Here is an 86,578-nt window from a genome sequence, read left to right as displayed (position 1 = left end):
CGGCCGTGTAGCTGGTGCCGCTGCCGGTGAAGCCGCTGAGCGTGCCGCCGGTGACGGCGATGTCGGCGGCCGTGAAGTCGGTGGCTGGTTCGGACAGCGTGAAGGTGAGGGTGGCGGTGTCGCCGAGCTTGAGCTGGGTTTTGTCGGTGGAGACGACGACGGTGGGGCGATCCGTGTCGACAGCGAAGGTCACGGTGTTGTCAGCGTCGGCGCCATCTGCGTTGGGCGCGCTGCCGGCCCCGGTGAAGGCGTTGTTGTCAACATGGATCACGGCAGACGAAACGCTGTTGGCCGTCGGGATGAAGACGGCGCTGTAGCTGGCACCGCTGCCCGTGAACCCGCTCAAGGTGCCCCCAGTCACGCTGACATCGGCGGCCGTGAAATCCGTCGACGGCTCGGACAGCGTGAAGGTCAATGTGGCTGTCTCGCCGGCCTTCAGCGTGGTCTTGTCGCTGGTGACGATGATGCTGGGCGCCGAGGCCGCGTCGTCATTGAGCAGCGTGCCGGTGGCGGCGGCCCCGAGCGAGAGCGCAACGCCCTGGGTGGTGGCGCTGCCGAGCGTCGCGATGACGGTTTCGTCGGCCTCCACCAGGCTGTCGGCGGTCGGATCGACGGTGAAGGTGCCGGTGGTTGCTCCTGCTGCGATGGTCAGCGTGCCGGTCGCGGTGGTCGTGTAGTCGCTGCCGGATGCCGCGGTTCCGGACAGCGTATAGACGATGGTGGTCGCAAAGGCCGATGGGCGGCTGAGCGTGACGGTGAAGGTCAGCGTGCCGGCCGCGTCCTCGTTCATGCTGGACGGGTTCACGGCGATGGACACGCTGGGGGTGTCATCGTCGGCGGCACCTACGCTGGGCGTCGCCGTGCTGTTGCCGGCGAGAAAGACGTTGGTACTGCTACCGTCGTCCTTGATCGTGCCAGTGCCGGCGGCACCCGCCGCGTTGGTCACGGCGCCCGTGATGGCGCCGGTATCCAGCGTGAACGACTCGGCGCCTTCGAACGTGGCGTCGGCGGTGATGGACGTCCTCACGAGCACGGAGGTGACCCCGGCTGCCAGTGTGATCCCGCCCGATGACGGCACCCACGCTGCCCCATCGAAGTATTCCAGCGCTGCGCTGGCGCCCGTGTCTGCGCCGACCGAAGCAGTGCCACTCAAGAGCACAGGCGTGAATGCGATGGCGCCGGTGCTGGCACGGTCCAGACTGACCTGGAAGACCGCGTAGGGCGACGCTTCGCTGACGGTGATGTTGTTCACGGCGATCGTCGGCGTGTCGTTGTCGGCGGTGCCAGCGGTCGGCACTGCGGTGTTGTTGCCGCCGAGAAAGACGTTCGCGCTGGAACCGTCGTCCTTGATCGTGCCGGTGCCTGCAGCGCCGACGGCGTTCGTGACGGTACCTGTGATGGTGCCAGTATTGAGCGTGAACGACTCGGTGCCTTCGAAGGTCGTGTCGTTGGTGATCGCGGTACGAACGAGCACGGACGTGGCGCCGGCCGCCAGTGTGATGCCGCCCGATGCGGCAACCCAGTTCGTGCCGTTGAGATACTGCAGCGCGCCGCTTGCGGCGGTGTCGGTGCCGACCGTTGCGCTGCCACTGGCCAGCGTTGGCGTGAAGCTGATGGCGCCGGCGCCCGCGAAGTCCAGGCTGACCTCGAAGACCGCATAGGGAGAGGCTTCGCTGACAGTCACGCTGCTGACGGAGACGGTTGGTGTCGCGACCGCCGTGACATTGAGCGTGACGGTGGCGGCGTCCGATTCGCCACTGCCGTCGGTGATGGCGTAAGTGAAGCTGTCTCCGGTGGTGTCGCCGTTGGCAGGGGTGTATTCGGTGCTGCCGTCCGCCTTGACGAACAGCGTGCCATGGCTCAGGGCGACCTGCATCCATCCGTCGGCGGCCAAGTGGCCCGCGTCCATGCCATTGGCCGCAAACGCCACGCCGTTGACGCGTGCGAGGGTCAGAGAGGAGAGGGCGGTTTCGACGTCGCCGTCCACCCCGGCGCTTGCATCGTTATTGGTGATGATGTTGCGACCGGCAAGCATGGTGTTCAACGGCGTCGTGTAGCTGTTGCCACGCGCGACGGGGTAGTCGTTGACGGCGGCGACGACGACGGTCACCGTTGCGGTAGCCGTGGCACCACCATCGGAGACCGTGTAGGTGAAGCTCGCATTGCCGTTGAAGTTGGGCGTGGGCGTGAAGGTGATCGTGCCGTCAGCGTTCTTCACCGCCGTGCCACCCGTACCGCTGGTGACACTGCTGATGGTCAGAGAACCGCTGTCGACGTCGCCGTCGTTACCCAGCAGATCAGCGGCATCGAAGGTGACGGCGGCATCCTCGGCGGCACCCAGCGTGTCGTCCGTGGCGACCGGCGCGTCGTTCGCGCCATGGATGGTCACTGTCAACGCCGCCGTGTCGGTCCGGGCCAGCGAGTTGGTGATGGTGTAGTAGAAGACTTCGCTCAGCGAATCCCCGGTGTTCAGCGCGTTGACTTGCGTGTTGCTGTTGTCGATGGTGTAGACGTAGGCGCCGGTGGAGTACAGCCGCAGGCTGCCGTAGAGGCCCGAGAAGTCGACATAGCTTCCGGCAGCGATGGCCGTGTTGGCAGCGTCCGACGCGAGGCGCCCACCGGTCACCGGATTGGCACCCAGCGTGGCACTGGTCCCTGCCGCATCCGCCGTCGCGGTGCCGCTGCCGGCCGTGATCGTGCCGGCGACGACGTTGCCTGCTGGGTTGGTGCCCGCCGACGTGCCCTGCTCCGTGCCGGTGAGGGCATCGTCCTTGGCGTTCGGGTCGCTGGCGCTTGAGGCCTGCACATTGATCGTCAGCGTAGCGGCGCTCGTCAGTCCGCCCGCGTCCTGCATCGTGTAGGTGAAGACATCGCTGCCGGAGGCTCCACCGGTGGCGTCGGGCAGCGGCGTGTAGACATAGCTGCCGTCGCTGTTCAGCACGAGCGTGCCGAGTGCGCCGGTCACCGTGCTGCCGCCCGCTGCCAGGAAGCTGATGCTGCCGCTGGGCGCCGACGACAACAGCTTGTCGAGCGTGATGGTGTTGCCCGATACCGCCGTGACCTTGGCGCCGGCCGGGATGTTGGTGCCCGTTGCCGTCATGCCCACGACGACGTTGCCGCTGATGCCTGTCAGCGTGATCGTGGAGTACTGGACGGCGGCGGCCGTATTGACCGTCGCCTCCTTGCCGCTGGGCAAGCTGGCGTTGCCGTCCCGGGTCGAGTCCGGGTAGAAATCGACCTTGGTCGTGCCGCCGACGACGGTGAAGGCGGTGCTCGTGCCGTAGTGATCGATGGTGCCGCTCAGGCCGATGGAATAGGTTCCGTCGGCATTGGCGGACTTGCTCGTGACCTGGATCAGTGCATTGCTGGCCGTCTTCAACAGGTAGTAGGAGCCGCTGATCTTGCTCGTATAGAGATAGTCACCAACGCTGACGGCCTTGAAGAAGCTGCCGTTGCTGCCGGTGAAGGTGAGGCTGGTTGCCGTGCCGCCTGCGGTGTAGCTGGAGAACGCGCCGCTGGCCGTGAGACCGGCGACGGCCTTGGTCTCGCCGTACTTGTCGACGTCGGCATCGTTGTTGAGCACATTGCCCGTGCCCTTGCTGCCGATGCTGTCCGTGCCGCTGTAGGCCGTGCCATCGGTCAGCAGGCTGATCTTGGCCGAGCCCACATCCGCGGCGGCGACCGGGGTGTCGTTCGCGCCCTGGATGGTGATCTTCAGCGTGGCCGTCGACAGCGTGGCCGGCGAATGCGTATCGGTGATGCGGTAGGTGAAGGTGTCGACCAGCGTGTTGCCAGTGCCGCGCAGCGCCTGCACGGCGGCATTGGCGTTGTTGATGACATAGCTGTAGTTGCCGTCCGTGCCGATCGTCAATACGCCGTAGGTCCCGGTGATTGCGGTGCCACCGCCCGCCAGCGTCGTCGTGACGGCAGTGCCGGCGCTGCTGGTGCCGGCGGCATTGACGCTCGGGGAGGCGCTCCCCGCGTCGTTGGCCAGCACGTTACCCGTCGCATGGCTACCCGCCGTGCCGTTGTTCAGCCCCCCCTGCTCGACGGCGATGCCGGTGTCCGCCAGCGCGCTGGCCGGCGTGTAGTGATTCAGGAAGTTGTTGAGGGCCGTGTCGACCGGATCACTGCTGGTGCCGTAGTTGCCACCGGCGGCGAACTTCGTCGGGTCCACGACCAGCAGGTAAGCCGCCTCGCCCGGATCTCCGGTGCCGATGACGCCGTCCGCACCGGTGGCGTAGAAATAGAAGCCGTTGGTGACGCCGTTGGTCTTGAACTGGCGGCTGACGACGCCGTAGATGGACTGATCCACGCCGCCTGCGTCCTTGTACTCCAGGCGGCCGGCGACGTTGTTGCCGGAGTAGTAAGGGTCACCGGGGTTGGCCGACACGAACTGGAAGCCGGTGCCGGAGAAGGGCGTCAGCACGGCAACGTTGTTCAGCGAACTGGCCTCCTCGCTCAGCGACGAGGGCGTGCCGGTGTAGGCCTGCGTGAATGTCACCGTTGCGTCCTCGACTGCATAGGTGACGCCGTCGAGCGTCACATGGGCGCGGTCGTCCTCAGCCGCAATACGCTGCTGCTCCGCCGCGCTCAGGCACTGGCCCGCCACGGCGACCGAAAAGGCTTCACCTTCATCGCCTGGCGTGTCGGCGGAGCCGTTGAGTCGCGCGTCGATGCAGTGCCCGATCTCCTCGACGAGGACGCGCGCGATGCTGGCGCTGTCCGCGCCACGCGACAGCCAGTCCGCGTTCAGCAGGATGACCGGTCGCCCGTCCGGGCCGCTGGCGGCAAACGCGCCAAGCGCACCATGCAGTTCGGCCTGGCTGCGCAGTTGCACTTCAATCGCCGTGCCGTTGCGGCCGATATCGCCTAACAGCGCCTGCGCCGCCTCAAGCCACGCTGCGCAAGGTTGTGACTGAGCACCGTTGAAGATCGTGAATAGCTGGTCCAGCGCATCCGGTTGGCGCAGCAAGGCAGCCACCTGCTGCTGCGCCTGCAAGCGGGCGCTATCCAATGCTGCGGGCGGGCGGGCGTCGGTCGCCGCCACATGCAACCACCCCGTGTCTGCGACGGCAAGCGGCTTGAGCGCGACATCAACGGCATCGGCGACGGCCGCACCGTCGAACATGAAGCGCTGTTCCAGCGCCATGGGCCGCGGGCCGCTGCGCAGCAGAGGGCGCTTGACGGCTGGGAAGGCAGGGCGCTGGGGCATGCGGAACTCCATTTCGGCCAGTGGTGGCCGGTTACGGGGGCGTGATCAGGACCCGGCCGCTCATGCCGGCGATCAGTTCAGGGAAATGGCCGTTGATGGCTGCGGCCACCTTGACGGACTGGCTGACCGGATCGACGCGCGCGCCGATACGGATGAATCTGGCCGGGTAGGGCTTGCCGGTCTCGTCGATCTGTATGGAGAAGCTGTTGCCAACCCGCAGCCACGTCAGCCAGCGTGAAGGCACGAGGAATTCCAGCTCCAACACGCTGTCGTCAAGAATGTCCAGCAGCGCCTGGCCCGGCTGCACGAATTGCTGCTCGCGGACCTTCTGCTCGGCAACCCGTCCGCCGAACGGCGCCGCTACATGGCACTTGCCCAGCAGCGCCCGGGTGGCGGCGAGGTCCGCCTGGGCCTTGCCGACGGCAACGCGCGACTGGTCCAGTTCGAGTTGCCCAATGGAATGCAGTTCCGCCAGGCGTTGGTTGGACTGCAGCGTCTGCTCGGCGCCCTGCAGTTCGACTTCGGCCTTGCGCGATTGCGCCTGCTGCAGGGTGCAGTCGAAGCTCACCAACGTTTGACCCGCCTTGAAGGCGCCGCCTTCCGGGACGGGAAGGCGGTTGATCTTCGCGCCGATCTCGGCAGCGACGGTCGTGTAGCGACGCGGCAGCAGTTGTGCCCTGATTTCCTGCCGCTCGATGGCCGGCCGGGCGCTTGGTGCCGACGCCGTCACGCCCGCCGGCAGCGCTTGCGCCGCCGCTGCGTGGGCCAAGCCCATCAGGCCCGGCAGCAACAACCAACGCTTCAGGTGTCCGGTCACGGCTTGACGACCGCCGGTTGCGGCGCTGCCACTTGCAGCCAATTGGCGCCGGCGCCGCCGATCTGCTCCGTCAACGCGGCCAGCGTGAGTTCATCGGTGTTGCCGATGCGAGGCTCCATGCCCAGGTTGGCCGCTAGCCGGCTTTCGCACGCCTGGACCTGGGCCAACGCCTGATAGCGTCGCAAGAGGCTCAGGATCGCAGCGGTTTCGTTGCCGACGCGGTCCAGCTTGCTCTGGGCGAGGGCAGTTTCCCGATTGCGCATGTGATCCGCGATGCGGACATCGGCAACATAGATCGCATCGGCCCGCGCGAACTGGCTGCGTGCGTTCAGCACCTGCAACCGGGCGAGGTGAACCTGCGTGACGACCGTCATTTGCAGCGCGATGCGCCGCTGGTCGGCCAGTGCAACACCGGCCTGCGCGAGCTTGACCTGCGACGGCCCTGTCAGCAGGTTGAACAGGTTGAACGACAGCTGCAAACCGGCCTCGTTCCATTGCCGATTGACGAGGTAGCTGTCGGAGTCGTACTTGACCCCGTAGTTGAAGCTGACATTGGGGAAAAGTCTGACCAATGTGCGACGCACCTCCTCGCGGGCAATGCGGCCGTTGTAATGCTGCTCGCGCAGGTCCGCATTGTTTTCCAGCGCGATGTCTTCCAGCCGCTGCACGTCGAGCGCCGCGAGGCCATCGTCCCGGATCTCCGGTTGAGCATCAGCGATGCGCAACGGTCGGTCCAGCGGCGCGTTGACGAGCGCCGCCAGCTCCAGCTGCGCCGCACTGAGCTCCTGGTCTATGGATTCCAGCAGGCGCATGTTCTCCAGCAGCTGGCGCTGATAGCGCAAGGTATCCAGCGGGTTGCGCACACGCTCCTGCTCGGCCTTGCGGGCGTCGGCGAGTGCCTCCTCGGCCATGGCCAGCGTGCGTTCGACATCGCCGCGCAGCTTCTGCGCGCTCGCCGCGCGCCAATACGCGGTGCGCACGTCCTGCATCAGCAAATGCATGGCCTTGCGGCGGCGCTCCGAGGCAATGAGCACGCGATCGGCTTGCTGCCTGGCGCCGTAGTAGCCCAGGCCGACATCCAGCACGCTCCAACTCAGGTCCAGGCCGAGAAGCTCATGCGAGCGTTCCTGCGAAATGAAGCGGCTGGGCGACAGGCTGCCATCGGCTGCGCTGCGACTCTCGCTGATGCGGTCGTTGTTGCGTGTCTGGTAGCCCGCCGAAGCCAGCAGCCTGGGCAGCATGTCGTACTTCCCGGCCTCGAACTGGTTCAGCGCCAGCGCTTCTTCCATCATCTTGGCGCGTCGGTCGAGGTTGTATTTCAGCGCGCGCGCCAGTGCTTCTGGGAGCGTCAGCGGCGAGGCCAGCGGCTCCACGCCAGCGCGCGCGACCTCGCGATCAGCACCGATGGCCGGCCGCAGGTCTCCGGTGGCCAGCGGCTGTGGCTGAAGAGATGCACAGCCCGATAGCCATTGCATGGCCGAAGCGGCCAGCGCCCACAGGAAAGCTTGACCAAGAACGCGAGGCTTTGTCATCTTTGTCGTCCTGCAAAGGTTTGCATAAACGTCCGGCATTGTCTCGACTTGACCGGGCGCAGTGTTGATGCCATCTCGTACTCAACGTGAACGAATGGGCGTTCATCCGAGAGCGTTCGCTGCTTGCTACAAGCCATCATCGGACGACGCGGCCTGAAGGAAATGGCAAATTCCCCAATGGCTCTCGACCTACGTCAACAAGTCAGATGAGCGATCGGCCAGCGCGCGGCCCACCGTTCCGTTGCCTGCCGCACTGCGCTTCGGCGATCTCGCGCGACGGTCAGGCGCGCAGCGCCGGCGCTTGACTCGCAAGCTGCAACCCGTCGTCCTGTTCCGCCATCCCGTCCACGATCACCTGCGGGATGCCGTGCGAGCACGGCTCCACGCGGGCGTTGACCTGGTAGATCTCGCGCAGCATGCCGGCCGAAATGACCGTGCTGCTGGGACCGCTGGCGCACAGGCGGCCATTGGCCAGCACCAGGGTCTTGTCGGAAAACCGCAGTGCCTGGTTGAGGTCGTGGATGGCGATGAAGACGAGCAGCCCGCGTTGGCGCGCCAGTTCGCGGGTGAAGGCCAGCACCTGCAGTTGCCGGTGCAGGTCAAGCGCACTGGTGGGCTCGTCCATCAGCAGCACGTCGGGGTCGCGCACCAGCGCTTGAGCGATGGAGGCCAACTGGCGCTGGCCACCGCTCAGCTCGCCGAGCTGGCGAAACGCGATGTCGCGAATGCCCAGAGACGCCAGCGTGTCGTCGATGAGCGCCAGGTCTTCAGGCAGCACGGCCCAGCCGCCGTGCTGCTTGCGAGCCAGCAGCACCGATTCGTAGACCGTGAGCACCGGGCTGGCTGAAGTGTCTTGCGGCATGTAGACGATGCCAGCTGCGCCTTGGCGCAAGCCTTCGAGCATCAGCTCGCCTGGGCCCTTCAGCAGGCCGGCCATGCGTTTGAAGAGGGTGGACTTGCCGGCCGCATTGGGGCCGATGACGGCCACCACCTCGCCTCCTGTGAGCGCCGGCGTGGTGATGCCGGCCACGGTGAGCGTGCGGCCGTAGCCGGCGCCCACGTCTTGCAGTTGCAACGTCACCATGCGCGCCTCCGACTGCCCAGGATGAGCGAGATGAAGAACGGCACGCCGATCAGCGACGTGATCACGCCGATGGGGAAGATCGCGCCGGGCACCAGCATCTTGCTGACCACCGAGCTCAGCGACAGGATCAATGCGCCGGCCAGCAGCGCGGCGGGCATGAAAAACCGCTGGTCTTCGCCGATGAGCAGCCGCGCGATGTGCGGGCCCACGAGACCGACGAAGCCGATGGTGCCGACGAAGGCCACCGGAAACGCCGCCAGCAGGCTGACCAGCACGAGCGTCTGCAGGCGCAGGCGCCGCACGTCGATGCCGAAGCTGGCGGCCTTGTCGTCGCCCAGGCGCAAGGCCGTGAGCGCCCAGGCCTGCCGTGCGAACAGCGGCAGCGTGCACGCCAGCACGAGTGCGGTGATGGCCAGCTTGGGCCAGGTGGCCTTGGTGAGGCTGCCCATGGTCCAGAACACGACCGCCGCCACGGCCTGTTCACTGGCGAAGTACTGCACCAGCGCCAGCAGCGCGTTGAAGGTGAACACCAGCGCAATGCCCAGCAGCACGATGGTCTCGGCCGTCACGCCGCGACGCAGGCTCAAGGCGTGGATGAGGCCCGAGCACAGCAGCGCCATCAAGAAGGCGTTGAGCGGCACGATGTAGTCGGCCAGCGCGGGGAAGGCCACCGGCAACAGCCGCACACCGAAGGCCAGGCCGAGTGCCGCGCCGAAACTGGCGGCGGCCGACACGCCCAGCGTGAACGGGCTGGCCAAGGGGTTGTTCAGCACGGTCTGCATCTGCGCGCCGGCCAGCGACAACGCGCCGCCGACGACGACCGCCATCAGCGCGACCGGCAGGCGGATCTCCCACATCACCACGCGGGCCTGTTGCGACGCTTGCGCCGGCCGCAGCAGCGCTTGCAGCACTTCACCGATGCCGTAGCGCGTGGGGCCGAGTGCGAGGTCCAGCAGGAAGCTGCCCAACAGCAGCAACGCCAGCAGCGCCAGCAGCGCCTGGCGGCGCTTGACCAGCACGCGGTACTGGCCGGCCGGCGCGGTGGCCAAGGGCAGGGCATCGCTGCTCATGGTGAGCCCCCGCGTACGGCGGGCTGCGGTATTCGCGCTTGGAAGCGGCCCGGTGCGGTCACGGCGTGCTCCCCTTGGCGCTGGCGTGGTGAGCCAGGCTGACGAAGTAGCCCGGGTGATAGGCAATGGGCAGGAAGCGCTCGTGCAGCTCGCGCATCGTCGCGTCGGGGTCGAGGTCGGTGAACAGCTCGGGGTGCAGCCACTTGGCCAACTGCTGTACCGCGACGAATTGGTAGGGGCTGTTGTAGAACTGATGCCAGACGGCATGGAAGTCGCGATGGCGCTGCGCGGCGGTGCCCGCATACGCCGGGCGCGCGAGGTAAGCCTCCAGCTTGCGGGCCGCCTCGGTGAGGTCTGCTGCCGGCCCCACGCCGACCCAGCGACCACCGGGCACGTAGGCCTCCCAGTTGGCGCTCGTCACCACCACGTGGGCCGGGTCGGCGGCGATCACCTGCTCGGCATTGAGTTGGCCGAAGGTGCCCGGGACCAAGCCCCTGGCGATGTTGGTGCCTCCGGCCATCTCGACGTAACGGCCGAAGTTCTCTGCGCCGAAGGTGAGGCAGCAGTCCTGGCTGTAGCCGCCGATGCGCTCGATGAACACCTTGGGCCGTGCCGGCTGCCGCGCCGCGATCACGTCGGTCACGCGGGCGAGCTGCTGGCGGCGGAATTCGATCAGCGCCTGCGCGCGCTCTTCCTTGCCGAGCAGCTGGCCGATGAGGCGCATCGTGGGTTCGGTGTTCTCCACCGGCTGGTGGCGGAAGTCCACGTACACCACCGGGATGCCCACCGCGTCGAGCTTGTCGATGTAGCGCGCGTCGTCGGTGGCGCGCTGCGCCTCCACATTGAGCACGATTACGTCGGGCCTCAGCGCGATGGCTTGCTCGATGTCGAAGGTGCCTTCTTCGAAGCCGCCGAAGGTTGGGATGTCGGCGATCTTCGGGAACCTGGCTTTGTAGAGCGCATAGGTGTCGGGGTCGGCCTGGATCATGTCCTTGCGCCACGCCACGATGCGGCGCAGCGGGTCCTCGGTGTCCAGCGCGGCGAGCAGGTAGAGCTGCCGGCCTTCGCCCAGCATCACGCGCTGCACGGGCAGGCGCACCTGCACCTTGCGGCCCAGCAGATCGGTGATCTCGGTGAACGAGGCGGATGAAAGGGGCCTGGCCTCCTCGGCATCGGCCGCAGGCGGGGCCGCTCGCTGCCATGCGGCGATGGCGCAGGCGACACCCAGCACCACCACAAGGCCGGCGATCAGCCGCCGGCGTGGCGAGGAAGTCTTGTTGTCTGTCATGGGGTTCATGGTTGTTTTTGCCAAAGGCTCAGGACGGCCGCTGCTTTGCCGAGGTGGCGGCGGGTGTGCCGGCAGTCCGTCGTCGCATCGCGACGATGGCGAGCACCGCCATTGCATAGAACAGCGCGACAAAGGCATAGATGTGCTCGAGGCCCGTCAGCTGTGTGAAGCCCATGCCGAGCGCGATACCGGTGATGGACGCGAACTGGTTGGTGCCTTGCACCACGCCCAGCACATGGCCTTGGTGGCGCGACCCGGCGGCGGTGGAGATCAGCGACGTGAGCACCGGTGTCGTGGCGCCCAGCAGCAAGCCCCAGGCGAAGTGGATGGCCACGAACACGGTGATCATGTGCGTGAAGCCGGCCACCGCCGTGAGCACCGCGCAGGCCGCAGACACCACGGCGATCCGCGGCAGCACCTGCGGCCAGGCCTTGCCCTCGAAATGGCGTGCCCAGCGCGAGGCCGAGGCAACAAAGCCAAGGGCCAGCAGCCCGTAGCACAGCCCGGCGACCCAGTTGTCGACCCCGAACACCGAACGCACGTACAGCGAGAACGACGTCTGCGTCAGCATGCGGCTCATCAACAGCAGGCCAGTGATGACGAGCAACCCGAAGATGGGTGCGCGGCGCCACGCGTGAGGGTCCGGCTCGCTGGCTGCGCCGCCCATTGCGGGTGCGGGCCCGGTGGGGCTGGCGGCCGCCGGCAACATCAGCCACGCGCCCGTCGCGCAGAGCGTGCACAGCAGCGCTGCTGCCGCGTTGATCCAGAGGAAGCTCGCCTTGTCGAGGATCAGGCCGCCCACCGTGGCCCCGGTCAAGGAGCCCACGTTGGTCGACACCTGCAGGAAAGCGAACAACCGGGCACGCCGCAGCGGCGACACCACGGCTACGCCATAAGCCTGCGCCGGGGCGATGAAGCCGGCACAAGCCCCCTGCACGAAGCGCAATACGAGGATGGCCCACACGTCGGCGCAGAACGCCAACGCCAGTTGCGTCAGGGCCAGCCCCATCAGCGCACGGATCATCATCAGCTTGTGGCCATGACGGTCGCCCATGCGGCCCCAGAAGGCGCTGGTCAGCATGATGCCCAGCATGGGCCCGACATAGACCGCGACGGCAGCGAATGCGAACAGGCCCTCGCTGGCCGAGAGCGCACGCAGGTGCACCGGCCAGAACGGGCCGCTCATCTCCATGGCGCCCATGGAGATGAGCTGGATCGCGAAGAGCAGGCGGATCGCGCGCTCGCTGCCAGGGTCCGCCGTTGGGGCGCCGGCAGCCGTGCTCACGTCGAGGCCGTGCCCATCGGGTTGGGCAGGAGGTGCTGCAATCGGTAGTCGGCGTAGCGCTGCAGGTGCATGCGCAGCACCGAACGGGTCGGCCACGGTTGCACGAGAAAGGCGTCACGCTCGGCTTGCCAGAAGGCCTGGGACGTGATTCTCGGCGCGACGGCGTCGAACGCCGCCACCGTTTCCTCGCGCAGGATGTCCCACAGCCGCGAGGGCGCCAGCCCGTACTCGTCGGTCAACAGCAATGCCAGCTCGTGCAGGTGGCACACGAAGCAGGCGTCGATCACGAAGGTGCGCACCGGCTCGATGTCCGTGGTGAACACGGTGGGCAGGATGCCCTTGTGCACATAGGGCTGCAGCGTGAGGCCGCGTTCGTTGAGCAGCGGTGCATAGGTGCGGCCATCGCCGAAGTCTCGGATCAGCAGGCTCCTGGGCTCGCCGTCACCGTCGAACAGTACAGAGGTGTTCTGCTGGTGCGCCTCGAGGCCGATGCCGTAGAGCATGTAGATCGCGATGACGGGCCGTGTGACCACGCGCGCATAGCGGCGGAAGAAGGCTTCCACCGTGTCGGCCGAGGCGCGCTGGCCGGGGCGCTCGATCAACTCGGTGATGAGCGGCCGGCGCGTGACGGGGGCCTGCGTGAGCAGTGCTGCCACCGGCATGGGCAGCAGCCCGTCGTTACGCTCGAAGGCGTGCGTGCTCTGGCGGAAGGCCACCGAAAGGTAGCGGCCGGGGGCGTCTTCGTGCGTGGCGGCATCGCGATAGTGGAAGGCCACTTCCTCGGCAAAGATTTCGAGCCGGTTCTCGAAGCCGCCCTCGGCCGAGAGGATGCGCTGGATCACGTGGCTGATGCGCGGCCCCATATGGATGGACTTCGCCTGCAGGCTGCGCTGTTCGCTGGTGAGCCACAGCGCCACCGGCAGCTTGATGAAGGGCGCGGTGCCCGGTTCCTGGGGCAGCAGGGTGCGGAACGACATGGTCGGCGCCGCCTCCACCTCGGGCCCGTCGGTGATCAGCAAGCCGGCTTCGATCTCCTTCGCGTATTGCGGCTGCACGAAGTTCTCGAGGTGCCATGCATGGATGGGCAGCGGCAGCCACTGCGCTTCATCCAGACCGCGCGCGCGCAAGCCCGCCTTCCACCGCTCCCAGAGCGCGGGGAACTCGGTGGCGAAGTAGTCATGAAGGCTGTTGACGTGCGGCATGCGCTCCAGGTGGGCCACGTCGGCACGCAGTGCGGCAATGCGTACCGCAACGCGCGCACCGAACTCGGGCGACAGTGCGGCGACCTGCGTCGCGTCTAGGTTGGGCTTGGCCTTCCACGTCGGGTAGAACGGGTGACCCTCGAGCGAGCCCCACTGGTCGAGCAGCATCGCGGCGCGGCGCGTGCTGCCGTGACGGCGCAGGTAGTCCACCAGCCCGGTGGCAGCGCCGGTGCGGATGGCTTGCCCCAATGCGTCGTTCCAGGCCTGGCGGTGCGTGCGAGCCTGCGCGTCGTTGAGCACGCTGTTGGCCATGTCGGCCTTCAGCGCGGCCACGCCGGCTTCGGTGGGCGTGAAGTCGAAGCCGGGGCGCAGCAGGTCGATCAGCTGCGCGGCCGTATCGATGGGGCGGGGCGCCTGGCCGGGCGTCAGCACGCTGATGCTGCCCTGGTTCACGAAGGTGTTGGCCGGCGCGGCCCACAGCTGCTCGAAGTGCACCAGCGCGCGCTGCTCCCACAGCGGCAGCGAGGCCGCGCGGCCGTTCGGTGCGAACAGCAGCGTGCGGTGGTCGAGCACGCCTTCGGCAAACAGGCAGCGCACGAGGCGGCGCAAGGCGTTGCGTTCGGACAGCGCGATCGCGGCGCGCTGCTCGGTTGCTTCGGAGGGGGGCAGCGCGGCCGGGTCGGGAATCGATTCGAAAGTCATGTCGGGGTCTTTCATGCGGGCCAGTGGGCGGGGAGGTAGTCGCGCGGCGAATCGCGCCGCCCTCCCATGTGGGCCGAGGTCCAGGCGAAGATTTCTTCGATGTGCGGCATCGGAACGGCCAGTCGCCGCGCCATCTCCACGAGCGTGGCGAGGCCGTAAGCCACGTCTTCCTCGAAGGCCCGACTGCGCCTGTCGATCCAGTAGCCACCGGCCGCATCACGCACCAACGGCGCCAGGATGTCGTCATAGGCCTTGTTGGTGCGCAGCACCGAGAGCATCGTGCGCTGGTCGCGAATCTGATCGCCGTAGGCCTCGATGATTTCCTGCCGCAGAGGCTTCACCGAAGACAGGTCGATGCCCAGCCGCTGCTCCACGGCTCGACACAGGCGTTGGTTCTCCGCGTCGCTGCGCTCCAGGAAGTAGGCGCCGAGCTCGGGGCATTCGCTCCACCAGCGGATGGGCTTGGGCAGCGCACGTTCATGCCACTGCGAGTACGGGCCGACCAGGCCGTAAACCACCGAGCTGTGCATGATGGGATTGCCGGGCGTCAACGTGATCTCGAGGTAGTGCCGGAGCAGCTCCACCGGCGCGTCGTACAGGCGCTGCACCACGGCCTGTGCCTGTTGCTGCAGGGCTGCCGATTCACGCCCATGCGTGGCGATGTGCAGCACGGCCTTGGCGCCGCCCATGCGCACCGATCGGCCCGGTTCGAGCGCATGGGCGGTGTGCGGCACGTCCTTCATGCCCCAGATCACCGCGTTGGGTCGGTCGGCGAGCGTCTGCTGGGCCAGCCCGTCGAAGCCGCAGAAGCCGGGAATGGCGCCCACGAACACGGGCTTGTGCGTGGGCAGGCTGCCCGCCATGCGTCGCAGCACCGCGGCCCGCGCATGCGCTGGCACCGTGATGACGACCACGTCGGCATCGCCCACCGCGTGGCGTGCGTCCTCGGACACGACATCGGGCCGCGCCTGCAGCGCGCTGCCATCGGGCAGCCAGGCGGTGATGGCTTGCGCAGCCAGCACCTGCGGATGCTGTGTCATTAGCGACACGTGCACGCCCGGGCGCTGCTTGAACAACACCGCGTTCAGATGGCCGGTGCGTCCGCCCCCGACGACCGCCACCTTCAGGGGAGAGGCGGCGCTCAATTCAGCCACCGTTTCAGGTTGGCGGTGACCTGCGGGTCGAGCAGCTTGCGCTCACGCAGCCACGCGTCGTTGAACACGGTGTGCAGGTATTTTTCGCCGCCGTCGGCCACCGGCGTGAGGACGTTGCCGCGGATCACGCCGCTGTGGATGAACTCCAGCGCCTTGTAGATGGCGCCCCCGGTGGAGCCGCCCACCAGCAGGCCGGTGTGGCGCGCAATGAAGCGCGCGGTCTCGAAGGCCTGCGCGTCGGTCACCTGCACGCCCTTGTCGATCGTGGCGTAGTCCACCACCAGGCCCACCGTGTCGCCCTTGGGTGTGCCGGTGCCGGACTGATAGTACGGATGGCCCGGCTGGCCGAAGATGATGGAGCCTGCGGGCTCGACGCCGATGACCGTGGTGCGTGCATCGTGCTGCTTCAACCCGCGCGCGATGCCGGCCATCGAGCCGCCGGTGCCCACACAGCCCACGTAGGCGTCCACGCGGCCGTTGGTCTGTTCGATCGCTTCGCGCACGAAACCGGCATAGCCGTCGGGGTTGGCCGGGTTGTCCGACTGGTTCATGAACATCGCGCCGGGGAGTTGCTCGGCGAGCTCGGCCGCCAGCCGCTGGCGCTCGACCACGGCCACCTCGTTTTCGCCGTACTGACCTTCGACGTAGCGGATCTCCGCACCCAGCGCGCGCATCACCTCGATCTTGTCGGGTGCGGCGTGGTGGTCCACCACCGCGATGAAACGCAAACCGAACTCGATGGCCGCCAGCGCCAGGCCGATGCCTGTGTTGCCCGACGACGATTCGACGATCACGCCATGGGGGCGTTTCAGCCGGCCCGATGCCAGCGCAGCCATCACCATGCTGCGCGCCATGCGGTCCTTCACACTGCCGCCGGGGTTGTTCTTCTCGATCTTCAGCAACAGCATCGAGTTGCGCATGGGCACCGGGATGCCGAGGATCGGCGTGTTGCCGATGAGATCGCTGACTTTGCTCAATATCCTCATTCAAGACTCCCTTTGTCGTCAGGCCAAACCTCCATACCGCCCGCCGCGCCATTCCTGACGGCGATGCGGCGCGGCATCGGGTGGCGGTGGAACTCGTTCTCCAGCAGATCCATCTGGTAGCCCGCCGTGTTGGCGTAGACCAGCAGGTCGCCAGGCTCGGGCTTGGTCGCGAAGTCGATCAACCGGTTGGTGATCACGTCGTCGTCCAGGCAGCTGTGGCCGGCGATGTAGGCGCGCATCGGCGCTTCGCCACGCGGCGCCCCGAAGCTCAACAAGATCGGATCGACGAGGTATTCGGACGCGAACCAGGTTTCGCAGGCGCTGAAGCTGCTGCCCTCCACGTAGACCACGTGGCGGCCGTCGGCCAAGGCCTTCACGCGGTTGACGCGAAACACGGTGATCGCGGCCTGGTCCACCAGGCTGCGGCCAGGCTCGATGGCCAGGCGCAGTCCTTGGGCAATGAGCGCTTCGGCCACGGAAGAGGTGGCGTCGAGGGGCGTGCCGAGCAACTCGTCGAGCCAGGCTGCGGCGTCGAGCTCGCCGCCGTAGGGGTAGAAGGAAGTGGGTAGCTTGCCGTTGCGGTAGTGCGTGGCATCTTGCGATCGCAGGAAGGCCGCATACCGCTCGGCATCGACATAACGGATCGGCAGGCCGCCACCGATGTCGATGACCTGCACGCCAAGCCCGAGTTCGCGTGCGGCCGCCACTTGCGACATCACCTCGCGCAGGGCTTGTACACGCGATGCGACGTCATAGCCGCTCAGGTGGAAGTGAAAGCCCTCGAAGGCGAAGCGGTCGCGACTGGCGGCCAGCGTGCGCAGGCAGTGCGTGACATCGGCCTCGCCCATGCCGAAGCGGCTGGCCCGGGCCGATGCGGGGCGGCAGCGCAACAGCACCCGCGCGCGGCCGCTGGCTCCGTTCTGCTGCAGCGCCTCGAACTCCTCGAGGGAATCGACCGAGATCAGCGCACCGCGGGCCACGAGCTGGCCATGGAAGCGCGCAGTCTTGGCCGGCCCGGTGGCCACGAGGCGCCGCGGATCGATGCCGGCCAGCAACGCGTCCTGCATCTCGTATTCACTCGACACGTCCACGCCGATGCCGGCTTCGACCGCGGCGCGCACCAGCGCCTGCGACTTGTTGACCTTGGCGCCGTAGTAGACGTCGAGCGCCACGCCATGGCGCCGGGGCACGGCCTGCAACGCTTCAGCGTTGCGCTCGAGCAGCTTGGGCCACACCACATGGAGCGGCGAGCCGTAGCGCTCCACCCACTGCCGCAGCCAGTCCGGCCGGTGATAGGCCACATGCGCGACCTCGCTGTCGAGCAGTGGCGGCAGCGCCGTGGGTGACCACGCGCGCGCCGCCGTAGCATCGCCGTCCACGCGGGTGGGCGTCGTTTCGTGTGACATGGCCGGCAGCCTCCCTGAGCTGTGTTCTTGCATCGACCGTTGAACCGAAGGAGCGCCCATGACATGGCGCTCCGGACACTCAGAAGTCCACTACCGCGGACAGCTGCAGCGTGCGCGGAGACCCTTGCGCCAGCCCGCCGAAGCTCGACACGCCGGACCAGTAGTCCTTGTTGAACAGGTTGCGAACGTTCGCCCGCAACGTGGTGGCCTTGCCCGCCAGGTCGGTGCGCCAGCGGGCGCCGGCGTCCAGGCGCGTCCACGCGGGGATGCTGCGCAGGTTGGCGCCGTCGGCGTATTGCTTGCCGGCGTAGGCCAGCTGCGTGGTCAGCGTGAGGCCCCGCGCCCATGCCGTATCCCACTCGGCGCCAAGGTTGGCTTGCAGTTCGGGCACGCCGATCGGCTGCTTGCCCACGAAGGCGGTGGTGCTGCTTTGCGTGATCTTGGCGTCCAGCAGCGCCAGGCCGCTCAGCAGACGCACGCTCGGGGTCAGCTCACCGAACGCCTCGAGTTCGATGCCGCGGTTGCGTTGCTCGCCATCGGCCGTGTAGACGTTGCTGGCATTGAGCATGCCGCTGGGCTTGGTGATCTGGAACGCGGCGACCGTGGTGGTGACATGGCCGAGTTGGTACTTGGCACCCAGCTCGTACTGCTTGGCCTTGTACGGAGCCAGCACTTCGCCGGCATTGGCTGCCGAGGCGGGAGCGCTGTCGCCCTTGCTCAGGCCTTCGATGTAGTTGCCGTAGAGCGACAGGGTTGCCCCCAAGGGCTTGACCACCACGCCGAGGAACGGCGTCGTTGCGCGCTTGTCGTAGTCCTGCGAGACGGCGCCGGCGGCATTGAAGTTGCGCGACTGCACCTGCTGCACGCGCGCGCCCAGGCTCAGCTGGAGCGTGCGGTCGAGCATCGACAGCGTGTCCGACAGCGCGATGCCGCTCAGCTCGCTGTCGGAGATCTTCGCCAGCGAAGGATCGGCCGGCGCCTGCCCGGCCCTGTCGACCGGTTCGTACAGGTTGGATGTGACGGCCGTTCCGTTGGCCTGGCCGCGGCTGAGGCGGTCGCGGTACTGCGAGGCCTGCAGCGAGATCGCGTGGTCCACACCGCCTGTGCGCAGGTTCAGGCGCGCGCCTGCGTCGGCAGTGGCGCGATGGATGTCGAGCTTGAAGCGCGCCGGTGTCCAGGTCACGTCGCCGGCCGTGTTGGAGAGCACCGGGTTGCCGAACAGGCGATCGACCTCGGTGCGCGCGCCGCCGAGGTTGGCGAACATGGTCACGCTGTCGTTCAGGTCGTACTCGGCACGCAGCAGCGCGGACTGATCGTCCACCTTCGACCATTCCCACGATTGGGTCACGTTGCGTGTGCCGTCGGGTGCCGACGGGATCGCCGGCACGGCCGTCGCACTGCCGAGGAAGACGGGGCGCGACGGCGCGTCGAAGCGCTCGTGCTGCGACAGGAGGTCCAGCGTGGCACGCAGCTGATGGCCGGCATAGTCGAGCGAAAGCGCGCCGACATGGGCCTCACGCGTCTGCTTGTCCACCGGTGTGTCGCCGTCCCGCAAGCTGCCGTTGAAGCGCACGCCGAACTCGCGCTGCTCGCCGAAGCGCCTGCTCAAGTCCACGCGGGCACCCGGCTGCGACGGGCTGCCGTATTCCAGGCCGAGTTGCGTCACGTCGGCGCTACCGGCGCGCTTGGGAACCACGTTCACACTGCCACCGATACCGCCGTTGGGTGCCATGCCGTTGAGCAGCGCCGTCGGGCCCCTGACGAGCTCAACGCGCTCCAGGTAGTCCGCAAAGACGCGGTAGTTCGGCGCCACGCCGTAGACACCGTCGAAACCGAACTCACCGAGGTTGCCTTCGTTGACGGGGAAGCCGCGGATGTAGAAAGCGTCGAGCAGGCCGCCGGGAGACACCGAAACGCGCACCGCCGGGCTGTTGCCGATCACGTCGGCCGCCGTGGGAGCTTGCTGGTCGGCGATGGTCTGCGACGTGTAGCTGATCACGCTGAACGGTGTGTCCATCACATCCTTGTCGCTCAGCAGACCCAGGCGAGCGCCGCGTGCCACCTGGCCGCCAGGCAGCTTGCCGTCGGAATTTCGACCGCGGATGACGATCGCAGGCAACTTTTGGCCTCCCGTGGCGCCGACTGATGAGTCGGTTGCTGTGTCGGCTTGTGCGCTTTGGGCGCGGGCGGGGGAGGAGGCACCCATGGCCACGAAGGTGGCGAATGCGAGGTGTGCCGCCAAAGCCAGCGGGGTGGGGCGCAAAGGTGCGTTTGCGGGGGAGGAATTACTGCGACTCATGGTTGTTGTTGCTGCGCGAGGTTCGGTGTCGTTGGGAAAGCTTGAAAGACGTCGTTGCGGCCGGGCTGCCAAGCCATCAGCAGGTCGAGCGGGATCTCGGTGCGGGGCAGCCCGGGCGCGAAGTGATGGCGGGTGGTCTTGAAGGGCAGCAGGACCTGTTGCTCGACCACCTGGAAGATCTGGCGCAACTCGAAGGGCTGGCCGGTACGCCAACAGGCCACGGACACCCGCGGGTCGTCGTAGCGCAGCGGTACACAGGGCAAGTAGCGCAAGCCCAGCAACTGCGCCACCTGCAGGCGGTGGTTGCCGTCCATCACGAGGCCGGTACTGGCTTCGATGGGCACCGGCTGGGTCCAGTGCCCCTTGCAGCGGACCGTGTCGGCCAGCTCGATGACCTTGGCTTGGTCTACGCATTCGGAGGGCCGCAGCGCATGCACGGGCCGGATCGAGACGACGTAGGGCTCAGGCGGAGGCGCCCCGTGTTCGAGCCGTTGGGAGAGGCGGTGCTGCACAGCGTGCTCAAGCACTGTTTGGCCGGTCACGGTCATCGAAAGCGTCTCCCGTTTTATGTTTGCGTAAATGATAATGATTTGCATTACGGAATTGGCTTACCCTGGCGCGGGGTAGGGTCAATAGTCCGTACGGCGGTGTCCCGTGGGCCATTTGAATTGGCGACAATGTGCATTATGTTAAATCACAAATGCCAGCGTCGCGGTTCCGACAAAGTCGACAGCGGGCTCATCCGCTGGATGAGCCCTTGCGCCTGCTGATGGCGCCAAGTCGTTGATCTACGACAGCTTTTAGGAACCTGAGCCCGCGCACGGGCACTTGGCACGCTCCTTGAGTAAGTCGAGGCATTCCCTCGGTTGCTCACAGGAGCCGTGCATGAACCTCAAGCTCGACGCCAAGCCGATCTATCTGGACTACGCCGCCACGACGCCCGTGGACCCGCGGGTGGTTCATGCGATGGTGCCGTACCTGTACGACAACTTTGGCAACCCCGCGTCGCGCAGCCACGCCTACGGCTGGGCCGCCGAGGAAGCCGTGGAGATCGCGCGTGAGCATGTTGCCAAGCTGATCGGCGCGGACGCCCGCGAGATCGTCTGGACATCCGGCGCCACCGAGTCCAACAACCTCGCCATCAAGGGCGCGGCGCAGTTCCATCGCGCCAAGGGCAAGCATCTGGTCACGGTCAAGACCGAGCACAAGGCGGTGCTGGACACGATGCGCGAACTGGAGCGCGAGGGTTTCGAGGTGACCTACCTCGACGTGCTGCCCAACGGGCTCGTGGACATCGACGCCCTGCGCCAGGCGCTGCGGCCCGACACCATCCTCGTGTCGGTCATGTTCGTCAACAACGAGATCGGCGTCGTGCAGGACATTGCCGCACTGGGCGAGCTGCTGCGCAGCCGCGGCATCCTGTTCCACGTCGACGCGGCGCAGGCCGCTGGCAAGGTCGCCATCGACCTGGGTGCGCTGAAGGTCGACCTGATGAGCCTGTCAGCGCACAAGACCTACGGCCCCAAGGGCATCGGCGCGCTGTACGTGCGCCGCAAGCCACGCGTGCGCATCGAGGCGCAGATCCACGGTGGCGGCCATGAGCGCGGCATGCGCTCCGGCACCTTGCCCACGCACCAGATCGTTGGCATGGGCGAGGCCTACCGCCTCGCACACGACATGATGGCCACCGAGAACGAGCGCATCCGCATGCTGCGGGACCGGCTGCTGCAGGGGCTGTCCGGCATCCCGGAGATCCGCATCAACGGCGACCTCGAACACCGCGTACCGCACAACCTCAACGTCAGCTTCACCTACGTCGAGGGTGAATCGCTGCTGATGGGCATGAAGGGCATCGCGGTGTCGTCGGGCTCGGCCTGCACGTCTGCCAGCCTGGAGCCCAGCTATGTGCTGCGCGCGCTGGGCCTGCCCGATGAAGTGGCTCACAGCTCCATCCGCTTTTCGCTCGGTCGCTACACGACCGAAGCCCATGTGGACACCGCCATCCAGCGCGTCTCGGAGACGGTGCGGCGGCTCAGGGAACTGAGCCCGCTGTGGGACCTGCATTGCGCGGGCGTCGACCTCAACACCATTCAGTGGGCCGAACACTGATTCAACACGGAGCCTGACATGGCCTACAGCGACAAAGTCATCGACCACTACGAAAACCCCCGCAACGTGGGCGCCTTCCAGGCGGAAGACGCCGACGTGGGCACCGGCATGGTTGGCGCGCCGGCCTGCGGCGACGTCATGAAGCTGCAGATCCGGGTCAATCCCGCGACCGGCCTCATCGAGGACGCCAAGTTCAAGACCTACGGCTGCGGCTCGGCCATCGCCTCCAGCTCGCTGGTGACCGAATGGGTCAAGGGCAAGACGCTGGATCAGGCGCTGGCCATCAAGAACACCGCCATCGCCGAGGAGCTGGCGTTGCCGCCGGTCAAGATCCATTGCTCCATCCTGGCCGAGGACGCCATCAAGGCGGCCGTGGCCGACTACCGCCACCGTCGCGGTGACGCCATCGAGCAGCCGGCCTGTGCGCCGCTGGCCGAGGCCGCCGCCTGACGCCCTGCCCCATCACTTCGCTCAAGGAGTACGCCATGTCCAGTTGCCAGTCTCACGGTGCCGGCACGTCCTGCGCCAGCACCGCCACCGCATCACCCGCCCTGCCCTTCACGCTGCCGGAAGGCGCCGCGCCGCTGAAGGTGAGCGATGCCGTCATCTCCAAGGTCGGCACCATGCTGGCCGAGGAAGGCGACCCCAACCTGAAACTGCGCATCTTCGTGACGGGCGGCGGCTGCTCGGGCTTCCAGTACGGCTTTGCCTTCGATGAGGAGAGCAAGGACGACGACACCTGCGTCGAAGCCGGTGCCGTGAAGGTGCTCGTCGACGCCAGCAGCCTGCAGTTCATGCTGGGCGCGGAGATCGACTACGAGGAGAACCTCGAAGGCTCGCGCTTCGTCATCCGCAACCCGAACGCCGCCAGCACCTGCGGGTGCGGCAGCTCGTTCTCGGTCTGACGGAGGCGCCGGCCATGACGCTCACCGTCACTCCCAAGGCCGCGCGGCAGATCGAGAAGGCGCTCGCCCAGCGCGGCGGCGGCTTCGGGCTGCGCATCGCCGTGAAGACCAGCGGCTGTTCGGGCTATGCCTACGCGCTCGAATTCGCCGAGGCGCCCCAGCCCGACGACCACGAGTTCCAGAGCGAGGGCGTGAAGCTGCTGGTGGATGCCCGCAGCCTGCCCATGGTGGACGGCACGCAGCTGGACTGGGTGCGCGAGGGGCTGAACGAAGGCTTCAAGTTCCACAACCCGAACGCCACGGCGAACTGCGGCTGCGGCGAGTCCTTCGCGGTGTGACCATGATGGCCTTCGCAGCAGACATGCATCGCCAGGCCGCCACCGTGGCGCCGGCGCTGCCGGGCGTTGGTCGGCGCCCCATGAAAGCGGCGCCGACCGTGCTTCCCGGGTGGAGTTGACATGGCCTTGCTGCAGATTGCCGAACCCGGCCGGGCCGCCGCGCCTCACCAGCACCGCCTGGCCGTGGGCATCGACCTGGGGACGACGAACTCCCTCGTCGCCACGCTGCGCAGCGGCGTCCCCACCGTACTGGGCGACGACCAGGGCCGCCGCCTGCTGCCCTCGGTCGTCCATTACGGCGTGGACGGCGGCGTGCTGGTCGGGCACGAGGCCGTCACGCGTGCCGCCGTCGACCCGCAGAACACCATTGCGTCCGCCAAGCGGCTGATCGGCCGCGCACTGGCCGACCTCGCCCCCGGCACCGTGCCCTATGCCGTGCAGGCCCAGGGCCCCGGTGCGGTGGCGGTGCCCACGCGCGCCGGGTTGAAGTCGCCGGTTGACGTGGGGGCCGTCGTACTGCGGCAACTGCGCGAGCGGGCCGAAGCGTCGCTGGGCGGCGCGCTCGTGGGCGCCGTCATCACCGTGCCGGCGTATTTCGACGATGCGCAGCGCCAGGCGACGAAAGACGCTGCGCGCCAGGCCGGCCTGCATGTGCTGCGGCTGCTCAACGAGCCCACGGCCGCGGCCGTGGCCTACGGGCTGGACACCGCCAATGAAGGCGTCTATGCCGTCTACGACCTGGGTGGGGGCACGTTCGACGTCTCGCTGCTGCGCCTGACGCGCGGCGTGTTCGAGGTGCTGGCCACCAACGGCGACGCCATGCTGGGCGGGGACGATGTCGACGAAGTCATCGCCACCTGGTTCAAGACCCAGCACGGCGCCATCGCCTGGGCCGACACCGATGCGACGGCCCTGCGAGCCGCGGCCCGGCAGGCCAAGGAGGCGCTGACGGACGCCGACGAGACCGTCATGCGCTGCGAACGCGGCGACGGCGTGGCGCAGCTCGCGCGGCTGACGCGTGCGCATTTCGAGTCACTGGTGCAACCGCTGGTCGACCGCACACTCGCGCCGGTGCGTCGGGCGCTGCGGGATGCCGGCCTGCGTGCCCATGAAGTGGACGGCATCGTGCTGGTGGGCGGCGCGACGCGCATGCCGATCGTGCGCCGCGCGGTCGCCGAGCTGTTCGGGCGCGCGCCCTACACCGGCATCGACCCCGACCTGGCTGTGGCGCTGGGCGCGGCGATCCAGGCCGACCAGCTGGCCGGCAACCGCGCGGCCGGCGACCACGGGCTGCTGCTGCTGGACGTCTGCCCGCTGTCGCTGGGCATCGAGACCATGGGCGGGCTGGTGGAGAAGATCATCCCGCGCAACAGCACCGTGCCCACGGCGCGCGCGCAGGAGTTCACCACCTTCAAGGACGGCCAGACCGCCATGGCCATCCACGTGGTGCAGGGCGAGCGCGAACTCGTCAGCGAATGCCGCTCGCTGGCGCGCTTCACGCTGCATGGCATCCCGCCCATGGTGGCCGGCGCGGCGCGCATCCGTGTCACCTTCCAGATCGACGCCGATGGCCTGCTGTCCGTGCAGGCCGCCGAGCAGACCACCGGCGTGCAGACGCAGGTGGAGGTGAAGCCCAGCTACGGCCTGGGTCACGAGGCCGTGGCCGACATGCTGCGCCATGCGGTGCAGAACGCGGAGTCCGACGCCGCCGCCCGCATGCTGCGCGAAGCCGAGGTCGACGCGCGGCGGCTGCTCGACGCCGTGGAGGCCGCCATCGCGCAGGACCAGCACCTGCTGCTGCCGCGTGAGCAGTTCGGCATCCTGCGCGCGATGCAGGACGTGGCCGACGGGCTGGAGCAATGCGCCGAGGCCGACGGCGGCACGCTGGACGAGCAAAAGGCGCAGCGCGAGGCTTTGCGCGCCGCCACCGAGGGCCTCAACGCCGCGACCACGGCGTTCGCCGGCCGCCGCATGGACGCCCGCGTGCGCCAGGCGCTGGCCGGGCGGCGCATGGACCAGATTTCCGCCTGAACAGGAGCGCGCATGACCACGGCTACGCCGCCTTCGCCGCCATCGGCGTCTTTGCCGCGACCGGCGGCGCTTGCCAATGGCGCCAGCCCCGGCACCGCCACGACCGAGGTGACCATCCTGCCCCACCCGGACCTCTGCCCCACCGGCCTGCGCTTTGCGGCGCGCACCGGCCGCAAGCTGGTGGACGAGTTGCTGCAGGCCGGCGTGGCCATCGAGCATGCTTGCGAGAAGGTCGGGGCTTGCGCCACCTGCCACGTCCACGTGCGCAGCGGCGCCGACGCCTTGCAGCCTGCCGACGATGAGGAGGAAGACCAGCTCGACGACGCCTGGGGCGTCGATGCGCAGTCGCGGCTGTCCTGCTGCGTGAAGGTGCGCGGGCCGGCGCTGGTCATCGAGCTGCCGCGCTACACCAAGAACCACGCGCGCGAGAAGTAGCCGGCAGCCTCCCGCCCTGCCCCGCCAGCCCCTCGTTGCCGCCGCTGCGGCCGAGGGGCTGGCGTGTTTCTGGCCGCTGCGCCACGCGGCCGCACGACATGTCGACAAGCCAACAATCGACACACGCGCCGCGCAGCACCCCGACGTTCGCAAATGTCACTGAAATCAACGGTTTAGCGAATCGCGGCGGATGGCACAGCCTTTGCGATGCAGGAGACAGAACCTCCGCAACGGTCATCATGCACACCGCCTCCTCCCCCTGGCCCTGCACCCTGAACGACACCACGCTGCGCGACGGCGAGCAGACGGCGGGCGTGGCCTTCTCGCGGGAAGAAAAGCTCGCCATCGCGCAGGCGCTGGACGCCGCGGGCGTGCCGGAGCTGGAGGTGGGCATCGCCGCGATGGGCGCGCAGGAGATCGACACGCTGCGCGCCATCACCCATGCCGGGCTGCGCGCCCGCACCATGGTCTGGGCGCGCATGCTGCAGTTCGACCTGCAGAGTGCGGCGGCGTGCGGTGCCGACATCGTGCATCTGTCCGTCCCGGTGTCGGACCAGCAGCTCGCCCACAAGCTGGGCCGTGACCGCGCCTGGGCGCTGGCCACGGTGCAGCGCTGCGTGAGCGACGCGCGTGCCGCCGGCCTGGTGCCCAGCGTCGGCCTGGAAGATGCCTCTCGCGCCGACATGGGCTTCATCGCGCAGGTGGCAGCGGTGGCGCAGCGCGCGGGGGCCATTCGGCTGCGTTTTGCCGACACGCTGGGCCTGCTGGACCCGTTCAGCACGCATGAGCGCATCGGCCATCTGCGCGCAGCCACCGACCTGGACATCGAGATCCACGCCCACAACGACCTGGGCCTGGCCACCGCCAACACGCTGGCCGCCGTGCGGGCGGGCGCCACGCACGCGAGCACCACCGTCAACGGGCTGGGCGAGCGCGCGGGCAACGCGGCGCTGGAAGAGGTGGTCATGGCGCTGCGCCACCTGCACGGCATCGAGTGCGGCGTGGACACCCGCGCGCTCGTGGGCTTGTCGCAGCGCGTCGCGGCGGCCTCGGGCCGGCCGGTGCCGGCGGGCAAGAGCATCGTGGGCGACGCGGTGTTCTCGCACGAGTCGGGCATCCATGTGGACGGCCTCTTGAAGGACCCGCGCAACTACCAGCCCTTCGACCCCGCCGAGCTGGGCCGCACCCACGCGCTGGTGCTGGGCAAACACAGCGGTTCGGCGGGCCTGCGGCGCGAGCTGCAACGGCTGCAGCTGCAGGTGCGCGACGAGGTGCTGGACCCCCTGCTGGCCCGCGTGCGCGAACACGCCACGCAAACCAAACGCCAACTGGACGGCGCCGAGCTGCGCCGTCTGATTTCGGAAGTCGCGGCCCGCGTGCCGCATCCGGTGTGAAGGAGACCCACCATGGACCTCATGCAACAACTCAAGGCGCTGTCCAGCGCCAACGAGTTCCTGGAATTCTTCGGCATCCCCTACGACGAACACGTCGTGCACGTGAACCGGCTGCACATCCTCAAGCGCTTCTACCAATACCTCCACCGCGCCGAGGGGCTCAAGGGGCTGGACGACGTGGAGTTGTTCCGCCGCTACCGCGAGATGCTGACCCAGGCCTACCAGGACTTCACGACCTCCACCGCCTACCGCGAGAAGGTGTTCAAGGTGTTCCAGGACGCCGATGGCCGTCAGCACGTCTCGCTGGAGAGCCTGCGTCAGACGCTGCCCCTGGCACGCCCGGCACCGCGCGCGGACGGTGATGTGCGCCGCAGCGAGCCGCAGGCGCTTCCCCTGGCCGGTCCGGCCTGACAGCGCGTCGCACCCACACGGAGGAGCCTCCCATGCACATCGTCGTCTGCATCAAGCAGGTGCCGGACTCGGCGCAGATCCGCGTCCACCCGGTCACCAACACCATCATGCGTCAGGGCGTGCCGGCCATCGTCAACCCCTACGACCTGTTCGCGCTGGAAGAGGCGCTGCGCCTGAAGGATCAGTTTGGCGGCCGCGTCACCATGCTGTGCATGGGCCCGCCGCAGGCCGAGGACGCGCTGCGCAAGTGCCTGAGCTTCGGCGCCACCGACGCCATCCTCGTGACCGACCGAGCCTTTGCGGGGGCCGACACGCTGGCGACGTCCTACGCGCTGGCCGCCGCCATCCGCAAGATCGGCCAGGAGCAGGCCGTGGACCTGGTGTTCACGGGCAAGCAGACCATCGACGGCGACACCGCGCAGGTCGGCCCCGGCGTGGCCAAGCGGCTGGGGCTGAACCTGCTCACCTACGTCAGCAAGATCGTCAAGGTCGACCTCGATGCCTGCCGCATCCAGGTCGAGCGGCGCGCCGAAGGCGGCGTGCAGCTGCTCGACACCACGCTGCCCAGCCTGATCACGATGCTGGAAGGCACGAACGAGATGCGCTTCGCGACCATGGAGGACATGCTGCGCGCCGCGCGCTGCCCCGTGCGCAAGTGGAACAAGGAAGACGCCGGCATCGAGGACCTCACCAAGATCGGCCTCAAGGGCTCGCCCACCATCGTCAGCAAGGTGTTCGGCCCCAAGCCGCGCAGCGAGAAGGCCGACGTGCAGGTGGTGTCGGACAGCAGCGTCAACGACGTCTGCCTCAACCTCATCCAGAAGATCTTCACCACGCACCCGACGCTGGAGGAAGAGACCGTGGAACGCCTGTCGGCCTGATCGCCCAAGGAGACGCGACATGAATGCAAACGCCAAACCCGAGCCCAGCAGCGGTGGTGCCGGTGCCGCCGGTGGCGCGCTGAAGACCGCCGGCCGCAGCGGCCGCAGCACCGAGCTGCCCGAGCACCTGAAGGCCTACAAGGGCGTGTGGGTGTTCGTCGAGCACGACCGCGGCCATGTGCACCCGGTCAGCTGGGAGCTCATGGGCGAAGCGCGCAAGCTGGCCGACAAGCTGGGCGTGGACGTGAGCGGCGTGCTGCTCGGCGGCCCGGGCGACCCGCTGGAAGCCTTCGCCAAGGAGGCCTATGCCTATGGCGCCGACCACGCCTACGTGATGCGAGACCCGGTGCTGCAGGGCTACCGCAACGAGCCCTTCACCAAGGGCATGACCGACCTGGTCAACCAGTACCAGCCCGAAATCCTGCTGCTGGGCGCCACCACCATGGGCCGCGACCTGGCCGGCTCGGTCGCCACCACGCTGGCCACCGGGCTGACGGCCGACTGCACGGAGCTCAACATCGACGGCCGCGCGCTGGCGGCCACCCGCCCCACGTTCGGCGGCTCGCTGCTGTGCACGATCATGACGCTGGCCTACCGGCCGCAGATGGCCACGATGCGCCCGCGCACCGCGCCCATGCCGCGCCGCGACGACAGCCGCACCGGCGACATCATCACGATGGGCCTGGGCATGATCGAGACCGACATCGTCACCAAGCTGCTGGAGTTCATTCCCGACACCAGCCGCAACACGGTGAACCTGACCTACGCCGATATCATCGTGACGGCCGGCAAGGGCATGAAGAACGCCGACAACTGCCGCCTCGTGTGGGAGCTGGCGCGCGTGCTTGGCGCCGAGGTGGGCGCCACCCGCGCGGTGACGCAGGCCGGCTGGCTGGAGGCCGAACGCCAGGTGGGCCAGACGGGCAAGACCGTGCGGCCGAAGCTCTACATCGCCGCCGGCGTGTCCGGCGCCATCCAGCACCGCGTGGGCATGGAGGCCAGCGACATCATCGTCGCCATCAACACCGACCCGAACGCCCCCATCTTCGACTTCGCGCACCACGGCATCGTTGGCAACGCGATGCAGGTGCTGCCGGTGCTGACGCAGGCCTTCCGCACCCACCTGGACAAGCGCATCCGCCGCGCCGCTTGACATGAGTGCGCGCCACGCCCACGCCGGGCCCGCAACGGCCCCTCACTTTCCTCGATCGGAGCATCAGTCATGAGCCAAGAAAAGTTCGACGCCATCGTCGTCGGCGCCGGCCCCTCCGGCAACGCGGCGGCCTACACGATGGCCAAGGCGGGGTTGAAGGTGCTGCAGATCGAGCGCGGCGAGTACCCCGGCAGCAAGAATGTGCAAGGCGCCATCCTGTACTCCGACGCGCTCGAGAAGATCATTCCCGACTTCCGCGACGACGCGCCGCTGGAGCGCCACATCATCGAGCAGCGCATGTGGATGCTCGACGACAACAGCTTCGTCGGCAGCCACTACCGCAGCGACGACTACAACAAGCCGCCCTACAACCGCTACACCATCATCCGGGCGCAGTTCGACAAGTGGTTCTCCAGCAAGGTGCGCGAGGCCGGCGTGCTGCTGATCTGCGAGACCACGGTGGAGGAGTTGCTGCTCGACGGCGAGCGTGTGGCTGGCGTGCGCTGCGACCGCATGGGCGGCGAGGTCTACGCCGATGTCGTCGTCCTGGCCGACGGCGTGAACTCCACGCTCGCCCGCAAGGCGGGCTTTCACGGCGAGCTGTCGCCCAAGAGCGTGGCACTGGCCGTCAAGGAGATCCTGTTCCTGCCGGAGGAAACCATCCAGGCGCGTTTCAACATCAAGGAGGAGGAAGGCGTCGTCATCGAGATGATGGGCTCGGTCACCGAAGGCATGGTGGGCACGGGCTTCCTCTACACGAACAAGGATTCGCTGACGATCGGCGTCGGCTGCATGCTGGCCGACTTCAAGACCAACCCCAACCGCACCACGCCTTACGCGCTGCTCGAAAAGCTCAAGCAGCACCCCGCCATCGCGCCGCTGATCGAAGGCGGCGAGATGAAGGAGTACTGCGCCCACCTTATCCCCGAAGGCGGCTTCAACGCCGTGCCGCGCATCTACGGCGACGGCTGGATGATCGTCGGCGACTCCGGCGGCTTCGTGAATGCCGCGCACCGCGAGGGCTCCAACCTGGCGATGACCACCGGTCGCCTGGCGGCCGAGACCGTCATCGCCGCGAAGGCCGCCGACAGGCCCCTGACCGCACGCACGCTCAAGGCCTACAAGGACGCGCTGGACGAGAGCTTCGTCATGAAGGATTTGAAGAAATACCGGCGGCTGCCGGAGATCCTCGAATCCAGCCCGCAGTTCTTCACCACCTACCCTGCCCTGCTCAACCGTGCCGCCAAGACGATGTTCACGGTCGATGGCATCGACAAGATGACCAAGCAGCGCGAAGTCATGGGCAGCTTCAAGACGGCCCGCCGGCTCACCGGCCTGGTGGGCGATGCATTCAAGCTCTGGAGAGGTACGCGATGAACGCCGTCACCGTCAACGTGGAAGAAAAGCTCTTCCAGAACCGCTACAAGGTCGACCATGGCCGCCCGCACATCCAGATCAAGGATGCGGACATCTGCACCAACGCCTGTCAGACGCAGCAGTGCACCTTCATCTGCCCGGCCGCCTGCTACAAGGCCGAAGGCAATGGACGCGTCACGCTGATCACCGACGGCTGCCTGGAGTGCGGCAGCTGCCGGGTCATCTGCACGGAGCACACGAACGTCGCGTGGGAATACCCGCGCGGCGGGCACGGCATCCTGTTCAAGTTCGGCTGAAGGGGACCACATGCTGAACTTCACACTGAGCAGCCGCGCCTACATTGCCGTGGCCGCCATGGTCAGCCTGGAGCGCTGCGCCCAGGAAAGCCCGCTGGCCCTGCCGCAGCTGTGCGCGCATCTGGACATCTCGCTGTCCAGCGTCGAGCAGGTCTTCGGCCCGCTGCGTCGCGGCGGGCTGGTGCAGTCGCTGCGCGGGCCCGGCGGCGGCTATCAGCTCGCGCGGGCCGCGCGCGACATCAGCATCGCCGACATCGTGGCCGCCGTCGACAAGGCGCCCAAGGCAGGCACCAGCACGAGCAAGCTGCAAGGCAGCTGGCCGCTGCTGAGCCGCGCAATGACGCGCTGCCTGGCGGCGGTGTCGCTGCAAGATCTCGTCAACGACGAGCCCGAAGCGCACCAGGCCGATCCCTGCGATGAAGCAGGCCACGCACTGCGGCGGGGCATCTCGACCCGACCTGTGCTGGAGCCCGTCCGCATCCCCACGCACGCTAACAGTGTGTTTGCACTGGCTGCGGCGCTGATTGATGCGGATTGACGTTCAGTGAGGGAGAAAACACGCCGATTCCTGATCCTCGTCAAATGATGAGTGCGGCACCGCGCCCGGGCGCGATGGCGGGTGCCAGCAGGCGGGTTTCTTGCATGTATCTGCAGGTCAGCGGGCGTGCCCCGGAATGGCGCGGCCGTGATCCTGCATTGACACCCGCGAGGAGGTGGTTATGGTTCCCGCGCTGGCGCCCGAGCGATCCCACGTCGAGCTGATCACGATCTACGAGATCTGCCGCATCCTGGGCGCATCCCTCGATCTGCAGCGGAGCTTCCGCGAAGCCCTGAACGTCCTGGCCGTCCACCTGCAGCTCGAGCGCGCCATGATCGTGCTGGCGGACGAGCTCCAGGACGGAGAGAGCACCGAGCCACAGCAGCTGCGCGTGCACAGCGCAGCGGGCCTGAGCCACGAGCAGGTCGGGCGTGGCGTGTGGTCGCCGGGGGACGGCATCATCGGCCGCGTGTTTCAGTCGGGCGTGCCGGCGACGGTGCCCAACATCACCGAGTCGACCGAATTCGTCGACCGCACCGGCGCCTTCGGTGGCCAGGACGGGCGGCGCCTGTGCTTCCTGGCCGTGCCGCTGCTCAACGACCACATGGTGGTGGGCGTGCTGGCCGCGCAGCGCGAGGTGGCCGGCCAGACGCGGCTCAGCGACGACCAGCGGGTGCTGCGCATGGTGGCCACGTTGCTGGCGCAGGCCTGCGTGCTGGCGCGCGCGGTCACGGCCGAGCATCAGCGACTGCAGCTGGAGACGACAAGGCTGAAAAAGGCCCTGACACCCGAGCCCCGGGGCCGCTATACGCTGGACAGTGTCGTCGGCAACTCGGCGGAGATGCAGCGCGTGTTTGCCGAGGTACACCAGGCCGCCCCCACCCGCGCCACCGTGCTGCTGCGCGGCGAGAGCGGCACCGGCAAGGAAGCCATCGCCCGCGCCATCCACTTTCACTCCACGCGCCGCGACGGCCCATTCATCAAGGTCAACTGCGCGGCACTCACCGAGAGCCTGCTGGAGAGCGAGCTCTTCGGCCATGAGCGCGGCGCCTTCACCGGCGCCGCCGCCGACCGCAAGGGCCGCTTCGAGCAGGCCCATGGCGGCTCGCTGTTCCTCGACGAAGTGGGCGACATCAGCGCTGCCTTCCAGGCCAAGCTGTTGCGCGTGCTGCAGGAGCGCGAGTTCGAGCGGGTCGGCGGCAACCGCACGATCAAGGTGGACGTGCGGCTGATCTGCGCCACCAACCGCGACCTGGAGCGCATGGTGCAGCGAGGCGAGTACCGGGCCGACCTGTACTACCGCATCAACGTCGTCAGCATCTTCCTGCCGCCACTGCGCGAACGTCGCAGCGACGTGCCGCCGCTGGTGGCGCATTTCCTCGACCGCTACAACAAGGAAAACCGCCGCAAGCTGAAGATCTCGGCCGACGCGATGGATGTGCTGACGCACTGCTACTGGCCCGGCAACGTGCGTGAGCTGGAGAACTGCATCGAGCGCACCGCGACCATGGTCGAGGGCGACCTGATCCGCGCCATCGCCTTTCCGTGCCGGCAAAACCGCTGCCTCACGCAGACGCTGCACCACCTGGACAAGGCCGACGCGGTGGCCCCGGTGAACATCGTCCGCATCCCCATCAAGGAATCGCCCCGGCCGGCCTCGCCCACCAGGCCGGCGCTGCCGGCCCCTGCCAGCGGCGATGACGACGCAAGCGTCGAAACCTATGGTGACGGCAGCGGCGACACCGACGACGAATTCGATACTGAGGCCGACGGCGTCGTGCGCATCGGGCCCACCGAACGCCTCAACGGCGTGCCGCGCCAGTACGGCGCTGAGCCGCCGCGCGGCGAACGCGAGCGGCTGATCTGGGCCATGGAGCAATGCGCCTGGGTCCAGGCCAAGGCGGCGCGGCTGCTGCACGTCACGCCACGGCAGCTCGGCTATGCGCTGAGGAAATACAACATCGAAGTGCACAAGTTCTGATCCCTGCCGGCGTGCGAGATGGCTTCAGAGGCGGCGCGGTGCGCGTCGCTGTGTAGCACCGAAACCGCACGAAACCGCATGAAACTGCGCTTTTAGATCGGGCTCACCACACAGGCTGCGGACAGCCGGCGAACCCGCCGCGCCCCGTAGACTGCCGCCCCGCTCGCATCACGCCAGGCCAGCAGGCGTCGATTTGTTCGCGCCTGTGGCCGCTGCAGCCGGCGCCTGACACCGCAGGCCGCTCCGGCGCATGCTCGAATGCGGCGCTTCCCTGGCTCACTCCACGAGCCGCCCACCACACGCTTTCGCTGGACTTGCCCGGCGGAAACCTCCCGGAGACACCCATGACCCCATCACGGCGATTCGCCCATCGCGCCCTCGCCGCATTGCTGGCCACCGCCGGCATGCTCGGCGCAGCCAAGGCGGAATTGCTCATCGGCCAGACAGCCGGCTTCACCGGCGCGGCCGCTGGCAGCGTCAAGGAAGTCACCGCCGGCGCGTCGATGTATTTCGACACCGTGAACGCCGAAGGTGGCGTGCACGGCGAGAAGATCAAGCTGCTGTCGATGGACGACCAGTTCGACCCCAAGCTGACCGCCACCAACGCCGCAGCCCTGATCAACAAGGGTGCGCTGGCGCTGTTCCTCACCCGCGGCACGCCGCACACGCAAGCCGTGCTGCCGCTGCTGGCCGAGCACAAGATCGTGCTGGTCGCACCGTCGACCGGTGCCATGGTGTTGCACAAGCCGCTGCAGCCCTGGGTGTTCAACGTGCGCGCCAGCTACCAGCGCGAGGCCGAACGCGCGATCGAGCACCTGAGCCTGATCGGCATCAACCGGATCGCCATCGTCCAGACCAACGACAGCTTCGGCGAGGACGCCGTCCAGGGCGCGCTCGCCGGGCTGGCCAAGACGAACAAGCAGCCGGTGGCCCATGTGAAGTTCGACCGCAGCAAGCCCGAGCTGACGCCCATCGTCGCCAAGGTGATGGCAGCCCAGCCCCAGCCCCAGGCCGTGATGTTCATCGGCTCCGTCGCCGCGGCGGTGGAAGGCATGAAGGCCGTGCGGGCCACGGGCTCGACCGCCCAGCTCGTCACGCTGTCCAACAACGCATCGGCCGCTTTCATCAAGGACCTCGGCGACGTCGGCCATGGCGTCATCGTCAGCCAGGTGTTCCCGTACGAGCGCTCCATGGCCAAGCCCATCATCAAGGAAGCCACGGAAGCCGCCCGCAAGGCCGGTACCGAACTCACGCCGAGCATGGTGGAGGGCTACGCCTCGGCCAAGGTGCTGGTGGAAGGCCTCAAGCGCGCCGGCAAGCAGCCCACGCGTGAAGGCTTGCGCAAGGCGCTGGAAAGCCTGGGCCGCTTCGATCTGGGCGGCGTGGAGGTCGGCTACAGCGCCACCGACCACAGCGGCATGGACTACGTGGACCTGGCCATCATCGACCAGTCGGGCAAGTTCCGCCGTTGATGCCGCGGGCCGCTTCGGCCCGGCACGCCCCCAGATCTCGGTGAGACGCCTGGGGGCTTCAACGAATCACTGCGGGGCTCCCCGCCCCGTTTGAGGCCGGCCTCCTCCGCCGGCCCCCTGGCCTCAAGCCCGCGCCACCGGGATGTCGAGCAACGCACGCCGCCCGATGTGTGCGTTGACCTTGCGGCGCACCGTTTCCAGCTTGAAAGGCCGCTCGATGGCCGTGCGCGCGCCCTGCGCGAGCGCAGCCTGAACCCCGGCGTCTGCCGCCGGCCCGAAGGCCAGCACCGGCACACCGGGCCAGGCTTGCTGAAGGCGTTCAACCACCATTGGCGACTCGGCCTCGATGACGCTGGCGCCCAGCAGCAGCACGTCCACGCGGTCGGCGGCCGGGTGCTGCTGCGCCTGGGCACTGCCGGGGAACACATGCACCTCCAGCTCATCGGCCAGCATGAACTGCAGCGCCGTGGCGCTCACGTCGTCCAGGTCCAGGATGAAGGCACGCTTGCTCTCGACCGCGCGGGCCGTGTCGACACCGATCTGCATGGGGCTCTCCTGCCAGTCCGTTCTCGGGTACCCGGCCTTCACGCAAGCCGCGTGCCGCAGCCCACTCACAGCGACGCGGGGCCGGCAGGCGCCGCCGCGCGCGTCGTGGATGTTGGGTTTGTCGGCAACGAAACACCCGCCGCAGCGCGGGGCAAGCGTGCAAGTGACTGATTCGTAAGGGAAGGCGCGGCTGCACGGCCTTGGCACGGCTCTCGCAATGAGAGGGCACACCCAACGCCATGAGGTCAGCCGATGTCGCAAGCCACCGCCTACGTTGACGCCAGCAACCTGAGCAAGTCCCGCCAGGCCGTCAGCCAGATCCTGGAGACAGTCGCCGCCGGCGGTTGCAGCAGCACGGGAGGCGCGGGCAAGTCCAGCTGCGGCTCCTCCGGCGGGCCGGACGACATGCCCGCCGAGATCTGGGAGAAGGTCAAGAACCATCCCTGCTACTCGGAGGAGGCCCACCACCACTACGCACGCATGCACGTGGCCGTGGCGCCGGCCTGCAACATCCAGTGCAACTACTGCAATCGCAAATACGACTGCAGCAACGAGAGCCGCCCCGGCGTCGTCAGCCAGAAGCTCACGCCCGACCAGGCCGTGAAGAAGGTGCTGGCCGTGGCCAGCGAAATCCCGCAGATGACGGTGCTGGGCATCGCCGGCCCGGGCGACTCGCTGGCCAACCCGAAGAAGACCTTCGACACCATGCGCATGCTTCACGAGCAGGCGCCCGACATCAAGCTGTGCCTGTCCACCAACGGCCTGGCGCTGCCGGACCAGGTCGACGAGATCGTCAAGTACAACATCGACCACGTCACCATCACCATCAACATGGTGGACCCGGCGGTGGGCGAGAAGATCTACCCGTGGATCTTCTACAACCACAAGCGCTACACCGGCTATGAGGCCGCCAAGATCCTGCACGAGCGCCAGATGCAGGGGCTGGAGATGCTCACCGCGCGCGGTGTGCTCACCAAGATCAATTCGGTGCTCATCCCGGGCATCAACGACGAGCACCTGATCGAGGTCAACCGCGAGGTCAAGAAGCGCGGCGCCTTCCTGCACAACATCATGCCGCTGATCTCGGAAGCCGAGCATGGCACCGTGTTCGGGCTGACCGGCCAGCGCGGCCCCACCGCGCAGGAGCTCAAGGCCGTGCAGGATGCCTGCGCCGGCGGCGCCAACCTGATGCGGCACTGCCGCCAGTGCCGGGCCGACGCGGTCGGCCTGCTCGGCGAGGACCGCAGCGAGGAGTTCACGCTCGACAAGATCGACGAGATGGACGTGGTCTACGACCTCGACAAGCGCCGCGCCTACCAGGAACAGGTGGAGGCCGAGCGGCAGGCCCAGGTGGCAGCCAAATCGGAGGCGCTGGCCGCGCAGGCCACGCATGCCGGCGTCGACCCGGACATGAAGCTGCTGGTCGCCGTGGCGACCGAGGGCCATGGCAAGGTCAACCAGCACTTCGGGCACGCAACCGAATTCCAGATCTTCGAAGTCAGCCGCGGCGAGGCGCTGTTCGTCGGCCACCGCCGCGTGGACCTGTACTGCCAGGGCGGCTACGGCGAGGACGAGCAACTGCCCTCCATCGTCAAAGCCATCAACGACTGCCATGCCGTGCTGGTGTCCAAGATCGGCGCCTGCCCGCGCGACGAGCTGAAGGCCGCCGGCATCGAGCCGGTGGACGCCTACGCCCACGAGTTCATCGAGAAGGCGGCGCTGTCCTGGTTTGCCGACTACTGCGACCGCGTGGCGCGCGGCGACATCGTGCACCAGGCGCGCGGCGACGCGCACATCCGCCAGGGCGCCTTCTCGGGTGCGGCCGAGAAAGCCGCCTGACGCCTCATTCCCACCGCCCCCGGAGACCCCCATGGCCCTGAAGATCATCGCCTCCAGCTGCACCGGCTGCTCCGCCTGCGAGCCCGAGTGCCCCAACGTCGCCATCCGCGAGAAGGGTGGCACTTTCATCATCGACCCGGCCAAGTGCACCGAGTGCGAGGGGCAGTTCGACGCGCCGCAGTGCGTGTCCGTCTGCCCGGTGGACGGCTGTATCAAGCCGGCGTGACGCGGGGCCGCTTCCGCAGCCACGCCGGCTGAACGGGCCGCCCGGCCCGAGACGCGCGCCCCAGGCGCGCCAACGCTCCCAGGAGACAACCCATGCTTCAACCCGACTTCACCGTCACCCCGGCCGCCACGAAATTCATCCGGCGCATGGTGCGCTTTTCCGACCACCCGGCCGGCGGCTTTCGCCTGACCGTCACGCCCGGCGGCTGCTCGGGCTACAGCGCCGAGTTCAGCGTCGAATCCGCACCGCGTGCCGGTGACAGCGAGGTGCAGGTGGACGACGTCAAGCTCTACCTGCCTGCGGAAAGCCGCCTCATGCTGGAAGGCGTGACCGTGGACTTCGCCGAGACGCCGACCTCCTCGGGCCTGACCTTCGTCAACCCCAAGGCCGGCGCCTGCGGCTGCTCCAGCTCGGCAGACGCCAGCCCGCCGGCCGAGGCCAGTGTGTCCGTCAGCGCCATCGTGCGCCGCACGGCCCGCCCGGTCGGCCACTGATTCACGCCACGCACCGCACGGCCATGACACCCGTTGCCGACTTCGACGCTGCCGTGCTGGGCCAGGGCTTGCCGCCCGAGGCCGAAGCCGCGCTGCGCGAAGCGGGCCAGGCCCGCGGTGACGCGACGCGCACGATGGCCGCGCTGATGCGCGCCAGTGCGCTGGCGCCCAGCCACCCGGCCGTGCTGATCGCGTTCTACCGCCACTACTTCTACAGCCACCGCCCGCGCCTGGCCCGCGCCGTCGCGCGCAAGGCACTGCTCAGCGCGGCCCAGGCCCTGGGGCTGCCGCCGCTGTGGCGCGATGTGCCCGACTGCCCGCTGCCAGGCGCCGGCGACGACGTGGCGACGCGCTTTTACCTGTGGGTGCTCAAGGGCTACGCCTACCTGAGCCTGCGGCTGGGCGACGGCGCCGAGGCGCAGGCCGCGCTGGCCAAGCTGCGCGTGCTCGACCCGGACGACCGCGTGGGCGCCGCCGTCATCGAGGCGGTCCGGTTGCGCCAGTTGCGGCGCCTGCAGGACGGCGATGACCCGGACGATGCCGACGCCGGCCCGGCGCTTGCGGCCACCGGCGCGCAGGCCTGGCGCCTGCTCGATGCCGCAGCCACCGCCCGGCCCGGGAGCCCGTCATGACCGACTTTTCCGCACCCGGCTGGAACGACATCCCGGCTCGCCACTGGCAGGGCGGCCCGCTGGACTGCTCGACATGCGAACACCGGGATCTGCTGCCGCAGCAGGCCTGTGAGCCCGGCCGTGCCTGCCTGCAGGACGCCTACGCCCGGCGCATCGACCGCTTCTTCGCGCGCCACCCGGCGCTGGCCGCGCGACACCTGCAGCACGGCTACTTCGAGGTACGCGCCATCGCCGCGCGCCACGCCGATGTCTTCCTGCTGCCCGCGCTCATCGACGACCCCGACGAGACCGTGCGGCTGCAGCTGGCGCTGCGCCTGCCCCAGCGGCAGCTGCAGCGGCTGCGGGGCGACCCGCACCGCGAGGTGCGCATCCGCGTGGCGCAACGCCTGGCCCCGGAGCAGCTCGCCACGATGATGCACGACGCCGACTACCAGGTTCGCGCCACCGTGGCCCGGCGGCTGCCCGTCGCGCTGCTGCCGCTGCTCGCCCGCGACGCCGACGCGCAGGTCCGCCAGGAGGTTGCCCGGCGGCTCGACATGCCCGGCCTGTGGCCGCTGGCTGCAGACCCCGAGCCCGAGGTGCGGCGCGTCGTCGCGCAGCGCCTGCCGGCACCCCTGCTGGGCCGCTTCAGCCGCGATACGGACCTGCTGGTGCGCTGGGAGGCCGCCGGCCGCGCCGACGAAACGGTGCTGGGCCTGTACCTCGACGACCCCGACAGCGAGGTGCGCGCGCGCGCCGCCCACCGGCGGGGCCTGCTGCGCCGCCCGGGCCTGGCCTCAGTGCCCGCCCCCGAGGAGCTGCCCCATGGCTGACATCGCCCGCGACGACGACGAACTCGAGATCGCCTCGCCCCCGCGCTTTCGCATGGGCGAGCGCGTGGTCAGCCGCAGCGTCATCCGCAACGACGGCACCTACAACGGCAAGGACATCGGCGCGGTGCTCGTGAACAAGGGCGAGGTGGGCTTCGTCACCTCCATCGGCACCTTCCTGCAGCAGTTCTACATCTACGCCGTGGAGTTCGTCGACAGCGGGCACCGCGTCGGCATGCGTGCCAAGGAGCTCTGCACGCTGGATCACCTGCCCGACGACGTGCTGGCACAGCTCGGCGACAAGGCCGCGCAGCTCACATCCTTGCGTTGACCCCAGGAGGACAGGCCATGCTCATCGAACCCGCCGTTCCCAAGTTCCAGTGGGGCCAGCCCGTCGTCGCGGCGGTGGACCTCTACAACGACGGCAGCCACCCGGACGTGGCCGAAGACCAGCTGATGATCGTCGCCGGCGGGCCCGGCGAGATCGTGCAGGTGGGTCACCACGCCGAGGCCAACATCGCCGTCTACATGGTCGACTTTGGGCTGGCCGTCATCGGCTGCCTGGAGCACGAGATCCTGCCGGCGGGCAGCCCGCTGCCGCTGCCCCAGCCGGCCGAGGAGCTGGGCGCATGAGCCAGCCGCTCAGCCTGCCGGAAGGCGCCAGTGGCGTGGTGCTGCCGCTGGACGCGCTGCGCATCGAGCGCGCGCTGGCCCGCCGCCAACGCTACAAATACGTGCACCCCCAGGTCGTGCCGGAGGGCGAAGGCTGGAAGGTCGTCAGCCCCAACTGCTCCCGCAACGTCGATCCGGACGGCGGCGAGATCGACATCGCCTGGCTGCGCCCGCAGCCGGATGCCGGCTGGCTGCTGTTCGCCCGCGATCACGCCGAGGGCGGCTGGCGCCTGTGCCGCGAAGGACCGCTGCCGGTGCTGCTGGAGCTGCTGTGCGCCGACCCGGCGCGGGAGTTCTGGCAATGATCTACCTCGACCACAACGCCACCACCCGCCCCTGCGCCGAAGCCATCGAGGAGGTGCAGGACGCGCTGCTGACCCTCTGGGCCAACCCGTCGTCGACACACGCGGCGGGCCAGGCCGCGCGCCGCGCGCTGGCCGACGCACGCACGCGCGTCGCCAGCTTCCTGGGCTGCCAGGGGGCCGAACTGGTGTTCACCAGCGGCGCGACCGAGGCCAACCACATGGCCCTGCTCGGCGGCCTGGCTGCGGGCCGCACGGCGGGGCGCAACCGCCTGGTGCTCAGCAGCGTCGAGCATCCGGCCCAGCTCACGCTGGCGCAGCGGCTGCGCGGCGAAGGCGTGGCCGTCGACCTGCTGCCGGTGCAGACCGATGGCAGCCTGGACCTGGCCGCGGCCGAGCGGCTCATCGGGCCCGATGTGGCGCTGGTCAGCGTCATGGGCGCGAACAACGAGACGGGCGTGTGCATGCCCGTTGCGGCCCTCGCCCGGCTGGCGCAGGCGGCGGGCGCGCTGATGCATGTGGACGCCACCCAGCTCGCCGGCAAGAGCGAGCTGCGCTTCGACGCCTCGGGGGCGGATCTGTGGTCCGTCTCGGCCCACAAGCTGCACGGCCCCAAGGGCATCGGTGCGCTGGTGATGCGCAAGGGTCTGGCGCTGCCGGCGCTGCTGTCGGGCCGGCAGGAACGCCAGCGGCGCGGCGGCACCGAGAACCTGCCGGGCATCCTGGGGTTTGCCGCCGCGGCCGAGCGCGCGGCATTGACGCTGCGCGCGGACCTCGCGCATCTGCACGAGCTGCAACAACGGCTGGAGCAGGGGCTGTTGGCGCTGTCACCGCAGGTGCACGTCTATGGCCGCTCCGTCGCGCGACTGCCCAACACGACCTGCCTGCGCCTGGGCACGCTGGACGCCGACCAGGTGCTGTCGCGCCTGGAGCGCGCGGGCGTGCTGGCGTCGTCCGGTGCGGCCTGCAGCGCCGGTGGCACGCAGCCCTCGCATGTGCTGCTGGCCATGGGCGAGCCCGCCGACCGCGCCAAGGCCGCCATCCGGCTGTCCACCGGGCGCGATACGACGGTGGACGACATCGAGCGCGCCATCGCCGCCGTGCGCACCGCGCTGCTGCCGCTGCTGGCCGACGCGACCCAGGCCACCCCCGTCTGACATGAACAAACCCACGGAGCCCGCATGAAAGTCATGATCCGAAGGAGCACGGCCGGCGTGCTGTCTGCCTACGTGCCCAAGAAGGACCTCGAGGAGCCCATCGTCGCGCAGGAAAAGCCCGAGCTGTGGGGCGGCACCGTGACGCTGGCCAACGGCTGGGAGCTGGCGCTGCCGGAGATGGCGGCCGGCACCGGGCTGCCGATCACGGTCGAGGCGCGCCGGCTGTCCGGCGGGAGCGACTGATGACCGCACCGTTCGACGCCGGCCAGCTGGCCGAGGCCTTGCGCCTGGCCGAGACGGCCGCGTCGGCACGCGAGGCGGCCGCGCTGCTACGCGCGCAATACGCGCCACTGCGGGTCGTCGTCGTCGACGCCTTCGACATGCGCAGCGAGGTGCCCGCCGCCCAGGGCCCGCAGCGGCGCCTCTACCTCGGGGCCAGCGACGGCCACTGCTGGTCAGTCACCACCGATCCGGCCCAGGCTGCCGGTCTCTTCCTGGCTTGAATGATGGACACGACGCTGACCGCCCCGCCCACCCAGGCCGCCGCCGAAGAACTGGACCTGCCGGACGACTGGCTGCGCCTGTCCGACCCCGACCTCAGCGGTGTGGAACTTCACCTCGTGCAAGCCGCGCTGGCCGAGCCGCAGCTCTCGTGCGGGCGCATGGTGGAGCACTTCGAGCACTGCTTTGCCCAGCAGCACGATCGCCGCCACGGCGTGGCCGTGGCCAGCGGCACCATCGCCACCTGGCTGCTGCTGCGTGCGCTGGGCATCGGCCCGGGCGACGAGGTCGTGGCCTCGCCCTACGGCTGGCACCAGGTGGCCCACGCCGTGACGCTGACCGGCGCACGGCTGGTGTTCGCCGACATCAACTACTGGTCCGGCTGCCTGGACCCGACGCGCGCAGCCGCGCAGATCGGCATGGCCACCAAGGCCTTGCTGGTGGGCAACGTCAACGGCCACCCGGCGGCCTGGGGTGAGTTCGAGGCGCTCGCCGCCGAACGCGGGCTGACGCTGCTGGAAGACTCCACCGAAGCCATCGGCTCGCGCTGGCAAGGCCGGCTGGTGGGCAGCTTCGGTCGCGCCAGCGTGTTCGATTTCTCCCAGCCGTCGGCGCTGTGCTGCGGCGAAGGCGGCATCGTGCTGACCGACGACGACGCGCTGGCCGCCGAGCTGCGCTACCTGCGCGCCCGCTCGCTGAAGGACCGGCGCTCGGTGTCGGTCGGCTCGCGCGTGCCGCTGCAGGCGGCGATGAGCGAGCTGACCGCCGCGGTGGCCGCCGGCCAGCTCGCCCGGCTGCCCGAGATCCTGGCCAAGCGGCGCGAGGTCGCCGGCTACTACCTGGCCCAGATGCAGACCTTCGAAGGCATCAAGCCGCCCTATGTCGCGCCGGACGTCGACGAGGTGCACTGGATGGTCTACACGGTTCACCTGGGCAAGCGCTTCACCGCCAGCGCCTGCGACGAAATCATCGAGGACATGGCCGACGAGTCCATCGAGGCCGTCATGTACTGCCAGCCCCTGCACCAGCAGTTCCATTACATGCAGCAGGGCTGGCGGCGCGGGCAGTTCCCGCTCGTGGAACGCATCGCCGACCGCGCCGTCGCGCTGCCCTTCCATGGCCACCTGGAGCCCGATCACGTCAAGTTCATCGTGAAGACGATGAAGGACAGCTCCGTCAACGTCGGCGCCGGCGCCGCCATCTACTGAACCGATGCCATGAGCTACACCACCCTCCCCACGCTCCCCGACGACGTGCCGGCCGGCCTGCGAGCCGGTCGCCTGGCGCCCTACCTCGGCCCGGGTTTGCTGGCACTGTGCGCCGACGCGTCCGTGCCCGCCGACCCGGCCGCGTTGGCCGCCTTTCTCAGCGGCAAAAGCTCCGTGCCCGGCAAGATCCGGCACCGCGTCACCGCCGTCGCGCAGTTCATCGAGAACTTCAAGCACCGCAAGACACTGTTGGCGCTGATGGACGAGGCCTTCGCCCGCGCGCCGGCACCGTCCGCACTGCACCGCTGGCTGGCCGCCCTGCCGGCGCCGCTCATCGTCGACACCTGGTACGACGACACGCTGCGCGAGGCGCTGGCCGCGCGCAGCGACTGGGCCGAGGTGCAGGGCCTGTCGCAAAGCGAGCACTTCGGTGCGTGGACCGGCTGGTACGGTGCCGACGGCTCGCTGGCGCCCGACCCCGTGGCCGCGCCGACGGTGCTCTACAAGCCCTGGGGCGGCCGCCACCCGGGCAGCAACTACCTGGTGTCGGACACCGACTTCGTCGAGGTGCTGACCGAGATCGACATCCAGACGCCCATCCCCGAGCTCGTGCAGCAGCGCCGCAGCACGCTGGGCTTCGTCTTTCTCGGCTGCCGCTTCAACGACCAGCTGCCGCGGGCCTTCGCGCGGCAGATCCTCAAGCGCTCCGGCGGCCCGCATTACGCGGTGCTGCCGGACGAACCCACGCGCATGGAGTCCCGCTTCCTGGAGGAACAGGGCATCACGCGCATCGCCCAGCCGCTGGCTGACGTGGCCGCCCAACTGAGCGCCACGGCGCCGGCCTGACCCCCCTCCCAAGGAAACCGCCATGGCAACACTCACCCTCCAACCCTCCGGCAAGACGCTGGAACTGCCCGCCGGCACCCAGTTGCTGCAGGCCATCCTCGACGCCGGCGAGCAGCTCATCAGCAAGTGCGGCGGCAAGGCCTCGTGCGGCGCCTGCCACGTCTTCGTGACCGAGGGCCGCAAAGGCGTATCCAAGCTGACACCGGCCGAGAACGCCAAGCTCGACACCATCGTCGGCGTCAGCAGCAAATCGCGCCTGGCCTGCCAGGCGACCTTCCTGGGCACTGAGAACGTGACCATCGAGCTGCTCGGCGCGCTCAGCGGCTGAGCATGCTGGACGTCGCCATCATCGGGGGCGGCGTCTGCGGCCTCGCGCTGGCCCACAGCCTGCAGGCACGCGGCCTGGGCTGGGCGCTCTTCGAGGGCGGCGATCGCCTTGGTGGCCGCGTGCTGACGGTCGAGGGCGAGAACGGCGCTGCGCTGGACCTGGGCGCCACCTGGTACTGGCCCGATACGCAACCCGTCATCGCCCAGCTCGTGGCCGACCTGGGCCTGCCCACGCTGGCCCAGCCCGATGACGGCCAGGTCTGGCTGCTGGACGACGCCAGCCGTCCACCGTCCGCCCGCGCTTACGACGCCGCCAACGGCCAGCTGCTGGAGGGCGCGGCGCCCACGCCCGGCAGCCTGCATGCCGGCGCAAGGCGGCTGGCGGGCGGCATGCAGACGCTCGCCGCACGCCTGCCAGCCACGCGCCTGCACCTCGGCCAGCCGCTGCGCGGATTGCGAGACCTCGGCGACACGGTGGCCCTGGCGTTCGCCGACGGCACGACGCTGCAGGCCCGCCGCGTCGTGCTGGCGCTGCCGCCACGCCTGGCGCTGGAGTGCCTGAGCTTCACGCCCGCCTTGCCGCAGGCCGTACAGGCGACGATGGGCGCAACGCCGACCTGGATGGCCCACGCCGCCAAGGCGGCCGTGCCCTGCGCCACGGCCAGCTGGCGCGACCAGGGCCTCAGCGGCAACGCCTGGGTCACGCACGCGCAGGCCGTGCTGGCCGAGGTGTTCGACGCGAGCGGCCCGGCCGGCGCGGCACTGGCCGGCTTCGTTGCGCTGCCGGCCGACCAGCGCCCCCGGTTCGAGCGCAGCCTGCCGCTGCTGCTGCACAGCCAGCTGGCCATGCTGTTCGGCCAGACGCTGCAACCGCTGGGCCCCCATTGGCAGGACTGGGCGCAGAACCCGCTGTGCTGCAGCCTGCTGGACCGCCAGGAAGATGGCCGGGCCGGCCACCCCGGCCAGGCCGGCGACGCCCATCAGGCGCTGCTGCAGGCTCCGCTATGGCAGGGCCGGCTGTGGCTGGGCGGCAGCGAGACCGCACGCCAGGGCACGGGCTACCTCGAAGGCGCCCTGCGCTCCGCCGGCCGCTTGCGCGCCGAGCTCAGCCGCGCCGCCCTGGCGCCCGTGTTATCGAGCAGGCACGACATCTGCAAGACGCTCACGTGAGGTAGTTCGCTACGCCACGTTTGTCGGGAATGTCGCGAACACGCCAACTGGGCGGCAAGTGCCTGCAGCGCACTGGCCTACCCGGCCCAGCTTGTCAACGTCATTCCACCTGAGATCCGTTCATGCCTCGCCTGCTCCGTCGCCTGGCCCTGATCGCCTGCATTGCCATGTTGCCCGCCTGGGCGGGCGCCCAGGGTCTGACCGTCTCGGCCGCTGCCAGCCTGACCGAGGCGTTCAAGGAGATCGGCGCGCGCTTTGACGCCAGCCGGGGCGCCGCGGCCGGCGGCACGACGCGGTTCAACTTCGCCGCCTCCGGCGTGCTCATCACGCAGATCGCGCAAGGCGCGCCGGTGGACGTGTTCGTCAGCGCCGACGAAGAGACCGTCGACCGCGGCGTCAAGGACAAGCTGCTGGACCCCACCACCCGGCGCGACTTCGCCGCCAACAGCCTGGTGCTGATCGCGCCGGCCGCCGCGACGCCGCCGCTGGCGAGCCTGGCGGATGTGGCCGGCCCGGCCGTGCAACGCGTGGCCGTTGGCAAGCCCGCGACGGTGCCCGTCGGCCGCTACACCCGCCAGGCGCTGGAGGCGGCGGGGCTGTGGGCGCGCATCGAACCGCGCATCGTCTACGCCGACACCGTGCGCCAGGCGCTGGACTATGTGGCGCGCGGCGAGGCCGATGCCGGCTTCGTCTACCGCACCGACGCCGAACTCGTGAAGGACAAGGTGCGGCTGGTGGCCACCGTCGGCGGCCACGCACCGGTGCGTTACCCCGCCGCCGTCGTGCTGAACAGCCGGCAGCCCGCCGCCGCACGCGCCTTTGTCGACTACCTGCTCGGCGCCGACGCGCAAGCCATCCTGGCGCGCCACGGCTTCAGCAAGCCATGACCGGCCTGCCACCCCACGCACCAGCCGCCGCGCAGGTGCCGTTTGTCTGACGCGGCCAGCGCCATCGTCGCGCGCGACACCAGCCTGCTGTCGGGCGAACTCCGGCTGGCCGGCCGGCTGGACGCACGCTTCTTCACGCTGCTGCGCGCCGTGCAGGCCTGCGGGTCGCTGCAGAAGGCCGCCCGCGTGGCGGGCTACAGCTACAAGGGGGCGTGGCTGGTGCTGGAGACCGCCGGCAACCTCGCGCGAACGCCGCTGCTGGTGTCGCAAACCGGCGGCCGGCGTGGCGGCGGCTCGGCCCTCACACCCGCTGCCGTCGAGTTGCTCGACGGCTGGCAGCAGATCCAGCAACGCCACCAGCGCTTCCTCGCCGAACAGGACGCGTGGCTGCTTTCCCATTTCCACTTCGTCAACCTGCTCAGGAGTCTCTCGATGAAATCCAGCGCCCGCAACCAGTTCTCCGGCACCGTCACCGACGTGACCGAGGGCCCGGCGACGACACAGGTCACGGTCGACATCGGTCATGGCCACAACATTACCGCCTCGCTCACGGCCACCGCCGCCAAGCGGCTGGGCGTGGCCGTGGGCCAACCGGCGCTCACCCTCGTGAAGTCGTCGGAAGTGGTGCTCGTGTGCGACTTCGCCGGCTACAAGTTGTCGGCGCGCAACCAGCTGGCCGGCACCATCTCGCGGGTGCAAAAAGGCGCCGTGTCGTCGCTCATCGGCGTCACGCTGCCGGGCGGCAGCGTCGTGACCGCCAGCGTCACGAACGACGCGGTCGATGCGTTGGCGCTGGCCGTGGGCCAGCCCGCCACGGCCAGCTTCAAGGCCTATGCCGTGATGCTGGCTGTGCCCGGCTGACGTCACCAGAGCTTGACCAGCTCCACCAGCGCGAGGTGGCGCACATAGCGGGGCCCGGTATGCAGGTCGTGGCGGCTGATCAGCGAGAACGCGCCGCGATGGTCCTGCCCCGCTGCGCCCGGCGCCGCGAAGGCCACCATCACCCCCGCCCCCACCGGGGTGTTGAACAGTTCGTTCCACGAGAACAGCGCGCGGTAGCCCTCCGACGATTCCGCGACGATGGCCACCCGCTTGAAGTCCGTGCGGTGCTCGAACGCCGGCATGGCCTCGTCGATCAGCGGCGCCAGCGGCACGGCCTGCAGCTGCAGCGCGTCGCCGTGGGCGCCGTCGAAGGTGCACACCACCTGGAAATCGACCGGCTGCGCGCCGCGCGACTGCAGCGCCTGAGCATCCAGGCGCAGCGGCTGCCGCACCCAGCCGCCGACGATGAGCCGGGGCGGCTCGATGGCCGGGCCGGGGCAGCGCGGCGCGCTGAGGGCCACAGACGGTGGAACGAGGGAAGTGACGGGCATGGTCGGCTCCTGTCGAAGGCCTGTCGCGGCCGGCCCTCGACGGTCATCACGGGGTGGCCGCTTTGTCGTAATGTCATCAACTACATCACGCAACCAAAGGGATAGCACGCACCATGCCCGACATTGCCATGACCTCGCGATTGAGCGACACCCAGCTGCTTGCGCTGCTGCATGAGGATGTGCCGCACGGCGACCTCACGACCGACGGCCTGCCGCTGGCCGGCGTGAACGCCCGCATGAGCTTTCACGCCCGGGGCGCCCTGCAGCTCAGCGGTATCGGCGAGGCCGCCCGGCTGCTGACGCTGTGCGGTGCGTCGGTCACGCTGTCGGCCATGTCCGGCCAGCCGGTCGCGGCGGGTACCGCCCTGCTGGACGCGCGCGGCTCGGCCCCGGCGCTGCTGCGCGGCTGGAAGGTGGCCCAGACGCTGGTGGAGTATCTCTGCGGCATCGCCGGCGCCACGGCCGCCATCGTGCAGGCGGTGCGCGCCGCCGGCTTCCACTGCCCTGTCGCATGCACGCGCAAGAACCCGCCGGGAACCCGCGCGCTGACGGCGCTCGCGGTGCGCGACGGCGGCGGCATCCTGCATCGGCTGGGCCTGTCCGAGACGCTGTTGGTCTTTCCCGAGCACCGCGCGCTGATGGCCGCACAGGACTGGCCGGGCTGCCTGACGCGGCTGCGCGGGCAGCAGCCCGAGAAGCGCCTCGTTGTCGAGGTGGGCAGCAGCGAGGCGGCGCTGGACGCTGCGGCCGCCGGCGCCGAGGTGCTGCAACTGGAGCGCTTCAGCCCCGCCGAGGTCGCAGACTTGCGCGGCCGCCTGCGCGCGGCCGGCCTGCGGGCCAGCCTGGCGCCGGCCGGCGGTGTGAACCTCGCCAACGCGGTGGACTACGCCCGCGCCGGCGCGGACCTGCTGGTCACCTCCAGCCCCTACGCGGCGCCGCCCGCCGAAGTGCAGGTGCGCCTGCGGCCCGCCTGACCGACCGCCCGGCTGGCACAAAGGCTGCATCCCGAGCCGGTGCGGCCGGTTTCGCGTCCGCAACCCGACAAACCGGCCGTTTCCGATGTATTTGCGCAGCCTCTACGACATCGTCATGGACACCGGCCGCAGCATTGGCGAGCTGACGCGCGAGATGCAGGGCGAGGACGAGCTGTTCGCCTCAACGCTGACGCTGCGGGCCGTGGAGGCGCAGTTGCTCATCATGGCGCACACGCTGGGCAATGTGACGCCGCAACTGCACCAGAAGCTCCATCACGCCGACTGGGTGGGCTGGGCCGCGCTGCACGACAAGCTGCGCCGGGGCGTGCAGCCGCGCCGTGAGGAGATCTGGTACGCCGTCAACGGCCTGGTGCCGCAGACGCTGGCGCTGCTGCAGGAGCTGAGGCGGCGCCAGCCGGTGCTGTTCGAATGGTCACCGGGTTGAGGCGATGAAGACGCTGGCCGACACCGACCTCTGCGGCCTGCTGCGCACCTGCGGCGCGGACGACGCCGCGCCCGCGGCACGCGTCCGGCAGCTCGCCCCGCCGCATGCCGTGCAGCTCGAAACCTCACTGGCGCTGCTGATGGCGCGCGGCGGCATCGTGCGCATGCCGCCGGTGCAGCGCTGGGCGCTGCTCGAAGCCGCGCTGCTGGCGCCCCGCCCCTCGCTGGCCTTCGAGACGCTGCGGCAGCACCGCGTGCTGGCCGTGCTGGTGCCCGAGCTGCCGGCGCTGTTCGGCGTGCCGCAACTGTCCGCTGAACGGGAGTGGCAGGACGTCGGTGAACATCAATGGCGCTTCATCGACGAGACCGCCGCCGCCGCTGCGCCCATCGAGTCGCGCTTCGCCGCGCTCGTCCACAAGCTCGGCAAGGCCGGCACGCCGTCGGAGATCTGGCCCAGCCACTACCGGTACGAGCAGCGCACGCAGGCCGCGCTGGAGGCGCTGGCGCGGCGCGTGGAGCTGCCCGCCGCCGCGCTGGCCTTCGCACGGCTGGCAGTGGACGAGCTCGACCACCTCCACGCCGTGCACGACCTGCGGGCCGGCCCCATTGCCCAACTGCTGCACCGGCTGCTGGCCCGCCGCCAGCCCGAGCGTTTCGAGCAATTGCTGGCGCTGGCCGCCTGCGACTGGGCGGCCTATTGCGGTCGGCGGGACGCGCCCTACCCCAAGGCCGCGCGGCTGCGACTGGCGCTGCAGGCCGCGTCTGCGGTCGACACGCAGGGCCTGGCCGACGACGATGCCTTGCAGGCCCAGGCCCGCGCTATTCACGCGGCATTGCGACCGCGATGAAGGCGGGCTAGGGCTGCCAGGCGGCCCAGCCGCCCACCAGATCGACCACCGTGCCGAAACCGAAATCGCGAAACATCTGCGCATAGGTCTGGCTGGCATTGCCGTGGTAGCAATAGACCAGCACCGGCCGCGACCTCGGCTCGCGCAGCAGCAGCGCCTCGTGGTTGCGGCCGTCCAGGCGCAGGCTGCCCGGCAGGCAGCCGCGCTGGTGCGCTCCGGCGTCCCGCGCGTCCAGCAGCAGCGCGTCGGGATGCGCGGCCAGCCAGGCGGGCAAGTCCCGGGCGAGCAGCCGGCCTGGCGCAGCCGACCTCGGCAAGGTCGCGTCGGCGCTCAAACCGGGCGGTTCTCGTAGATGTTGCGCACCGGGCCCATGGCCTTCACGCCGTCCTCGAAGCTGATGCGCTCGAAGTTGGCGGTGAAGGCCAGCGCCTTGTCGGCCACCGCGTCGGTCTTGCCGGCGGTGTCGAGCTTCTTCAGCTCGTTCTTCTCGATATAGAGCAGCGACAGCAGCTCGTTGTAGACGGTGGACTCGTCGATCGGCAACACGTAGAAGGTCGCGCCGCCGAAATCGACGACGTACTTCTTGCTGATGTCGATGTTGTCGACGAACAGGAAGTACTTGCCCTGCGGGCTCAGCGTCTCGGCAAGCACCTCGGCCAGCAGCTGGATGTACTCGAAGCTCAGCAGGAAGCCGGCGAAGAAGGCGATATGGGCCTCGCCTTCATGCGCGACGGCGATGACCTGGTCGCTGGAGATCTCGGGCGGGCGGGCCTCGTCGGCCACCTTGGCCTGGAACTTCAGCGCCACGTCGCCGCGGAAGCCGACGCGGCCGGGCTTGTGCGTGGCGCCCTTGAGCACGCTGTTCAGCAGCCGGCCCTCCGATTGAAGGCGGGCGAAGGCGGTTTGTTCGAGAGTGGTGGTCACGGTGCGCTCCAGGCGTTGAGAAATTGAAGAGGTGGGTTCAGTCATTGAGGGCGGCGGGCGGGGCCGGTGCGGCCTGGGTGTTGACCAGCGCCTCCGCCACGCGCCGGAAGGCGGCTTCCAGCTCGCTGCGCAGGCCGGCGTCGGTGCAGGTCTCGGCCAGCGCCTGGCGCATACAGGCCATCCAGGCATCGCGCGCAGCGGCGTCGATGGCAAACGGCATGTGGCGCCGCCGCAGCCGAGGGGCGCCGCGCTCGGGCGTGTAGAGGCCGGGGCCGCCCATCCATTCGCTCAGATAGCGGGTGAGCAGCTGGCGGGTGGGGCCGAGGTCGACCTCGTGCATCGCGCGGATGGTGCGCGCCTGCGGCAGTTCATCCATCGCGCGATAGAACGCGTCGACGAGCCGCTGCACGGCGTCCTGGCCGCCGAAGCGGTCGTAGTGCGGGTTGGGCGGGGTCGTCGGCGCGTCCATGCAGCAAGCAGACGCAACGGTCGTACCAGCCTGCACCGCAGGCGCCGACGCCCCAGTGGAAGTGGCGTCAGCGCCAGCGGTGTGCCACCCGCCGCACACCACGATTGCCCCGCGCCGGCACCGGGGTTTGTCGGGTTCCAAACAAAGTCCACGCGGCGATCCGCATCGCCTCAAAACCCCGATGGCGACGGGTTTCTCTCGACAAAACAAGCACTTGGCATCGGCCGGCGGGCATGTGCCGCACGTGGCACGGGCATTGCGTTAGAGCAGTTGCGCGGAACCCATGTCACGCCCCCGGGATGCTCGAAGAAGACCACACCGGCACCGAAGGCTGCATCGAGATCGCGACGACCTTTTGAAGTCTCGTCCCTACCTCTTTCCACCTACTGGAGTACCCAATGGCATCCCTTCGTCAAATCGCCTTCTACGGCAAAGGCGGCATCGGCAAGTCCACCACGTCGCAGAACACGCTGGCTGCACTGACCGAACTGGGTCAGAAGATCCTCATCGTCGGCTGCGACCCCAAGGCCGACTCCACCCGCCTCATCCTGCACGCCAAGGCGCAGGACACCATCCTCTCGCTCGCGGCCGAAGCCGGCTCGGTGGAGGACCTCGAGATCGAGGACGTCATGAAGATTGGCTACAAGGACATCCGTTGCGTGGAGTCCGGTGGCCCGGAACCGGGTGTCGGCTGCGCCGGCCGCGGTGTCATCACCTCGATCAACTTCCTGGAAGAAAACGGCGCCTACGAGGGCGTGGACTACGTCTCCTACGACGTGCTGGGCGACGTGGTGTGCGGCGGCTTCGCCATGCCCATCCGCGAGAACAAGGCGCAGGAGATCTACATCGTCATGTCCGGCGAGATGATGGCCATGTACGCGGCCAACAACATCTCCAAGGGCATTCTGAAGTACGCCAACTCCGGCGGCGTGCGCCTGGGCGGCCTGGTCTGCAACGAGCGCCAGACCGACAAGGAGCTGGAACTGGCCGAGTCGCTGGCCAAGATGCTGGGCAGCAAGCTCATCCACTTCGTGCCGCGCGACAACATCGTGCAGCACGCCGAGCTGCGCCGCATGACGGTCCTCGAATACGCGCCGGAATCCAAGCAGGCCGGCGAGTACCGCCAGCTGGCCCAGAAGATCCACAACAACGCCGGCAACGGCACCATCCCCACGCCCATCACGATGGATCAGCTGGAAGACCTGCTGATGGAGCACGGGATCATGAAGCAGATCGACGAAAGCCAGGTCGGCAAGGCCGCGGCTGAGATGGCGGCCTGATCCGCTCCCGCCCGGGAGGCCCGCTGCCCACGCGGCGGGCCTCCTGCGGACGGTGCAGCGCCTGCCCTGCCCTTTTCTCTCGCACCACGGAGCACCAAATGAGCATCACGGTTGAAGACCGCAAGGCCGCGAACAAGGCCCTGATCGACGAAGTCCTGAAGGCCTATCCCGAGAAGATGGCCAAGCGGCGCGCCAAGCACCTCGGCACCTTCGAAGAAGGCAAGCCCGACTGTGGCGTGAAGTCCAACATCAAGTCCCTGCCCGGTGTGATGACCATCCGTGGCTGCGCCTACGCGGGCTCCAAGGGCGTGGTGTGGGGCCCCATCAAGGACATGATCCACATCTCCCACGGCCCTGTCGGCTGCGGGCAGTACAGCTGGGCCGCGCGCCGCAACTACTACATCGGCACCACCGGCATCGACACCTTCGTGACGATGCAGTTCACCTCCGACTTCCAGGAGAAGGACATCGTCTTCGGTGGCGACAAGAAGCTCGACAAGATCATCGACGAGATCCAGGACTTGTTCCCGCTGAACAAGGGCATCTCCATCCAGAGCGAGTGCCCCATCGGCCTGATCGGCGACGACATCGAGGCCGTCTCCAAGAAGAAGGCCAAGGAGTACGAAGGCCACACCATCGTGCCGGTGCGCTGCGAGGGCTTCCGCGGCGTCAGCCAGTCGCTGGGCCACCACATCGCCAACGACGCCATCCGCGACTGGGTCTTCGAAGGCAAGATCAAGAAGGAACGCGAGTTCGTCGCGACGCCCTACGACGTGGCCATCATTGGCGACTACAACATCGGCGGCGACGCCTGGTCCAGCCGCATCCTGCTGGAGGAGATGGGCCTGCGCGTCATCGCGCAGTGGTCGGGCGACGGCACCATCGCCGAGCTGGAGAACACGCCGCGCGCCAAGCTCAACGTGCTGCACTGCTACCGCTCGATGAACTACATCAGCCGGCACATGGAAGAGAAGTACGGCATTCCCTGGGTGGAGTACAACTTCTTCGGCCCGACGCAGATCGAGAAGAGCCTGCGCGAGATCGCCAGCCACTTCGACGACACCATCAAGGCCAACGCCGAGAAGGTCATTGCCAAGTACCGCCCGCTGGTGGACGCCGTCATCGCCAAGTACAAGCCCCGCCTGCAGGGCAAGACGGTGATGCTCTACGTCGGCGGCCTGCGCCCGCGCCACGTCATCGGCGCCTATGAAGACCTGGGCATGGAAGTCGTCGGCACCGGCTACGAGTTCGGCCATAACGACGACTACCAGCGCACCACGCACTACATCAAGGACTCCACGCTGATCTACGACGACGTGACCGGCTACGAGTTCGAGAAGTTCGTCGACAAGATCAAGCCCGACCTCATCGGCTCCGGCATCAAGGAGAAGTACGTCTTCCAGAAGATGGGCGTGCCCTTCCGCCAGATGCACAGCTGGGACTACAGCGGCCCCTATCACGGCTACGACGGCTTCGCCATCTTCGCCCGTGACATGGACATGGCCATCAGCTCGCCGGTCTGGGGCCTCGCCAAGGCGCCCTGGAAGAAGGCGGCCTGAGCCCCGAAGACGCCTGCGGCGTCGTTCCCCGAGGGGGAGCTGGCCCGCCTGGGGCGGCACGGTGCGAGCCGGCCGCCTGAACCCCGACACCCCTGAAGGAGTAACACCATGCCTCAGAACGCCGACAAGGTCATCGACCACGAGATGCTGTTCCGCGAGCCCGAGTACCAGGAGCTCTTCGTCAACAAGAAGCAGAACTTCGAATACAACCACGCCGACGCCAAGGTCGCCGAGATCCGCGACTGGACGAAGAGCAAGGAGTACAAGGAGAAGAACTTCGCCCGCGACTCTCTCGTCGTAAACCCGGCCAAGGCCTGCCAGCCGCTGGGCGCCGTCTTCGTGGCCAACGGCTTCGCCAAGACCTTGAGCTTCGTGCACGGCTCGCAAGGCTGCGTGGCCTACTACCGCAGCCACTTCAGCCGCCATTTCAAGGAGCCCACCAGCTGCGTGTCGTCGTCGATGACGGAAGACGCGGCCGTGTTCGGCGGCCTGAACAACATGATCGACGGCCTGGCCAACACCTACAACCTCTACAAGCCCGACATGATCGCCGTGTCGACGACCTGCATGGCCGAGGTCATCGGTGACGACCTGAACGCCTTCATCAAGACCTCGAAGGAAAAAGGCAGCGTACCGGCCGAGTTCGACGTGCCGTTCGCCCACACGCCGGCCTTTGTTGGCAGCCACGTGACGGGTTACGACAACGCGCTGCTGGGCATCCTGCAGCACTTCTGGGACGGCAAGGCCGGCACGGCCGAACCGCTCAAGCGCGAGCCGGGCGAGAGCATCAACTTCATCGGTGGCTTCGACGGCTTCGTCGTGGGCAACATGAAGGAGATCCGCCGCATCTTCGACCTGTTCGGCGTGGATGCCACCGTGCTGTGCGACCCGTCCGAGGTCTGGAACACCCCGACCGACGGCGAGTTCCGCATGTATGAGGGCGGCACGACCAAGGCCGATGTCGAGAAGGCGCTCAACGCCAAGGCCACCATCATCTTCCAGGAGTACAGCTGCGAGAAGACGGCCAAGTACATCGCCGAGAAGGGCCAGGAAGTCGTGGTGCTGAACAGCCCCATCGGCGTGGCCGGCACCGATGCATTCATCATGACCATCTCCCGCTTGACCGGCAAGCCGGTGCCCGCGCAGCTCGAAAAGGAGCGCGGCCAGCTCGTCGACGCGATGGCCGACAGCCAGGCTCACCTGCACGGCAAGAAGTACGCGCTGTACGGCGACCCCGACATGATGCTGGGCCTCACGCAGTTCCTGCTGGAGCTGGGCGCCGAGCCCACCCACATCCTCGCCACCAACGGCACCGAGGAGTGGGCGACCAAGGTGCGCGCACTGCTCGAAGCCTCGCCCTACGGCCGCGACGGCAAGGTCTATCCCAAGCGCGACCTCTGGCACATGCGCAGCCTGCTCTACACAGAGCCGGTGGACTTTCTGATCGGCAACACCTACGGCAAGTACCTGGAGCGTGACACCGGCACGCCGCTGATCCGCATGGTGTTCCCGATCTTCGACCGCCACCACTACCACCGCTACCCCATCTGGGGCTACGACGGCGCGATGCGCACGCTGATCATGCTGCTGGACGAGTTCTTCGAGACGCTGGATGCGAACACCATCGTGCCGGCGAAGACCGACTACTCGTACGACATCATCCGCTGAGCGGCTGCGGCTGCCTGCTGCGCGGGCAGCCGCATACCCCTCAGAGGCGGTGCGTTCCTTGCACGACCGCACCGCCTCTTCAGTCCATCGCAGACGCCGTGATCGCAGCGTGCGCCATGGGTTGATGGGAGACGTGCATGAGCGACAGCGTGTTCGTGAAGTGGACCCTCGACGACCGCAAGGTCGAGGTCATCGACGGCTGGGTCTGCCTGGAGGGCGTGCGTGAGGTCGACGAACTCACGGCGCTGGAGGAGCACCCCAACCGCCAGGCCATCCTGCGTGCCCTGCCCGGCGCTTCGCACATGGCCGGCCGCATCGCGCTGACGCTGCCCGAGGCCTCCGTCGCCCAGGCCGCGCTGCGCCGCCACCAGGACACCTTCGACGGCTCGCCGCGCGCCGTGCAGGCCCGCATGCAGCAGGCCGTGTGGCAAAAGGTGTTTGCTGACGGGGCGGACTGATGAGCCCCCGGTCCAAGGAGTACCTTGGCCGCCTGGCAGGCCGCGCTTCGGCTGGCGCCAGCGCCCCTCGGCTGGCACGGCGCGTCCACTGGGCGCACCATGTCCTGCCTCCGCCCCCCGTGGGGGTGGCGATGCTTGCGGCATTCAGCCGCAAGCACATCGCCCACGCGGGCCGGCTTGGGAGCGGCCCGGCGCTCGGCCCGGCATGCGACTCGCCATGATCTACGTCGTCCACCAACCCGAGGCCGGCGAGGCCAAGGCCTGGTTCGCGTTCAATGCGGACGACCTGCTGCGCAAGGTCGCTGCCGACGACGCCTTGCCCGAGCACGCCATCTGGGACCGCGCCAGCCCGCGCGAGCTGCTGGCGCTGTTCGACGCAACGCCCGAGACGCCCGGTGTCGCCGAGCGCTTTCCCGGCATCTGCACGCTGGGCGCCGAGGACGGCTGGGACCGCCCCCGCTACCGCGCCGACTACGTGCAAGACGCCGGCAGCTACGGCGCCGCTCCCGTGCGCCTGGAAGACGCCTGCTACGCCGCGCTGCGCGCCCGCGGCGGGCAGTGGAAGTTCTACGACAACGAGCCACACGCGCTGGCCGCCGTGGACCTGCCCGACCCGCTGTACGACGCCCCCGGCGGCTGGCGCGCGCGCCACGCGCTGCGCCAGCAGCTCATCGCCGTGGAGGCTCTGGCCGATGACCTCTGACGCCATCGCCAGCGCCGACCCCACGGCCCTGGCGCAGGACGACTTCCGCCTGTTCGACCTGCCGCGCCGCCAGGCGCTGGACCGCGCCGACCTCGATGCCCGCTGGCGTGCGCTGCAGGCCGAGGTCCACCCCGACCGTTTCGCCAGTGCCGGCGCCGCTGCCCAGCAACTGGCCCTGCAATGGGCTCTGCGCGTGAACGAGGCCTACCAGCGGCTGAAAGACCCGGTGACCCGCGCCGCCTACCTCTGCAGCCTGCACGGCATCGACGCCGCCACCGACCGCACGCTGCTGCCACGCAGCTTCCTGATGCAGCAGATGGACTGGCGCGAGGCGCTGGACGCCGCACGAAGCGCCGCTGCGCTCGAACGCCTCGCCAGCGAGGTTGCCACCCGCCGCGCCGCCCTGTTGCGCGAACTGGCCGACCACATCGACACCCACCCCAACTGGCCTGCCGCCGCCGGCTGCGTGCAGGCGCTGATGTTCATCGCGAGGTTCGCCGCCGACCTGGATGCGCGGCTGGACGCGTGAGGGCAGGCTTGTGGGCACGCTGCCGGTATGGCGACGCGACGGTCCAGGAGGGATGCGCGGGGCTTGGGCCAGAGGTAGCTCCGAACCGGGTGCTGCCGGTCATAGAACCTTTGCCAACCCACGCAAACTGCCGCCAAGCAGCCTCTGGATATAGCGGCTTTGAGCTCGAAAGTCAGCTATGCGCACCGCAAGCTCCTAGCTTGTCTTATTGGGGGATGACAACTACCGCAGCTTGGACAGCCCCCCGGCAAGTCGGCACAAGACCTGGAGTTGACCCGCAACCTTATCGAAAGCATCGATGCTGCGCTCAGCTCGGCACATCACGATGGCCCCCTCCACGCCGGCGATGATCAACGTTGCCAGCCCAGCGGCACCCTCGCTCGTATGACCGTGCGTCTGTAGCGCGGTGGCGAGGAGTGTTTTCCACTGCTCAAACACTTCGGCAGCGGCCGACAAGATCCCGACTGCCTCGCCATCGATCGGCTCCTCGACTGCCGCAGCCATGATCGGGCACCCGATTCGAAAGTCCGATCGCAGCAGGCTCTGGCGCCATAGCGCGAGAAAGCCTTGGAGCCCCGGCTCAAGGCCGCCACGCAAGTGCTCTTCCAACTGCCGCTGCACTCGTGCACCGGCCATGGCTACAGCTTCGCAGACGACCTGTTGCTTTCCACCCGGAAAGTGGTGGTACGTCGAGCCTAAAGGCGCCTCCGCACGTTTGGCCATTTCTCGAATGCTGGTGGCATTCAGGCCATGCTGCGCAAGCATCTCGGCAGCAGCACCCACCACACGTTGACGGCTGTCTGAGAGACGACTGCTCACCTGCTCACCCTTGCTATAACAGTTGTCATAGTTTACTCTCCGGGAATTATGACAGTCGTCATAGACCAAGGAGAGACATGACCATTGAGCCGACTGCAACCGAACTGGTCGCCAGCGACGGCTACGTGCTGCGCGGATATCGCTACACGCCCGAGAGCGCGCCGGTCGCCCGGCTGGTGGTAGCGGGTGCCACGGCCGTGCCCCAAGGGTTCTATCGACGCTTCGCCGAACATGCAGCCAGACGCGGATTCGAAACGCTGACTATTGATTACCGCGGCATCGGCCGTTCCCGACATGGGCCCCTCAAAGGCTTCCGGATGGACTTGCTGGATTGGGGCCGCCTAGACCTGGCCGCCGCAGTCGAAGCCATGGTCGACGATGACCTGCCGCTATTCCTGGTCGGTCACTCATTTGGCGGCCATGCCTTCGGTCTGCTGCCCAACCACGAGCGGGTGGCGGGCTGCTATGTGTTCGGCACCGGGGCAGGTTGGCACGGCTACATGCCACTGTTTGAACGCCTGCGCGTGCTGACCATGTGGAACCTTGTTCTGCCCGCGCTGACGTGGTGGAAGGGCTATTGCCCCTGGAAGATGCTAGGCATGGGTGAGGATCTCCCCATCGACGTCTTCCGCCAGTGGCGACACTGGTGCACGTTTCCGCGTTATTTTTTCGACGATCCTGCGATGCGCGGGATCGAGCACGGCTACGCAAACGTGCGCACGCCGATCGTTGCAGTCAATTCACTCGACGATCTATGGGCCACGCCTGCGTCGCGCGACGCCTTTGTGCAGAGCTATACCAACGCACCTCTGACTCGCAGGGACCTACACCCGGCGCCGAGCGGCAGCAAGATCGGGCATATGGGCTATTTCCGCCAACCTGCGGAGGCGCACTGGAACGAGGCCTTGGAATGGTTCGCCGGCCTCACCCGCACGGCAGCAGTACCTGCATGAAAGCGCCCTCGTCCTGGCTCGCGCCGCTTCGTTGGCTGCTGTGGGCGACATTCGCAAGCAGCATCCTGCATTACGTGGACAACGTGCTGATGTTCGAGCAGTACCCCGAACCGCCATGGATCAACCGACACATCGTTGATGCCTTCTGGTGGCTGATGACACCGCTGGCCTGGTTCGGCTACCGCCTGATGCGCAATGGTGCGCTGCGAGCCGGCACGGTAATGCTGCTCCTCTATGCCGCGTGCAATCTGCTCACCCTCGGACACTATCGCTACGCCCCGATGGACGAAATCTCACCTCGCATCCACGCGTTCATCGGACTTGAGGCAGTGCTGGCCATGGCGTTGATCACCCTCCTGTTCATGCTTTGTGCAACGAGGAACACTCGCAAGGCGCCGTCGCCACCGTTGGACGAAAAATCGCGGAGCGCGCTGATCGCCGCCAACATCGCCATGCTGTTGGCCATCACCATCCACGACGCGGACCACATCCGCCAAGCCTCCGAGTGGTGCTACACCATCACTACCACCTTGTGGATCATCAACGTCGCGGTCTACCTCCCGAGTGCGGGCGCACTGACGCTGAGCTTGCGCGGTAGCCGCTTTGCCGCATGGGCGACGTCGACTGGCGCCTTGTTGATCGCCATCCTGTTCGCCAAGGTGCATCTCTGGAAGCCTACGTTCAATGCCTGGGGTATTTGGAACAAGTCCTTCATCGAATTGGGTGCCGACTGGATCAGTTGGGCGATTCTGACCCTGCTGGTGCTGGTGGGCATCGCCGCGGCCATGACGGGCACCTGGGCGATGGGACGTCTCAGCCCAATACAGAAGGTTGATGCGCGATGAGCCTCTACCGCGCACCGACGTCGCGCAAGACCGATGCCGATGGGGCGCTGCGGGCGCATCCCGAGGACCCGCACAAGCTGGCCTTCGACGCCGGTTCACGCGCGCAGTGTCGGACGCACGGTGGCAGTTTGGTGATCACCGTCATCGCTGACGACAGCCGAGTGCCAGGCATGGTCACACGCCACATGGCTGCGAGCAGCGCTACGCCGCCGATGCCCCTGTCGGTCCGGCGATCAAGCGGCTCGCGCAGGTCGTGGATTGCGATGCGCTCTCCAAGACGTCGCCACAAGTGCATTCCCCTGCAAGCCCTGGAGCCCGTCGAAGGCCCCAGACCACCCATCCACCGCTCCTAACATGACCATCATCACCGTCACCACGCCAGAAGGGCGCCTCTCCGAGTCACAACGGCGGCAACTCGCCCAATCGCTGACCGACGCAGTGCTGGTGCCCGAGGTCGGCCAACTCGCACCACCAGCTCGTATCGGATTTCAAGTTCATTTCGCCGAACGCATGCGCGACTGCATGGCGATTGGTGGGCGCCTGCTGTCCGACCTGCCGCAGGCGCCCGATGTTGCGACCATCGACATTTGCGTCATGGATGCCTCCTGGCCTCCGGCAGTGCGCAAACAAGTCACCGAGAACGTACTCGCGGCCATGTCCCAGGCCTGTGGCCTGACCGAGCCGTCGCCGGCCTGGTGGACCACCTTTCGCACGATCGATGAAGGCAGTTGGGGTTCGCGCGGCGGCGTGCTGTCCATCATCGACCTGCTGTCCAGCGGCGTCTTCACTGTCGATCGCATCGCGGAAATCCGCGCCGCACTGGGCTGAAATCGATCCAGAGCCTATCGGCGACCGCCTAGCGCAGATACTTCGCGTGGCCGGCCCCCACCAACCTGCAACACCGATGAACACGTCGATCTCGCCGTTCAACGTGATATCCACTTTGGCTTTGCGGGCCCACTCGGGCTTGCGCGGCGCTACTCAGCATGCCACCGCGGGCAGTCGAGTCGGGACAGTTTCACTGGGGGCATGCAGGCCCTCGAACTGCATGTAGCGCCGGGCTTGACTCCAGTCGTCGTTCTGCTCGAGCATCATGCGCCGACCAGCAGGGTCATGGCGCTGTCGTTGGGGAGGATGTCCACGACGCTGGTCCTGCGCTTGATCTCCGCGTTGGGCCGCCCCAGCGGGTTGGTGCTGTAGATCTGCGGCCATGGCGCCTGCGGGTAGCCCGTCGAGGCCAGCACGTCGTTCGCCGCCTCGTTCATCATGGCGCAGAGATTGCGCAGCTTCTCGCGGAACTGTTCCGCCACCGCTGTGACACGGAACGGCGCCCAACTCGACAGCCCTTCCGGCTCGCCCACTGCCAACCGCCCGCGCCTCCATGAATGGCGGCAACCAGCCGGTTGGCTTTGTCGCAAACCCGCCAATCCCCGCGCCAAATCAGCTTGAAACGCGCCCAACGCCCTGCTCGCCCGGCTGGCATTGAAGCTGCATGTCCCCTGGCAGCCAAGCCCCGGGGAGCACCGCCATGTCAACCAGCCTCAATGCCAAGATCGCCGAAGTCTTTGACGAGCCCGGGTGCGACATCAACCAGGCCAAGAGCGCGAAGGAGCGCAAGAAGGGCTGCACCAAACAGTTGACGCCCGGTGCTGCGGCCGGGGGCTGTGCGTTCGACGGGGCCAAGATCGCGCTGCAGCCCATCGTCGACGTGGCCCACCTCGTGCACGGGCCCATCGCCTGCGAAGGCAACAGCTGGGACAACCGACACAGCGCTTCGTCCGGCGCCATGACCTACCGCACCGGCTTCACGACCGACATCAATGAACTCGACGTCATCTACGGCGCCGAGAAGCGCCTGTTCAAGAGCATCCGCGAGATCTGCGAACGCCACGATCCGCCGGCCATCTTCGTCTACCAGACCTGCGTGACCGGGCTGATCGGCGACGACATCGAGGCGGTGTGCAAGCGCGCCAGCGAGAAGTTCGGCAAGCCGGTCATCCCGGTCAACGCACCGGGCTTCGCCGGCCCGAAGAACCTGGGCAACAAGCTGGGCGCCGAGGCACTGCTGGATTACGTCGTGGGCACCATGGAGCCCACGCACACGACGCCCTACGACATCAACATCATCGGCGAGTACAACCTGTCGGGCGAGCTATGGCAGGTCAAGCCGCTGCTGGACGCTTTAGGCGTACGCATCCTGAGCTGCATCTCGGGCGACGGCCGCTATGCCGACGTCGCCAGCGCCCACCGGGCGCGCGCCAACATGATGGTGTGCAGCAAGTCGATGATCAACATCGCCACGCGCATGCAGCAGCGCTGGGGCATCCCGTATTTCGAGGGCAGCTTCTACGGCATCAGCGACATGAGCACGACGCTGCGCGAGATCGCGCGGTTGCTCGTCGAGCGCGGCGCTCACCCCGAACTCAAGGACCGCACGGAGGCGCTGATCGAGGCCGAGGAGGCTCGCGCCTGGGAGCGCATCCGCGGCTACCGCAGCCGGCTGGCGGGCAAGAAGGTGCTGCTCATCACCGGCGGCGTGAAGAGCTGGTCCGTCGTGTCGGCGCTGCAGGAGGCGGGGCTCGAAGTCGTCGGCACGTCCATCAAGAAGAGCACCAAGGAGGACAAGGAAAAGATCAAGGAGATCATGGGCGACGACGCCCACATGATCGACGACATGACGCCGCGACAGATGTACGCCATGCTGCGCGACGCCAAGGCGGACATCATGCTCAGCGGCGGCCGCAGCCAGTTCGTGGCGCTGAAGGCCCGCATGCCCTGGATGGACATCAACCAGGAACGCCACCACGCCTTTGCCGGCTACGAGGGCATGGTGACGATGGTGGAGGAGATCTCCAAGGCCCTCTTCAACCCGGTGTGGGCCCAGGTGCGCACACCGGCACCGTGGGATGCGGTGGACCGCCTGCTGCAGGCGCCCAGTGCGGAACAACTGGCTGCCGAGGTGGCGCCGGCTTGAACGCCAGTCCCGCGGCGGCGGGACGCGACCTCGCTCGGCACATCAACGGGACATCAGCCGCACATCAGTCGCACATCAGCCACTCATGCCGGCGCCGACGCAGCCACGGCCGGTTGCGCGGCGGGGCCCGTCTTCGGCAGCCAGCTGTCGGCCCCCGACTTGACGCACTGGGCCTTCTCCTCCAGCCAGTACGCCACATTGCCCACCACCGCCACGCTGCCTGACACGACCGCCGAGCCGGCGGCGAGCAGCCCATACACGGCCAGCAAGCTCGTGCATTCGGCGTTGTTGCGGCAGTTCCCGATGGCACCGACCTGCTGCGCCTCCAACGTGACCCGGCGCTGCGTGACCTGGCAATCGGCGTTGTAGGCGCTCGTCGTGCGCGTCACGACCATGCAGCCGGGCAGCGCCAAGGCCAGCGCGAACAACAGCGGGAGCCGGAACGAGGTGGGGCGCAGCAAGGTGAGCACGGTGAAAAGGGAAGAGTGAGCCGGCCGCGATTCTGCAGCGCCCACGGTGCCGGCGACCGCAGCGTTGGAGTAACGGTTTGCATGCCCTCCCCCGGTAGCCGGCATCTCGCGTCGCATTTGTCGCATTCACCCCAAGCCGCGCCATCACCCACGCCGCGTGCCTGATGAATCAAGCACTTGCCGCTGGCACCAATCGTGCAATGACTGCTGCAACCCCTGGAGTCCAGCACCATGGCCCTTGTCACCGAAAGCAAGAAAGCCTGCGCGGTCAATCCGCTCAAGATGAGCCAGCCGCTGGGCGCGAGCTTCGCGTTCATGGGCCTGGCCTCCTGCATGCCGGTGATGCATGGCAGCCAGGGCTGCACGTCGTTCGGCCTCGTGCTGCTGGTGCGCCACTTCAAGGAAGCCATCCCGCTGCAGACCACGGCGATGAACGAGGCCACCACCATCATGGGCGGCTACGACAACGTCGAGAAGGCGCTGCTGAACATCCGCTCGCGGGCCAAGCCGGCGCTGATCGCGATGTGCTCGACGGGCCTGACCGAGACCAAGGGCGACGACGTCGAGGCCTATGTGCGGCTGGCCCAGCAGAAGCACCCGGAGCTGGCCGACACCGCCGTTGTCTATGTGTCCACGCCCGACTATGTCGGTGCGCTGCAGGACGGTTGGGCCAAGGCGGTCCAGGCGCTGGTGAGCCAGCTGCCGGAGGTCAGCGACGCCCCCAAGGATGCACAGCGCGTCAACGTGCTGGCCGGCTGCCACCTGAGCCCTGGCGACATCGAGGAACTGCGCGAGCTCATCGAGGCCTTTGGCCTGCAGCCCACCTTCGTGCCGGACCTGTCGGGGTCTCTCGATGGGCACATTCCCGACGACTGGCTGGGCACGACGCTCGGCGGCACCACGCTGGCCGAGCTGCGCGCGCTGGGCGGCGCCGGCCACACGCTGGCCATCGGCGAGCAGATGCGCGCAGCCGCCGAGGCTCTGAACGCGCGCTGCGGCGTGCCGTTCACGGTCATCGACCGCGTGACCGGCCTGCTGGCCGTGGACGGCTTCGTGCAGACGCTCAGTCAGCTCTCCGGCCGGCCCGTGCCGCAGCGGCTGCGCCGCCAGCGCAGCCAGCTGGTGGACGCCATGCTGGACGGCCACTTCCATTTCGGTGGCAAGCAGGTGGCGCTGGGCGCCGAGCCCGACCTGCTGTTCGCCGTGGGCAACCTGCTGCTGGAGATGGGCGCGGAGCTGCCCGTGTGCATCACCACCACGCCCTCGCCCGTGCTGGAGCGCCTGCCTGTCGAGCGCGTGCTCATCGGTGACCTGGAGGACTTCGAGCAGGCCGCGCGCGCGGCCGACTGCGACCTGCTGATGACGCACTCGCATGGCCGCCAGGCGGCCGAACGCCTGGGCAAGCCGCTGTTCCGCCTGGGCTTTCCCATCTTCGACCGCATCGGCAACGCGCACATCTGCCACGTCGGCTACCGCGGCACGCGGCGGCTGGTGTACGAGGTGGGCAATGTGTTCATCGAGCAGATCCCGCACCACGGCCCCGAGGACTGGCCGCTGCCGCCGGCGGCACTGGCCGCCGCCCAGGGGCTGCCCGAAGTGGCCCATGTCAGCGCCGACATCCCGCGCCTGCCCCGCCGCGAGCCAGTGGCCGCCGCGCTCACCGAGACCCCTTGACCGGACCCGCTTGAAGAAAGGCTCCCCATGAAGATCGCCTTCGCCACCCAGGACCAGCAGCGCGTGGACGCGCATTTCGGCTGGGCCAAGTTCCTGGCCGTCTACGAGCTCGATGCCGCCGGCCACCAGCACGTGCAGACCTATCCCTTCGGCGAGGACCTCGCCGAGGACGGCAACGAGGACAAGCTCGCGCCCAAGCTCGCCGCGATCGCGGACTGCGCCATCGTCTATGTCGCCGCCATCGGCGGCAGCGCGGCGGCGCGCGTGGTGGCCCACAAGATCCACCCGATCAAGGTGGCGCAGCCGGAGTCCATCACCGAGCTGCTGGACAAGATGCAGGACGTGCTCAAGGGCACCCCACCCCCGTGGCTGCGCAAGGCGCTGATGAAGGGCCAGGAGCGCGCCGCCGAATTCGAGGACGACAGTGAAGAGGTGAAGGCATGACGGACACCGCCACCGTGGAAGCGCCCAGCGACGACGCCCTGCTGCAGGACGGCTTCATCCGCGAACTGATCAAGCAGATCCGCGCCCAGGACACGCACGGCACCTGGGAGGGCAAGAGCGACGCCACGCTGTTGGCGCCCTTCATCCTGAGCGCCGAGCAGCGCAAGGCGCTGCCGATGATGGGCGACCCCGACCCCGAGACGCTGTGGCGGCTGGATTTGTTCCATAACGCCATCGGCCTGTGTATCGAGCGCGCCACCGGCTGCATGGTCAGCCCCATGATGAAGATGAGCCACGAGGGCTTCGGCCGCGCGGTGCTCACCACCGGGCGGCTCATCGTCGTCAACCGCTACCTGCGCGACGTGCACCGCTTCGGCTACGCCAGCCTGGCCAAGCTCGCCGAGGCCGGCAACAAGCTCGTCACGGAGGGCGTGCAGATGGTCAACAACTTCCGCGAGGTGGCCACCTATGGCTGACGTCGACACCTTGAAGGCCGAAGCCAAGAAGGCCAACGCCAAGGCCACGCAGGCCAAGATGGACCTGCACGACCTCTCCGAGGAGCTGCCGACGAACTGGGAGCGCATCCTGGAAGTCGCGCAGGTCGCGCACGACGCGCACGCGGCCCTGATGGCCGTGCGCAAGCAACTGGCCGACGCGCAGGCCGCCTGAAGGAGCACCCCATGAGCAGCTTCACCGTCACGCTGCCCAGCGGCGAAGTCTGGGAACCTCAGTTCGTCCAGCACATCAACGAGGCCACCTGCATCGGCTGCGGGCGCTGCTTCAAGGTCTGTCCGCGCGGCGTGCTGGAGATGGTCGGCCTCGACGAGGACGGCGAGCGCGTGCACGTCTCGCTGGACGACGATGACGACGAGGAATACGAAAAGAAGGTCATGACCATCGCCCACGGCGAGCTGTGCATCGGCTGTACGGCCTGCTCCAAGATCTGCCCCAAGAAGTGCTACACGCACGCTGCGCTGGCGGCGTGACATGAGCCCAGCCGCCTGCTTTGCCGCTGAGGACCGGCCGGCTGCGGAGCAGCACATGGCCCGCCTGAATGCGCATGGGCTGCCGGAACCGACGGCGCTGGCGCTGCAGCGCCAGGTGCAGCGGCGCGACGAGGTGGACGATGTGCGCGAACTGCTGCTCGCCCATGCGGCCCCCGGCCCGGACGCCGCCCGCACGGCGGCGGTGGCCGAGGTCATCGCCCTCGCCTGCCTGGGTGACAACCACCTCTGGCAAGACCTGCAACTCGCGTCACGCGCCGAGCTGACGGCATTGATCGAGCGGCACTTCCCACGCTTGGCCGCCCGCAACCAGCCACCGATGAAGTGGAAGAAGTTCTTCTACCGACTGCTCTGCGAGCGCGAGGCCATCCTCATCTGCAAGTCGCCGAGCTGCGCCGTCTGCACCGACTACGCCCAGTGCTTCGGCCCGGAACTCCCCTGAACAAACGTGCCATGCCCGACACCGACACCCCCGATCTGCCACTGGTCTTCCAGGTTCACGCCTTCGGCTGCATGCAGGCCCGCCCGCCGGGCCATCCGCGCGGCTCCTGTGCCGAGCGCGGTGCGAAGGCGCTGGTGGAGCGGCTGCAGGCGCGCGTCGACCGCGAACGCCTGCCCGGTGTGGCCGTGACGATGACCGGCTGCATGGGCTTCTGCCAGGCCGGCCCGCTGATGGTGGTGTACCCGCAAGGCGTCTGGTACGCGCCGCGCGAGGCCGCCGACATCGACGAGATCGTGGACAGCCATTTCAAGGGCGGGCAGTTGGTCGAGCGGCTGGTCGTGCTGCCGCGCGTCTGACGCGTCTCACCATGCTGCAGGCCGCGATGCTCAAGGTCATCCAGGAAGCGGGCGAAGGCGTGCTCGTGCTCATCGAAGGCGTGGCCGCCGAGGAGTTCCAGCGTTCGCGGCTGACCCGGCAGGAAGTTCGCCGGCTGCTGAACCTGATGGCGGGCACGCTGCTGGCCCTGCCCTGCACCACGCGCCAGGCCTTGCCGGAGATCGACTGGGGCAGCTGGCAGGCCCTTCAGCACGGGCTGGCCTCGCCCGCGCTCGATGCCGACGAACTCGCCTGGGACGCCGCGCGCGGCCTCGTGCCGCCCACGCTGACCTGGCTGCGCGTGTACCGCCGCAGCGAACCGGCACTGTTCGAGTTCCGGCCCTGACGACATCAGCGACACGGCGGCTCAACTCTGCCCGGGAGTGACCATGGCCCATCTGCTGTTCTTCGAGAAACCCGGCTGCGGCGGCAATGCCCGCCAGAAACTGGCGTTACGCCAGGCCGGGCACACGCTCACCGTGCGCAGCCTGCTGGACGAGCCGTGGACGTGCGAGGCGCTGCTGGGCTACCTCGCGGCGCTGCCGGTGGCGGCCTGGTTCAACCCGGCCGCACCACGCATCAAGAACGGCGACGTGCAGCCGGCCGCACTGAATGCCGAGCAGGCCTTGGCGCTGCTGATGGCTGAACCGCTGCTGATCCGCCGGCCGCTGATGCAGCGGCTGGACGACGGCAGCCGCCGCGTGGGCTTTGACACCGCCGAGATCGATGCCTGGGTGGGGCTGGCCCCGGCCGTCGGCAATCAGGCATCGCTGGAGGGCTGCCCCCGCGACGCCTGAGCCGCCCGCCGGGGCGCGCTCAGGCAAGGTGGCCGCCCTCAGGCCGGCGTGGCAAGCGCGTGTTGCTTGGCTTCTTCCTTCTCGATCCACTGCTTGAGCTTGTTGACGTGCTCGATCTCCTCCTTGACGAATTCGAGCGCAACGCTGCGCACCGTCGCGTCCTTGGCGGTGTTGGCGATGGCGTAATAGAACTCGTAGCCACGCCGTTCGCCCTGCAGCGCGGCTTTCAGCGCGTCCAGCCGCTTGAGGCTGGCGTCACCCTCCCACAGCGAGGTGCGCTCGGGCGTCGCGTTCTCCGGCCAGGCCGTGCTGGCCGGCAGCGTCACGTTGGCGTCGTACTTCTCGCACTTGGCGCGCGCTTCTTCCAGATGCAACCGCGAATAACCCGCCAGTTGCTCGAAGAGCGCCGCCACGTCGGCGTTGCCCGCCTGCTTCATCGTCGCGGCCAGGCCCTCGAAGTGCAGCGCGGCGTCCTCCTCCACCTTGACGGCATAGGACAGGAACTGGTCCAGCGTGCGGATGCCGACACCGCCCTTGTAGATCGCGGCGGCCAGCGACAGCGCCGGCCCCTTGACCGGCTGCGTCACATCGCCTTCAAACCGCACCTCGATGTCTTCATTCCGTACAAAGCACTGGCAGGCCAGGCGGTGGCGCGGCGGCATGTCGTTGACCTCGGCGTCCATGATTTCCTCATGGGTGATCTTGCCGAGCTGGCGGAGCATTTCCTTCTCCTTCTCGGTCAGCGCAATGCCGTAGCGCACGCCCGCCACGTAATGCCGGATCTCCACCAGGCAGGAGCCGCATTCGCCGTCACCGCAATCGAACGGGATGGGGATGTGGTTGGCCTTGGCGAGCGCGAGCAGCGTGCCGCGTTCGCCGGCAACCGCGTAGACCGTGATGTCGCGCGGCATCAGCGGGGACGAAAAAGTGACGTTGGCCATGATGAATTCCTGAACGGGTTGGGGAACCGAGCCGTCCAGCGCAAAACACATGCCTGCCCGAGCGCGCATCGCTGCAGATTTGACGCAGGTCAATCTCGCGGGCCGACGCCCCGCAGCGGGCCCGATGCGTGCTTGTCCTGCCGGTTGGATGCGCCCCGCCGCCCTTGCCGAGACGCCGCTCTCCCCTTTGTTCGACCGAGGAAGCAACATGGACTCCGTAGAAGTCTTTCTGGCCCATTCCATCCGCCTGGAGCAGGAAGCCGCGCGACGCTTCGAGCAACTGGCCGATGCGATGCAGACCAACGGCAACGTGGAAGCCGGCCAGCTGTTCAAGCGGCTGGCCGCGTTCTCGCGCATGCACCTGGCGGACGCCCAGGCGCGCGCCGGCTTCCGCGACGTGCCGGAACTGCCGGAGCAGGCCTACCAATGGCCCGACATCGAGAGCCCCGAGACGGCCGCCATCTGGGCTGCCGACCCCTTCATCGGCCGCGAGCAGGCCCTGGAGGTGGCGCTGGAGGCCGAATCCGCCGGGCTGGCCTTCTACGAGGGAATCCGGCAGGCGACGAACGACCCCGAGGTGCGCCGCTTCGCGCAGGAGTTCGCCGAGGAGGAAGCCCAGCACGTGGCCGAGTTGCAGCGCTGGCTGGCGCGCCACCGCAGCGGGCAGCCCATGCCGCAAGCGACGTGACCCGGCGCCCTGCGCGCCAGCCCAAGTCCCGTTTGTCAGATTGCCGCCAACGGCACGCCGCCACGCTGCGGTGATCGCCAACCCAGGAGCCCCTCATGCCGCTGTTCGATTTCCGCTGCCAGGCCTGCCAGGCCGAGTTCGAGCGGCTCGTCCGCGCGAGCGACACGCCGAGTTGCCCGCAGTGCGGCAGCACGGCCATCACCAAGCTGCTCGTCTCGCGGCTGGCGCCAGCCGGCAAGATCGAGGACATCCGCCTGTCCAACCGGCGCGCCGCGCACGCGCAGGGGCTGTTCAACCACTACAGCCCCGCCGAGCAGCAGCGGCTGCTGAAGGGCAAGCCGGTCTGAGCAGCCGTTAGCGCTGCGCGGCGATCGGCGCGATGGGCAGCGCCACATCGCCGCACTGCGCGCGGTGGCGCAGCGCGTGATCCATCAGCACGAGCGCCAGCATGGCCTCGGCGATCGGCGTGGCGCGGATGCCCACGCAGGGGTCGTGGCGGCCGAAGGTCTCCACCGTCGCGGGGTTGCCGGCGCGGTCGATGCTTGCCTTGGGGCTGCGGATGGAACTGGTCGGCTTGATGGCGATCTCGGCCACGATGTCCTGCCCGGTGGAGATGCCGCCCAGCACGCCACCGGCGTTGTTGCTGGCGAAGCCTTGCGGCGTCAACTCGTCGCCATGCTCGGTGCCTTTCTGGGCCACCGCATCGAAGCCCGCGCCGATCTCCACGCCCTTGACGGCGTTGATGCCCATCAGCGCATAGGCGATGTCGGCGTCCAGCTTGTCGAACAACGGCGCGCCCAGGCCCACCGGCACGCCGGTGGCCTCGACGCGGATGCGTGCGCCGACCGAATCGCCGGCCCGGCGCAGCTCGTCCATGTAGGCCTCCAGCTCGGCGATGCGGCTGGCGTTGGCGGCGAAGAACGGGTTGCTGGCCACGTGCTGCCAGCCCTCGAACGGGATCTCGATCTCGCCCAGCTGCGTCATGCAGCCGCGGAACTCGGTGCCGTAGGCCGCCTTCAGCCATTTGCGGGCCACCGCACCGGCGCCCACCATCGGCGCCGTCAGCCGCGCCGACGAACGCCCGCCGCCGCGCGGGTCGCGCACGCCGTATTTGCGCCAGTAGGTGTAGTCGGCATGGCCCGGGCGGAAGGTGTCCAGGATGTTGCCGTAGTCCTTGCTGCGCTGATCGGTGTTCTCGATGAGCAGGCAGATCGGCGTGCCGGTCGTGACGCCCTCGTACACGCCCGACAGGATCTTCACCGCATCGGGCTCGTTGCGCTGCGTCACGTGGCGGCTGGTGCCGGGACGGCGGCGGTCCAGCTCGGGCTGGATGTCGGCCTCGCTGAGCGCCATGCCCGGCGGGCAGCCGTCGATGACGCAGCCGATGGCCGGGCCGTGGCTTTCGCCGAAGTTGGTGACGCGAAAGAGCTCGCCGAAGGTGCTGCCTGACATGCGGGTACCACAAACAAAAGCCGCCGTCGCCCTGGAGGACGTGCGGCGGCACAGGTGAATCAGGGGCCGCGACCGACCGCTGGCCGGCGCGAGCGGCTGACCAGTTTAGCGGCTGCTCTCCAGCCGGAACACGGACACGGCCTCCACCAGTCGCGAAGCCTGCTGCTGCAGGCTGGAGGCGGCGGCGGCCGTCTCCTCGACGAGCGCGGCGTTTTGCTGCGTGGCCTGGTCCATGTCCTGCACGGCAGCGCCCACCTGGTCGATGCCCAGGCGCTGCTGCTGCGCCGCGGCGCTGATCTCGGCCATCGCCGTCTCCACGCGCTGGATCGCGGCGCGCAGATCGATCATGGCCGTGCCGGCGGCCTGCACCAGGCCCACGCCGTCGCCGACCTGGGCCACGCTCGCATCGATGAGTTGGCGGATCTGCTTGGCGGCATCGGCGCTGCGCTGCGCGAGGCTGCGCACCTCGGCCGCCACCACGGCAAAGCCGCGGCCCTGTTCGCCCGCTCGTGCCGCCTCGACGGCGGCGTTCAACGCGAGCAGGTTGGTCTGGAAGGCCAGCCCGTCGATCAGCCCGGTGATCTCGGCGATGCGGCTGGACCCATCGCGGATCTCGCCCATCTTGTCCACCGCGCGGCGCACGGTGTCACCGCCCTGCTGGGCGATGCGCCCGGCATCCAGCGCCAGTCGCTCGGCTTCGCGCGCCGAGTCGGCGCTCTGGTGCACGGTCGCGCCCAGCTCCTCCATCGCGGAGGCCGTCTCTTCCAGCGCGCTGGCCTGGCGCTCGGTGCGCTGGCTCAGGTCCAGATTGCCCTGGGCGATCTGACGCGAGGCCACCGCCACCTGCTCGGCGCCGTCGCGCACGCCGGAGATCACCTGGCCCAGCTGCTGGCGCATCTGGCCGAGGTGGGCCACCAGGCTGGCGTCATCGCCGGGGCGCAAGCTCATGCTGCTTTGCAGGTCGCCGTCAGCAATACGGGCGACGAACTGCTGCGCCTCGATGGGCTCCGCGCCCAGGGAGCGGGTGATGCGGCGCGTCACCCACCAGGCGGCCAGCCCGGCCAGCGACAGGCTGGCGATGATCATCCCCGTGAGCCACGCGGCCTGGCGGTCCACCAGCGCTGCACCGGCCTGCGCGCGCGCGGCGGCGGAGGCCTCGCGCAACTCGCCCATCTGCACCATCAGCTTGCGCACCTGCACATGCAGCGGGTCGGTCGTCTTGTTCAGCTCGGCGAATGCCTGCTCGTCGTCACCGGCGAGTGCGACCTTGCGCAACCGCGCCATGGACTCGCTGTAGGCCGGCCAGACGCGGTCGAACTCCTCGATCAAGCGTCGTTGCTCCGGCCTAACGGCGTGCTCGCGCTCATAGTTGACGGCCGCCAGCACATCTTCTTCGCTCTTGCCATTAAGCGCCAGCGAGTCGGCACGGGCCGCTTCGTCGCGCTTCAGGATGAAGGGGTAGGCGCGGCGAAAGTGCGTCGCCGCCTGCCAGGACGCGGTGCGCAGTCGCGCCAGCGGCACCACCTCGTCCTCATACATCTGCGTCTGCATCGCGCTCAACTCGCGCAGCTTGGTCAGGCTGAACACACCGATAGCGGCCAGCAGCGCCGCCGCAATACCAAACGCCAACATCAGTTGATGCGCGATCTTCCACTGCTGGGCGGGCGTGGGGGAATTTGTCATTTTTGCTCCTAGTACCGCCTTCGCGCGGGCGGCGAATGTCGAATCTCAGGCAGTGCCAGCCTCGGCCAGCGATCGTGCGGTCGCCCGAAATACAGGCCATTGCTGGTCTGCACGGCACAGGCGCCACAAAGTCCAAAAAGCCACTTGTCGAGCTGAAATATCAGATCTATCCTATTGATATTTCAAGCAAGCATATCCGTTTGCTGCGCGCGCCGCCTTGCGGCCCGCCACGGACCGCCTCAAGACTGCTCATGCCCACGCCTTTCATGGATCCGGATTTCCTGCTGGACACCGCCTGTGCCCGCCGGCTGTATCACGACGTCGCCGCCGGACTGCCGGTGATCGACTACCACTCCCATCTGCAGCAGGGCGAAATCGCGGCGCGCAAACGTTTTCGCAACCTCGCCGAGCTCTGGCTGGCCGGCGATCACTACAAGTGGCGGCTGATGCGATCGGCAGGGGTCAGCGAGGACTTCATCACCGGCGACCAGCCCGATGAAGCCAAATTCCGCGCCTTCTGCCGCGTGCTGCCGCTGGCCGCCGGCAACCCCATCCACCACTGGTGTCACCTCGAACTGCGCCAGCTGTTCGACATCACGCTGACCATCAACGAGGCCAACGCCGGCGCGATCTGGGAAGCCGCGAACGCCCGACTGGCGACGATGGACACCTGGAGCTTTCTGGAGCAGGCCCGCGTCGAGATCGCGTGCACCACCGACGACCCGGCCGACGACCTGACCCAGCACACCGAGATCGCCGCTTCCGGCCTCAAGACCCGCGTGCTGCCCGCCTTCCGGCCGGACAAGGCCATGCGCATCAACCGCGAGGGCTTCGCCGACTACCTCGACGAGCTCGGCCGCGCCGCCGGCCTGCGCATCGGCAGCTACGCCGACCTGCTGGGCGCGCTGAAGGCGCGCGTTGCCTTCTTCCACGAACGCGGCGCGCGCATCTCCGACCACGCCATCGACGGCGCACTGCCCGTGGGCAGCCCCAGCGCCGGCGACAGCGAGGCGCTGTTCGCCAAGCGGCTGAGCGGCAGGCTGCTGACCGACGCCGAGCAGGCCCTCTACCAGCGCGGGTTGATGGAGGCCCTGGGCCGCAAGTACGCCGACGCCGGCTGGACGATGTGCCTGCACATCGGCGCGCAGCGCAACAACAACCGCCGCCGGCTGGCCACGCTGGGGCCCGACACGGGCTACGACTCCATCGCCGACTTCACCAGCAGCGCCGGCCTGGCCGACTTGCTGGACGCACTGGACGCCGACGACCAGTTGCCCAAGACCATGCTGTTCTGCCTGAACCCGGCGATGAACGAAGTGCTGTCCACGCTGATCGGCGCCTTCCAGGACGGCTCGGTGGCGGGCAAGCTGCAGTTCGGCCCGGCCTGGTGGTTCAACGACCACAAGGACGGCAACCTCGCGCAGTTGCAGACGCTGGCCAACCACGGCGTGCTCGGCAGCTTCGTCGGCATGGTGACCGACTCGCGCAGCTTCGCCAGCTACCCCCGCCACGACTACTTCCGCCGCCTGCTGTGCCGTCAGCTGGGCCACTGGGTGGAAGCGGGCGAGTACCCGGACGACATCGACGCCCTCGCCCGCATCGTGCGCGGCGTTTGCTACGACAACGCCAAGCGCTACTTCGGGTTCTGAGCATGGCCGACACGATCGCGAACGGCGGCGCGCCGCAGAAGGTGCTGCGCATTCACGCCGACGACGACATGCTGGTGGCGCTGGATGACCTCGCCACCGGCGAAGTGATTCAGTACGAAGGCGACAGCTACCTCATCAGCAGCCCGGTGCCGCGCAAGCACAAGTTTGCGCGCCGGGCGTTTGCCGCCGGCGAGATCCTCAAGCTCTACGGCGTGCCCGTGGGCCGCGCCACGCAGCCCATCAAGCGCGGCGAGGCCGTGACGACGGAGAACCTCGAGCACTACGCCGCCGAGGTCGAGATCGCCCAGGGCCAGCCCTACCGCTGGACGCCGCCGGACGTGAGCGCCTGGCAGGCGCAGACCTTCGCCGGCGTGGTGCGGGCCGACGGTCGCATCGGCACAGCCAACCACTGGCTGATCTTCCCGCTGGTGTTCTGCGAGAACCGCAACGTCGAGCACCTGCGCGACGCGCTGGAAAAGCCGCTGGGCTATGCCAGCGACGACCTGGCCGCCTTCACGCTGTCGCTGCTGGGCGAGGACATGGCCGCGCCCAAGCCGGTGACGCGCCCGTTCCCGAACGTGGACGGCGTGCGCATGATCACGCACAACGGCGGCTGCGGCGGCACACGCGCCGACGCCCGCGAGCTGTGCAAGATCCTGGCCGCCTATGCCGACCATCCCAACGTGGCCGGCGTGACCGTGTTCAGCCTGGGTTGCCAGAACGCCCAGATCGGCATGTTCCAGGAGGCGCTGCAGCGCCAGAACCCGAACTTCGACAAGCCGCTGCTCGTCTATGAGCAGCAGAAATGGGACGGCGGCGAGCGCGCGATGATGCAGGCCGTCGTCAAGGACACGCTGGCCGCGCTGGCCCAGGCCAACCAGGTGCAGCGCCAGCCGGTGCCGCTGTCGGCGCTCAAGATCGGCGTGAAATGCGGCGGCTCCGACGGCTTCTCGGGCATCTCCGCCAACCCGACGATGGGCCTGGTGTCGGACATGGTGGTGTCGCTGGGCGGCTCCTCCATCCTGGCCGAGTTCCCGGAGCTGTGCGGCGTGGAGGCCAACCTGATCGAGCGCTGCGTGCATGACGACGACAAGCGCCGCTTTCTCGGCCTGATGCGCGACTTCGAGGCCAAGGCGCTGGCCGTGGGCACGCATTTCGCCGACAACCCCAGCCCGGGCAACATCCGCGACGGCCTCATCACCGATGCGATGAAGTCTGCCGGCGCCTCCAAGAAGGGCGGCAGTTCGCCCATCGTGGCCGTGCGCGACTACGGCGAGCCGACGCCGGACCAGGGCCTGTCGCTGCTGTGCACGCCGGGCAACGACGTGGAATCCGTCACCGGCATCGTGGCCTCCGGCGCCAACGTGGTGCTGTTCTCCACGGGCCTGGGCACGCCCACCGGCAACCCCATCGTGCCGGTGCTGAAGATCGCGTCCAACAGCCGCGTGGCGCAGCGCCAGGCCGACTTGATCGACTTCGACTGCGGGCCGGTCATCGAGGGCCAGCCCTTGCCCAGCGTGGCCGGCCAGCTGCTGGACCTCGTGGTGGCCACGGCCGGCGGCCAGTACCAGGCCAAGGCGGACCGCCTGCAGCAATACGACTTCATCTTCTGGCGCCGGGACATCTCGCTGTGAACGCACGCCCTCCCCTGTCCATGCCCCGCCTGCAGCGCACCGCGCCGTTCAACCGGCCCATCCGCGTGCTGCAGTTCGGTGCCGGCAACTTTCTGCGCGGCTTCTTCGACTGGCAGATCGACCTGCTCAACGAACGCTGCGGGCTGGATGCCGGCATCGTCGTCGTGCGCCCCTCCGGCCGCTCGGCCCAGCCCTTGCTGGACGTGCAGGGCGGCCGCTACACCACGCTGATCCGCGGGCTCGACGAACAGGGCCAGCCGGTGCGCGAGTTCCGCATCATCGACTGCGTGCAGCGCGAGATCGACCTCGCGACGATGTTCGACGACTACCTCGCCGAAGCCCGCCGCCCGGAGCTGCGCTTCGTGGTCTCCAACACCACCGAGGCCGGCATCTCCACCAACGACGACGACCGCTACGACGACCGGCCACCGGCCAGCTTCCCCGCCAAGCTGACGCGCTGGCTGCACGAGCGCTACCGGCACTTCGACGGCGCGCGCGAAGCCGGTGTCGTCGTGCTGCCCTGCGAGCTGATCGACGACAACGGCCCGGCGCTGAAGGCCGCCATCGCCCACTTCGCGCGCCGCTGGGCGCTGGAGGACGGCTTCCTGCAGTGGCTGGACCTGGGCTGCACCTTCTGCTCCACGCTGGTCGACCGCATCGTGCCCGGCCACCCGCAAGGCGAGATCGCCGCGCTGGAGGCGGAGCTGGGTTATCAGGACCGCTTCCTCGTCACGGCGGAGCACTTCTACCTGTTCGTCATCGAGGGCCCGGCCTGGCTGGCCGACACGCTGCGGCTGCACGGCTCGGGCCTGAACGTGCAGATCGTGGACGACATCAAGCCCTACAAGCAGCGCAAGGTGGGCGTGCTCAACGGCGGCCACACGGTGCTGGTGCCGGTGGCGCTGCTGGCCGGTGTGCAGAGCGTCGGCGAGGCCATGGCCGATCCGGCGCTGCACGGCTTCCTCGTGAACACGCTGCAGCAGGAAATCATGCCTGCGCTGCCGCTGCCCGCCAGCGAGCTGCAACCCTTTGCCGACGCGGTGCTGCGCCGCTTCGCCAACCCCTATCTGCACCACCGGCTGGCGTCCATCGCGCTCAACAGCTGGGCCAAGTTCGCCGCGCGCGTGATGCCGCAGCTGCTGCGCTACCAGCAACTGCGAGGCCAGCTGCCGCCGCACCTCGTGCTGGCGCTGGCCGCGACGCTGCGCCTGTACCGGGGTGACCTGATCCCGCTGGCCGACGACCCGGCCCTGATCGACGCGCTGCGCGCCGACTGGCAGGCCGTGGATGAAGGCTCGCTGACGCTGACGGAGCTGGTGCACCGCATGCTCGGCCGCCAGGCGGTGTGGCGCCAGGACTTGAACGCAGCACCCGGCCTGACCGACGCCGTGGCCCAGGCGCTGCAGCAGCTGCAGCAGCAAGGGATCAGGGCCTGCCTGGCCATTCTTGAACAACCCGCCGGCTGAGCCGGCAAAAAGCACAAACAGCACGAACGGCCGCAGAGCCGGTGCCCGGCGCGCCGGACGCAGCCGACACAGAACACTGGAGACTCGCATGCGAAAGATCAAAGGACTTCGCTGGTGGATGGTCAGCCTGATCACCACCGGCCTCATCGTCAACTACCTGGCGCGCAACACACTGTCGGTGGCGGCGCCCAGCATGATGAGCGAGCTCGGCATCACGACCGAGCAGTACGCGCACATCGTCGTGGCCTGGCAGGTCTGCTACGCGCTGATGCAGCCCATCGCGGGCTACATCGTCGACGCCGTCGGCACCAAGATCGGCTTCGCGGTCTTCGCGCTGGCGTGGTCGCTGGTGTGTGCCGGTGCCGCCCTGGCCACCGGCTGGGGCAGCCTCGCGGCCTTCCGCGGCATGCTGGGCGCCAGCGAGGCGGCCGGCATCCCCTCGGGTGTCAAGGCCGTCAGCGAGTGGTTCCCGGCCAAGGAGCGCTCGGTGGCGATCGGCTGGTTCAACATCGGCTCCTCCGTCGGCGCGCTGCTGGCGCCGCCACTGGTCGTGTGGGCCATGCTGCACGGCAGCTGGGAATGGGCCTTCGTCATCGTGGGCGTGCTGGGCATCGTCTGGACCACCGTGTGGGTGCTCTTCTACCAGTCGCCCGCTCGGCACAAGTCGCTGTCCGACGACGAGCGCCAGTACATCGTGCAGGGCCAGGAAGTCCAGCACAGCGCCCCCACCGGCACCTTCAAGAAGCAACGCTGGACGCAGCTGCTGGCCAGCCGCAACTTCTGGGCCGTCGGCCTGCCGCGCATCCTGTCCGAGCCCGCGTGGCAAACCTTCAACGCCTGGATTCCGCTCTACATGATGACCGAGCGTCACATGAACCTGAAGGAAGTGGCGATGTTCGCGTGGCTGCCCTTTCTGGCAGCCGACATCGGCTGCGTGCTGGGCGGCTACCTCAGCCCCTGGGCGCACAAGCACCTGGGCCTGTCGCTGCTGAATTCGCGCAAGCTGGTCGTCGTGTTCGGCGCGCTGTGCATGGTGGGCCCGGCCTGCGTCGGGCTGGTGGCCAGCCCCTACACGGCCATCGCGCTGCTGTGCGTCGGCGGCTTTGCGCACCAGACGCTGTCGGGCGCGCTCTATTCGGCCACGTCCGACATGTTCGGCCGCCACGAGGTCGCGACCGCCACCGGCATGGCCGGCATGATGGGCTACCTCGGCGCGGCCGCCTTCACCGCGCTATTCGGGATCCTGGTCACGAAGATCGGCTACAGCCCGCTCTTCATGCTGCTTGCCGCGATGGACGTCGTGGCCGCCGTGCTGCTGTGTTTTCTGGCTCGCCAGCGCAAGCACACGCCCGAACTCACCCTCATCACGCCGCCCCACGCCGCTGCGGACGCACCCGCCCGCTGACACGCAAGGCTGCCCATCACCCCGGATCCGTGTCGGTTCCGGCCCCCTACGCCCAGAGCAACCCAAGGAGACACCGTTGAGAACATCCCCCCCTTTCAAGCGCCGCGCTGCGGCCCCCGCCGCAGCCACGCTGGCCGCCGCCCTGTTGCTGGCCGCTCCCGCCGTGCACGCCGCTGAAGCCGGTGCGCTGAGCTACAAGATCTATGGCTTCGTCAATGCCGAGATCGAGACCGTCAAGGCCAAGGGCGGCACCACGCCGTATGCCCAACGCGGCCGCGTCACCGATGGCAACTCGCGCCTGGGCGTCTACAGCACCTTCGCGGTCGACGCCGACCTCAAGGCCGTGCTGCAGCTCGAAGGCAGCCTGAACAGCTTCGACCAGGGCGGCGTCAGCGACACCGGCTCCACGTCCACGCTGACCTCGCGCAACAGCTACGTCGGCCTGGATCACGTCCAGTTCGGCCGCCTGCTGGTGGGCAACTACGACTCGGCCTACCGCAGCCTGGTGGGCTCCGGCGGCGCGATGGGCGGCAACCTCGGCCTGAGCGTGCTGGGCTTGGACCTGTGGAACAACACCTCAGCCCAGCTCACCGGCAACGCCTACAGCGTGTTCAGCCGCGGCGAGGCGCGCTACAAGAACTCGGTGCACTACTTCTCGCCGGAATGGCACGGCCTGCAGGCCGCCGCCTCCTATGGCTTCGATGAAGCCCGCAGCGCCGGCCTGAACCGCGGCCGCTCCTCGCTGGCCATCAAGTACCAGACCGGCGCACTGCAGGTCGGCCTGGCCGTCGATCAGCAGCAAAAAACCGGCGTCGACATCGACAAGGGCCAGGCCGGCTGGGGCTTCCGCACCACGGGTCAGGACGGCGCCACCACGCGCTTCATCAAGCTGGTCGCCACGTACGAACTGCCCACGCGCACGACGCTGGGCGTGGGCATCGAGAAGGCGTCCTACGGCTTCCAGCAGTTCATCCCGCCCAGCCCCGGCAACATCTACCCGACCTTGAACAACGGTCGCATGCGCCAGACGGGCATGATGGCGTCGATCGCCCAGCGCGTCGGCGAGCGAACGACGCTGATGCTGTCGGCCGGCGACCTCGGCCGCCTGAGCAACGCCGTCGTGGCCACGCCTGACGACTACCGCGCCTCCCAGGTGTCTCTGGGCGCCAAGTACAAGCTCAACGACCTGTTGACCGCCTACGCCTACGGCACGCGCATCCGCAACCACTCGCAGCAGGGCGTGAACCTGGGCCAGGCGCCGCTCTACAGCGCCAACACCGGCTCGGCCGACGCCTACCTGTCGCCGGGCGACAGCCCGCGTGCCTTCGGTGTCGGCCTGATCGCCAACTTCTGACCGCCGCGAACGACGGCTTCATCATTCCATCGAGACAAGAAGACATGCACGCACACAAGACCCTCGGGCGGCTCGCCGCACTGAGCCTGACCACGCTGAGCCTGTTGCTGAGCGCCTGCGGCGGCGGCGGCGACGACAGCAACGCCACGCAGGTTGACTACGACACGGCCAAGCCCTTCCAGGTCGGCACCACTTCGTTCGACCCCGACCTGCCGGCCGAGCCCAGCCTGCCCACCGACACCCAGCTCTGCGCCACGCTGGAAGCGAACAACAAGTACGTGAAGCGCCCCGACGGCGCGCTGCCGCCGGAGGCTGACCCCTCGGTCAGCGGCAACCGCGTGGCGGTCGACCCGGCCGTCATCAACCCTGACCAGGCGCGCATCCAGGCCGCGCTGGACGCCTGCGGCGTCGGCGTGGACGCCGAAGTCGGCGCGGCCATCGCGGCCGCCGACGCCACCGCCACGGCCGACCAGAAGACCGCCGCCGTGCCGAACAAGAACATCGCCGGCGTCAGCGGCGAAGAACTCGCCAAGGCCAAGTACCGCGCCAGCAAGTTCGCCGTGCGCCTGGTGGTCAACAGCGGTGGCGGCAACGCCTTCATCTCCGGCCCGCTGACGCTGCCCTCCGGTGTCACGCTGTGGATCGACAAGGGCGTCACGCTGTTCGCCAGCCGTGACGTCATGCTCTACAACGGCGGCACGACGACCTACTGCGGCAACACGCAGATCGGCGCCAAGGCCGGCAGCTCGAGCAACTGCAAGCCTCTGATCGGCGGCAACAACCTCGTGAACTCGGCGGTGATGGGCGATGGCGCGATCGACAGCCGCGCCTACGCCGAAATCGTCACGAGCAATCGCTTCTACCCGATCATGAAGGTGGACCTGACCTGCTCGAACACCTACGCGGCCTACGCCACCAACACCTTCGCTGCCGACGGCACCCCCTGCGACAACGGCGGCACGCTGGTGGACTCCAAGTCCACCGTGCGCAACATGACTTGGTGGGACCTGGCCTACCTGGGCAACATGGTGGAGAACGGCACCACCGGCGCGGCGTCGCAGTCCAACTTCCGCATGATGGTCTTCAACTACGCGAAGAACCTCACGCTGTACCGCGTCACGCTGAACAACAGCGCGAACTTCCACGTCGTCCCGTCGGGCATCGACGGCTTCACGGTCTGGGGCGTCAAGGTCCAGACGCCGTCGCGCGCGGCTTTCGCCAACCCGGCCGGCAACGGCAACCCGCTGTACAACGGCGAGACCTTCAACGAAGACAACGTCAAGAACACCGACGCCTTCGACCCGGGCTCCGCCAGCACCGCCGTCACCAACAAGCTGACCACGGGCAGCACCAGCACGAGCGCTGGCGCGATGTCCTTCGACGGCTACGTCAAGAACGTCGTGTTCGCGTACAACTTCATCTCCACGGGTGACGACGACATCGCGATCAAGGGCAGCCAGAACCCCAGCCCCAAGGGCTCGGGCCTGATCGGTGTGGACGGCAACCGCGAGGTGCGCGCCGATCGCAAGTACGGCTTCGTCATCGCCCACAACCACATCTACTGGGGCCACGGCATCTCGGTGGGCAGCGAGACGAACGCGGGCGTGGCCAACATCCACGTCTACGACAACAGCTTCGACGGCGCCGAGGAAGCCCTGCGGATCAAGTCCGACTACGCGCGTGGCGGCGAGGTCTACAACGTGACCTACACCAACACCTGCGCCCGCAACACGCTCAATGCGCTGCTGTTCACGACGTACTACAGCACCAAGGGGCTGCCGACGGCTGGGCCGCTGATCCCGAACTTCCACGACATCACGATCAACAACATGCTGATCGAGGGCTCCAGCAAGCTGCGCTTCGAGGGCTTCCTGGCCAACACCGGCGGCTTTGGCAACCCGGCCTATCCGCTGGTCATGACCATGAACAACGTCGTGGCCGCCAAGCCCGACGCCATGAGCGTCGTCGCCTCGACCGCCAAGCTCACGCTGAGCGGCACCAACCTGCCGCTGGTCACCGACACTGCGCGCAGCATCGAGGTCATCGGCATGGCCACGCAGGCCGTGGACGCGAGCAAGTTCATCGACTGCAGCAAGGCCTATGTCGACTTCCCGACGCTGACCAGCCCGGGCGGCACCAGCTGGTAACACCGCACCTGTGCGCCTCCTGAGGGAAATCCCAGGAGGCACGATCGGGCAATTGCCGCCATCCTGCGGCCCGACCTCACCGAGGCCGGGCCGCTGTTACGAGAGCACCGCCGACGACCACGATGCCAAGCAAAGCCGCAGCAACCACCGACACCAGCGCCACCAGTGCTTCCCAGCGCATCTACGCCTATCTGCGTCGGTGCATCCTGGAACTGGAGATGCCCCCCGGCACCCGCGTGGTGGAACTGGACATCGCCGCCGCACACGGCGTGAGCCGCACACCCGTGCACGAAGCCGTGCGGCGCCTGGCCGAGGAAGGGCTGATCGAGATCGTGCAGCGCGTGGGCACTTTCGTGTCCCGCATCCCGGTGGACGAGCTGGAGGAGGCCATGCTGGTGCGCACGGCGCTGGAAGTCGCCATCGTCGAGAAGGCCACCCAGCACGTGGACAGCGGCGGGCTGGCCCTGCTGAACGGCCTGCTCGCCCGCCAGCGCGCCTGCATGACCGAGGGCAACCACCAGGGCTTCCACGAGGCCGACGAGGCCTTCCATGCGGCCCTAGCCGACATCGCCGGCTGCCCCGGCGTGTGGCGCACCATCCTGCAGGCCAAGACGCAGATCGACCGTTTCCGGCGCCTCACGCTGCCGATCGCCGGGCGCATGGCGGGCGTGATCGAGGAACATGCCGCCGTGGTGGACGCGCTGGCCCAACGCCAGCCGGAGTCGGCCAAGGACGCGATGCGCAACCACCTGGACCATGTGCTGCCGGTCATCGGCGCCACTCGCGCCTTCCGGCCGGACTACTTCGTCAACAAGTCTGCGCCGTCACCCGGCACGCCCTGATGCGAACCGCCTGACGCACACGACAAAACGGCCACGGCGGCGATGCCGCGTGGCCGTTGCCTTGCCCGTGGGGCCGATCAGTTGGCCGCAGGTGGCTGACTGGCCACGTCTTCCACCGGCCAGTCCCGGATGTAGGCCTTGAGCATGCGGTTCTCGAAGTCCTGGCTGTCGACGACGGCCTTGGCCACGTCGTAGAACGAGATGACGCCCATCAGCGTGCGGCCATTGAGCACGGGCATGTAGCGCGCATGCCGGCCCAGCATCATGCGGCGCACCTCGTCGATCTCGGTCTCGGGCGTGCAGGTCAGCGGCGCGTCGTCCATGACCGTGCGCACGATGGTCGTGCCCACCGCACCGCCGTTCTTGACGACGGCCTGGATGACCTCGCGGAAGGTCAGCATGCCGACCAGATCGCCGTGCTCCATCACGACCAGCGAGCCAATGTCACGCTCGGCCATGAGCTCGAGCGAATCCTTCAGCGGCTGGTCCGGAGCCACCGTGAACAGGGTGCCGCCTTTGACACGCAGGATATCGACAACCTTCATATGTGCCTCCATGGAATACGCACGGGCAACATAGCACACAAAGCGTGCACGGCTACACCGTAGAAAACACCATCCGGGCCGCGCCCGCCACCCCGCGCGCGACGGCTCAGTTGCCCATCAGTTGCGCCAGGCCACACCAACCTGAGCCGACGCTGAACCCCGCTTCTGCACGAGCGGGCTGTCGGCCGCCGGCCCCATCAGGCGGCTCGCGCCAGCGCCGCCGAAGACGAACCAATGCCGCGTCATCGCGTGCTTGAAGCCCACGCCCGCACTGACGTCCCGCAGCCCCGCACCCGGCTCGTAAACCGGCTTGCCGCTGGCCGCCGCGGCGGAGGCCGGCACGCCGAAATAGCTGCGCAGATTCGTCGCATTGGCCGCCGTGAGGCCCACGCCGGCCGTCCATTCGGTGCTCTCGCTGCGGTACAGCCGGTAACCGGTGTCCAGGCCGGCCGTCAGCCCGCCATGGCGCCCCAGCACGTCCTGCGACAGCGACATGCCGACGGTCCAGTCGGGGGTCAGGCTGTAGCTGGCGTAGAGCTTGGCGCGCAGCGTGCGCCGCACATCCGGCAACCCTTGCGTCGTGCTCGCGTCCTTGCTGTCTCGCCCGCTGTCGATGCGCGCCGACACGCCGAGCCGCCATTTGGCGTTGTCGATCAGCTGCGTGCTGGCCCCGGCCCCTGCCCCGTCGCGGCCAAAGCCCAGCAGCGCGCTGCCGCCCGAGGTGGTGATGCGCACCCGACCGATCTTCGCCGCCCACACCGGCCGCAGCCGGGTCTCGCGGGCCTGCGCACCGTCGTATTCCGGCGCATTGCGCAGCGCCACACCGAGCAGATAGCGCACCGGCGACTCTTGCGGAGGCTCGTCGCCTGGGCCTGACGCCTGGACGGTCCCGACGGCAGCGGCGATGCAGGCGGCGAAGGCATGGCGAGTGCTCATGCGGCACAGCCTACCCGTTTGCGCAGCAACTGCCAGCCTCCAGATGAACCGAATGACGCGTCAGGCCTCGTCGTCGAGGTCGGCGGCGTCCAGCCTGGGCGCGCGCGACAACGACTGCGCATAGGTGTAGACCATGGCCCCACGCGAGCGCACACCCAGCTTGCAGTAGATCGTCTTCAGGTAGGAGCGCACCGTGAACTCGCTGATGCGCAAGCGCGCGCTGACCTGCTTGGTCAGCAGCCCGTTGCAGATCAATTGCACGATCTGCAATTCCCGGTTGGTCAGCAGCGTATGCAGCTCAGCGGCTGGCCGGGGCGCAACGGCGGGCAAGCGCTCGGGGACCAGTGCGTAGCGATGGCCAGCCCACTCGAAATGCGCGATCTCGTCGGGCAGATAGCACTGCCGCACCCGCGAGCTGCCGGGCCGGGCGTCGTGGTCGGGCAGGCGCTCGTCGACACAGACGATGCGCAGGCTGTGCCCGCCCAGCTCGACGCTGGTCCCGGGCACTTGCGCCTCGGCGGGAACTTCAACCACCACGTTCATGTCACATCCCGGTGCTTCGCTGTCCTCGTGATCGCAGATCGGCCATGACCCATCTCCCCGAAATGAACGACGCCCCTCGCAAGGGACCGCCAGGGCGCCGGCATTGTCACCAAAGCCCCCCAGAGACAGCACCTGGAAAGCTGGGGGGGCGCGGAGGTGAATAAGAGCCGCTAACAAAATTCCGGCAAGGCGCGACAACAGATGACGCAGCAGGCCAAGCTCAACAGCGCCACATGAGTCTCGACGGCGCGCTCAAACCGGATGCGCAGCTTGCCAAACGCGGCCAGCCA

Annotated in this window: 93 protein-coding genes and 3 pseudogenes; 67 read left to right on the top strand and 29 right to left on the bottom strand. The window is 68.4% G+C overall.

Annotated elements, in window-relative coordinates:
* Positions 1-55: 55 nt before the first annotated feature.
* Positions 56-775: pseudogene (locus ACG00X_RS03000) on the bottom strand (Ig-like domain-containing protein); the annotation flags it as partial.
* Here ACG00X_RS03000 and ACG00X_RS02995 point away from each other — a divergent pair.
* Together ACG00X_RS02995 and ACG00X_RS02990 are read left to right on the top strand one after the other, a co-directional pair.
* A complete protein-coding gene (locus ACG00X_RS02995) occupies positions 717-1,220 on the top strand; it encodes a hypothetical protein (RefSeq protein WP_394486451.1) in 504 nt (167 codons plus the stop codon). The pseudogene ACG00X_RS03000 and the gene ACG00X_RS02995 overlap by 59 nt on opposite strands.
* A gap of 21 nt (positions 1,221-1,241) precedes the next feature.
* Positions 1,242-1,661, top strand: coding sequence for a hypothetical protein (locus tag ACG00X_RS02990; protein ID WP_394486450.1), 420 nt, complete (start codon positions 1,242-1,244; stop codon positions 1,659-1,661).
* A 47-nt stretch (positions 1,662-1,708) separates the two neighbouring features.
* Here ACG00X_RS02990 and ACG00X_RS02985 read toward each other — a convergent pair.
* Positions 1,709-3,865: pseudogene (locus ACG00X_RS02985) on the bottom strand (tandem-95 repeat protein); the annotation flags it as partial.
* Between ACG00X_RS02985 and ACG00X_RS02980 the strand changes: the two are divergent.
* Positions 3,746-4,876, top strand: coding sequence for a hypothetical protein (locus ACG00X_RS02980; RefSeq protein WP_394486449.1), 1,131 nt, complete (start codon positions 3,746-3,748; stop codon positions 4,874-4,876). The pseudogene ACG00X_RS02985 and the gene ACG00X_RS02980 sit on opposite strands and share 120 nt — an antisense overlap.
* An 87-nt stretch (positions 4,877-4,963) precedes the next feature.
* Positions 4,964-5,260 carry a hypothetical protein gene (locus tag ACG00X_RS02975; RefSeq protein ID WP_394486448.1) on the top strand — a complete coding sequence of 99 codons (297 nt, stop codon included), beginning with the start codon at positions 4,964-4,966 and terminating at the stop codon, positions 5,258-5,260.
* On the opposite strand, the gene ACG00X_RS02970 is transcribed toward ACG00X_RS02975, so the two are convergent.
* The 12 genes from ACG00X_RS02970 to ACG00X_RS02915 all read right to left on the bottom strand — a co-directional run bounded on the left by ACG00X_RS02970 (position 5,247) and on the right by ACG00X_RS02915 (position 20,588).
* A complete protein-coding gene (locus tag ACG00X_RS02970; protein ID WP_394486447.1) occupies positions 5,247-6,008 on the bottom strand; it encodes an efflux RND transporter periplasmic adaptor subunit in 762 nt (253 codons plus the stop codon). The two genes, ACG00X_RS02975 and ACG00X_RS02970, sit on opposite strands and share 14 nt — an antisense overlap.
* Before the next feature lie 20 nt (positions 6,009-6,028).
* Positions 6,029-7,603, bottom strand: coding sequence for a TolC family protein (locus ACG00X_RS02965; protein WP_394486446.1), 1,575 nt, complete (start codon positions 7,601-7,603; stop codon positions 6,029-6,031).
* A 241-nt stretch (positions 7,604-7,844) separates the two neighbouring features.
* Entirely contained in the window at positions 7,845-8,648 is an 804-nt protein-coding gene (locus ACG00X_RS02960; RefSeq protein WP_394486445.1) for an ABC transporter ATP-binding protein, read from the bottom strand.
* Complete coding sequence (locus ACG00X_RS02955) at positions 8,642-9,718, bottom strand: FecCD family ABC transporter permease (RefSeq protein ID WP_394486444.1); 1,077 nt, start codon at positions 9,716-9,718, stop codon at positions 8,642-8,644. The genes ACG00X_RS02960 and ACG00X_RS02955 overlap by 7 nt, the downstream gene beginning before the upstream one ends.
* Positions 9,719-9,776: 58 nt before the next feature.
* Positions 9,777-11,015, bottom strand: coding sequence for an ABC transporter substrate-binding protein (locus ACG00X_RS02950; RefSeq protein WP_394486443.1), 1,239 nt, complete (start codon positions 11,013-11,015; stop codon positions 9,777-9,779).
* A gap of 19 nt (positions 11,016-11,034) precedes the next feature.
* Positions 11,035-12,291: an MFS transporter gene (locus tag ACG00X_RS02945; RefSeq protein WP_394486442.1), complete on the bottom strand. Its 1,257-nt coding sequence runs from the start codon at positions 12,289-12,291 to the stop codon at positions 11,035-11,037.
* Complete coding sequence (locus tag ACG00X_RS02940) at positions 12,288-14,195, bottom strand: IucA/IucC family protein (protein WP_394486441.1); 1,908 nt, start codon at positions 14,193-14,195, stop codon at positions 12,288-12,290. The genes ACG00X_RS02945 and ACG00X_RS02940 overlap by 4 nt, the downstream gene beginning before the upstream one ends.
* Positions 14,196-14,206: 11 nt before the next feature.
* A complete protein-coding gene (locus tag ACG00X_RS02935; protein ID WP_394486440.1) occupies positions 14,207-15,349 on the bottom strand; it encodes an NAD/NADP-dependent octopine/nopaline dehydrogenase family protein in 1,143 nt (380 codons plus the stop codon).
* Positions 15,337-16,335, bottom strand: coding sequence for a PLP-dependent cysteine synthase family protein (locus ACG00X_RS02930; protein ID WP_394486439.1), 999 nt, complete (start codon positions 16,333-16,335; stop codon positions 15,337-15,339). The genes ACG00X_RS02935 and ACG00X_RS02930 overlap by 13 nt, the downstream gene beginning before the upstream one ends.
* Positions 16,332-17,741, bottom strand: coding sequence for a Y4yA family PLP-dependent enzyme (locus tag ACG00X_RS02925; RefSeq protein WP_394486438.1), 1,410 nt, complete (start codon positions 17,739-17,741; stop codon positions 16,332-16,334). The genes ACG00X_RS02930 and ACG00X_RS02925 overlap by 4 nt, the downstream gene beginning before the upstream one ends.
* Positions 17,742-17,820: 79 nt before the next feature.
* Positions 17,821-19,860: a TonB-dependent receptor gene (locus ACG00X_RS02920; protein WP_394486437.1), complete on the bottom strand. Its 2,040-nt coding sequence runs from the start codon at positions 19,858-19,860 to the stop codon at positions 17,821-17,823.
* Between the two features lie 176 nt (positions 19,861-20,036).
* Positions 20,037-20,588: a ParB N-terminal domain-containing protein gene (locus tag ACG00X_RS02915; RefSeq protein ID WP_394486436.1), complete on the bottom strand. Its 552-nt coding sequence runs from the start codon at positions 20,586-20,588 to the stop codon at positions 20,037-20,039.
* A gap of 337 nt (positions 20,589-20,925) precedes the next feature.
* Between ACG00X_RS02915 and ACG00X_RS02910 the strand changes: the two genes are divergently transcribed.
* The 15 genes from ACG00X_RS02910 (at position 20,926) to ACG00X_RS02840 (ending at position 35,361) form a co-directional block, all read left to right on the top strand.
* Entirely contained in the window at positions 20,926-22,149 is a 1,224-nt protein-coding gene (locus ACG00X_RS02910; RefSeq protein ID WP_394486435.1) for an IscS subfamily cysteine desulfurase, read from the top strand.
* A gap of 18 nt (positions 22,150-22,167) precedes the next feature.
* Positions 22,168-22,599 carry a Fe-S cluster assembly scaffold IscU gene (gene iscU / locus ACG00X_RS02905; RefSeq protein WP_394486434.1) on the top strand — a complete coding sequence of 144 codons (432 nt, stop codon included), beginning with the start codon at positions 22,168-22,170 and terminating at the stop codon, positions 22,597-22,599.
* 35 nt (positions 22,600-22,634) lie between these two features.
* Positions 22,635-23,054 carry an iron-sulfur cluster insertion protein ErpA gene (erpA, locus tag ACG00X_RS02900; RefSeq protein WP_394486433.1) on the top strand — a complete coding sequence of 140 codons (420 nt, stop codon included), beginning with the start codon at positions 22,635-22,637 and terminating at the stop codon, positions 23,052-23,054.
* A 14-nt stretch (positions 23,055-23,068) separates the two neighbouring features.
* Positions 23,069-23,392: a HesB/IscA family protein gene (locus tag ACG00X_RS02895; protein ID WP_394486432.1), complete on the top strand. Its 324-nt coding sequence runs from the start codon at positions 23,069-23,071 to the stop codon at positions 23,390-23,392.
* A gap of 120 nt (positions 23,393-23,512) precedes the next feature.
* Positions 23,513-25,423 carry a Fe-S protein assembly chaperone HscA gene (hscA, locus tag ACG00X_RS02890; protein WP_394486431.1) on the top strand — a complete coding sequence of 637 codons (1,911 nt, stop codon included), beginning with the start codon at positions 23,513-23,515 and terminating at the stop codon, positions 25,421-25,423.
* Between the two features lie 51 nt (positions 25,424-25,474).
* Positions 25,475-25,858: a 2Fe-2S iron-sulfur cluster-binding protein gene (locus ACG00X_RS02885; protein ID WP_394486780.1), complete on the top strand. Its 384-nt coding sequence runs from the start codon at positions 25,475-25,477 to the stop codon at positions 25,856-25,858.
* A gap of 239 nt (positions 25,859-26,097) precedes the next feature.
* Entirely contained in the window at positions 26,098-27,252 is a 1,155-nt protein-coding gene (gene nifV, locus ACG00X_RS02880) for a homocitrate synthase (RefSeq protein ID WP_394486430.1), read from the top strand.
* Positions 27,253-27,264: 12 nt separating this feature from the next.
* Positions 27,265-27,663: a nitrogenase stabilizing/protective protein NifW gene (gene nifW / locus ACG00X_RS02875; RefSeq protein ID WP_394486429.1), complete on the top strand. Its 399-nt coding sequence runs from the start codon at positions 27,265-27,267 to the stop codon at positions 27,661-27,663.
* A gap of 32 nt (positions 27,664-27,695) precedes the next feature.
* Positions 27,696-28,544 (top strand): electron transfer flavoprotein subunit beta/FixA family protein, encoded by an 849-nt coding sequence (locus tag ACG00X_RS02870; RefSeq protein WP_394486428.1) that lies wholly within the window; start codon positions 27,696-27,698, stop codon positions 28,542-28,544.
* 19 nt (positions 28,545-28,563) lie between these two features.
* Positions 28,564-29,697 (top strand): electron transfer flavoprotein subunit alpha/FixB family protein, encoded by a 1,134-nt coding sequence (locus ACG00X_RS02865; RefSeq protein ID WP_394486427.1) that lies wholly within the window; start codon positions 28,564-28,566, stop codon positions 29,695-29,697.
* 69 nt (positions 29,698-29,766) lie between these two features.
* Positions 29,767-31,074: an FAD-dependent oxidoreductase gene (locus ACG00X_RS02860; RefSeq protein WP_394486426.1), complete on the top strand. Its 1,308-nt coding sequence runs from the start codon at positions 29,767-29,769 to the stop codon at positions 31,072-31,074.
* Entirely contained in the window at positions 31,071-31,370 is a 300-nt protein-coding gene (locus tag ACG00X_RS02855; protein ID WP_394486425.1) for a ferredoxin family protein, read from the top strand. Before ACG00X_RS02860 ends, ACG00X_RS02855 begins: the two co-directional genes overlap by 4 nt.
* A gap of 10 nt (positions 31,371-31,380) precedes the next feature.
* Positions 31,381-31,908 (top strand): RrF2 family transcriptional regulator, encoded by a 528-nt coding sequence (locus ACG00X_RS02850; protein WP_394486424.1) that lies wholly within the window; start codon positions 31,381-31,383, stop codon positions 31,906-31,908.
* A 181-nt stretch (positions 31,909-32,089) separates the two neighbouring features.
* On the top strand, positions 32,090-33,889 hold the full coding sequence (gene nifA, locus ACG00X_RS02845) for a nif-specific transcriptional activator NifA (RefSeq protein ID WP_394486423.1): 1,800 nt from the start codon (positions 32,090-32,092) through the stop codon (positions 33,887-33,889).
* Positions 33,890-34,233: 344 nt separating this feature from the next.
* A complete protein-coding gene (locus ACG00X_RS02840; protein WP_394486422.1) occupies positions 34,234-35,361 on the top strand; it encodes an ABC transporter substrate-binding protein in 1,128 nt (375 codons plus the stop codon).
* Between the two features lie 123 nt (positions 35,362-35,484).
* Here ACG00X_RS02840 and ACG00X_RS02835 read toward each other — a convergent pair whose 3' ends face one another.
* On the bottom strand, positions 35,485-35,907 hold the full coding sequence (locus ACG00X_RS02835) for a DNA-binding transcriptional response regulator (RefSeq protein ID WP_394486421.1): 423 nt from the start codon (positions 35,905-35,907) through the stop codon (positions 35,485-35,487).
* Between the two features lie 252 nt (positions 35,908-36,159).
* On the opposite strand from ACG00X_RS02835, the gene nifB reads away from it, so the two are divergent.
* The 17 genes from nifB to ACG00X_RS02750 all read left to right on the top strand — a co-directional run bounded on the left by nifB (position 36,160) and on the right by ACG00X_RS02750 (position 47,838).
* Positions 36,160-37,746 carry a nitrogenase cofactor biosynthesis protein NifB gene (gene nifB / locus ACG00X_RS02830; protein ID WP_394486420.1) on the top strand — a complete coding sequence of 529 codons (1,587 nt, stop codon included), beginning with the start codon at positions 36,160-36,162 and terminating at the stop codon, positions 37,744-37,746.
* A gap of 31 nt (positions 37,747-37,777) precedes the next feature.
* Positions 37,778-37,972 (top strand): 4Fe-4S binding protein, encoded by a 195-nt coding sequence (locus tag ACG00X_RS02825; protein ID WP_394486419.1) that lies wholly within the window; start codon positions 37,778-37,780, stop codon positions 37,970-37,972.
* A 92-nt stretch (positions 37,973-38,064) separates the two neighbouring features.
* Positions 38,065-38,466: a HesB/IscA family protein gene (locus ACG00X_RS02820; RefSeq protein WP_394486418.1), complete on the top strand. Its 402-nt coding sequence runs from the start codon at positions 38,065-38,067 to the stop codon at positions 38,464-38,466.
* Between the two features lie 23 nt (positions 38,467-38,489).
* Positions 38,490-39,098, top strand: coding sequence for a hypothetical protein (locus tag ACG00X_RS02815; RefSeq protein ID WP_394486417.1), 609 nt, complete (start codon positions 38,490-38,492; stop codon positions 39,096-39,098).
* Positions 39,095-39,910: a 4Fe4S-binding leucine-rich repeat protein gene (locus tag ACG00X_RS02810; RefSeq protein ID WP_394486416.1), complete on the top strand. Its 816-nt coding sequence runs from the start codon at positions 39,095-39,097 to the stop codon at positions 39,908-39,910. Before ACG00X_RS02815 ends, ACG00X_RS02810 begins: the two co-directional genes overlap by 4 nt.
* Entirely contained in the window at positions 39,903-40,238 is a 336-nt protein-coding gene (locus ACG00X_RS02805; RefSeq protein WP_394486415.1) for a nitrogen fixation protein NifZ, read from the top strand. Before ACG00X_RS02810 ends, ACG00X_RS02805 begins: the two co-directional genes overlap by 8 nt.
* A 17-nt stretch (positions 40,239-40,255) precedes the next feature.
* A complete protein-coding gene (locus ACG00X_RS02800) occupies positions 40,256-40,540 on the top strand; it encodes a nitrogen fixation protein NifZ (protein ID WP_394486414.1) in 285 nt (94 codons plus the stop codon).
* Positions 40,537-40,884 (top strand): DUF3024 domain-containing protein, encoded by a 348-nt coding sequence (locus ACG00X_RS02795; RefSeq protein ID WP_394486413.1) that lies wholly within the window; start codon positions 40,537-40,539, stop codon positions 40,882-40,884. Before ACG00X_RS02800 ends, ACG00X_RS02795 begins: the two co-directional genes overlap by 4 nt.
* On the top strand, positions 40,881-42,038 hold the full coding sequence (locus ACG00X_RS02790) for a cysteine desulfurase family protein (RefSeq protein ID WP_394486412.1): 1,158 nt from the start codon (positions 40,881-40,883) through the stop codon (positions 42,036-42,038). Before ACG00X_RS02795 ends, ACG00X_RS02790 begins: the two co-directional genes overlap by 4 nt.
* A 24-nt stretch (positions 42,039-42,062) precedes the next feature.
* Positions 42,063-42,281, top strand: coding sequence for a putative nitrogen fixation protein NifT (gene nifT / locus ACG00X_RS02785; RefSeq protein WP_394486411.1), 219 nt, complete (start codon positions 42,063-42,065; stop codon positions 42,279-42,281).
* Positions 42,281-42,541 (top strand): hypothetical protein, encoded by a 261-nt coding sequence (locus ACG00X_RS02780; RefSeq protein WP_394486410.1) that lies wholly within the window; start codon positions 42,281-42,283, stop codon positions 42,539-42,541. Before nifT ends, ACG00X_RS02780 begins: the two co-directional genes overlap by 1 nt.
* Before the next feature lie 57 nt (positions 42,542-42,598).
* Positions 42,599-43,747, top strand: a complete 1,149-nt coding sequence (locus tag ACG00X_RS02775) for a DegT/DnrJ/EryC1/StrS family aminotransferase (RefSeq protein WP_394486779.1) — start codon at positions 42,599-42,601, stop codon at positions 43,745-43,747.
* A 9-nt stretch (positions 43,748-43,756) separates the two neighbouring features.
* Positions 43,757-44,593 carry an SIR2 family NAD-dependent protein deacylase gene (locus tag ACG00X_RS02770; RefSeq protein WP_394486409.1) on the top strand — a complete coding sequence of 279 codons (837 nt, stop codon included), beginning with the start codon at positions 43,757-43,759 and terminating at the stop codon, positions 44,591-44,593.
* A gap of 22 nt (positions 44,594-44,615) precedes the next feature.
* Complete coding sequence (locus ACG00X_RS02765) at positions 44,616-44,921, top strand: 2Fe-2S iron-sulfur cluster-binding protein (RefSeq protein ID WP_394486408.1); 306 nt, start codon at positions 44,616-44,618, stop codon at positions 44,919-44,921.
* 2 nt (positions 44,922-44,923) lie between these two features.
* Positions 44,924-46,090, top strand: coding sequence for a flavin monoamine oxidase family protein (locus ACG00X_RS02760; RefSeq protein WP_394486407.1), 1,167 nt, complete (start codon positions 44,924-44,926; stop codon positions 46,088-46,090).
* A gap of 122 nt (positions 46,091-46,212) precedes the next feature.
* Entirely contained in the window at positions 46,213-46,977 is a 765-nt protein-coding gene (modA, locus tag ACG00X_RS02755; RefSeq protein WP_394486406.1) for a molybdate ABC transporter substrate-binding protein, read from the top strand.
* 42 nt (positions 46,978-47,019) lie between these two features.
* Entirely contained in the window at positions 47,020-47,838 is an 819-nt protein-coding gene (locus tag ACG00X_RS02750; protein WP_394486405.1) for a TOBE domain-containing protein, read from the top strand.
* A 2-nt stretch (positions 47,839-47,840) separates the two neighbouring features.
* On the opposite strand, the gene ACG00X_RS02745 is transcribed toward ACG00X_RS02750, so the two are convergent.
* Entirely contained in the window at positions 47,841-48,350 is a 510-nt protein-coding gene (locus ACG00X_RS02745; RefSeq protein WP_394486404.1) for a hypothetical protein, read from the bottom strand.
* A gap of 113 nt (positions 48,351-48,463) precedes the next feature.
* Here ACG00X_RS02745 and modD point away from each other — a divergent pair, with 113 nt between their 5' ends.
* The 3 genes from modD to ACG00X_RS02730 all read left to right on the top strand — a co-directional run bounded on the left by modD (position 48,464) and on the right by ACG00X_RS02730 (position 50,616).
* The gene (gene modD, locus ACG00X_RS02740) at positions 48,464-49,324 is read left to right on the top strand and encodes a ModD protein (RefSeq protein ID WP_394486403.1); all 861 of its coding nucleotides are present in this window, start codon (positions 48,464-48,466) and stop codon (positions 49,322-49,324) included.
* 85 nt (positions 49,325-49,409) lie between these two features.
* Positions 49,410-49,769, top strand: coding sequence for a hypothetical protein (locus ACG00X_RS02735; RefSeq protein ID WP_394486402.1), 360 nt, complete (start codon positions 49,410-49,412; stop codon positions 49,767-49,769).
* A gap of 4 nt (positions 49,770-49,773) precedes the next feature.
* On the top strand, positions 49,774-50,616 hold the full coding sequence (locus ACG00X_RS02730; RefSeq protein WP_394486401.1) for a hypothetical protein: 843 nt from the start codon (positions 49,774-49,776) through the stop codon (positions 50,614-50,616).
* A 7-nt stretch (positions 50,617-50,623) separates the two neighbouring features.
* Here ACG00X_RS02730 and ACG00X_RS02725 read toward each other — a convergent pair whose 3' ends face one another.
* From ACG00X_RS02725 to ACG00X_RS02715, 3 genes are read right to left on the bottom strand one after another with little or no spacing between them, the layout of a single operon-like run.
* Entirely contained in the window at positions 50,624-50,950 is a 327-nt protein-coding gene (locus tag ACG00X_RS02725) for a rhodanese-like domain-containing protein (protein ID WP_394486400.1), read from the bottom strand.
* Positions 50,947-51,585, bottom strand: a complete 639-nt coding sequence (locus ACG00X_RS02720; protein ID WP_394486399.1) for a hypothetical protein — start codon at positions 51,583-51,585, stop codon at positions 50,947-50,949. Before ACG00X_RS02720 ends, ACG00X_RS02725 begins: the two co-directional genes overlap by 4 nt.
* Positions 51,578-52,009: a group II truncated hemoglobin gene (locus ACG00X_RS02715; protein WP_394486398.1), complete on the bottom strand. Its 432-nt coding sequence runs from the start codon at positions 52,007-52,009 to the stop codon at positions 51,578-51,580. Before ACG00X_RS02715 ends, ACG00X_RS02720 begins: the two co-directional genes overlap by 8 nt.
* 398 nt (positions 52,010-52,407) lie before the next feature.
* On the opposite strand from ACG00X_RS02715, the gene nifH reads away from it, so the two are divergent.
* The 6 genes from nifH (at position 52,408) to hscB (ending at position 58,206) form a co-directional block, all read left to right on the top strand.
* Positions 52,408-53,289, top strand: coding sequence for a nitrogenase iron protein (gene nifH, locus ACG00X_RS02710; RefSeq protein ID WP_394486397.1), 882 nt, complete (start codon positions 52,408-52,410; stop codon positions 53,287-53,289).
* Positions 53,290-53,387: 98 nt separating this feature from the next.
* Positions 53,388-54,848 (top strand): nitrogenase molybdenum-iron protein alpha chain, encoded by a 1,461-nt coding sequence (gene nifD / locus ACG00X_RS02705; protein WP_394486396.1) that lies wholly within the window; start codon positions 53,388-53,390, stop codon positions 54,846-54,848.
* A 108-nt stretch (positions 54,849-54,956) separates the two neighbouring features.
* The gene (gene nifK / locus ACG00X_RS02700) at positions 54,957-56,516 is read left to right on the top strand and encodes a nitrogenase molybdenum-iron protein subunit beta (RefSeq protein WP_394486395.1); all 1,560 of its coding nucleotides are present in this window, start codon (positions 54,957-54,959) and stop codon (positions 56,514-56,516) included.
* Between the two features lie 137 nt (positions 56,517-56,653).
* Positions 56,654-56,974: a hypothetical protein gene (locus ACG00X_RS02695; protein WP_394486394.1), complete on the top strand. Its 321-nt coding sequence runs from the start codon at positions 56,654-56,656 to the stop codon at positions 56,972-56,974.
* 217 nt (positions 56,975-57,191) lie between these two features.
* Positions 57,192-57,677 carry a hypothetical protein gene (locus ACG00X_RS02690; RefSeq protein ID WP_394486393.1) on the top strand — a complete coding sequence of 162 codons (486 nt, stop codon included), beginning with the start codon at positions 57,192-57,194 and terminating at the stop codon, positions 57,675-57,677.
* Positions 57,667-58,206 carry a Fe-S protein assembly co-chaperone HscB gene (gene hscB / locus ACG00X_RS02685; protein WP_394486392.1) on the top strand — a complete coding sequence of 180 codons (540 nt, stop codon included), beginning with the start codon at positions 57,667-57,669 and terminating at the stop codon, positions 58,204-58,206. Before ACG00X_RS02690 ends, hscB begins: the two co-directional genes overlap by 11 nt.
* A 222-nt stretch (positions 58,207-58,428) precedes the next feature.
* Here hscB and ACG00X_RS02680 read toward each other — a convergent pair whose 3' ends face one another.
* On the bottom strand, positions 58,429-59,025 hold the full coding sequence (locus ACG00X_RS02680) for a TetR/AcrR family transcriptional regulator (protein WP_394486391.1): 597 nt from the start codon (positions 59,023-59,025) through the stop codon (positions 58,429-58,431).
* Positions 59,026-59,102: 77 nt separating this feature from the next.
* Between ACG00X_RS02680 and ACG00X_RS02675 the strand changes: the two genes are divergently transcribed.
* The 3 genes from ACG00X_RS02675 to ACG00X_RS02665 all read left to right on the top strand — a co-directional run bounded on the left by ACG00X_RS02675 (position 59,103) and on the right by ACG00X_RS02665 (position 61,651).
* On the top strand, positions 59,103-59,978 hold the full coding sequence (locus ACG00X_RS02675) for an alpha/beta hydrolase family protein (RefSeq protein WP_394486390.1): 876 nt from the start codon (positions 59,103-59,105) through the stop codon (positions 59,976-59,978).
* A complete protein-coding gene (locus ACG00X_RS02670; protein ID WP_394486389.1) occupies positions 59,975-60,823 on the top strand; it encodes a hypothetical protein in 849 nt (282 codons plus the stop codon). Before ACG00X_RS02675 ends, ACG00X_RS02670 begins: the two co-directional genes overlap by 4 nt.
* Before the next feature lie 354 nt (positions 60,824-61,177).
* The gene (locus ACG00X_RS02665; protein WP_394486388.1) at positions 61,178-61,651 is read left to right on the top strand and encodes a tautomerase family protein; all 474 of its coding nucleotides are present in this window, start codon (positions 61,178-61,180) and stop codon (positions 61,649-61,651) included.
* A 263-nt stretch (positions 61,652-61,914) separates the two neighbouring features.
* Here the strand turns inward: ACG00X_RS02665 and ACG00X_RS02660 are convergent, their stop codons facing one another.
* Positions 61,915-62,133 (bottom strand): transposase, encoded by a 219-nt coding sequence (locus ACG00X_RS02660; RefSeq protein ID WP_394486387.1) that lies wholly within the window; start codon positions 62,131-62,133, stop codon positions 61,915-61,917.
* A gap of 218 nt (positions 62,134-62,351) precedes the next feature.
* On the opposite strand from ACG00X_RS02660, the gene nifE reads away from it, so the two are divergent.
* Positions 62,352-63,797: a nitrogenase iron-molybdenum cofactor biosynthesis protein NifE gene (gene nifE / locus ACG00X_RS02655; RefSeq protein WP_394486386.1), complete on the top strand. Its 1,446-nt coding sequence runs from the start codon at positions 62,352-62,354 to the stop codon at positions 63,795-63,797.
* Between the two features lie 83 nt (positions 63,798-63,880).
* Here nifE and ACG00X_RS02650 read toward each other — a convergent pair whose 3' ends face one another.
* Positions 63,881-64,267 (bottom strand): hypothetical protein, encoded by a 387-nt coding sequence (locus ACG00X_RS02650; RefSeq protein WP_394486385.1) that lies wholly within the window; start codon positions 64,265-64,267, stop codon positions 63,881-63,883.
* Between the two features lie 231 nt (positions 64,268-64,498).
* Here ACG00X_RS02650 and nifN point away from each other — a divergent pair, with 231 nt between their 5' ends.
* The 9 genes from nifN to ACG00X_RS02605 are packed head-to-tail and all read left to right on the top strand — an operon-like array spanning position 64,499 to position 69,003.
* Positions 64,499-65,941: a nitrogenase iron-molybdenum cofactor biosynthesis protein NifN gene (nifN, locus tag ACG00X_RS02645; protein WP_394486384.1), complete on the top strand. Its 1,443-nt coding sequence runs from the start codon at positions 64,499-64,501 to the stop codon at positions 65,939-65,941.
* A 27-nt stretch (positions 65,942-65,968) separates the two neighbouring features.
* On the top strand, positions 65,969-66,385 hold the full coding sequence (gene nifX / locus ACG00X_RS02640) for a nitrogen fixation protein NifX (protein WP_394486383.1): 417 nt from the start codon (positions 65,969-65,971) through the stop codon (positions 66,383-66,385).
* A complete protein-coding gene (locus ACG00X_RS02635) occupies positions 66,382-66,861 on the top strand; it encodes a NifX-associated nitrogen fixation protein (RefSeq protein ID WP_394486382.1) in 480 nt (159 codons plus the stop codon). Before nifX ends, ACG00X_RS02635 begins: the two co-directional genes overlap by 4 nt.
* Entirely contained in the window at positions 66,854-67,054 is a 201-nt protein-coding gene (locus ACG00X_RS02630; RefSeq protein ID WP_394486381.1) for a CCE_0567 family metalloprotein, read from the top strand. Before ACG00X_RS02635 ends, ACG00X_RS02630 begins: the two co-directional genes overlap by 8 nt.
* An 11-nt stretch (positions 67,055-67,065) precedes the next feature.
* On the top strand, positions 67,066-67,371 hold the full coding sequence (gene fdxB / locus ACG00X_RS02625) for a ferredoxin III, nif-specific (protein WP_394486380.1): 306 nt from the start codon (positions 67,066-67,068) through the stop codon (positions 67,369-67,371).
* A gap of 1 nt (position 67,372) precedes the next feature.
* Positions 67,373-67,831, top strand: a complete 459-nt coding sequence (locus tag ACG00X_RS02620) for a nitrogen fixation protein NifQ (protein ID WP_394486379.1) — start codon at positions 67,373-67,375, stop codon at positions 67,829-67,831.
* Positions 67,832-67,842: 11 nt separating this feature from the next.
* The gene (locus tag ACG00X_RS02615; RefSeq protein WP_394486378.1) at positions 67,843-68,187 is read left to right on the top strand and encodes a (2Fe-2S) ferredoxin domain-containing protein; all 345 of its coding nucleotides are present in this window, start codon (positions 67,843-67,845) and stop codon (positions 68,185-68,187) included.
* An 11-nt stretch (positions 68,188-68,198) separates the two neighbouring features.
* On the top strand, positions 68,199-68,552 hold the full coding sequence (locus tag ACG00X_RS02610) for a hypothetical protein (protein ID WP_394486377.1): 354 nt from the start codon (positions 68,199-68,201) through the stop codon (positions 68,550-68,552).
* Between the two features lie 43 nt (positions 68,553-68,595).
* Complete coding sequence (locus ACG00X_RS02605; RefSeq protein WP_394486376.1) at positions 68,596-69,003, top strand: ArsC/Spx/MgsR family protein; 408 nt, start codon at positions 68,596-68,598, stop codon at positions 69,001-69,003.
* A 38-nt stretch (positions 69,004-69,041) separates the two neighbouring features.
* Here ACG00X_RS02605 and ACG00X_RS02600 read toward each other — a convergent pair whose 3' ends face one another.
* Positions 69,042-69,944 (bottom strand): 2Fe-2S iron-sulfur cluster-binding protein, encoded by a 903-nt coding sequence (locus ACG00X_RS02600; protein ID WP_394486375.1) that lies wholly within the window; start codon positions 69,942-69,944, stop codon positions 69,042-69,044.
* Between the two features lie 208 nt (positions 69,945-70,152).
* On the opposite strand from ACG00X_RS02600, the gene ACG00X_RS02595 reads away from it, so the two are divergent.
* The gene (locus ACG00X_RS02595) at positions 70,153-70,632 is read left to right on the top strand and encodes a ferritin-like domain-containing protein (RefSeq protein ID WP_394486374.1); all 480 of its coding nucleotides are present in this window, start codon (positions 70,153-70,155) and stop codon (positions 70,630-70,632) included.
* Between the two features lie 95 nt (positions 70,633-70,727).
* Complete coding sequence (locus ACG00X_RS02590) at positions 70,728-70,979, top strand: FmdB family zinc ribbon protein (protein ID WP_394486373.1); 252 nt, start codon at positions 70,728-70,730, stop codon at positions 70,977-70,979.
* 7 nt (positions 70,980-70,986) lie between these two features.
* Here the strand turns inward: ACG00X_RS02590 and aroC are convergent, their stop codons facing one another.
* Both aroC and ACG00X_RS02580 read right to left on the bottom strand, forming a co-directional pair.
* Positions 70,987-72,084 (bottom strand): chorismate synthase, encoded by a 1,098-nt coding sequence (aroC, locus tag ACG00X_RS02585; RefSeq protein WP_394486372.1) that lies wholly within the window; start codon positions 72,082-72,084, stop codon positions 70,987-70,989.
* A 105-nt stretch (positions 72,085-72,189) separates the two neighbouring features.
* The gene (locus ACG00X_RS02580) at positions 72,190-73,767 is read right to left on the bottom strand and encodes a methyl-accepting chemotaxis protein (RefSeq protein WP_394486371.1); all 1,578 of its coding nucleotides are present in this window, start codon (positions 73,765-73,767) and stop codon (positions 72,190-72,192) included.
* Positions 73,768-74,018: 251 nt separating this feature from the next.
* Here ACG00X_RS02580 and uxaC point away from each other — a divergent pair, with 251 nt between their 5' ends.
* The 7 genes from uxaC to ACG00X_RS02545 all read left to right on the top strand — a co-directional run bounded on the left by uxaC (position 74,019) and on the right by ACG00X_RS02545 (position 84,264).
* Positions 74,019-75,416, top strand: coding sequence for a glucuronate isomerase (gene uxaC / locus ACG00X_RS02575; RefSeq protein WP_394486370.1), 1,398 nt, complete (start codon positions 74,019-74,021; stop codon positions 75,414-75,416).
* Between the two features lie 2 nt (positions 75,417-75,418).
* On the top strand, positions 75,419-77,050 hold the full coding sequence (locus tag ACG00X_RS02570; RefSeq protein WP_394486369.1) for a UxaA family hydrolase: 1,632 nt from the start codon (positions 75,419-75,421) through the stop codon (positions 77,048-77,050).
* Between the two features lie 20 nt (positions 77,051-77,070).
* On the top strand, positions 77,071-78,516 hold the full coding sequence (locus ACG00X_RS02565; RefSeq protein WP_394486368.1) for a tagaturonate reductase: 1,446 nt from the start codon (positions 77,071-77,073) through the stop codon (positions 78,514-78,516).
* Positions 78,517-78,604: 88 nt separating this feature from the next.
* The gene (locus ACG00X_RS02560) at positions 78,605-79,921 is read left to right on the top strand and encodes an MFS transporter (RefSeq protein WP_394486367.1); all 1,317 of its coding nucleotides are present in this window, start codon (positions 78,605-78,607) and stop codon (positions 79,919-79,921) included.
* Positions 79,922-79,997: 76 nt separating this feature from the next.
* Complete coding sequence (locus ACG00X_RS02555; protein ID WP_394486366.1) at positions 79,998-81,275, top strand: porin; 1,278 nt, start codon at positions 79,998-80,000, stop codon at positions 81,273-81,275.
* A 44-nt stretch (positions 81,276-81,319) separates the two neighbouring features.
* Complete coding sequence (locus ACG00X_RS02550) at positions 81,320-83,422, top strand: glycoside hydrolase family 28 protein (protein ID WP_394486365.1); 2,103 nt, start codon at positions 81,320-81,322, stop codon at positions 83,420-83,422.
* A 122-nt stretch (positions 83,423-83,544) separates the two neighbouring features.
* On the top strand, positions 83,545-84,264 hold the full coding sequence (locus ACG00X_RS02545; protein ID WP_394486364.1) for a GntR family transcriptional regulator: 720 nt from the start codon (positions 83,545-83,547) through the stop codon (positions 84,262-84,264).
* A 77-nt stretch (positions 84,265-84,341) separates the two neighbouring features.
* Here ACG00X_RS02545 and ACG00X_RS02540 read toward each other — a convergent pair whose 3' ends face one another.
* From ACG00X_RS02540 to ACG00X_RS02525, 4 genes and pseudogenes are all read right to left on the bottom strand, one after another.
* Positions 84,342-84,809 (bottom strand): CBS domain-containing protein, encoded by a 468-nt coding sequence (locus ACG00X_RS02540; RefSeq protein ID WP_394486363.1) that lies wholly within the window; start codon positions 84,807-84,809, stop codon positions 84,342-84,344.
* A gap of 117 nt (positions 84,810-84,926) precedes the next feature.
* Positions 84,927-85,745 (bottom strand): MipA/OmpV family protein, encoded by an 819-nt coding sequence (locus ACG00X_RS02535; protein WP_394486362.1) that lies wholly within the window; start codon positions 85,743-85,745, stop codon positions 84,927-84,929.
* Positions 85,746-85,805: 60 nt separating this feature from the next.
* On the bottom strand, positions 85,806-86,288 hold the full coding sequence (locus ACG00X_RS02530; protein WP_394486361.1) for a helix-turn-helix transcriptional regulator: 483 nt from the start codon (positions 86,286-86,288) through the stop codon (positions 85,806-85,808).
* A gap of 170 nt (positions 86,289-86,458) precedes the next feature.
* Positions 86,459-86,578, bottom strand: a pseudogene (locus ACG00X_RS02525) (IS5/IS1182 family transposase); the annotation flags it as partial.

This window comes from Pelomonas nitida, assembly GCF_043555975.1.
In the GTDB taxonomy this organism is placed as follows: Bacteria; Pseudomonadota; Gammaproteobacteria; order Burkholderiales; family Burkholderiaceae_C; genus Pelomonas; species Pelomonas nitida.
This window is presented reverse-complemented; position numbering and strand designations above follow the sequence as displayed.

Excerpts from the sequence above, each read along its gene's own strand:
- ACG00X_RS02995 (WP_394486451.1), top strand. The coding sequence starts at position 717 with ATGGTGGTCGCAAAGGCCGATGGGCGGCTGAGCGTGACGGTGAAGGTC.
- ACG00X_RS02990 (WP_394486450.1), top strand. The coding sequence starts at position 1,242 with ATGTTGTTCACGGCGATCGTCGGCGTGTCGTTGTCGGCGGTGCCAGCG.
- ACG00X_RS02980 (WP_394486449.1), top strand. The coding sequence starts at position 3,746 with ATGCGTATCGGTGATGCGGTAGGTGAAGGTGTCGACCAGCGTGTTGCC.
- ACG00X_RS02965 (WP_394486446.1), bottom strand. The coding sequence starts at position 7,603 with ATGCCGGACGTTTATGCAAACCTTTGCAGGACGACAAAGATGACAAAG.
- ACG00X_RS02960 (WP_394486445.1), bottom strand. The coding sequence starts at position 8,648 with ATGGTGACGTTGCAACTGCAAGACGTGGGCGCCGGCTACGGCCGCACG.
- ACG00X_RS02955 (WP_394486444.1), bottom strand. The coding sequence starts at position 9,718 with ATGAGCAGCGATGCCCTGCCCTTGGCCACCGCGCCGGCCGGCCAGTAC.
- ACG00X_RS02950 (WP_394486443.1), bottom strand. The coding sequence starts at position 11,015 with ATGAACCCCATGACAGACAACAAGACTTCCTCGCCACGCCGGCGGCTG.
- ACG00X_RS02940 (WP_394486441.1), bottom strand. The coding sequence starts at position 14,195 with ATGACTTTCGAATCGATTCCCGACCCGGCCGCGCTGCCCCCCTCCGAA.
- ACG00X_RS02930 (WP_394486439.1), bottom strand. The coding sequence starts at position 16,335 with ATGAGGATATTGAGCAAAGTCAGCGATCTCATCGGCAACACGCCGATC.
- ACG00X_RS02925 (WP_394486438.1), bottom strand. The coding sequence starts at position 17,741 with ATGTCACACGAAACGACGCCCACCCGCGTGGACGGCGATGCTACGGCG.
- ACG00X_RS02915 (WP_394486436.1), bottom strand. The coding sequence starts at position 20,588 with ATGACCGTGACCGGCCAAACAGTGCTTGAGCACGCTGTGCAGCACCGC.
- ACG00X_RS02910 (WP_394486435.1), top strand. The coding sequence starts at position 20,926 with ATGAACCTCAAGCTCGACGCCAAGCCGATCTATCTGGACTACGCCGCC.
- iscU (WP_394486434.1), top strand. The coding sequence starts at position 22,168 with ATGGCCTACAGCGACAAAGTCATCGACCACTACGAAAACCCCCGCAAC.
- erpA (WP_394486433.1), top strand. The coding sequence starts at position 22,635 with ATGTCCAGTTGCCAGTCTCACGGTGCCGGCACGTCCTGCGCCAGCACC.
- ACG00X_RS02895 (WP_394486432.1), top strand. The coding sequence starts at position 23,069 with ATGACGCTCACCGTCACTCCCAAGGCCGCGCGGCAGATCGAGAAGGCG.
- hscA (WP_394486431.1), top strand. The coding sequence starts at position 23,513 with ATGGCCTTGCTGCAGATTGCCGAACCCGGCCGGGCCGCCGCGCCTCAC.
- nifV (WP_394486430.1), top strand. The coding sequence starts at position 26,098 with ATGCACACCGCCTCCTCCCCCTGGCCCTGCACCCTGAACGACACCACG.
- nifW (WP_394486429.1), top strand. The coding sequence starts at position 27,265 with ATGGACCTCATGCAACAACTCAAGGCGCTGTCCAGCGCCAACGAGTTC.
- ACG00X_RS02870 (WP_394486428.1), top strand. The coding sequence starts at position 27,696 with ATGCACATCGTCGTCTGCATCAAGCAGGTGCCGGACTCGGCGCAGATC.
- ACG00X_RS02865 (WP_394486427.1), top strand. The coding sequence starts at position 28,564 with ATGAATGCAAACGCCAAACCCGAGCCCAGCAGCGGTGGTGCCGGTGCC.
- ACG00X_RS02860 (WP_394486426.1), top strand. The coding sequence starts at position 29,767 with ATGAGCCAAGAAAAGTTCGACGCCATCGTCGTCGGCGCCGGCCCCTCC.
- ACG00X_RS02855 (WP_394486425.1), top strand. The coding sequence starts at position 31,071 with ATGAACGCCGTCACCGTCAACGTGGAAGAAAAGCTCTTCCAGAACCGC.
- ACG00X_RS02850 (WP_394486424.1), top strand. The coding sequence starts at position 31,381 with ATGCTGAACTTCACACTGAGCAGCCGCGCCTACATTGCCGTGGCCGCC.
- nifA (WP_394486423.1), top strand. The coding sequence starts at position 32,090 with ATGGTTCCCGCGCTGGCGCCCGAGCGATCCCACGTCGAGCTGATCACG.
- ACG00X_RS02840 (WP_394486422.1), top strand. The coding sequence starts at position 34,234 with ATGACCCCATCACGGCGATTCGCCCATCGCGCCCTCGCCGCATTGCTG.
- ACG00X_RS02835 (WP_394486421.1), bottom strand. The coding sequence starts at position 35,907 with ATGCAGATCGGTGTCGACACGGCCCGCGCGGTCGAGAGCAAGCGTGCC.
- nifB (WP_394486420.1), top strand. The coding sequence starts at position 36,160 with ATGTCGCAAGCCACCGCCTACGTTGACGCCAGCAACCTGAGCAAGTCC.
- ACG00X_RS02825 (WP_394486419.1), top strand. The coding sequence starts at position 37,778 with ATGGCCCTGAAGATCATCGCCTCCAGCTGCACCGGCTGCTCCGCCTGC.
- ACG00X_RS02820 (WP_394486418.1), top strand. The coding sequence starts at position 38,065 with ATGCTTCAACCCGACTTCACCGTCACCCCGGCCGCCACGAAATTCATC.
- ACG00X_RS02815 (WP_394486417.1), top strand. The coding sequence starts at position 38,490 with ATGACACCCGTTGCCGACTTCGACGCTGCCGTGCTGGGCCAGGGCTTG.
- ACG00X_RS02810 (WP_394486416.1), top strand. The coding sequence starts at position 39,095 with ATGACCGACTTTTCCGCACCCGGCTGGAACGACATCCCGGCTCGCCAC.
- ACG00X_RS02805 (WP_394486415.1), top strand. The coding sequence starts at position 39,903 with ATGGCTGACATCGCCCGCGACGACGACGAACTCGAGATCGCCTCGCCC.
- ACG00X_RS02800 (WP_394486414.1), top strand. The coding sequence starts at position 40,256 with ATGCTCATCGAACCCGCCGTTCCCAAGTTCCAGTGGGGCCAGCCCGTC.
- ACG00X_RS02795 (WP_394486413.1), top strand. The coding sequence starts at position 40,537 with ATGAGCCAGCCGCTCAGCCTGCCGGAAGGCGCCAGTGGCGTGGTGCTG.
- ACG00X_RS02790 (WP_394486412.1), top strand. The coding sequence starts at position 40,881 with ATGATCTACCTCGACCACAACGCCACCACCCGCCCCTGCGCCGAAGCC.
- nifT (WP_394486411.1), top strand. The coding sequence starts at position 42,063 with ATGAAAGTCATGATCCGAAGGAGCACGGCCGGCGTGCTGTCTGCCTAC.
- ACG00X_RS02780 (WP_394486410.1), top strand. The coding sequence starts at position 42,281 with ATGACCGCACCGTTCGACGCCGGCCAGCTGGCCGAGGCCTTGCGCCTG.
- ACG00X_RS02770 (WP_394486409.1), top strand. The coding sequence starts at position 43,757 with ATGAGCTACACCACCCTCCCCACGCTCCCCGACGACGTGCCGGCCGGC.
- ACG00X_RS02765 (WP_394486408.1), top strand. The coding sequence starts at position 44,616 with ATGGCAACACTCACCCTCCAACCCTCCGGCAAGACGCTGGAACTGCCC.
- ACG00X_RS02760 (WP_394486407.1), top strand. The coding sequence starts at position 44,924 with ATGCTGGACGTCGCCATCATCGGGGGCGGCGTCTGCGGCCTCGCGCTG.
- modA (WP_394486406.1), top strand. The coding sequence starts at position 46,213 with ATGCCTCGCCTGCTCCGTCGCCTGGCCCTGATCGCCTGCATTGCCATG.
- ACG00X_RS02745 (WP_394486404.1), bottom strand. The coding sequence starts at position 48,350 with ATGCCCGTCACTTCCCTCGTTCCACCGTCTGTGGCCCTCAGCGCGCCG.
- modD (WP_394486403.1), top strand. The coding sequence starts at position 48,464 with ATGCCCGACATTGCCATGACCTCGCGATTGAGCGACACCCAGCTGCTT.
- ACG00X_RS02735 (WP_394486402.1), top strand. The coding sequence starts at position 49,410 with ATGTATTTGCGCAGCCTCTACGACATCGTCATGGACACCGGCCGCAGC.
- ACG00X_RS02730 (WP_394486401.1), top strand. The coding sequence starts at position 49,774 with ATGAAGACGCTGGCCGACACCGACCTCTGCGGCCTGCTGCGCACCTGC.
- ACG00X_RS02720 (WP_394486399.1), bottom strand. The coding sequence starts at position 51,585 with ATGACTGAACCCACCTCTTCAATTTCTCAACGCCTGGAGCGCACCGTG.
- ACG00X_RS02715 (WP_394486398.1), bottom strand. The coding sequence starts at position 52,009 with ATGGACGCGCCGACGACCCCGCCCAACCCGCACTACGACCGCTTCGGC.
- nifH (WP_394486397.1), top strand. The coding sequence starts at position 52,408 with ATGGCATCCCTTCGTCAAATCGCCTTCTACGGCAAAGGCGGCATCGGC.
- nifD (WP_394486396.1), top strand. The coding sequence starts at position 53,388 with ATGAGCATCACGGTTGAAGACCGCAAGGCCGCGAACAAGGCCCTGATC.
- nifK (WP_394486395.1), top strand. The coding sequence starts at position 54,957 with ATGCCTCAGAACGCCGACAAGGTCATCGACCACGAGATGCTGTTCCGC.
- ACG00X_RS02695 (WP_394486394.1), top strand. The coding sequence starts at position 56,654 with ATGAGCGACAGCGTGTTCGTGAAGTGGACCCTCGACGACCGCAAGGTC.
- ACG00X_RS02690 (WP_394486393.1), top strand. The coding sequence starts at position 57,192 with ATGATCTACGTCGTCCACCAACCCGAGGCCGGCGAGGCCAAGGCCTGG.
- hscB (WP_394486392.1), top strand. The coding sequence starts at position 57,667 with ATGACCTCTGACGCCATCGCCAGCGCCGACCCCACGGCCCTGGCGCAG.
- ACG00X_RS02675 (WP_394486390.1), top strand. The coding sequence starts at position 59,103 with ATGACCATTGAGCCGACTGCAACCGAACTGGTCGCCAGCGACGGCTAC.
- ACG00X_RS02670 (WP_394486389.1), top strand. The coding sequence starts at position 59,975 with ATGAAAGCGCCCTCGTCCTGGCTCGCGCCGCTTCGTTGGCTGCTGTGG.
- ACG00X_RS02665 (WP_394486388.1), top strand. The coding sequence starts at position 61,178 with ATGACCATCATCACCGTCACCACGCCAGAAGGGCGCCTCTCCGAGTCA.
- nifE (WP_394486386.1), top strand. The coding sequence starts at position 62,352 with ATGTCAACCAGCCTCAATGCCAAGATCGCCGAAGTCTTTGACGAGCCC.
- nifN (WP_394486384.1), top strand. The coding sequence starts at position 64,499 with ATGGCCCTTGTCACCGAAAGCAAGAAAGCCTGCGCGGTCAATCCGCTC.
- nifX (WP_394486383.1), top strand. The coding sequence starts at position 65,969 with ATGAAGATCGCCTTCGCCACCCAGGACCAGCAGCGCGTGGACGCGCAT.
- ACG00X_RS02635 (WP_394486382.1), top strand. The coding sequence starts at position 66,382 with ATGACGGACACCGCCACCGTGGAAGCGCCCAGCGACGACGCCCTGCTG.
- ACG00X_RS02630 (WP_394486381.1), top strand. The coding sequence starts at position 66,854 with ATGGCTGACGTCGACACCTTGAAGGCCGAAGCCAAGAAGGCCAACGCC.
- fdxB (WP_394486380.1), top strand. The coding sequence starts at position 67,066 with ATGAGCAGCTTCACCGTCACGCTGCCCAGCGGCGAAGTCTGGGAACCT.
- ACG00X_RS02620 (WP_394486379.1), top strand. The coding sequence starts at position 67,373 with ATGAGCCCAGCCGCCTGCTTTGCCGCTGAGGACCGGCCGGCTGCGGAG.
- ACG00X_RS02615 (WP_394486378.1), top strand. The coding sequence starts at position 67,843 with ATGCCCGACACCGACACCCCCGATCTGCCACTGGTCTTCCAGGTTCAC.
- ACG00X_RS02610 (WP_394486377.1), top strand. The coding sequence starts at position 68,199 with ATGCTGCAGGCCGCGATGCTCAAGGTCATCCAGGAAGCGGGCGAAGGC.
- ACG00X_RS02605 (WP_394486376.1), top strand. The coding sequence starts at position 68,596 with ATGGCCCATCTGCTGTTCTTCGAGAAACCCGGCTGCGGCGGCAATGCC.
- ACG00X_RS02600 (WP_394486375.1), bottom strand. The coding sequence starts at position 69,944 with ATGGCCAACGTCACTTTTTCGTCCCCGCTGATGCCGCGCGACATCACG.
- ACG00X_RS02595 (WP_394486374.1), top strand. The coding sequence starts at position 70,153 with ATGGACTCCGTAGAAGTCTTTCTGGCCCATTCCATCCGCCTGGAGCAG.
- ACG00X_RS02590 (WP_394486373.1), top strand. The coding sequence starts at position 70,728 with ATGCCGCTGTTCGATTTCCGCTGCCAGGCCTGCCAGGCCGAGTTCGAG.
- aroC (WP_394486372.1), bottom strand. The coding sequence starts at position 72,084 with ATGTCAGGCAGCACCTTCGGCGAGCTCTTTCGCGTCACCAACTTCGGC.
- ACG00X_RS02580 (WP_394486371.1), bottom strand. The coding sequence starts at position 73,767 with ATGACAAATTCCCCCACGCCCGCCCAGCAGTGGAAGATCGCGCATCAA.
- uxaC (WP_394486370.1), top strand. The coding sequence starts at position 74,019 with ATGCCCACGCCTTTCATGGATCCGGATTTCCTGCTGGACACCGCCTGT.
- ACG00X_RS02570 (WP_394486369.1), top strand. The coding sequence starts at position 75,419 with ATGGCCGACACGATCGCGAACGGCGGCGCGCCGCAGAAGGTGCTGCGC.
- ACG00X_RS02565 (WP_394486368.1), top strand. The coding sequence starts at position 77,071 with ATGCCCCGCCTGCAGCGCACCGCGCCGTTCAACCGGCCCATCCGCGTG.
- ACG00X_RS02560 (WP_394486367.1), top strand. The coding sequence starts at position 78,605 with ATGCGAAAGATCAAAGGACTTCGCTGGTGGATGGTCAGCCTGATCACC.
- ACG00X_RS02550 (WP_394486365.1), top strand. The coding sequence starts at position 81,320 with ATGCACGCACACAAGACCCTCGGGCGGCTCGCCGCACTGAGCCTGACC.
- ACG00X_RS02545 (WP_394486364.1), top strand. The coding sequence starts at position 83,545 with ATGCCAAGCAAAGCCGCAGCAACCACCGACACCAGCGCCACCAGTGCT.
- ACG00X_RS02540 (WP_394486363.1), bottom strand. The coding sequence starts at position 84,809 with ATGAAGGTTGTCGATATCCTGCGTGTCAAAGGCGGCACCCTGTTCACG.
- ACG00X_RS02535 (WP_394486362.1), bottom strand. The coding sequence starts at position 85,745 with ATGAGCACTCGCCATGCCTTCGCCGCCTGCATCGCCGCTGCCGTCGGG.
- ACG00X_RS02530 (WP_394486361.1), bottom strand. The coding sequence starts at position 86,288 with ATGAACGTGGTGGTTGAAGTTCCCGCCGAGGCGCAAGTGCCCGGGACC.